This window comes from Chitinophaga sp. YR573, assembly GCF_900110995.1.
Lineage (GTDB): Bacteria > Bacteroidota > Bacteroidia > Chitinophagales > Chitinophagaceae > Chitinophaga.
In genome coordinates this window covers 3,024,773-3,140,115 of the sequence record NZ_FOJF01000001.1, presented here as the reverse complement: position 1 = coordinate 3,140,115, position 115,343 = coordinate 3,024,773, and the positions used below count along the sequence as shown (strand labels likewise).

The window sequence follows — 115,343 nt, the reverse complement described above, 5'->3', positions numbered from 1 at the left end:
AACATACACCATAAGGTCATGTGTGTACGTTGTTCATCTTCTGTTAATCTTGAAAATCTTTCTTCTGATACCGGTCCGCGTTTGGAGACTTTCCCGAATTGCAGCATGTCTGCATCCGGCCAATAGCCGGGAGCGCCTATGCCCATCCATTCTGCACAATGATCAAACTGTTGTTTTAACTGTTTCCAGTTATCCCAGAAATCCCCTGAGATACGGGATAAATTTGAATTCTCTTTTATACTGGGCAGTTCTTTCTTCAGGTTTTTAGGAGAAAGACTGAGAACGATAGGCCTGCCTGATTCTTTTATTGCTTTGTGAATAGCTTCTGCTTCATTCTGGTGATATACCTGATCTTCCGCATCAGCGGTCATATCATCCATCTTAATGTAATCCACGCCCCATGAGGCATACAGTGTTATCAGCGATTTATAATACGCTTCTGCATCTTTTAATCCATACATATGGTTCAACCAGGGACAGATAGAATTCTGATCCGCAATGTCAGCAGCATGTGCATCCGTACCTAAGATCTTTGTGTTCGCCCATACTGCCTGACGGGGTATTCCTCTCATAATATGAATCCCGAATTTTAATCCGAGAGAATGTACATAATCTGCTAAAGGCTTGAATCCCTGTCCATCTTTTGAGGAAGGGAATTTGCCCGGATCAGGTAATAGTCTTCCATACTCATCCATACTGCACCAGGGAACATAAGCTCCGTCTTCCAGCCTGAACTGTGGTGCGTTAGATACCTTTGCTCCGGGTGGGTGAGGATAATACCAGCAATAATCTACGATGATATATTGCCAGCCATATGGTTTGAGGTACTTAGCCATGTAATCGGCATTCGCTTTTACTTCATCTTCATGTACAGCACCACCAAAACTGTTGTAACTATTCCAGCCCATTGGAGGTGTAGCAGCTATTTCTTGTCCGAAAGACACTTTATAAACAAAAAGCAGTAACAGAATGAAACGAGAGACCTTCATGATTAATTTATTTTATATTCATAACGAGGATGGGGCTGACCAGATATCAGCCCCAAATCCCTGAAAAGATATAAAAAAACAAATGCAAAATGAACTATTTTAATATCCGGGGTTTTGATCCAGCTTAGGATTCAATGCCCGGGCAAAGGTGGGTATAGGATAGATGCGGTGATTTACATCTGCATCCGTTTTATATCCCCATGAGCCTTCAAACTTACCAAAGCGGATCATATCATTCCTGTGCCAGCTTTCATATACCAATTCACGGGTCCTTTCGGCATACAGATCATCCAGCGTTACAGCGGTTAAAGCGGTCGTATTACGGATAGTTCTTACATCATTGGTAAGGGAAAGAGCTGTTTGACCATTGGTCGCAGCGGCTCCACGCAGAATAGCTTCCGCCTTCATGAGAAGGATATCTGCATACCGGAAAATCGGAAAGTCATTATCCTGGTTACGGGAAGTAGAAGTACTGTCCGGATAGAATTTAATACAACGATATCCTTCAGCCCAGCTCTTTTCATCATTACCGGCATCAAAGTTAAGGACATCGGTAAGTACGATATTCGGGGTAAGAGTTAACTCGTAGTTATATGCTGCTGTTGGATCACCACCGGCATAGCTGGCATCATAACCTATATTGGTTGTAGAGATCACAATAGGCTTCCCCTGGTAATCATACTGTTTGCCCTTTAAAAAGATATCATTACGCACATCGCCGGTCTGATTAAAGTAACTGTAAAATTCCGGCATTATACTCACTGCACCACTTGGTGTATAAGGAAGTGAGTATTTGGCTTTCATTGCCCGGTGAAGATAATACCGTGCAAAGAACTGTCCGGTTGTCTGGGTACTGCTCGTTGTTGCATTTGTATTAGGTACTGCAAAGATGAACTCCTTACCGCCACCGGTATTGGGACCATTATTGATAGCAAACATAGCTTTGTAGTTGCTTTCCAGAGCGAACTTACCGGAACTGATAATACTATCGCACATTCTTACGGCATCAGCATTACGTTCTGTGCCGGTATATATTGTTGCATTCAGGTACATTTTAGCCAGTAATGCAAATGCAGTATACTTTGTTGGCCTGCCGTACGTACTGGTACCTACAGTTGTACTGAGACTCGGCAATGCAGCCAGCACCTCTTTCTCAATGAAGGCAAATACATCTGCACGTTTGGTAGTAGCAGGTTGGGCGGTATCTCCGAAAGTAGTAGTCACCGGAATATTACCATAATTATCCATCATAAAATAATAAGACAGTGCACGCATAGTCTTCACTTCTCCGACGATCTGCGGATCAGGTGTTACTGAAGAAGCGGCAAGGATAGACAGTACCAGGTTAGAGGTACTGATAGTAGAGGTCAGTAATGTCCATCCGGCACCCACATTACCATTATCAGCATTCCAGGTATGCAGATGCATCTGCTGATACTTATTACCATCAAGCCAGTTACCACCTCTTGCAGGTAATATGCTTTCATCGGTACTTAATGATTCCATGAACCAGAATTCCCTGGTCAGGTTGGCATTCGCAAAAGCTGTATACACCGGACCGGATGCCAGAATAGCCTGTGCTTGTGTTAGTGGAAAGTTTTCAGGATTCAGTTTACTTTCCACGGGCACATCAAGATCATGACAGGCACTTAAACCACCTGCCGTCAGAAATGTGAATAATATATATTGAAGAAGCTTATTCATAACTAATAATTTTATTTATTTAAAACGAAGCGTTTAATCCTACCAGGATAGTGCGCGTTTTAGGATAGAAATTATTTGAGTCTACACCAGGGGTTAAACCGCCCAGGTTTACCTCAGGATCAATGCCTTTGTATCCTGTAATAGTGAACAGGTTATTACCGCTTACATATACACGCAGGGAACGGAGGTTCTTTGCAAGATTCTTAAAGGTGTAAGCAACCGTTGCATTATCCAGTCTTACATAATCTCCTTTCTCAATAAAGCGGGTAGAATACCTGTAGGCATTGACATCCTTTGCAGATTCATCCGCAGAAGATACCAGCAGATTGTTGAGCTGGGCAGTAGAAGGTCTGTTCAAATCTGCACGGGTGGCATTGAAGATATGATTACCTAATGTTGAACGGAAGAAGAAATTAACTGACAGTTGCTTATAGTTAATCGTATTATTCCATCCCAGCAATAATTTAGGCTGTGCATCACCGGCATAATAATAATCCTTCAGATTCGTAAGCGTAGATACACTCGAAGTAACCTCTCCTTTTGAATTATAGTACTGAGAAACGCCGTTTGCATCCTTACCTGCATATTTAAAAGTAAAGAACTGTCCTATAGGATGTCCTGATTTTATCAACTGCAGTGTAGCGTTTGTCTGTCCGCCACCATCCGGTTGCATCAATGCAATGGAATCCAGTCTGAACCGGCTGTTGGACATAGATACTATGTTGTTTTTATTATGCGCCACGTTCAGTGAAGTAACCCATGAAAAGTCCTTTGTTTTTACAGGCGTCACATTAATACTGATCTCTATCCCTTTATTCGTCATTGTTCCTGCATTCGCAATTAAAGTCCCTACAGGATATTGTGTGGTTGCTACAGGATAATTCCATATCAGATCAGATGTCTTCTTATTATACACATCTACCGTACCTGTAATGCGTCCGTGTAACAGGGTATAATCGATACCAATATTGCTCATGGCTGTCTTTTCCCAGCGCAAATCAGGATTAGCATTCTGTGTAGCTCCTATCGCATTTACATACGATCCGTTGTAATAGAAGTTACCCGCAAAACCAAATTGCAGTTTTGAAACATAAGGATCAAAACCAAGAGAGTTACCTGTAATACCATAACCTCCGCGTAATTTCAGTTCATCAACAACATGCTGTCCTTTCATAAATTCCTCGCTGGTAACATTCCATGCTGCTGATACGGAAGGGAAATATCCCCATTGATGATCTTTACCAAAAGCAGAAGAACCATCACGTCTCACAGAAGCCTGCAAAAAGTATTTACCTGCATAATTATAATTCAACCTGGCAAAGTCCGATATAAGACGCAGCTTGGTATAATAGTTATTTCCCCAGTCTACTTTGTAGCCTGTTCCACTGCTTCCAAGACTAATACCATAATATCCCAGTGCATCGGAAGGGAAATTGTAGTTACTACTCTGGAACCCATCATTATTACCATCCTGCTGATAAGAATAACCTACCAGTGCGTTAATGGAATGGGCGCCTAATTTCTTATCATAGGTCAGGTAGGTTTCTGCAATAGTATTGGTATTCTGGAAAGATGTTCTGTAAGCAAGACCATTGGTGGCTCCTGTAGGCAGCAAAGAATTATAGTTGGTAGTATAATAGCTGTTATAATAAGTGCCTCCGGTTTTCTGCACATTCTGCCAGGCCAGGCTGACGTTATATTTAAATCCAAAAGGTAACTCCAGTTGTGCAGTTACATTTGCGATCATTGCCTTGGTCTGCAGTTTGCTAAACGCATTGGTTTGCAGCCCTACCGGATTGAAATATTTTTCACGTTTAAAATTCTCTGTGAGACTACCGTTTGCCTGGTACACAGGAACAGTCGGTAAATACTTTACCATGTTCTCCAGCAGATAACCCTTGTTGGTATTCTCCGGAGAATTTGCTGCACTCGTCAGATCCGTCACCTGCAGGTTAGGAATATTGTCTGCATTCGTCACTGAATTACTGAGTGAGAAACCCAGTTTCAGTTTATCATCAAAAGCCTTTTGCTCAATGAACAAACGGCCATTGTAACGCTCTGACTGAGTCCCTTTGATAATCCCTTCTTTCTTAAAATAATTAAGACTTACACTATATAAAGTTTTATCACTTCCACCGCTTACGGCTATATTATGATTATGAGAAACGCCGGTTTTACGTTCTACTTCTTTCTGCCAGTCTGTGTTGCCACCCTGATCATCAATAGGATCAAATGCAAGGTTGTTCTTCGTTACAAAGTCTCTCAGCTGAGAAGCATTCATCATCTTCATCTTGTTAGACACTTTCTCGAAACCTACATAACCGCTATATGATAATTGTGATTGTCCGCTCTTTGCCCTTTTGGTTGTTACCATAATCACACCATTTGCAGCACGTGTACCATAGATAGAAGTTGCAGCAGCATCTTTCAGTACATCAATAGAGGCAATATCATCCGGTGCAATCAATGTGATGTCTACACCCGGTACACCATCTACTACATAAAAAGGCTGTTGTGCAGCTCCTGTACGTAAAGTAGAAGCACCGCGCAGGACCATGGTAGCCGTTTTATTCGGATCACCATTGCTGGTAACGTTTAATCCCGGTACTTTACCCTGTAACAACTGTGCAGGGTCGTTGCTGGGGGTACGGTTCAGGTCTTCACTCTTTATGGAAGTTACGGCGCTGGTTAATGCCCGGCGGCTCTGGCTACCATATCCTACTACTACCACATCGCTAAGTCCCAGAGAACTGGTGAGCAGGGAAACAGCAATGTTGCTGCGGCCACCTACGGTTATTTCCTGCGACTGGAATCCTATAAAGCTGAATACCAGTACGGCATTGTCAGCTACGCCACTGAGGCTGTATTCACCTGTAGCGCTGGTTTGAGTGCCTTTGGTGGTACCTTTTACCTGTACGGATACGCCGGGTAAAGGATTGCCTTTGTCATCAGTTACTTTTCCCACTACGGTCAGGGCAGGCGCCACGTCTGGTTCAGCCACCATAGTGGAGTGGCTCCCGGGCTGTTTAGCCTTTACCACCACAGTTTTATTCACCATTTCATAGGTAAGAGGCTGATCTTTAAAGATGATGTCCAGCACTTCGTGCAGGTCTTCATTTTCTACGCTTACGCTTACCTTTTTAGCCTGCTCCAACATTTGCAGTTTATAAAAGAAAGTGTACCCTGTCTTCTTCCTGATCTCCCGGAATACGTCTTCCAGCGGACGGTCTTTCAACGACAGGCTCAACTTTTGCGCATATCCTGTGGCATTAACCTGCAGGAAGGCGATAGTGAGCAAAAAAACAGTCATTTTCATAACAAGTAGAATTTTGCGGTGCATCATAGCACCCTTGCAGCGGGCTGCGATTTTGGTTGGTAAAAGCCACGATAAAGAAGTGGCCCTTACATAATCATGCAATTGCATAACTTTGCAGTGTTTGGGTTTAAGTAATAAATAGTCTTCGCGGATTGTTTCTAACGTGGCCCGGCATTCAGGGGCGGGCTCAATCGCCCCTTTTTTTTGCGGTATATGGGCAGTCTTTCCTTACGGTGCTTTGTCCATAGTTTTATAACGTGGTTGATTATTAGTTGATTACGGCTTTACTATGATCTTTCTGCCTTGTATGCTAAAGTTTACGCCACTTGCTTCCAGAATTTTTAATATTGAAGACATGTTTTCATTCCTGAACATTTCCCCCCGGAAGTGGTCTTGCGGAATGCCTTCCGGATAAACAATCTCCATATCGTACCACCGGCCAAGTTGGCGCATTACATCTTCTATTGTTGCGTCGTTAAAAGTAAAGAGACCGTTCTTCCATGCAATGGTTGCATCGAGATCCGCCTTTACTATTTTTATATCTCCATTGTTATCTGTTTGTGCCTGCTGACCAGGTTTCAGGATGACGTCCTTACTTTCCTGTACTACTTTTACAGCTCCGTCTACCAGGGTGGTTTTCACGGTCTGTTCGTCTGAATAAGCCATCAGATTAAAGCTGGTGCCTAATACCTGCACTTCCATCTTATTCACTTTCACCATAAAAGGCTGCTTTACATTGGCGGCTACTTCAAAGTAGGCCTCTCCTTTTAAGACTATTTCCCTGTTCTTACCGGTGAAGGCAGTTGGGAAAGTGATGCTGCTGGCGGAGTTTAGCCATACGGTAGTACCATCAGGCAAGGTTACCTGGTACTGCCCTCCTCTTGGAGTGGCGAGTGTATTCAACGCTGCAGGTTCATTGCTATTCCCCTTTGCGTTATTATAGGCCAATTGGCCGCTTTTTAGTTTTATTACAGTAACTGTACCCTGCTTGCTTAATGCGCCGTTTTTAGCGTCTTCCAGCACGATTACAGAGCCGTTTGCGAGAGTGAGGGTAGCTTTGTTGCCACCAGGACCAATATCTTTAGTATCTTTTTGTGCTATTGGTTGTTTCCTGTCTGTTCTTAACCACCAGCCACCAGCGAGTATTAATAATAGTACAGCCGCCGCAGCGCTCCACCAGATGGTCCTGTTAGTATGTATTACTTTTACTGAGAGTATGTTTTGTAATAATTGCCTGCTTTGTTCTTCTGTATAGATCTTAGGTGCATCTGTACTGTCTTTCCACACATCATCCATTACAGCTTTAACGGCAGCTTCGTTTTTGCTGTCCGACAGCCATTGCATCAGCGCTTCTTCCTCTTCGGGAGTGGCTGTGCCATTGAAATAACGGCGCATCAGATCTTGTAATACCGGCTCAGACATCGGTTGATGATTTTGGTTCCTTGTATATTAAAGACACCAGAAAAAACAAAACCGGGTAGTCCGTTTCAAATTATTTTAAAAAAACTTTATGAGGACCAATAAAATGATGTGATGGAGATGGGCGCGGACATAAACAGTGATAGAGCGTAAGGCTGCTGACAGGTGCTTACGGGCGGTTTCAGGGGAGATTTGCATGTGACGGCTGATTTCTGCATATGCCATGCGGTGGTGCTGTTTCAACAGATACACCTTCTTTTGCTGGGTAGGGAGTTTGGCGACTGCCTGTTCTATTAACGGGGTGTAGTCATTATCTTCTGCGACTGGGGCTGCGTCCTGATCATGTTCCCAGGTTTCCCGGCGTACACGTTCCCTGGCGGCCTGGCGCAAGCAGTTGAAAGCCTCATTACGGGCTAAGATATATAGATAACTGTCGATTTGTTTTATTTCCGGTAAGCGTTCCCGCTGTGTCCAGATCTTCATGAATACGTCCTGGACGATTTCTTCCGTCAGGGCGGCGGATTTAGTCCATCCCAATACAAAGCCACCCAACCTGTTATGGTAGGTATGAAATAATCCTGCAAATGCTGCTTCGTCTCCGGCAGCTATCCGTTGCAACAGATTATTTTCATTATGCTCACTATTGTACATGCTGTTCACCCCTTAGCAAAATAAGTAGAAATATGCCCCTCGTACCTAAAAATACAAAAACATCCTGATGAACAAACAGGTAAATAAAAATAAGCTGTAGGAGTGACAATTATTTATAAAGGTGAGATTTACATTTAATGGCTGTTATTTTGGATAAATTCCGGATGATAATTCTCACATCTGTATACAAGGAATTTCCTTACTACTTTACCATTCCTGTGAATAACAATCGGTGTTAATGGTATGATATTATCAAAATAACCATTCAGATCAGCAACAAATCCCTTCTCATCAAAATCATCTTTTACATCCGGAAGAGAATTGATAAATAAGGCATTCCTGCCTTTCAGCGTATTCAGGTCCGTACCGATATAATCAAACTGTAGGGCAGGACGACCAAGAATATTCTGTCCGTATACCATTTCATTCATATAGAAATTCAGCACGGCACTTGTTTTGTAATCATCCGCAGAGAATATAAAATCCTTTGGATACTTATGCTGTAATATCTTTACATCGTTAGCCATATTCCCCCATCCCAGCCAGATATCATCTGATTTCACAGCCACCGGATAACACAATATTTCCACTGCCATACTCAGATGTACAACAAGCGCAAACCATAATTGCCAGCGGATTAATTTCTTACTGAAGTAAGGAGTGATTAAAATAATACCTGTGATATAAGCAGGCATCATCCAGTTTAATTTCACCCAGGTAACAAATGACAGGAGGAAGAACCCTGCAAATACCGGTACGAAAAAACATAAAAGGAATAATTTCTCCTGAGGAATAGTGGCTATTCTCCAGCTGTATTTTTTAATGATCCGGTATAACAACCAGCATAATGCGAATAATAATGTGGGCATGAGGATAGCCGCCTGATGGCCAACTACTCCCAGGAAATCAATGACATTGATATGGAAGCCGCTTACTCTTTCAGAAGACTGAAAACGGAAGGATGCCAGATTATTACGCACATTCCATATGATGACCGGACTAATCGTAATACCGAAGAATAATACAGCTAACCAGCTCCAGGGAAAGAACAACAGCCGCCGGTATTTATTTGATAATATTAAAAACAGTACCACACCTGCAGGCATCAACAATCCGGTGTATTTACTATCGAAAGTAAGGCCCATACTGATACCGGCCAGTATCCACCAAACCTGTTTGTGCTGAAAAATGGCTTTATACAGGCATAAGAGAGACAATGTCCAGCATAATAGTAATGGTACATCCGGGGTGGATACCAATGACAGAATGGTTACCATCAGCGTGGAGAAAAACACCAATAAGGCATTGTCTGTTCTGCGGGGGCTGAGGAAATATCCTGCCAGTTTGTAGAATGAGAGTAAAGTCAGTAAGGTAATAAAGGTATCCGCCAGTTTAATGGCGAATACCTTCTTACCAAATATGGTCGTGAATGTTTTTAATAAATAAGCAATAGCCGGAGGATGATCAAAATATGAAAGGGCAGGATGTTCTCCATAGAAGGAGTAGTAGGCATCCTGGGGCATTAATCCCATTATGCCTATGAATGCTAATCTTAGCAAAAGGATGATCAACACCGTAACCGTTAAGAGCTTATACTCTTTGATAACAGCTCCGGGATTTGCCCAAAATCCGGCTTTATTCATAGGTATTTTAACGCCATAATCATTCCACAATTGTTACAAATCAGAGCTTTACCCTTCCCATCAACGGATCTGTGAAACTGGCTTTCCCTGTTTCCACTCTTCCTGCAAAGCGTTGTTCAAATGTTGTATATCCTTTTGCCCTTACTGTGAAATCATACCAGCCGAAACTCTGGCTAAGATCCAGCTTAATACTGCCCTTGCCGGGAATAACGAATGAATGGTCACCGCTCTTGTAACCGTTGTCTGTAATTTCAATACTGTACATAGCGGAGCTGGAGAATTCTATATTCAGATTGCCTGTAAAATGCTCGTTATAGCAGTAAACTTCCATCTTAGGATCGTCCTTATCTCCTTTGAATTCCCGGAAGAAGCCATTAGGACCATATACTTTCAGATGATATTTTTCATTTTCAAACTGAGACAGTACCCATTTATCGGTGAGTTCATCACCTGCTGATACCGCGTAAGACCATGTTCTTACGCCTTCCATTTTGTTGTCACGCCTGGACTGATATTTCCCGGGGGCGTATACGTTAAATGGTGCACCGGCCGACTTCTTTTTGAACAATGTATCACCAACCTGGAATTCAATGGCAAACGCTTTTCCGGATAAATGCCCGTTCACTGTCAGTTCATAGGGCAACGCACAGGAGTTACTGATACCTTCTTCCTGTTTGGGCATTAGTGGAGATGCAGCAGGATTATGGTTGATGGCGGCAATATCTGCTGCTGTCAGTTTACGGAAACCGGATGGTACATTTTTAAATTGTGCCTTGTGGATGCTTTCTATGAAAGGGTCCCTGTCTAAGTATTTTGGCAGGGTGATCTTTTCGCCGTTGTATGGACGGAAAACGGAAGTCAGGTCACCGCAAACAGTACGGCGCCACTGACTGATATTACTCTCTACAATCCTTTTCTTTGTCTTATGCCCAAGGAATTCCTCCAGGAACTGCAATGTAGAGGTATGGTCAAATACCTGGGAATTCACCCATCCTCCCCTGCTCCAGGGAGAGGCAATTACCAGTGGTACTCTGTATCCAAGCCCGATAGGACTTTCCCTTACATCTGCAGCTTTCATACCGGGCTTACTCAATTCCTGTTCACGGGTTACGTATTCAGCTGCGGTGTTTATCTTTCTGGAAACAAATCCTGTTCCGGGCAGGTGAGGTGATACAAACGGAGGGATATGATCGAAATCTCCGTCATTCTCATCATAAGCCAGGATGAAGATTGTTTTCTTCCATACTTCCGGGTCCTGGGTAAGGATATCCATTACTTCGGATACATACCAGGCACCATACCAGGGTGCGCCGGGGTGGTCTGAGAAGTTTTCAGGAGCAACCAGCCAGGAAACGGTCGGCAGCTGGCCGGTCTTTACGTCTTCCCGGAACTGATGTAAAACATCTCCCTTGGGAACGGTCATTGTTCTCTCCTTATCTCCATCCTTATAATTAAGGGTAGTGATGGAATGATAAGCAGGATCTTTTTTATTGGTAGTAAACGCCTTTTCATGCAGGTTCCTTTCCTTTTGGGAGAGCTGCGCGAATTTTTCCGGGCGCCATTTGGCAGCATACTCTTTCAGCTCTGTCAGCTTTTTCTGCTTTTCTTCATCAGGAGAATTCTTTATTTCTTCGGATAACTTTGCGATTTGTTTTTGTACGTCTTTATAATGCGGGATAGAAAAACTCACATGATACTGAGCGAACCATTCCAGGGGATTATCAGTGAAGTTAGCCAGCCACGCATCTTCATCTCCTTCAAATCCTACTCCTACGCTTATTTCGTTCTGGTATACTTTCCAGGAGATACCGTTGTCTTCCAGTCTTTCCGGGAAGGTAGTCCAGTTGGCAGGGAAACCATAATCCACTTCACTATTCCTGACATTTGGCTGCCCATCGGCTTTTGCGCCGGAACGAAGGGTGCCTGTCCAGAAATATAAGCGGTTGGGAGTGGTACCTGTAAGAGAAGAGCAGAAGTTCTGGTCACACACAGTGAAGGCATCTGCCAGTGAATAATAGAAAGGGATATCTTCCCGGGTGTAATGCCCCATGGTCAATGGCATATCTGCATATTCCTTGTTACCGGACCTTTTGGAATCCAGCCACTTATCATATTTGCCATCATTGCGGGCATCTACCTGGTTTTCCCAGGAATGCGGAAGAGAACTCATCCAGGTCGCTTTGGAATCTTTCAGATCCAGCCGGAATGGCGCATATGTTTCGCCTTCTTTGTTGGACTGCAGCCATACCAGGTTTTTATTAGGCAGTGTAATAGCCCTCGGATCGTTGAATCCTCTTACGCCTTTTAATGTACCATAACAATGATCGAATGAGCGGTTTTCCTGCATCAGCAGAACAATATGTTCTGCGTCCAGAAAAGTGCTGCCAGGAGCGGGATCGATTGCTAATGCTTTTTGAATAGAAGCGGGTAATACACCCAATAAACCTGCGCCGCCGGATAATAATGCGGCTTTCTTAATAAAATCTCTCCTGTTATCCATATTCGTGGCAATATAATGTATGAGTATCTAAGCTACGATTACTCATTAAAAAGTTCAAACCTATTTAACATTGTGAGAGGGGTAAATATGCCCTCGACAGGATATTTATTATTATCTTTCTCACAATTAATAAGGAATGATATGAATAAACGATTGTTGTTGTACCCGCTTATTATAGGATTTTTCGGATGCCTGACCTGGTTTATTATAAAGCAGGGCAGTACATTATCAGTAAAAAGCGGCCCTGTTGTTACAACTACCTCATCAACAACGGCAACAGTTTCTGCTCATGAAACTGTATGGACGTCTTTAGTACATAATATACAACATCCGCTGGCATTATTGCTATTGCAGATCATATTAATATTGATAGTGGCCCGTGTGTTTGGCTGGCTGGCCGGCCGAATCGGGCAACCGGCTGTGGTGGGTGAGATTGTGGCAGGGATTTGTCTGGGGCCTTCCCTCCTGGGTTGGCTATCTCATGATACCAGCGCTTTTCTGTTCCCGGCGGACAGCTTCAAAAACTTACAGTTTCTCAGTCAGATAGGGCTGGCGTTCTTTATGTTCGTAGTGGGTATGGAACTGGATACCCATAAGATAAAGAACAAAGCACATGATGCTGTGATGATCAGTCATGCCAGTATTGTGGTGCCTTTCTTTTTAGGTGTATGGCTGGCATATCATATATATCCGCAGTTTTCTCCGGCGAATGTGAGCTTCCTGTCTTTTGCACTGTTCATGGGTATTGCTATGAGTATCACAGCTTTTCCGGTGCTGGCCCGTATTGTACAGGAGCGTAAACTGAGCGGAACACCTCTTGGCTTGCTGGCGATTACCTGTGCAGCAGCAGATGATGTAACGGCCTGGTGTATTCTTGCGGTGGTGATCACCATCGTGAAAGCGGGTACGCTGTGGAGTGCAGCGCTTACATTGGGGATGGCGCTGGTATTTGTAGGTGCGATGCTGTATGTGATAAAACCCTGGATTGCGAAACAGTTTAAACAGTTTGAAGCTAAAGGCAGGGAGAAATCTATTGTTGCGCTGGCATTTCTGATATTACTGTTTTCTGCATGGGCTGCTGAGGTGATTGGTATTCATGCGTTGTTCGGGGCTTTCCTGGCAGGTGTGATTATGCCGGCAGAAGTCTCTGTACAGAAGTTGCTGACGAATAAATTGGAAGATGTGAGTGTATTATTATTGTTACCTATCTTCTTTGCCTTTACGGGTTTACGGACGCAGATCGGTTTACTGGGTCAGGGGCATCTCTGGACAGTATTCGGAATGATTATGCTGGTAGCGGTTTCCGGTAAATTAGGAGGAAGCGCGGCGGCGGCGAAGCTGATGGGGCAGTCCTGGACAGATTCTTTAGCGATAGGCGCTTTGATGAATACAAGAGGTTTGATGGAGCTGGTGGTATTGAATATCGGTTATGATCTTGGTATTCTGACTCCTGAGATATTTGCGATGATGGTACTGATGGCATTGGCTACTACCTTTATGACAGGGCCGATACTGGATCTGGTGAAAAGAATAGAGACGAATCGTTTGCAGACAAGTGGCGTATAATATTATTCTTTAGATAGATAAACCCGCAGCGTTTGTATAATGCTGCGGGTTTACTTTTTTTTGGTGGTGCTAAAGCACCATCAAAAAAAAGGGAAGGGTTTTGCAGGGCTTCGCCATGCACCCAAAATCATCCAAAAATCAAACTGGCCCCCAACAGAAAAGGCTGGTCATATGACCAGCCTTTTCGTTCTTTATAAGAATATCTTTATTTGGTAGCTTTCTTAGTTGCAGTGGTAGTTGTTTTCTTAGCTGCTGTTCTTTTCTTAGCTGCTGATTTGCTCTTTACCGCTGTTCTGTGTTTTACTGTGTGTTTCGCTCTTGTAGAAGTATAAGTTCTCTTTGCTTTCGCTTCAGGAATCGCTGCCAATTTTGCTGGCGGCGGGAACTTAGATTTATCTACACCACTTGCTTTATCATCCAGCATCATCTGAAGAGATTCTTTCAGGATTTCTTCTTTTTCTGCCTGGAACTGTTGCATTTTCTCTTTAGGCACACGTAAATCGTAGCTGTTAGACGGACCTGACATCAATTTCTCGAAATCGGGGTTCAGGTGGTCCAGTTCAGTTCTTTCCATATTCAGGCGTTTGGCAATTGCATCCATCCTGTATTTACCGGAAATGTTGAATTCTACGGTGTTGAACATTTCTTCTTCTGTGAGTTCTGAAGCCATAGAGCTTACTATTGCTGCAGAAGCCGGGATGTTGGTCGGGATGATTTTAGCACCATCGTCGCCCACACCGAAGAAGTTATTGAACCTGTCTAATATATAACCTGTAGCGATGAATTTGTACACGTGGTTACGTGATTCAGCAGGCAGGAAATACTGCATACCCCAGAAATCGCTGCGACCGCTTGCATTCATGGCACGTTTTACGCCACCTGCACCACAGTTATAAGCTGCTACTACCAGGAGCCAATCGCCGAACTGGTCGTAAAGTTCATTTAAGAATTTTGCTGCTGCCACGGTTGATTTGTAGAAATCTTTCCGTTCGTCCACTTTTTTACCAACGCTCAGTCCGAAGATGCGTGCAGTACCGGACATAAACTGCCAGGCGCCTACAGCTCCTACGCGGGAACGGGCATTTGTATTAAAGCTGGATTCTATCACAGCCAGGTATTTCATTTCCTCGGGGATCCCATTTTCTCTGAAGATCTTTTCAACCATGATGAAGTATGGCTGTCCTTTGGCAATCATTACCTGCAGGTGTTGGCTATATCTGCTGGCAAAGTTGTTAATGTAACCTGCTACTATGTTATTATTGATTTGTTCGTAGACCTTGGGACTACTAATGCTGGCGGGCAGGCTTTGTGCGTTCTGACGCACTGTTACAGAGGTTGCGGAAGGCACCGTAGTGTCCTTAGGCAAACGCACTTTGTGGTTCAGTACTGTAGTATCCGGCGCCCCATAGGAAGATGCCGTGTTTACAGATACCCTGTTGTTCCCTTTCGCCTCAGAATGCCATGCACCCAAAGCAGGTAACAGCAGTACTAATAAGAATTTCCTCATACACATATTTATTTTAAACAGGAGTGACCTGTCTTGTTTGCATTACATGTTCTGCAATGCTTAACAGGTTCGCTTCGCTAAATTGCTTTGTGATGATCTGTACACCATACGGCATCCCGTTTGAATGCCGCCGCAAAGGGACCGAAATAGCCGGAACCCCTGCCAGATTTGCCAGTACCGTATAAATGTCTGCCAGGTACATGGCTATAGGATCGTTTGTTTTCTCCCCTATTTTAAATGCCGTTGAAGGCACTGTTGGCATAATAATCGCGTCGTATTGGGATAAGATTTCCGATAATTTATCTACTACCAGTCTTCTAACTTGTTGAGCTTTCGTATAATAGGCATCATAATACCCTGCACTCAGCACAAATGTCCCCAGTAATATACGCCGTTTTACTTCCATTCCAAAACCTTCTGATCTGCTTTTTTTATAAAAATCAACCAGATCCAGGTTTTTTAAGGGAGTTCTATGCCCGTATTTTACTCCATCGAACCTTGAAAGGTTAGAGGAGGCCTCGGCAGTAGTTAATACATAATATGCAGGAACTACGTAATCGAGATAGGCGAAATCCGCGGCAGAGACAGTATTACCAACGGTTTCCAGCTCTTCTAAGAAGAGCCCGTAGCCTTCTTTCATTTCTTCGTCCAGTCCCGGATGCATTAACGCATCCTTTAGATACGCTATTTTCCAGGATTTATTGTCCAGTGATTGATAATCAGGCACTTTTTCTGTAGAAACGGTGCTATCATACTCATCAGGCCCGGCAATGGTTTGTAGAACTATCGCAACGTCTGCAACATTCCTGCCAAAAATGCCAATCTGGTCAAAAGAAGACGCATAAGCAATCAGCCCGTACCGTGAAATGCGGCCATAGGTGGGCTTTAAGCCTACTATACCGCAAAAGTCTGCCGGTTGCCTTACGGAGCCCCCTGTGTCACTGCCAAGACTTACCATACACAGATCAGCCTGTACCGCTACTGCCGAACCGCCTGAAGAACCACCCGGAACCCGGCTGTTATCCAATGCGTTAAGAACAGGGCCATGTGCTGAGTTCTCATTTGTGGAACCCATGGCAAATTCGTCACAGTTAAGATTGCCTATGATAATAGCATCTTCCGCCAGCAGCCTTTCTACGGCGGTGGCGGAATACAGGGAAGTGAACCCTTCCAGCATGCGCGAAGCTGCGCTTATTTTGTGCCCTTTGTAACAGATAACATCTTTGATACCCACAACAACACCCCCAAGCGTCCCCAACTGTTCCCCTTTTTGTATACGGGTGTCGAGTGCCTGAGCTTTCTCCAGGGCTTCTTTTTCAAAAACTTCCAGGAAAGCATTCAGGTGTTTTGTCTTACCGATACGATCCAAGTACAGGTGTACCATCTCCGTACAGGTAGTTCTGCCGGCGTATAGTGCTTCATGGAAAGCTGATATACTGCTGAATTTAGACAAACCAGTTAATTGCTTAATAAGATAAGATAATTAATCAAACGTAGGCCAGGCTTGGTTGGCGTGCCGGAATATACCGGTGGCATATTGGTCAGAGATAGTCCTCGTTCCCCAATACAGTTTGAACATTAATAAGATACTGAGGCAGTCCCCGATTAAAGGGACTTTCAGTTATATCAAACGCTTTTCTGATCGGTAGTAGAAGGCTGATCCTTCATACCGTCTTCAATTTCCTTACGAACGTTATTCTTGGCATCATTGAACTCACGGATACCTTTACCAAGGCCCTTCATCAATTCAGGGATTTTCTTACCACCAAATAATAACAGTACAACCATTGCAATCAAAAGAATTTCAGTCATACCTAGATCCTGGAACAATAAGAGTGGTGCTTTTGCGATAACGGCAGTCATTTTCTCAGTTTTTATAATGTTAAGCTAACAAAGATAGACAATTATATTCGGGATTTCTTCAATGCCGGACGGGGCATGAGGAGTTTTAATTTTATTTTAAGAGTCAAAGCTCAGCCGTATAAAATAGAAAAGGTGAAGACTGCAACACTGTGCGATCTTCACCAAACGAAATAAAAACGGAGACCGGAAAGGTCCCCGTTATCACTAATTTCCCTGTATTTATACTAAACCCTTTTCTCTTTAATACGGGCAGCTTTACCAGCACGTTCGCGCAGATAATACAGCTTAGCCCTTCTTACCTTACCTACTTTATGCAGCAAGATACTATCGATGTTAGGTGAGAACATAGGGAATACCCTTTCTACACCTACTCCATCGGAGATTTTTCTAACTGTAAAAGATGCAGTAAAGCCAGTACCCTGGATTTTCACCACGTCCCCTTTAAAGGACTGGATCCTCTCCTTGTTACCTTCTACAATTTTATAATTTACAGTGACGTTGTCACCGGCCTTAAACTTAGGGTATGTTTTGTTACCTGTCAGTTGCTCGTGAACAAAAGAAATAGCGTTCATCATTCAAATATTTATCGGAGTGCAAAGGTAATTTAAGAAATATCAAAATCCAAATTAAATCAGAAAGAAATTTGAGAACCCGGTTACACTACCACCCCGTTCCCTCAGATTTCCCGCATCTTCTATAATAAATCGGGACGGCGTTCCTTTGTGCGCTCCAGCGCCTGTTCATGCCGCCAGTTGTCTATCTTCTTATGATCCCCGCTTAACAGCACATCCGGTACCCTCCAGCCCCGGAATTCTTCCGGACGGGTATATACAGGCGGTGCCAGGAGATTGTCCTGAAATGAGTCCAGCAGGGCCGATGTTTCGTCATTCAGCACTCCTGGTATCAGGCGGCCGATGGCGTCTACGAGTACAGCAGCTGCCAGTTCTCCGCCGGACAATACATAATCACCGATGGAGATTTCCTTTGTGACAAAGTGTTCGCGGATGCGTTGGTCTATGCCTTTGTAGTGCCCGCACAGCAGCAACAGGTTCCCTTTGAGGGATAACTGGTTGGCAATCTGCTGGTTCAGCGTTTCCCCGTCGGGTGTCAGGTATATAATTTCGTCGTATGTCACCGTTTCCTGTAAGGTTTCGATGGCTCTTACTATGGGTTCGATCATCATTACCATACCGGCCCCTCCGCCAAACTGGTAGTCATCTACCTGTTTTTGCTTCTGCACGGAGTAATCACGTAAGTTATGTACGTGTACTTCCAGCAATCCCTTTGTTTGCGCTCTTTTTAAGATAGAGTGCGAAAAAGGGCTTTCCAGCAGCCCGGGTTGTACGGAAATGATATCTATTCTCATGGTTACGCTAAATATATATCCAGTAATCCTTCGGGCAGGTCTACATGCACAATCTGCTGTTTCTTATCCACTTTTACGAGTGACTGGTCATTGATAGGCAGTAATACTTCCTTTTCGGTGATGACTATCTTAGCCAGTACCTGCATAGGCATTTCAATAATTTCCTCAATAACGCCCAGTACCCCCAGTTGTTTGTCATGTACGGTAAAGCCCAGCAGGGATAAAGGTGCAGAGGAGGCTGTTTGTTTCTTGAAATCAGCTTCTTCCATGTATACCCCCATTTGTAATAAACGGCGGGCATCTTCTTTATTATCAATGCCTTCGAACTTCACGAATACATGTTCGTGGTCTTTTGGGCTGGTTTTCTCTACAAAGTACGGAATAAAGGAGTTCTTGCGTTCTTCAACGAAAAGCGCATTTACCCCCTGCAGTGTAGTCTTTTTACCCAGACTATGCTTAAGGATGTATTCCCCCTGTAGGCCGAATACAGCTACCAGTTTACCGATACTGAAATAATTATTCATATGCTTTTGCATGAAAAAGGGAAATATTTGCAAGCAAATATTTCCCTTTTCAATATGATCTTAAAAGGCTGAATTAAGCTTCAGTGCTGCCTTCAGACTGCGCAGGAGCATCTTCTACCCTTTTAATAATTGGCTGAACTGCTCTTGCTGGCTTTTTGCTATCACGACGGGCAGCAACTTTCTGCTCGTGTTCAGCCTGCCATTGTTCAAATTTCTGGAATGCAGTAGGTTCGTCGAACAGACCCAGCTTAACACCTCTCAGTAAGTGTTTCAAATAAAGAACACCCTTAAATGACAGGATTCTTCTAACTGTGTCAGTAGGTTGTGCACCTTTCTGCAACCAACGCAATGCTTTTTCTGTATCTATATTGATAGATGCAGGAACAGTCAGCGGATTGTAAGTACCGATCTTCTGGATGAATTTACCATCTCTGGGCGCGCGAGCGTCGGCTACTACAATAAAATAAAATGGTCTCTTCTTAGCGCCATGACGTTGTAATCTGATCTTTACTGGCATAAATAATTCGAATTATTTTTTTGCGAGTTTAAAAAAATATTTAATCGGGCTGCAAAAGTACGTAGTAAATAAGGAAGTTCAAAATATTTTCTACAGAATTGAGATAAACAGGCCTCAATTCCAAAATATCTCTATCTCCCTAACGCCTTTAAACCTTTCCCGCCTGTTCCAAATTTATTCATCATTTTCATCATTTGACGCATTTGGTCAAATTGTTTCATAAATTGATTAACATCCTGGATCTCTTTTCCTGCTCCTTTGGCAATACGCTTGCGGCGGCTGCCATCGATCACGTCGGGATTTCCGCGTTCCTGGGGCGTCATAGAGCCTATCATAGCTTCTATACCCTTGAATGCGTCATCACTGATATCCAGGTCTTTAATGGCCTTTCCAACCCCCGGGATCATGCCCATCAGGTCTTTCAGGTTACCCATTTTCTTAATTTGCTGTAACTGTTCACGGAAATCATCAAAATCGAACTGGTTCTGACGGATTTTCTTTTCCAGTTTCTTAGCCTGCTCCTCATTGAACTGTTCCTGAGCACGCTCTACCAGGGTGGTGATATCACCCATCCCCAGGATACGCTGCGCCATACGTTCCGGATAGAATACATCCAGGGTATCCAGCTTTTCACCCATACTCACAAACTTGATGGGTTTCTCCACCGTGTATTTGATTGTAAGGGCAGCTCCACCACGGGTATCACCATCCAGCTTGGTCAGTACCACACCGCTGAAGTCCAGGCGTTCATTGAACGCTTTGGCAGTGTTAACAGCATCCTGTCCGGTCATAGCATCTACGACAAAAAGGATCTCGTTGGGTTTTACAGCAGTTTTGATGTTGGCCACTTCGATCATCATCACTTCATCTACAGCCAGACGGCCGGCAGTATCTATGATGATAACGTTGTAATTATTCTGTTTAGCATGCTGGATAGCGTTCTGGGCTATCTGCACTGCATTTTTGTTTTCCGGTTCGTTGTATACTTCCACACCGATCTGCTCTCCCAGTACTTTCAGCTGGTCTATCGCCGCAGGGCGGTAGATATCTGCTGCTACCAGCAAAGGTTTTTTACCTTTTTTGGTTTTGAGGAAGTTAGCCAGTTTACCAGAGAAGGTGGTTTTACCGGAACCCTGTAAACCTGCGATGAGGATAATGGAAGGATTGGATTTGGTATCCAGTTCGGCTTCTGCCCCACCCATCAGGGCTGCCAGTTCGTCCTTTACGATCTTCACCATCAGCTGACTGGGGGAAATGGCAGTAATTACCTTTTCACCCAGGGCTTTTTCTCTTACTCTGTCTGTAAAGTCCTTGGCTATCTTATAGTTTACGTCAGCATCCACCAGTGCGCGGCGTATTTCTTTCACCGTGCTGGCCACATTTATTTCGCTGATACGGCCTTCACCTTTCAGTTGCTTGAACGCCGAGTCGAGCCGCTCTGATAATGATTCAAACATTATTAATCTGTTTTTTTAAAATGGGAGCTTTCCCAAGGGATGCAAAAATAGTATAAAGTAGCATGCAAACCAGTAGGCAGCTATAATTAACAAAAAAAGGTGAATATCGGGTAGATACTCACCTTTTAAATATGTTTGCTAATTGCTTTTAGCAATTAATCAGCTTCCAAGATAGTTCCTCAGCAGCTTACTACGGGAAGTAGTACGCAGTTTGGTGATCGCTTTATCTTTGATCTGACGTACCCTTTCGCGGGTAAGGCCAAATTTTTCACCGATATCTTCCAGGGACATTGGGTGTTCAACAGCTATACCGAAGTACAGGATGATCACGTCTTTCTGTCTGTCTGTAAGGGTAGATAAAGAGCGTTCTATTTCGCGGCGCAGAGAATCGTGGTGTTCCAGTTCTTCATCTGCACTTACGGCATTCGGGTTGGCCAGTACATCCAGCAACGAATTATCTTCCCCATCAATGAAGGGTGCATCCATGGATACGTGACGGGCGGCAACACCTAAAGTGGCTTCCACTTCTTCCGTATTGATTTCCAGGATGGTAGCTAATTCGTCCGGAGACGGTTCTCTCTCAAATTCCTGTTCCAGCTGGGAATAAGCCTTGCTGATCTTATTGCTCAGACCCACTTTGTTAAGCGGTAAGCGTACGATACGGCTCTGTTCTGCCAATGCCTGCAGGATAGACTGACGAATCCACCATACGGCATAAGAGATAAATTTGAACCCGCGGGTTTCGTCGAAACGCTGGGCCGCTTTAATCAGACCGAGATTACCTTCGTTTATCAGATCACTCAGTGACAATCCCTGGTTCTGGTACTGCTTTGCAACAGAAACCACGAAACGTAAATTGGCTTTGGTGAGCTTTTCGAGAGCTCTCTGATCTCCTTGCTTAATGCGGATGGCCAGGTTTACTTCTTCCTCCGGAGTAATTAAATCCACCTTCCCAATTTCCTGTAAGTATTTCTCCAGGGACTGGGATTCCCTATTTGTGATGGACTTCGTGATTTTCAGTTGGCGCATTGACATAATAACTCGGAACAGTTACAGGTTAATAAAATGTTACCTATTTGATGAATGCAAGACAAAAATAAGTTTTTTTAGACAGTAGCCAAAAAAAATGTTTACTTGTTAAATCCTTTTCAAGCAAAAACGTTTCATCATTCATAAGTTCGTTATTGAACCCATGGAACGTATACGCAGCAACAAAAAGGGTCTGAATTTGTCCCCAAAATGCTAATGTATTTCTATTTTTCATAATAGAATTGTTATTTATAAAGTGTAAAAAGATTTGGGGCAATTATTAAAAAAAACCATGAAATAATTTTGACAGAATAAATAATTTTCTATAATTGCAGCCAGATGATATTGAATTACTAATTACTTGAGCGATGTCAAAGAAAGTGCAATATGAGTTAGAATACCCCGTACGGTGCTCACCAAGTATCCTTTACGAGTTCCTGTCGACCCCCGCCGGGCTGCAGGAGTGGTTTGCGGATAAAGTAGACTACAGGGACGGTGTGTTCTCCTTTTCATGGAATGGTTCACTGGAAGAAGCTGAAGTACTGGAGCAGCAGGAAAATGAGTATATACGTTTACATTGGAAACATGCACCCAAAGAAGAATTCTTTGAATTTCGCATCCAGATATCCGAAGTAACTACCCAAACAATCCTGATTGTCAAAGACTTTGCTGAAAAGAAAGAAATAGCTGATCAAAGCCAGCTGTGGGATTACCAGGTGAAAGACCTGTTCCACAGAATCGGTAACTAATTGATTATGTTACTTATTAACTAATATCTGTAGCAGTAGTGCGTAGTCCATTACTACTTCAGGTATTATTTTTTCCCAAAGAGCTAATTTATAAGGTTTAGCGAGTTTAATAAAAGATAGCTGGTATATAAGATGCTCAAATTCCTGTGCCTGCATAGCTGATATTAATTTGTAATTCCCCTTCCCAAAATCATGCTCCCAGGGGTCTTCCCTAACATAGATCTGGAACTGATGAGTGGCCAGTAATGACCATGCTTTTGCCAGAACCCCGCTATGCCTGTCTTTGGCCTCACCCGCCAGATGCAGGGTGGCGCTAAAATAATGCCCCCACCAGAACATGGTCCGGAACGCAAATATGTTCTCTCTGCTAAAATGCCTGGGATAATCCAGGATCGCATACGGCAACTCCTTATACCGCTCTCCCCGGGAAATCTTCCCCCCTTTTGCCAGACAACCTTCCGGAAACGGGAACTCACCTGTCAAAGGATGTGCCTGCAACTCTTCCTGCAACACACCAAACAAGTCCATCACCTTTTGTAAAGCACTGTTCTTCAGGTAGATCCATCCTGCATTATCAATCAATTCCTGCTCTTCCTGTGTTAATGCGGGTATCTTCATGTAGTAAATTTATAATTTAACGGTATTTTAAATCACGGTCTGTCCGTAATTCATATTAAATTTGTAAGATTTGTGGAAAGTTCGGACTGTGATCCGGAAGTCTCTAATTAACTGCCGGCTGTGAAAAAACTGGATAAGCTACTCGTTAAAACATTTATAGGTCCGTTTGTGGCCACTTTCTTTGTTACTTTATTCGTACTGGTCATGCAATTCCTATGGAAATACATCGATGACCTCGTAGGAAAAGGGCTGGATACTCCTGTAATCATAGAACTTATTACCTATACCAGCGCAAACCTGGTATCCCTGGCATTGCCCCTGGCTGTGCTCTTATCCTCTATCATGACCTTCGGGAACCTGGGAGAGAGCTTTGAACTGGTGGCCCTGAAATCATCCGGCATTTCATTACTGCGCTTTATGCGCCCCCTGCTGCTGGTATGTGCCACCATTGCCGTACTCGCTTTCCTTTTTAACAACTATGCCATGCCGGTGGCCAACCTGCGGGCAAAATCACTCTTATACGATATCACCAACTCCAAACCGGCCTTTAATATCAAGGCAGGTGTGTTTTATACCGATATACCGGACTATACCATTAAAGTGGCCAGCAAGGAAAAGGATAATAAAACCATTCACCAGGTAATGATCTATGATCATAGCGCTGGCGGACAGGATAAACTGATCCTGGCTGAGAAAGGGACCATGCTGCTGTCTGAAGACAAACGCTTCCTATACTTTGTGCTGGAAAAAGGATGGCGCTACGAAGAACGTGGTACCCGTGCGGCCACTATCCCCGGAGATATGATCCGCCTGGGCTTCCGGCAATACAAAAAAGCATTCGACCTCAGCTCTTTTGCTTTCAGCCGCCTGGATATGGGTCTCTTTGCCTCCAACCAGCAGATGCTGAACGTAAGGCAGCTGGACAAAGCCATCGACTCCCTGGCCCTGCAGGAGAAAATGTTCACCCGTACCGTCAACGCATACATTACAACCCGGTATCCTTTTTATAAATGGAAGGACACCGGCTGGTTAGCTACTGCACCTCCCTTAACAGTAAAACATTTCAAGGACATAATACCGGAGAAGTCCCAGCGTTATGTTGCCGAGAGAACAGAACAGAATATCCGTGATGCTATCAGTAATCTTGAAGGCCCTTCCAGAGAATTTGCAGATAAGCATAATACCCTGCTCCTTCATAAGGTGGAATGGCAGCGGAAATTTACACTGGCCTTTTCCTGTATTGTCATGTTCCTGATTGGTGCCCCTCTGGGATCAATTATCAGAAAAGGGGGTTTAGGTACTCCGCTCATTTTTGCCGTTATATTCTTTGTTATCTTTAATATATTTTTCATGGTGGGGGAAAAGATGGCGCGTAAGGATGTGATGGCTACCTGGAGTGGCATGTGGCTTTCCAACATAGTGCTGATACCTATTGCGGTTTTCCTGATTGTGAAAGCGCTCAACGATTCCCAGCTGTTTAACAAAGATTATTATATCAAGATTTTCAGAATTATTAAACAATTCACTGAGAAATTGAGATTAAAGAAAACTGCCGGCATTTAGTCCGCCGGCAGACCATAACAACCTACAACTTTTAAAACGCGAATATTGAAAACGCTGATTACACTATTCGGAAAGAACCCATGGTTCTTCATTCCGTTCCTGTTATGGGTAGTAACTGGTGGAGTACTGCAGATCTTTTTCTTCACACATGAAGAATTATTTCTTGCTATCAATCATGCACACGCGCCATGGGCCGATGTTTTAATGACTGGCGTAACCTACATCGGGGATGGGATCACCTTTGCAATAATGCTGGCGATCATTCTGTTATTACGCAAATTCAGGTTGTTCTTTAATGCAGCAGCGATCCTGTTGCTGGTGACTATAATAGTACAAACGGCTAAACATATCTTTAATGCACCAAGGCCCATTAGCTATTTCGGCGATGCCAGCCTGATACATACCGTGAAATGGGTAACTGTACACAGTAGCTGTAGCTTTCCTTCAGGCCATACCACCACGGCTTTTGCCATGTTCTGTTTCCTGGCACTGATCAGTAAGAATAAACTGACCGGCGCGTTATTTATTACAATGGGACTGATTGCTGCCTGGTCAAGAATTTACCTGGCACAACATTTCTTTATCGATGTGTATGTAGGCAGTATCATAGGTACATTAAGCAGCGTGTTCATTTACATGCTGTTCGAACAAAGAAAAATCAAGTCGTCTCCTGAAATTGTTCAGGAACCTCTCGTAGGTCTAAGTTGATTTAGCTATTTTTGTTGATTATGTTAATTAGGCAGGTCAACTTGATTAACTGATCAACAATAATTCACGCTAATGAATGGAATGAGATATCTGTTGATTGCCATTGCGGCCGCCATCCTTTTTATACCCTTTCTGGGGGCCGTACACTTGTTTGACTGGGACGAGATTAATTTTGCAGAAGCTGCCAGAGAGATGATCGTGAGCCATAATTACTCACAGGTGCAGATAGACTTTATGCCTTTCTGGGAAAAGCCTCCCCTGTTCATATGGTTACAAGCAGGTAGTATGCACCTGTTTGGTATCAATGAATTCGCTGCACGTTTTCCTAATGCAATTATCGGTATCGCTACTCTACTCTGCCTTTACGGTATTGGTAAGAAACTGGCTGATGCAAAACTGGGATTATGGTGGGTGCTGGCTTATGCCGGATCATGGTTGCCTCATTTCTTCTTCAAATCGGGTATCATAGACCCTACTTTCAACTTCTTCATCTTCCTCGCTATTTATTTTGCTTTCCGTATCGCGTATACTACCAAACCTTCGCGTATGGCTATATTGAGCGGTATATGCCTGGGACTGGCGGTATTAACCAAAGGCCCCGTAGCTATACTGGTGAGCTTACTCACCCTGCTGATATACTGGATCTGTAAAAAAGGAAAGATCGGTATAGGGCTGCTGCAACTGGGCATTATCGTGCTTTGTGCCGCAGTGACTACTGCACTCTGGTTTGGTTACGAGATTCTTTCTCATGGCTGGTGGTTCGTGAACCAGTTCATCATTTACCAGGTAAGACTGCTCACCACTCCGGATGCAGGACATGGAGGCTCCTTCTTTTATCACTGGATAGTATTACTACTGGGTTGTTTCCCGGCCAGTATATTCCTGTTCTCCTATATCCGCGGACGTAAGGGCAAGTCTATTTACAGCGGTTCACAATCGCAGGAAATAAAGGATTTCAAAATATGGATGTGGGTGTTATTCTGGGTAGTGCTGATCCTGTTCTCTATTGTAGAAACCAAGATCGTACACTATTCTTCCCTCTGTTATTTCCCGCTTAGTTTCCTGGCGGCATGGCAACTGTACCGTATTACAGAAAAGAAGGTGCAACTGCATGCATGGAATATTGTGTTAATGCTGCTGATTGGTCTTTTACTGGGACTTGCCATCACATTATTACCTGTTGTAGGTCTGTACAAAGAAGTGCTGATCCCTTATATAGGCGACCGTTTTGCGCAGGGTAACTTACAGGCGCAGGTACCCTGGTCGGCCTGGGAAGCGGCTTATGGTGCGGGATATATGGTGCTGATTATTGTAAGTGCTGTATTGCTGTTCCAGAAAAAAATGCAGACAGGTTTCCTGTGTTTATTCCTTAGTACCATATTCGTGATGCAGCTTACTATTGTACATTTCACTCCCAAGATTGAAAAGTTTTCACAGGGCGCTGCCATTGAATTTTTCCAGTCGCACGAAGGGAAAGATGATTACGTACAGGTACTGAGTTATCATAGTTATGCACATCTCTTTTATACCAAAAAACTACCTCCTGCCAATAAGGATTATTATAAGAAAGATTGGTTGCTGAGCGGGGCGGTAGATAAACCAACTTATTTCATCTGTCGTATTACAGACAGTGATGCCTGGAGAGCTAATCCCAATCTTGTCGTGATCGGAGAGAAAAACGGATTTGTATTCTTCAAAAGGAAATAAAAAGCAAAACGCGAAACACCTGAAATGTTTCGCGTTTTGCTTTTATATACAGCAGGTATTAACCCTTTAATGCTTCATTATATCTTGCTTCTACTTCGTTCCAGTTAATTACATTCCAGAAAGCAGTAATATAGTCCAGGCGAACATTATGGTATTTCAGGTAGTATGCATGTTCCCATACATCCAGTGCCAGAATAGGTGTACCAAGATCTTTCACGATACCTTCCATTAACGGGTTATCCTGATTAGGGGTAGAGATGACTGCCAGTTTTTTAGCAGGTGTTACTATCAGCCATGCCCAACCTGAACCAAATACTGTTTTAGCAGCAGTATTGAAGGTATCCTGGAATTTCTCCCATGAAGTGAAGTTGCTTGTGATAGCAGCTTTCAATTTATCTGAAGGTGTTGTTTTTTGCGGAGAAAGCAAAGTCCAGAACAGGGAGTGATTGTAGTGTCCACCTGCATTGTTACGGATTGCTTTGTCTTCCGGTTTTACTTTCGCCAGTATCTCGTCGAGGGTAAGGCTTTCGTAAGCAGATCCCTTGATGTTATCATTCAGGTTTTTTACATATGCTGCATGATGTTTATCATGATGAATCTCCATCGTTGTTTTATCGATATGAGGTTCAAGTGCATCGTACGCGTAAGTTAACTTGGGTACTTCAAAAGGAGCTTTAGGGCTGTTAACAGAAACGCGTAACTTTGAAGGAGCTGCGATTATACCTGTTGGATTGATTAAAGCGGCTACGCCTGCAAGGCCACCCAGCTTTATAAATTCTCTCTTGTGCATATACAAAGACATTAAATAAAAGTGAAGAACTGATGTATGCTGAAAGCAGCAAATTCTACACCAATATTATTAAATTTTAATTTATGATAATGTATATGAAAGAAAATAAGGATTATCCATAAAATAACTGCCTCATTGCACAATATTTTCAAATTAATTGTTATTTTACCTTACGCTTTCATGTGAAACTTTTTATTTGACCAATTAAAATAATTTATCCCAGGCTACATATTAGTTATATGGTATATGTAGAGAACAGCTAACTCGCCTATTTACCAGGCCAACACTATACCGGAACACAACATTTTACATTTTATATCTGCTGTACAACAGCTTTATATCGCGTATTTCTTTCATACCATACTAACCATTCCAGTAGGCCCGTACATTGTTCAATAAATTTTTTATGCCAGGCAAAATGACAGAATTAGAGGAATATATAAAACAACAGCAAAAAGAGCCGGATAATTATACACCCGTATTTTACCGATTAAAGAATCAACAGGAATACGATGCATTATTAGCCCTGCTTGCCTCTAAACCACATATACAGGTATATGATCAGATCTCTTCTCAACTGAGTGAGTTGATGAAAATCCGTAATCCGACAAAACGCCTTACGCCCGAAGAATCTGAGCAACAGATAAATGAGTTCCTTGGGAACGCTTCATTATCTGCAGTAGGTGTATGGGTTTACTTCCCATGGTCAGGTCGTGTTGTACATATACTTGACGAGAAAGAGTTTGTTGAACTGCGTACCAGCAGAAACAAACACAAGATCACAGATGAAGAAGCTGCCATATTGGGAACGAAGAAAATTGGCATCATCGGCTTATCTGTTGGGCAATCGATTGCTTTAACTTTGGCAATGGAGAGAGTTTGCGGAGAGCTGAGGCTGGCCGACTTTGATGAACTGGAGCTGTCGAATATGAATCGTATCAGAACGGGGATCTATAACCTGAGCCAGTCGAAAGTAATAATAGCCGCCAGAGAGATAGTAGAGCTGGACCCTTTTATAAAAGTAAAATGTTATACTGAGGGTGCTACTGAGGGGAACCTGATGGATTTTATGACTGGCAACGGCCAGCTGGATATATTGGTAGAAGAGTGTGATGGAATAGATATCAAGATTATCAGCCGCATGATGGCGAAAGAACTGAAGATACCAGTAGTGATGGAGATGAACGACCGGGGTATGCTGGATATAGAACGTTTTGACCTGGAACCGGAACTACCCTTATTGCATGGATTAATCCCTGATATGGACCTGGCTACCCTCCAACACCTTACCTCAGAAGAAAAGATACCCATCCTGGGACCCATGGTAGGTATGAAAGATATGTCACCCAAAATGAAATTTTCTCTGTCGGAAATTGGTAAAACGATTACCACCTGGCCTCAGCTTGCATCATCGGTAGTACTGGGAGGAGCCATGGTAGCAGATACCTGTCGCAGAATTATCCTCGATCAACTCCGCAGTTCCGGGCGGTATTATGTAGATTTCGAACAATTGATCAGGTAAGCAATAAATCAAATGAGTATAACAATAAATGTGCGGGCTTTTGTTGCTCCTGATGATCCGGAAGCATGTATGCGGTTTTATGAAGGCCACAGCAAACTGCTGGAAATTCATTTCGGCATAGCAAAGATCACATCAGGTAATATAGATTGGTTACAACACAGGAATACAATAGTAGTAATAGTTGAAGATGAAACCGGCACCAAAACATATGGTGGTGCCCGTGTACAGATAGCAGACGGTGTATTGCCGCTTCCCATTGAAACAGCTATCGGAAAATACGACCCGAACATATATTCATACGTACGTAAAGGCAGTGCTGAGATCTGTGGGATGTGGAACTCCAAAGAGGTGGCCGGTATGGGCATCGGCAGCCTGATCCTCTGCCGGGTATGCGTGGCACTGATGCCGCAGCTGCCGGTAGATCAGGTACATGTACTCTGCGCCCCCATCACCACCCGCATGGGAAAACGCGTGGGTGCCGTGATAGACAAATCCCTGGGAAATGAAGGTACTTTCTATTATCCCAAAGACGACTTCATTGCCACTGCCATGGTGATAGATGATATACACAACCTTCCCAACGCAGATCCATCAGAAAAAGAGTTGATAGACATTTTACGGGAAACTCCCATGCAACACCGGCAGGAAAAAGGTCCGAAAGGTGTTTTTGATGTAAATTACCAGCTGGAAGTCCCGAACCTTCACCAGGTACGTAGCTTATAACATTAAAAAGTAATAATTTACAGCTGTCTTTTTTAATCAAAAGGAACAAATGTCTATACGTGCATTTTTTGCGTTTCTTCTTACAGTTACGCTGTTCATTCATAATACCCAGGCATCGGTACCCGTCATTTATTCAGATAGCACCAAACTACTCCAGATGGGTAAATGGCTGGACCTGTACACAGATAAGACCAACCAGCTTACCTTTCAGCAGGTAATTAATCAGACTTTCACCAATCTGAATGAAGATGTTCCTAACCTGCAGATAACTCCCTATACACACTGGGCCAGGTTTACTGTTACCAACAATACAACCATACAACGCCTCTTACTGGAAATAGAATATCCTACTATCGACGATATCAGTTTATACGAACCATTACCGAACGGCTCCTGGAAAGTAACCAGGATGGGGGAATTTCAGCCTTTCAAATACCGCATCTTCAATCATCAGAACTATATTTTCCCCCTTCCTCTCAAATACGGAGAAACCAAAACCTATTACCTGAAAATCAGAGCAGGTGAACAGGTACAGTTGCCCGTATTCCTTGGACCGGAAACGCTCATCGATAACAAAAATGCACTCAGGAACCTGATATTCGGGATTTACAGCGGGATTATACTGGTAATGGCCCTGTATAACCTGTTTATCTTCTTTTCCGTACGCGACAGGAGTTACCTGATCTACGTTACCTATATCATCTGCGTGGGCCTTACCCAGGCTTCCCAGCACGGTTATGCATTCCGCTACCTCTACCCTGGCAATAGCTGGCTGGCCATGCATGATACGGTGCTGATACCTATTCTGAACGGACTTACAGCGGCTATTTTTATACAATCATTCCTGCATGCCCGGGAAAAGTTCCCGCTGGGACATAAGCTCCTCAGCGTTGTAAGCATTGCTTATCTCGGCTGTCTTGTACCCATGTTCGCCAATAACTATTACGTGGCGCAGATATGGGTAGAGCTGGTAGCGCTGTCAGGATCTTTTCTGGCGATATTTGTGGGGTATAAAGTGGCCAAGACCAACTATATGCCGGCGAAGTTCTTCCTCGTGGCATGGTCTATCTTCCTTACAGGTGTTATCATCTTTGTAATGCGCAACTTCAATGTGCTGCCCTATAATGACATTACTTACTATGCCCTGGAAGTAGGATCCGCAGCAGAAGTTACCCTGCTGTCGTTCGCACTGGCTTACAGGATCAACATCTACCGGAAGGAAAAAGAAGATTCACAGGCACTATCACTTGAAATATCCAAGGAAAATGAAAGACTGGTACGTGAGCAGAACGTGATCCTGGAAATCAAGGTGAATGAAAGGACTAACCAGTTGCAACAGGCTAATGACCAACTGAACGTTGCGCTTGTAAGCCTGAAAGATGCACAGTCACAATTGGTGGAGAAAGAGAAAATGGCCTCTCTGGGTCAATTAACGGCAGGTATTGCTCATGAGATCAATAACCCGATCAACTTTGTAACGTCCAATATCAAGCCTTTAAAATTAGATATAGAGGATATTAAATCCCTGCTGGGCAAATACGAACGGTTGGAACATGCCGAAGATTTCAAATCGGGCCTGCAGGATATAAAACTTTTCAGACAGGAAATTGATATTGATTATATTCATGAAGAGATCACTTCTCTGATAAAAGGTATAGAAGACGGCGCAACACGTACCGCAGAGATTGTAACAGGACTAAGGACTTTCAGCCGGCTGGATGAAAGTGATCTGAAGTCCGTGGATATTCACGAAGGACTGGAAAGCACACTGGTATTGCTACGCACCAATATCCCAAAGAATGTGACCATTACCCGGAATTATGGCACTCTGCCCAAAATAGAATGTTATGCGGGTAAGATCAACCAGGTGTTCATGAATATCCTCACGAATGCCTTTAATGCGATCAAAACACATTCGGACGGACGCGAAGAGTTTGTCACCATTACTACCAGGGAAGAGAACGGGCAGGCTGTCATCAGCATAAAAGATACAGGGCCGGGCATGACACAGGAAGTAAAGGAGAAGATCTTCGATCCTTTCTTTACGACCAAAGACGTGGGTGAAGGTACCGGATTAGGACTTTCTATTGTATTCAGTATAATAGAAAAACATCATGGACGTATCAACGTGATATCTAGCCCCGGGGAAGGTGCGGAATTTATTATATATTTACCTATGAACATTATTTCAGGTTTATAAAACCCATCATATCAGTTATGACATGTTCCCCATATACCGAAAGCACTCAATACCGCGATATAAAACCTTAATGGATGAAAGACAACCGTATCAGGATATTGTACATTGATGACGAGATTCATAATCTTAATGCTTTTAAAGCGGGGTTCCGCAGAAGTTATGAGATCTACACAGCCAATTCCGCTCAGGAAGGGAAACAACTGCTGAAAAGCATTGATGTACACATCATCATTGCTGACCAGAAGATGCCTGTTTCTACCGGGGTTGAATTCTTCAATGAGATAAAAGAAACGCTGCCGGATCCCATGAGGATACTGCTGACGGGATATACTGATGTGGAAGACATCATTGATGCCATCAACAAAGGACATATTTACTCTTATATCAAGAAGCCATGGGATGAGCATGAATTGCATAAGACCATTAACAATGCTTTTGAAATATATCAGACGCGCAGGCAACTGAAGGAAAAAATCATAGAGCTAGAGAAGATTAATGATGAACTCAACCGCTTCATCTATTCAACTTCCCATGATCTTCGTTCTCCGCTGATGTCTGTACTGGGCATTATCAATCTTAGCCGCCTGGATAATTCTGTGGAAGATCCCAACGGTTATCTGAATATGATAGAGGTTTGTATACTGAAGCTGGACGGGTTTATTCAGAAGATCATAGAATACTATCGTAATTCCCGCCTGGATGTGGAATACGAGAAAATAGATTTCAATCACCTTTTACAGGAATGCATTGGTTCATTCCGGCATCAGAATACGGCTATCGAGTTCCAGGTGAATGTGGAACAACCGGTAGATTTTAAAGGAGATACTTTCCGTATCAGCGTTATCCTCAATAATCTTATCTCCAACGCTGTAAAGTATCAGAAACCGGATGAGAGTAATCCGAAAGTGAATTTGTCTGTGAAAGTAGAACCACATAAGGCCACTCTTTATATAGTGGATAACGGTATTGGCATATTGAGTGAACATCTCAACAACATCTTCAAGATGTTCTTCCGTTCCAAGAACAATAACAAACCGGGCAGTGGTATAGGATTGTATATTGTGAAAGAAGCGCTGAATAAGATTGGTGGTACGATTAACGTGGAATCCAAATACGGAGAAGGTACACAATTTGAAATAAGCATCCCCAATAGAAATGATTTCGATTCCTGATTTGCGTGTAATTCTGATTGATGATAATGAGGTAGATCTTCTGCTGCACGAGAAGCTGATTACGCTACAACATATCAGCAGAACTGTGCTTGCTTTCAATAATGCAAATAAGGCATTGGAATTCCTGTCTTCCAATATTGCCCTGCCCAGGATTCCTCCTACTGTGTTGTTACTGGATATACAAATGCCGGAGATGGATGGCTTTGATTTTTTAGATGCTTTTGACAGTTATCCTCAGAAAATCAAATCACAATGTCATGTAATCATGGTTTCTTCTTCTCTTGATTATGGTGATCTCAACCGTACTTATGCCAGTCCTATGGTGGTTAAACTACTCAGGAAACCCCTGATAGCGTCAGAGCTGAAAAACGCGATCATAGAGATTTTCAAAGATTTTTAGGGAAATGCTTGCAATTACAGGAAAAAATTTAAATTTGCACCTCGTTCGGGGGATTAGCTCATCTGGTAGAGCGCAAGCATGGCATGTTTGAGGTGATCGGTTCGAGTCCGATATCCTCCACCCGTAAAAAGTCTCACATTAAATATGTGAGACTTTTTTTATGTCCTTTAGTTTTTAGTCGCGGCGGATAAATATTAGCTGACCCAGGTGGTAAGCAACGTGCGATGTACGATTCATCAATACACTCAGTTTGTTACGGTGTGGTTCTCTTTGCAGATCTTCATCTGTCATCGCGTTGTGGCGCTGTAACCATTGTTCTGCTGTCATAGCGTTGAATGCTTCAGACAGCTTGTTGTGAATAGTCGTCCAGCGTTCACGCAGGTCTTTGATGGCCGGCATTGTGAAGCCAGCGTTATCAGGATTTTTGATGAAGGGTTCTTCTAACTCAGAGTAGAGTTTTTCTCCCAGGCCGAATAAGGGCAGCATAGCGTCGTGTACCGCAATGAGATGCCCTAACAGGTAAATACCCCTGTTTCTTCCCGGGGCTACTTCCTGTAACAGTTGCTCATCACTAAGGCTGCTGATCAGTTTTTCTGTTCTCTTTATCTGTACATCCCATGCCTGTAAGGCCATCTTTACGAATAATTCCATATTGGTGGTAGTTTTAAAATTTCCTTTATTTGGGCTCCGTTAGCCTCGTGTTTGTAGCAAATATTGATATCCTATTTAATCGACTCCGTTAGGAGTCCCCTATTTATAACAATTTAACAGGGGACTCCTAACGGAGTCTAGGTTATGTTGTTTAACATGTTTGCTACAAACACGAGGCTAACGGAGCCAATTTGAGTCGCATACTAAAGGCTAAAGCCGTAGCTGCCTACCCATTTAGACTTGATATCTGCTCTTGCTTTGATGAATTCAGCGTCGGTGCCTAATGCTACAGCATCCAGAGGATAACGTAACGGACGTTTCCCCTTTTCCATATTCACCAGTACCAGGATACCATCAGCAATGGTTTGCGGATTCATCTTGAATTCTGCCATCTTACCAAATAACGCACCGCCCATCTGATTCGCAGCATTCACCGCATCATCTCCGTAAGCTGCTACAATTTCTGGTTTATCTGCGTGTACACCCATCTTGCTACCGTTGTTCATTTCGGTTGGATATACGCCAGACTGAATAGAAACATTTTCGATGCCATAAGGTTTTAACTCCGCCTGCAATCCTTCTGTAATACTTTCTACTGCGAACTTGGAAGCAAAGTAAGGGATCATGAAAGGTAATGTAAAACCACTGGCTCCGGTAGAGATGTTAATGATCAACCCACTTCTGTTTTCTCTCATGGAAGGTAATACCGCGTCATATGTGCGAATTACTCCATAGAAATTTACCTCCATCATTTCCTTTACCTTATCTATGGAATAGGCTTCCAGTACACCAAAACCAGTTACACCTGCATTGTTCACCAGTACATCTATCTTACCATGTTTAGCCAGTGTTTGTTGTATGGCTTTATGTACAGAATTATCACTGGTTACATCCAGTTCTACAACATCTATATTTGGTATTGCACCCAGTTCTTTTGCTACCGCTTCATTTTTACCTGTTGTGCCGCGCATAGCAGCCACTACATGATGACCTGCTTTCGCTAATGTGATCGCTGTCAATTTACCAAAACCAGTGCTTGTTCCTGTTATTAAAATTGTCTTTTTCATTTTAGTATTTTTTTGTTTTCAGATAATTGTTTGTTTGAATTTCTGATACAAAATTGCGATGAAAGAGGTCCCTCCTCCAATGACATTTACTAAAAAAACAATTGACATTTATCAAGAACATCAGCTTTGCCTTTTGGCTGCCTGGTTTCGTATCCTACTGAGTGTCTCAGGAGAAATTCCCAGATAGGAAGCGATCATATGTTGTGGTACACGGTTAGCGATATCCGGGGAATTCCGCAGGAAGTTCTGGTAATTTTCCTCTGCTGAATAACTGATGGCAGCATGTATCCTGTTTTCATTGGCGACAAAACTTTTGTTCAGGATGGTGTTGATCATCTCATTAAAAGCAGGTACTTCTTTGCAGATGGTAATAAAGTTCTCGTTTGTGATCAGTAATAATACACTGTCTTCTATTGCATCTATATTGTAACTGGCAGGCTCTCCGGAAAGCAATGCAGCCCGGTCACCCGTCCAGTGATTTTCTATAGCGAATTTTGTTGTATGCTCTACTCCTTTATCATCTATACGATATGCACGTAAACACCCTTTGCAGATGAAGGCATGATATTTCCATGTATCTCCTTCCTGTAAGAGATATTGTTTCTTACGGAGTTTCTTTACAATGCAGAGTGATTTAATTACTTCAAATGCTGCATCCGTGATACTTGTTTTACTGTTTATATAATCTCTGAAAACCTCTAGCATAATTATATTTTATCACCAGCCTATACCGTAATCTTCTCCGTTATTACTGCTGCCACCCCATAAGCTACCATGTTTGGTATCTATCAGTATTGCATTTATCGGACCGCTGGTACGTTCCCCAAAGGTGGTGATATATCCCATATTTTTCAAAGAAGTTCTTATGCTGTCTGCGGTGTTTTTACTCAGCAGGATATTACCGGGACGTGGTTGTCTGTCTTTGGTAGCAGTACCTCCCAGTGATAACCACAACTGGTTCGTGTTGATGTTTGCAGCTTCTGTGGCCTGTTGTACCGTCATCCCGAATTCTGCAATGTTTAAGAAGAACTGTAATAAGTTCTGATCCTGCGTATCACCACCTTGTACGCCAAAGGCGAGGAAAGGTTTACCATCTTTTAATGCGAGTGAAGGTGTGAGCGTTACTCTTGGACGTTTACCGGGAGCGATCACATTGAAAGGGCATAATGCAGAATCCAGTACAAAACTCTGGAGACGCTGACTCATACCTACACCAGTATGTCCGGCAATACAGGCAGGAGTCCATCCACCACTGGGTGTGATAGAGATTACCCAGCCGTCTTTGTCAGCAGCTTCTACGCTGGTAGTACCGCGCCATAAGCGATCCATGTATAAGCTGTCTGAGTTAACTGCAAGCATGTTCTCTGTATCTGCATGTAAAAGTTGCAATCCATTTGAACTAAGATCAACAGGCAGACCAGTTGCATTAAGACTTGCAGCATCATGCTTTGGTAAAAATCCACCTTGCTTTTTATTCGTCGTATCTGTGTATGATTTTCTTTGTTGCAGTAGTTGTGCAAATGGATTTGTTTTTCCTTCGTAAGGATAAGGATCTCCGGGAGCAGCTTCCGGATCGTTCCTGTCAGGATTGATCTGTTTTGCTCTTTCTTTTGCATATGCTTTACTGAGTAATCCTGTGATAGGCGTTTTAGGTGTAAAGTAAGGATCACCATAGTAGAAATCACGATCTGCAAAAGTGAGATTCATCGTTTGATACAACGTATGGATGTAACGGGTACTGTTATATCCCATCCCTTTCAGATCAAAATTTTCAAGGATGTTGAGACTTTGCAGTAACATAGGGCCCTGCGTCCAGGATTGCAATTTGTATACTTCTATCCCTTTATAATTAACATGTAAAGGTTCTTCTTCGATAGGCTTCCACTTAGCCAGATCATTTAAGGTAATCAAACCTCCCTGCTCCTGGCAACCACGTACAAATTCCTTCGCAATATCTCCTTTGTAGAAACGATCATATGCAGCCATGATAGCCTCTTTCCGGCTTTTCTTATTACGAAGCGCATTCTGCTCTGCTTCTACCATTTTAGTCAATGTAGCCAGTAATTCTTTCTGCACAAAGATCTCCCCTGCTTCCGGCGCTTCTCTCTTTTCTCCCGGGTGAGTAAGGAATACAGCCTTGCTGTAAGGCCATTCCTTAATACGTTGTTTATTATTTTCTATACTGTTGGCTGTTTGTGCTTCTATAGGATAACCCGCAGCCATCTCCATCGCAGGGGCCAGTACTTCTTTTAAACTGAGGGTACCGTATTCCGCCAGTATGTAACAAAGACCACCCGGAGTACCTGGTGTAACAGCCGCCAGCGGCCCGTATTCAGGTGGGAAATTATATCCTTTACCTTTGAAGAAATCTACGGTAGCACCGGTGGGCGCCACTCCCAGCGCATTAATAGCTATTACTTTTCCTGTTTTAGGATTGTAGATGAGGGCCTGGGTTTCTCCTCCCCAGCTAAGTACATCCCACATAGTGCAGGTAGCAGCCAGCATAGCACAGGCAGCATCAACTGCATTGCCTCCTTTCTGGAAAATCATGGCACCTGCAGTAGCTGCCAAAGGTTTACCTGTAACCGCCATCCAGTTCTTACCATGTAAAGGTGGTTTCTGGGTTTGCTGGGCTTGTATTTTTCCTATTATCAGTAAGGAGAAAGCGAGGAGGAAAAAGTGTTTCATAAGCTATTAACAGATTTAAATACGGAAGACGTAAATTAAGAAAATAGCCTGTATTGAGAGTATTCCTTACATGAGCGGTTAGGAATAGAAGAGCAATTGCTAAGCTTTTGAACAGGATTATCTTACGTTTATCCTACGTTAAAAGACGTAGGATAAACGTAAGATAATCCTGTTCAAAAGCCAGTCAGAACCTCTTTAAGACATCAGGAGACACTAACTAAAAAGGCTCCTGGTACTTTTTAGAAAAAGAATTGCTCGGAAATAACCTTTCCATCTTTTACGCCATACACGCAAACTTCAGACATCGTTTCACGGTCCCGTCCTTTCATCTTCACATCCATATCCAGGGTAAACGCGATTGCGCTGCCGGCGATAAGTGGTTCCGACACTTTCACACCATAGACTTCGTCTACCATACCCATGAATTGCCTGATTTTTTCATTAACGGCGGGCAAACCTTTTGTTTCCTTTTCAAATGCAGGAGTAGCAAACGGTTCAATACTTACTACATCATCTGCATACAATTCCTTTTGTGCTTTTTCGAACTCACCTTTAGCACATAACGCGGCCAGCTGAGTGGCGATTTGTTGTGTAGTCATTGTAAGAAGTGTTTATGGGGTATGATAATTTAACTAAGTTATTGCAATTTCCTGATAGCGTTCATCTTACATAGCTCCTTTATATAACCTGACACAGCTGTACACAAAGACACCCGGATACAATACTTCGCAGATCGTTTTAAGTGTTATTTTAACAATAGGTAGTACCATCGCAGTCCTACGCTATAAATTGCATGTACGCTACTTACAAAAACCAGAATCAGTCTTTCAGTTTAACCGGCTAAATATGTGAATAATATGATTTCCAGTCAATATCCCTCTGCGCTGCAATTTGGGATACCTGCAAAAATGCATCCTCATATAAAAGTCTCCACGCAACTGCCCGACCATTACCGTCAATACAGGATTGCTGTTCCGGCTGAGACCAAATATGTAGAAGCCCCTTTCGGTAGTTACATTACACAAGAGATAAGGGACCCTGAATGGGCTATCAGCTGGCAACAATGTTTTATTAAGGAAAGGGTGCGGTTACGCCCTTCTGCCGCCCAACCTATGCTGGTCATGTACTGCATCCTGAAAGGGAATGTACCATGCAGGTTACAGGGACAGGGGAAATTAATGCTGATAGAAAAAGAGTACGGGGTATATTATATTCCTTCTCAATCTCAGAACATTGCAGATTTAAAAACAGGGAATTATGAAATGATCTGCATCTCTTTCTCTCCTGCATTCTTCAGCAGGTTTATTACCCGGCATCCCTCCTTTGAAGATATTTACCAGCAACAATTAAAACAGGCACGCAGGGGTACCATGTTACCTGCTATCCGAATGGATAACTGTGATCTGAAAATACTGAATGAGATCCGGCTGAGCCCAGCAGAAGGCGCTGAAAGAAAGGCGTTCATTCAGGAAAAACTGAACGAACTGCTCACCTTTTATTTCAATGCGCTTACACCTAAGTACCTGCAAAACGGGGACCTGGCAAAGAAACTGCGGCAGGTATGTATATACATCCAGAATCATTATCATCAGTCGCTCAGTATTGCTGAACTGAGTAAACAGGCGGGAATGCATATCAATACTTTTGAACGGGCATTTAAGGAATTACTGGGGGCATCACCAAGGGGATATATTGAACATTTGAGAATGAAGAAAGCGGCGGGACTATTACTGCAAACTTCACTGAGCATAAAGGATATCAGTCTTAATACCGGCTATAGCGGCGCCAATTACTTCACTGCCGTTTTCAGAAAGCGCTACCGTTGTTCACCAAGAGAATATCGCAAAAACCGCTTATCTTAATGCAAAATCCTGCATTAAAATGGATAAGCAACTTACAGATCGGCTCATCAGTATCAGAAGACAGATTCACACTCAACCGGAATTAGGTTATCAGGAAATACATACTTCACAGCTTGTCCGCAGGGAGCTGGATGCATTGGGCATTCCTTATGTGAAGGATGTTGCAGGCACCGGGGTAATAGGCACTATCACCAAAGGCCATGGACCCTCTGTAGCGATACGGGCGGATATGGATGCGTTGCCTATTGAAGAAGAAACCGGCCTGCCTTTCAGCTCTGCCAACAGCGGTAAAATGCATGCCTGCGGTCATGACCTGCATACTTCTATGCTTATAGGAGCAGCTACACTGCTAAAAGATATTCCCTTTGAAGGAACAGTAAAACTGCTTTTCCAGCCCTCAGAAGAGGGGCCTAATGGCGATCCTGAAAGTAAAACAGGCGCCCATAAAATAGTGGAAGCAGGTTACCTGGATGATGTAAAATCGGCCCTGGGGCTGCATGTTCATCCACTGATGCCTGTAGGTAAGATCTCTTATGCCCTGGGACCGGCACTGGCCTGTACAGGATTCTTTACGATAGATGTACTGGGCAAGGCCACACATGCCGGCGCTACTCCTCAGCTGGGCGTGGATGCTGTAGTGATTGCCGCACAGCTGATACAATCTGCACAGATGATCGTGTCCCGGCATACGGCCCCTACGGAGACTGCCGTACTTTCCTTTACAAAAATAAACGGTGGTGTAGCACCCAACGTGATTGCCGACAGGGTTGTCATTGAAGGTACTATCCGCTCTCTCAACCTGGATGTTTACCAGGAGATTATCCGTCGTATTGAGAAGATTGCAGAGGGCTTGATGACAGCCTTTGATGCGGAGATAAAATTTGATCTCTATTATGATCTGCCAAGTGTAATCAATAATAAACAGGTACATGGCAGTTTACAGCAAAGCCTGCAACAGGTGTTCGGAGATACGAATGTGATTGAAACGGAAGCCATCCTGGCAGGGGAAGACTTTGCGCATTACTCCCGGAAAGTGCCTTCCATGTTTTATTTCCTGGGAGCGCAGCACCCTGATAATGCCGGTTATTTCCTGCATCATCCACGCGTACTTTTTAATGAAGATTGTATCGCTTATGGTGCATCCTTCCTCGCTAACGGAGCTGTTGACATGCTAAGGCCGTAAACATTTCCCTACCTTTGCGCCGTCGCGTAAATAAAGGAAAATGGACCAACAGTATTTAGGGAAAACAGATATCATTATAATGGCGGCCTGCGCAGGATTAATGGTAGCCAATATTTATTATTGCCAGCCGCTGATCGTTTTAATGGCCAGGGATTTTGGGATCAGGGAGAGTGCCGCCGGAAGGGTTGCTTACTTCACACAGATCGGTTATGCCATAGGATTATTACTACTTGTACCACTGGGCGATATCCTGGAACGCCGGAAACAGATATTATTCTCCACATTTATTACCATCCTGGCGTTGTTGCTGTCTGCAAAGGCGCCGAGTTTTCTTGTATTACAGATTGCCAGTGTGCTGATAGGGGTTTCCTCTATCGTACCCCAGCTTATTCTGCCACTGGCAGCCAGTATGGCACCTGCTCATAAAAGGGGCAGTGTGATAGGCTCCATTATGGCCGGACTGCTGGTTGGTATATTAGCCTCCCGTTCTTTGAGCGGGGCTGTAGGCAGTTTGTACGGATGGCGGGAAATGTACCTGATTGCAGCAGGCATCTGTACTTTATTGCTGGGGGTGATGTGGTGGCGCTTTCCTAAGAGTACTCCTACTTTCAGCGGTAATTATAAAGAACTGATGGCTTCTGTAGCCCATTATGTAAAGACCCAGCCTGCGTTACGACTGGCAGCGCTGATAAATGCCTTGTCTTTTGCCGTAGTGAGTGCCTTTTGGGTAACGATGGTGCTGTTCCTCACGCTGCCACCCTTTGGGTATAAGTCGGCCGAGATAGGACTGTTTGGTCTTGCCGGAGCGGCAGGCGCTTTAGCGGCCCCTCTGATTGGCAAGATCAGTGATGGCCGTGATCCCGGGAAAAATATATTAATAGGGCTGATATGTGAGCTGATCAGCTTTGCCGCCTTTTATTTTACGGGCAGCGGGATTTTTCTACTGCTGACAGGGATTATCCTGCTGGATGTAGGTCATCAGTCGGTACAGGTGACCAACCAGACGATTATCTATTCTATTATGCCCGAAGCCAGGAACCGGTTCAATACTGTCTTTATGACTTCTACCTTTATAGGCGGGGCCAGTGGCTCTGCATTGGGATTGTTATTGTGGAATATGGGGCGATGGCCGGCTGTATGTTTGGGAGCGTCGCTGGTAATAATATTGAATGTATCCTTGTTTTTCAGGTACAGGCCAGGCAGGCAACAATTAGACTAGAGATAAGGGGGACTAAAAAGTCTCCCTTATTTTTTAACAGATCGGACTAACCCCAAAGCCCGGTGAACACTTCTACTTAATAAGCTCGTCTTAAACACTACTCAGCAAGAGCCTAAACTCTCCTGTAAACTTTTTATAGCTGTAAATAGACTAGTATATAATCCCTATATAAGCCCTATCTATATAGGTACGGCTTATATACCTGTTATATAGGGGTTATATACAGCTTATATACGGGTTATATACCCTAATGCACAGAATCTCAGTAGGTTAACACTACCTATTAATATTTCGATGCTTTTTTACTACTGATTATCAATTCATTAAAATATAATTAGAACTATTATATCAGGAAATAGTGAAGCTAATATCAGTATCCTCAGAATATTTATCTTTATAAGATCTGTCATACCCAAACCTGATTTCATGCGCAACTTAGTTATTATCGAAGCCCCATCTAACTTAGGCTTAAAATCATTACAACCAGGAACAGAGCCAGGTGTTAGACTATTCCCGGAAGCGCTCCGGAAAACCGGCTTTGCTGATAATACTGGTATTACCCAAACCATTCAGGTACCGGCTCCCCCATATAGTATGGATATTCATGCGGAAAGCAAGATCCGGAATGCAGAAGCGATTGCCCACTACAGCCGGACGCTGGCCTCTCATGTACAGGAAGCGGTGGAACAGGGGATTATTCCTGTGGTCATAGGTGGTGATTGCAGTATTGTACTGGGCAATGCCCTGGGACTTAAAAACACCGGCGGCCGGTACGGGCTGTTTTCCATAGACGGGCATACGGATTATATGTTGCCGGAACATTCCGGCACTGCCGGAGCGGCAGGTATGGACCTGGCACTGGTTACCGGCAACGGGCCTGCCATTCTTTCCGACATAGACAACCAGGGGCCTTATATATCAGAGGAGTTTGTTTTCGCCTATGGCAACCGGGAACTGGATGATGATTATGTAGCACCTATTATAGACAGCAATGTCCATTATTATGACCTGCCGGCTATCCGTAAACAGGGAATTGGCCGGATTACGACAGATTTTCTGAGGATGGTAGCGCAAAATAACCTGGACGGTTTCTGGATTCACATGGATGTGGACGTACTGGACAATGAGATTATGCCTTGTGTAGATTCGCCTCAGGAAGACGGGTTGACATACCAGGAATTAAAGCAAACATTGCAGCCATTGTTGGCCTCTCCTTCTTTTAAAGGGATCAATATTACGATCCTGGACCCGACACTGGACCCTCACGGGACCTATATCACTGCCTTTTCAGCACAATTGTCCGCGTTACTAAAGCAATAAATCCGGAAGCACATTTTTTTAATCCATAAAATACAGTACCTTTGCAGACCTTTTTCGGTATGTTTAAGTACTGATTAAGCAGCTCTTATAAATAGGATCGCGGGTGTGGTGAAATTGGTAGACACGCCAGACTTAGGATCTGGTGCCTCACGGTATGCGGGTTCGAGTCCCTCCACCCGCACAAAATGCTGAATGCAGAACGCTGAATTTAAAATGCTATACACATAATTAGATGAAGCCTTCTGCATTCGGTGTTTTAACAACAGCTTACATCGAACTTTGCCATTAAGGCGCTAAGTCACCAAGTAACTCCCACATAGCTGCCATTCCTTCGTGCCTTTGTGACTTCATGGCAGAAATTCAAAACAAGGAATTATTATTGCTTCATACAAGAACATTTATTTAAACAATTATGGCAACCGTTACCAGAGAAAACATCGGTTTATTGAATGATAAGATCACTGTGAAAGTGAGCCAGGAAGATTATCTTCCGAATTTTGACAAAGCAGTAAAGCAACTCAGCAAGACCGCCAATATACCCGGTTTCCGTAAAGGCATGGTGCCGGTAGGCATGGTGAAGAAGATGCATGGACAAGCTATTTTTGCAGACGAAATACTGAAAACTGTAGAAAAAGAGTTGACCGGATACCTGCAGAACGAGAAACTGGAGATCTTCGCACAACCCCTTCCACTTGATCGTGAAAGCGTAAAATTTGACCAGTTCCAGCCTGCTGATTATGACTTCGGTTTCGAAGTAGGTCTGAAACCGGCTTTCAATATCACTCCCCTTGAAGAAGGAAAAACAACGCTTACCCGTTATAAAATAAAAGCTACCCCTGAAATGATCAACGAAGAAGTTGAGCGTTTACAGATGAAAGGTGGTAAGATGAGCGAACCTGAAACCATCACTACTGAAGAAAACGTGCTGAACGTAGAGTTTGAGGAAAGCGATGCAAAGGGTAACATAACAGAAGGTGGTATCAAAAAAGATAACTCTCTCCTGTTAAAATATTTCTCTGCTCCTATCCAGGCACAACTGATGGGTAAGAAACTGGGTGATTCTATCGTATTCCAGCTGGCTACGTCTTTTGACGGAGACAAACTGGGATGGGTACTGAAAGACCTGGGCTTTGAAGAAAACGACGCTGAAGCAGCGAAGAAATACTTCAAACTCAGTATTACCAAAGTAGGATTAATTGAAAAGAGAGAACTGAACGAAGAGTTCTTCAAAGAGATCTACCCTGCTGACAGCATTACTACAGAAGCAGCTTTCCGTGAAAAACTGCAATCAGAAATAGAAAAATACTGGGATTCCGAAAGCCGGAACCATCTGCATAACGAACTGTTCGAAGTGCTGGTTCACGAAACGCCTATAGAACTGCCCAAAGATTTTCTGAAACGTTGGCTGCAAACCGGCGGTGAAAAACCAAAAACTGCCGAAGAAGCTGACAAAGAATATCCTGGTTTTGATCATCAGTTACGCTGGACACTCATCAGCGATAAACTGATCCGCGAAAATAAACTGGACGTTTCTTTTGATGAACTGAAAGAAAACGCCAAACAGAAAGTTATGGGCTATTTTGGTGGCGCCTCCGCTACAGATGGTGCAGACTGGCTGGACAGCTACCTGGAGCGCCTGCTGCAGGATGAGAAATTCGTAGATCAGACTTACCGTGAAATGGTGACCCAGAAACTGTTTGACTGGGCTGAAAATAAGGTAAATGTAAAGCAAGAGGAAATTACCGCCGAAGAATTTGCTAAATTACCCAATAAACATCACCATCATGAACATTAATAACGAATTCAGGAAGTATGCCATCCAGCATAGAGGGATCAGCAGCCTGGTAGTAGATAGTTATACGCGTCATCAGATTAACGCCCTGACACCAAACATCATCGAGGAACGCCCGATGAACATGGCTATCATGGACGTATTCTCCCGTCTGATGATGGACCGTATCATTTTCATGGGAGATCCCGTGAATGACTATGTAGCGAATATCGTTACAGCACAGATGCTGTTCCTGGAATCTACAGACCGTACAAGAGATATACAGATGTATATCAACAGCCCCGGTGGTAGCGTTTATGCAGGTTTAGGCATTTATGACACTATGCAGATCATCGCCCCTGATGTGGCCACTATCTGTACCGGTATGGCAGCCTCTTTCGGCGCTGTATTGCTGGTAGCTGGTGCTAAAGGCAAGCGTACTGCTCTTAAACATGCAAGAGTAATGATTCACCAGCCTCATGGTGGTGCAGAAGGACAAACATCCGATATCGAAATCACAGCCCGTGAGTTCGTTAAGCTGAAGAAAGAGCTGAACGAAATCATTGCTACTCATTGCGGCCAGCCCGTTAAGAAGGTAGAAAAGGACTCTGATCGTGACTACTGGATGACTGCTGACGAAGCTAAAGAGTATGGCATTATCGATGACGTACTGAGCAAGCACCCAAGAAAACAGCAGGAAAATAATCCTCAATAATATCTTATACGGAGTATACCAGTAAGGGAAAAAGGGCACGCTGTACAGTACGGCGTACCCTTTTTCCCTTATGTTTTGCCCCTTTTAATGTACATTTGTAAGCTATGAAAGAGTCCAAAATACGTTGCTCATTCTGCAACCGCTCTAAAGATGAAGTGCAGATCCTGATTGCTGGTGCAGACGGCCACATATGTGAGAACTGTGTTGCAAATGCTCAGGAGATCATAGAGCAGGAGCTGTTTCAGCAACAAGGAAAGAAAGCGCCTTCCCACTTTGTACCCAAAGTGTCCAAGCCCGTTGAAATAAAGAAATTCCTGGATGAGTATGTGATCGGTCAGGATGACGCCAAGAAAATCCTGGCAGTAGCCGTATACAATCACTACAAACGCCTGAACCAGCAGGTGGGTGATGATGATGTGGAGATTGAAAAGTCCAATATCATCATGGTAGGAGAAACCGGTACCGGTAAAACCCTGCTTGCCAAATCCATCGCACGTTTACTGAATGTGCCCTTTACCATCGTAGATGCCACTGTATTCACAGAAGCAGGTTACGTAGGAGAAGACGTGGAAAGTATCTTAACCCGCCTTCTGCAGGTTTGTAACTACGATGTAGAAGCAGCAGAACGTGGTATAGTATATATTGATGAGATAGATAAGATCGCCCGTAAAAGCGACAATCCGTCCATTACCCGTGATGTTAGCGGTGAAGGTGTACAACAGGGCCTCCTGAAGCTCCTGGAAGGTACAGAAGCACTGGTTCCCCCACAGGGCGGACGTAAACATCCGGAACAGAAGCTGATCAAAGTAAACACCCAGAACATCCTGTTCATTTGCGGTGGTGCTTTTGATGGCGTAGATAAGATCATCAGCCGCAGAATACAGACCCATTCCATCGGGTTTACTGTTAACAAGGAAAAAGAAGAAGAAAACAAAAAACATATCCTGCGTTATATCAACTCACAGGATCTGAAAGCGTTTGGTCTTATTCCTGAGTTATTAGGCCGTTTACCGGTTGTTACTTATCTGAACACACTGGATGCAGACGCACTGAAACTGATCCTTACAGAGCCTAAAAATGCCCTGTTAAAGCAATATAAGAAGCTGTTCATGGTAGAGAACATAGAACTCTCTATAGAAGACGGCGCTATTGACTACATCGTTGAAAAAGCATTGGAGTATAAACTGGGTGCACGTGGCTTACGTTCTATCTGTGAAGTGGTGCTGAGCGATGCGATGTTCAACCTGCCTTCTTCCAATGAAAGTACTTTTGTACTGACAAGGGCCTATGCAGAAGAAAGATTAGACAAGTCTACACTGGTGCAGCTGAAAGTTGCGTAAGTATAAAAGTCGTTTATAAAAAGGAAGGCCTCTCCATGGAGAAGCCTTCCTTTTTTATTGTAGTTTGGTGATTATAACATCTGAATGAAGATCTTTATTACCACTTACCCGGTATTTGTAGATTTTTCCCATATCATCTTCACAGGTGAAATTAAACGCAAACTTCTCACCTGGGTCCTTTTTCATCTCAAAATAACGACTATTATCATACTCCCATAAATCGGGTAGTACATAACTGCTGCTTGCCCCCGTAAGGGAGGTAATAGTAAGATTTTTCCCCTTGCTCCGCAATCCCAGTGAAAAATGGTCCATGTTTGATGCTCCGTAGTATTCGAGAATGGGTTCTCCCAGCCGGATAACACCATCTACATAAAAGGTGCCTTCTCCCAGAAGTCCTATTTCCTCCCGTTTATCCTGTTTGGCCAACTCCAGTAACGTTCGTTTGCTTATCCAGTCAGAATATGTATCTGTAGTATCTGAAAGCAGTGCTATTACCTGCGGCATAGGCATTTTTGCAGGATTTATCTGGAGATGGGATAATTTGATGGCAGTATCATTAAATGCCAGCACTTTTGCATGTTCATCGCGGCTTTCGTTATGAAAGCAGTAATAGTCATTTATAGCCGGATGCGTGATGTAATCTATTCTCTCCTTATACTCCCGTGCATCTTCTGCCTCCCTGTAAACCTTGTACTCATGCTCGTGATAGGCTTCTTTCGCACAATATATCCCCCAGCCGCCAAATCCTAAAATCGGCCCCAGAAAGGCTATCAAAAGACTGTACCATGAAGAACGTATCCCGCTCAGATGTGATAACAGTGCATCATTTATCTCGTACAATTTGTTATCCTTACCCCTGGCATGCCAGGCAGCCCCGATCGGGAACAAAGGAATCCAGTACAGATGCCCATAACGTTGTGTATATTCAAAATGCTCAATATTTCCCAGCGGAGCCAGAATGCCCAGGTCCTGGGGCTTAACAATTTTCCGGCAATAGTGGTGCCGGCCATAGATGATAGGTATGCGCATAGTAGGTATAGCTTGATACAACAAGATATTAAATTAAAACAATATTATATGTATCACAACGCCCTACCATTTATTTCATCCTTTTTTCAATTCTCGTTACCTTTAAAGCTCAAGCTATTAATTATGGATCTGTTACAAGAATTAAAAGACAAAGCCGGCCTTACCAATGAGCAGGCACAAAAAACTTTTGAGATACTGAAAGAATTTGTAAATGGTAAAGTACCTGTTTTTTTAGCGGGTACTGTAGACAAATGGTTTAAAGATATTGAGAAAAGAGCGGGTGAGAGTAATAAAGAGAACGACTTCCTGGAACACTAGACATTATTGATTGATACAAATGAAAAAAGCATCCGGTTGAGTGGATGCTTTTTTTTTGGGTAGAAATTTTTCGAGTGTCTGTCTGTGTTGAAGGTTGATAAATGGTAAAGAGTGATGAATTAACCCAAATTTAACGTTCTTAGTTCAATATTCCATCACACTAAAGGGTTAATACTCACTTTTTTGTAAAATAATATGAACGGCAACCATATATTAATAAATTAATTTATGGCTAAATAATTAGTTAATAATATCGTAACACTCTTTATTCGGCTAATACGATATTGCTTAAAATATATATTTTGTTGACAAAAAGTTCGAAGTCTGGTCGCTGATGATCTGATTAAGGAGCTTTTTATTCTCTTCTGTTTGTTTTACTGCCACCATTGTACGAATGGAAAATGCTCTCAGTGCATCCGGCACACTTAATGTTCCTTCTGCAGAATCTTTACGACCGGTAAATGGAAAAATATCTGGTCCTCTCTGACACTGACTATTGATATTCACTCTGCTTACCTGATTTACAAGTGGATCTATCAGTGATGCAAGTTCATCTGCATCATTGGAGAACAGGCTTACCTGCTGTCCATGATCTGAATGGATCAGGTATTCTATCGGAGTTTCGATATCATCGAAAGGCAGTACGGGGATTACAGGACCGAATTGTTCTTCACGATATAACTTCATCTTATTGTTTACCGGGTATAACACTGCCGGATATACTAAAGATTCGTAAATCAGCCCGCCGTTTTCATTCATCACCTTTGCACCGTTAGCAATTGCATCATCTATACATTCTTTCAGGTACACAGGTTTCTGAGGTTCCGGCAATGGCGTAAGGAATACGTCTTTTTCCCAGGGCATACCCAGTTTCAGCTTTCCGATAGCGGCGCTTAATTTTTCCAGGAAAGCATCTGCTACCTTTTTATGTACAAAAATGATTTTAATGGCCGTACAACGCTGTCCATTGAACGATAATGATCCCAGCACACATTCCTTCACTGCGAGGTCTAAATCGGCCTTATCGGTGATAATAGCGGCATTCTTGGCATCGAGTCCGAGGATAGCACGGAGCCTGTTTACTTTCGGATGCAGTTTTTTGAGCTGGTTGGCTACTTTACTGCTGCCTATCAGTGTTAATACATTGATTTTACCGGATTCCATCAGCGGGGCAATGATCACGTTACCACGTCCGTAGATCGTGTTTACTACTCCTTTGGGGAAACAGGTACGGAAAGCTTCCAGCAGTGGGTAGTGTAATAAAGTACCGTGCTTTGGTGGTTTGAACAGGATCGTGTTCCCCATGATCAGAGCCGGGATCAATGTGGTGAACGTTTCATTCAGCGGATAGTTGAATGGCCCCATACAGAGGACTACCCCCAGTGGAGATCTTCTGATCTGTCCTATGATCCCCTGTTCTATTTCAAAACGGCTGGAGTTGCGGTCCAGATCTTTGAGCGAATCTATTGTGCTGTTGATGTATTCTATCGTCCTGTCGAATTCTTTTACAGAATCTCCATAGGATTTTCCTATTTCCCACATGATCAGCTTTACGATCTCGTCTTTCTTCTCGATCATCTTACCAGTGAACTTATCCATGCAGGCGATCCTTTCTGCGATGGGCATAGTAGGCCATTCACCCCGACCGTCATTATATGCTAATACAGCGGCGTCCAAGGCGGTCATAGCTTCTTCTGGTCCGCATAACGGGTAAGAACCGATTACTTTTCTTTTTAGTCCTTCAGGTGTTTGAATGCATATTGGAGAGAGAACAGTATGTACGTCTCCGTTCCAGGGTTTCATTTCTCCACCGGTCAGGTATTCTCTCTGGTGAACTTCTGCAGGCAGTTGGTATTGAGCCGGAATGGCATCTGCTGAGGGGAACATATGATGTAGTTGATCTTCAAAACTCATGACATAGTTTTTAGTACTGAAAGGTAAGAAAAGCAGAATTATCTAAATGTTATAAGATGCTATATTATTTGGGGCTCCATTATTGGATAGTTATTAATCAGGCTCCGTAGGAGCCCCGTGTTTGTAGCAATAAGACATACAACAAACCCAGACTCCGTAGGAGTCCCCTATTTGCGATAAATAGGGGACTCCTACGGAGTCTGGGTTTGTTGTATGTCTTATTGCTACAAACACGGAGCTCCTAACGGAGCTCACAATTTGTGACAAGCACGGAGCTAAATGCTATTTCAGTGCTTCTCTTGCTATCACCAGTTTCTGTATTTCTGATGTGCCTTCTCCGATAGTACAGAGTTTTGCATCTCTGTAGAATTTTTCTACGGGGAAGTCTTTCGTGTAGCCATAACCGCCAAAGATCTGTACAGCTTCATTAGCGGCACGTACTGCCACTTCAGAGGCGTAATATTTGGCCATCGCAGCATGCTGTGTAACTTTTTGTCCCAGCGTTTTGCCTGCTGCTGCCTGCATGGTTAACAACTCTGCTGCCGCGATTTCTGTTGCCATATCTGCCAGCTTAAAGGAGATACCCTGGAAGTTGGAAATCGGCTGATCGAACTGATAGCGTTCCTGGGAGTATTTCAGGGCGGCTTCATATGCTCCTTTGGCGATACCAAGGGATAAGGCTGCAATAGAGATCCTGCCACCATCCAGTACTTTCATAGACTGAATAAAACCTTCTCCGGTGTGGCCCAGCATATTACCTGCCGGGATACGGCAATTGTCGAAGATCATCTCTGCTGTTTCAGATGCTCTCATCCCCAGTTTGTTTTCTTTTTTACCACCACTGAAACCGGGAGTACCTCTCTCTACAACGAAGGCTGTCATACCATGACTGTCACGTACATCTCCTGTACGGGCAATGACTACTGCCAGGTCTCCGCTTTTACCATGGGTAATCCAGCATTTTGTACCGTTGAGTACCCATTCATCACCATCCTGCTGTGCCACACATTTCATGTTCATAGCATCAGAACCGGTGTTGGGTTCTGTCAGTCCCCAGGCACCTATCCATTCTGCAGTGGCGAGTTTAGGCAGGTATTTCTGTTTTTGTTCGTCTGTTCCGAATTGCAGTATATGCCCGGTACACAAAGAGTTATGTGCGGCAACACTTAAGCCGATAGCTCCGCAGATTTTAGAGATTTCGCTGATGACTGTTACGTATTCCAGATATCCCAGTCCGCTGCCACCGTATTGTTCTGGTACAAGTACTCCCATTAAGCCCAGTTCTCCAAGTTGTTTGAATAGTTGTAGTGGAAAGGTCTGAGTTTCATCCCATTCCAGTACATGTGGTTGAATATGCGTTTTTCCAAAGTCACGGATCACCTGTGTGATCTGTTTCTGCATTTCTGTAGGCTCAAAATTCATAACGGGGGTCTATTTTATTGTTTTGATGTAAGGTTCAAGTTTACGATAAATACTGTCATCTACCAATGGTATCCCAAGAAGCTCGTCAGCATGCCTGAAAGGCCCGTTGTTATTGCGATACAACACTATTAACCGTGCCATTTTATAGTGTATGTACGGGTGTTGGGCCAAAGATTTCTCATCCAGCTGGTTGATATCCAGATTTTTTAGTGAAACTGTATCCAATTGCAGATATGGTTGAATTTTCACAAATGTGGAATCAGGTAAACCGTATGTTTCTCTTATCTGACTGATGCTGTAAAAGCCGCCAAGTTTGTTTCTGAAGCGGATAATACGGCTGGCCAGGACCGGACCTATTCCCGGTAAAGAAGTCCAGGTGGCAGAATCTGCACTGTTGATACTGATGGTTAGTTTCTTATAAATTGTGTCTTTTTTCCAAACTGTTCTCTTCCAGACCGTATCTTTCTTCCAGGCTGCACCGTGTATGCGTTCCTTTTGTTTAAACTGTTTACGGTCAGTTTCTTCCGGTCTTATCCATCCTTTATCTGCAATGATCTCTCCTTCAGTTATTGGTGGATAAAAATATTCCCACGCAGCAGGCGTGGAAACGCAAATACTGATTAATACCAGTAATACTGTAATACCGGTTCTTTCCTGTTTGGAAAAGTTGAAGTATTCCTTCCATAACGACTGCTTCATGGGTTAACAGTTAAAGTGCGGCAAATTATGGCATAAATAAAAAAGATAGGGTTAATAAGCAGTTAAAGAATTATGGTGGTTATGGCAGCTCTACTTCCAGTCCGTCGTAGGCCAGGGCCATTCCGGGTGGCAGTTCTGCCATTACTTCGTCGTGTAATCCAAGCTGGTGACTAATATGGGTAAAGTATACCTGGGGAATGTTCAGTTCCTGTGCAAGGGCAATAGCTTCTCCTAATGTGAAATGGGAGATATGCTTTTCCATGCGCAGGGCATTCAGCACCAGTACTTTAGAGCCACGGATCTTATCCTTTTCCTCTTCGGAGATGAAATTGGCATCCGTGATATAGGTGAAATCACCAAAACGGAAGCCCAGTACAGGCATCTTATGGTGCATCACCATTACAGGCATGACGGTAAACCCATTTACATCAAAGGGATCACTATCAATTGTTTTAAGGTTTATTTCCGGAATACCCGGGTATTTATGTTCTGCAAATGCATAGGCAAACTCCCGCATGATTATTTCCTGAGAGAATTCACTGGCGTATATATCTATATGTCGCTGCTGGAAATAATTGAATGCACGGATATCGTCCATACCAGCGATATGGTCTTTATGAGAATGGGTGATCAGTACTGCTTCCAGGTGTTTGACATTTGCTCTCAGCATCTGGTAACGGAAATCGGGAGTAGTATCTACCACAATGTTTCCGGCACCTGTTCCGCTAACCATGATACTGCTGCGCAGACGATTATCCTTCTTATTCGCAGAAGTACAAACCCTGCAACCACAGGCAATTACCGGTACACCCTGAGAAGTACCTGTTCCTAGAAAAGTTATTTTCAATTCTCTGATGGTTGTGCTGGTGAAGGGTTTTCCTCTTCAGATATATTATCTGAAGGAGATTTTTCTGCTTCCGTGGATGGTTGTGCTGCTTCAGCTGTTGTTACTTCAGCAGATGCCTTTTCGGCAGCCGCAGCTTCAGCGGTTTTCGCGGCTTCAGCCTCTGCCACTTCTTCTGCTGCCTCAGCGGCCTGCAACGCATTCCTGTTTTCCACTATCTGCTTGTATAACTTCAGCGATTCCGGTGTCAGCAGCGTATCATCCAGTTGCATAGTAGATAAGATATCCAGCAGGCTGTTGATACGTCCTTCTAAATTCAGGAATTTATTGATCACCACCACTTTCTTGTGTTCCAGAACACAATAGCCAGAGTTGAATGTGCCTTTTTCAAAACGCAATTCATACTTGATTTCGCTGAAAATCTTTTCCAGACGTGTCAGGTTATTGGGTGTGACTTTAAAGTTCATTCGGCAAAAATACTACTTACTCTTCAATAGTACTTACTTGCTCACCATCCTTGCTACAGGTACTATCACTTCTTCCAGGGAAATACCACCATGCTGGAAGGTATTCCGGTAGAAATTAGCAAAGTAGTTGTAGTTATTCGGATAACAGAGATATCCGTCTTCCTTGGCAAAGATGTAAGAGGAGTTTACGTTTGGCCGGGGTAACCCTGCCTCACGGGGATCGCGGAAAGCCACTACATCCTTGGCTTCGTAATTCAGATTACGGCCATGTTTGTAACGCAGGTTGGTAGTTGTCTGCTTATCCCCTATCACCTTTACGGGTGTTTTCACACGTACATTGCCGTGATCGGTAGCCAGCACTATATTGATCTTCTTATCTGCAATACGTTTTAATGCCTGGTGTAAAGGAGAGTGTTCGAACCAGCTGGCGGTGATAGAACGGTAAGAGGCTTCATCTCCTGCCAGTTCTTTCAGTACTTCCATTTCGGTACGGGCATGACTCAGCATATCCACGAAATTATACACGATCACATTGATCGGATAAGCCATCAGGTTATGAATATTGTTCACCAGGTGCTGACCGTCATTATGGGTAGTCACTTTTGTATACGAAAAGCGGGTATCCATTTTAAGCCGGTACAGCTGATCAGCAAAGAATGCTTCCTCATGCAGGTTCTTCCCTCCCTCTTCATCATCATTCTTCCATTCTTCGGGGAAGTCATGTTCTATATCTATCGGCAGCATGCCTGCAAAGATGGCATTACGGCTGTACTGAGTAGAAGTAGGTAATATGCTGTAGAAAGTATCTTCATTTACCAGCCTGAAGGATTCCAGGAAGATAGGCATGATAGCCTTCCACTGGTCCAGGCGCAGATTATCTATGATAATAAAGAAATTGGGAACGTCCGGGTCCAGGTTAGGCACCACCTTCTCCTGGAAGAGGGTATGAGACATCACCGGTGCGTCTTTGCTTTTGGGACCTACCCAGCTGGCATAGTTACGGCCTATGTATTTGGCGAACTCGGTATTAGCCTCTGCCTTCTGCATATTCAGGACTTCCAGCATTTCAGGACTGTTCGTCTTGGCCATCTCCATCTCCCAATAAACCAGCTTTTTATAGATGTCCATCCATTCATTATGGTCCGGATTGGAGCTAAGGGCCATGAACAGGGAGCGGAACTCCTGCTGATAAGCGGTAGTTGTCTTTTCTGCTACCAGGCGTTTGTTATCGATGATCCTTTTCAGGGATAATAATACCTGATTAGGGTTTACCGGTTTTATAAGATAATCGGTGATCTGAGAGCCTATCGCCTCATCCATCACGTTCTCCGCTTCATTTTTTGTGATCATCACCACAGGGATCTGCTGATCAATCTCTTTGATCTTGGCCAGTGTTTCCAGTCCGGTTATCCCCGGCATAGACTCATCCAGCAGTACTACATCTACAACTATCGACTTCTCCTTCAGAAATTCAAGTGCATCATAGCCATTGGTCAGCGCAGACACTTTATATCCCTTATTTTCAAGGAACATGATCTGTGATTTCAAAGACTCTATTTCATCATCTACCCAGAGTATATTTATCTGACTCATGCAACTTTATTATTTTGATATGGTAAATTTTCAGCTCAATCAGCTCAAGTTAACATTCTATTTTGTCAAAAACTGTTCCCCATAGCCAATTGAGACACAATTAATTGTTAAAAAGCACCTGGTTTCTTTTATAATATTCAAATATTAGTATTTTTAATCATAAAATTACAAAAACGTTAAAAATGAGAAGGTATATAGGGGAAGTTTCATCCTCCATCGTCTATACATTAGAAAAAGTTACAGATAATAATTCCTTAACGTAGCTTTGTCTAAGCTAAAGGAGAACGGTAAATGGCAGAACGCAAGCGCAAAATTGTAAATGATCCGGTATATGGCTTTATTACGATAGACCATCCACTGATCTTTACCCTTATTTCTCACCCCTACTACCAGCGTTTACGCAGGATTCATCAAATGGCATTAGCTCATCTGGTATATCCCGGCGCCATGCACACCCGTTTTCACCATAGTATGGGCGCTTATCATCTGATGAGCTGTGCCCTGGCAGAATTAAAAAGTAAGGGGGTAGAGATTACGGAAGAGGAAGATATAGCGGCAAGAATGGCCATTCTCCTGCACGATATTGGCCATGGGCCATATTCTCATGCCCTGGAAAATGGGATTATAGAGGGAGTATCCCATGAAAAGATCAGCCAATGGCTGATGGAAGAGCTGAATAAGGAGATGGGCGGAGCCCTTAGTTTAACAATAGATATCTTTAACGGGCGTTATCATAAAACCTTTTTGCATCAGCTCGTTTCAAGCCAGCTGGATGTGGACAGGATGGATTACCTGAACAGAGATAGTTTTTATACCGGGGTTTCGGAAGGAGTGATAGGCTACGACCGTATTATAAAGATGCTCACCGTGCATAACGGCGAGCTGATGGTGGAAGAAAAAGGTATTTATTCTATAGAAAAATTCATTGTCGCACGGCGTTTGATGTATTGGCAGGTATACCTTCATAAAACCGTACTGAGTGCGGAAAATATGCTGGTGAATATCCTGCGCAGAGCGAAAGAACTGGCCTCAAAGGGCGTCTCCCTTTTTGCCTCTCCTGCCCTGCAGTATTTTTTATATAATACGATCACTGCGGCCAACTTTGAAGAAGAGCCTACCTGTTTACAGAAGTTCTGCCTGCTGGATGACTACGATATCATGAGCGCTATCAAGGTTTGGGTACAACACGAGGATAAAGTGTTGTCTTTGCTTTGCAACTGGCTTATAAACAGGCATTTATTGAAATGCACCCTCAGTGATGAGGGCTTCGATGCAACAAAGATTCAAAGATTTAAACAACGTGTGGAAGAAGAATATGGCATCACCGGAAAGGACCTGGATTATTTCGTTTTTACGGGCACAGCCAGTCTGAGCGCATATAACATGAATACGGAAAAGATCAATATTCTTTTTAAAGATGGAACTGTGAAAGACATTTCCTCTATCGAGAATGCGCTGGTAAGCCATACACTGGCTATACCCGTAAAAAAATTCTACATTTGTCATCCTAAAATCTAAGCGCCGTTAAAGACAAAGGCTTAGGTAACTATATTAATTAATAACTATGCAGTTTAGCGCATTACAATTGGCTACCATGCTGGATGGTAAGCTGGAAGGCAACCCGGAGGTAAAAGTGAGCAACATCGCCAAGATTGAAGAGGCCGGTGAAGGGATGCTCAGCTTCATTGCTAATCCTAAATATGAAGAGTTCATATATACCACCAATGCTTCCATTCTGATAGTAAATGAGAGTCTGGTAATTGAACGGCCGATAAAATCAACCCTGATAAGGGTGAAGGATGCCTACAGCAGTTTTGCTCTGCTGCTTGAGACATACAAGCAGATGACCAGTAACAAAAGCGGTATACAACAACCATCTCATATTCCTGCCACTGTGAAAACAGGCCAGAACGTCTTCATTGGCGCTTTTGCATACCTGGGAGAAAATGTGGTGCTGGGTAATAATGTTAAGATATACCCTGGGGTATACCTGGGCGATAATGTGACTGTAAATGATGACAGTACATTGTTCCCTGGTGTAAAGGTGTATGATAACTGTGTACTGGGCAAACGTGTGATCCTGCATGCAGGCTGTGTGATTGGTGGTGATGGCTTTGGTTTTGCGCCTCAGCCGGACGGTACTTATAAAAAAGTACCCCAGATCGGTAATGTAATTATTCATGATGATGTTGAGATAGGTGCCAATACCACCATAGACCGGGCTACAATGGGTTCTACCATTATCCGTCAGGGTGTTAAACTGGATAACCTGATCCAGGTGGCACACAACGTAGATGTAGATACCAATACCGTTATTGCAGCACAGACCGGTGTATCCGGCAGTACTAAAATCGGTAAGAATTGTGTGATTGGCGGTCAGGTTGGTCTTGTAGGCCATATCCATCTGGCAGACGGTACGAAGATTAATGCACAGAGCGGTTTATCCAAATCTGTTCCGGACCCAAATACCTCTTTAATGGGTTCACCCGCATTTGATTACAAAAGTTCGTTGAAAAGTCAGGCAATTTTTAGAAATTTGCCCGATCTCGAAAAACGAGTGAAGGAACTGGAAGACATGGTAAAACAGCTGCTTTCCGTGCGGGAAGGTGTTTGAAAGGATTTTGTAGGATAAACAGTTATATAAAAATATGGAGAATCAACAGTCGCCAAGTCAACATACGATAAAAGCCCCTGTCACTATATCGGGTGTCGGCTTGCACACGGGAGCCCATGTAAACATGACCCTTAAGCCGGCTCCTCCCGGTTCCGGTATTAAGTTTCAGCGTATAGATCTGCCGGACCAGCCCACAGTGAAAGCCGATGTGGATTACGTAGTAGATACCGCCCGTGGTACTACCCTCGAACACAATGGCGCCCGTGTAAGTACTATTGAACACGTTATGGCTGCCCTCGTAGGTACCGGCGTAGACAACGTACTGATCGAGATCGATGGCCCCGAAATCCCTATCATGGATGGTAGTTCACAGCCTTTTGTTGAAATCCTCGACGAAGTAGGTGTGGCTATGCAGGACGCCAAGAAAGTATATTACTCCATAGATACGAATATCAGTTTCTATGATGATAAGAAGAATGTGGAAATGGTAGCATTACCTGCTATTGATTACCGCATTACTACTCTGATAGATTTTAATTCTCCTGTTCTGGGTACGCAGCATGCGAACCTGAACAGTATACAGGATTTCAAAAAGGAAGTGGCTTCCTGCCGCACTTTCGTATTCCTGCATGAGCTGGAATACCTGATCTCCAATAACCTGATCAAAGGTGGTGACATCAACAACGCCATCGTGATCGTGGATAAACCGGTAAGTGAAGAAGAGCTGAAACGCCTGGCGAAAGTATTCGAACGCGAACATATCAGCGTTGAACAGCGTGAAGGGATCCTCAATAATATCCAGCTGCGTTTCCCTAATGAACCAGCCCGTCACAAACTGCTGGACGTTATCGGAGACCTGGCACTGGTAGGCTACCCTATTAAGGCGCATATCATTGCCAACCGTCCGGGACATGCTTCCAATGTGGAGTTTGCCCGTAAGATCAAGCAATACATCAAAAAGAACAAGCATATCAAAGATGTGCCTGTATACGATCCTAACAAACCGCCGATCTTTGATCTGCCACGTATTGAAAGGACCCTGCCTCACCGCTTCCCCATGCTGCTGGTAGATAAGATCATTGATCTGAATGAGAGCACAGTAATCGGTATTAAGAACGTAACCTTCAACGAAGGATTTTTTCAGGGTCACTTCCCCAACAATCCGGTAATGCCTGGTGTTTTACAGGTAGAAGCCCTCGCACAATGCGGTGGTATCCTGGCATTGAATACGGTACCTGACCCGGAAAATTATGACACCTACTTCATAAAGATTGACAATTGTAAGTTCAAGCAAAAAGTTTTCCCGGGAGATACTATGATCCTGAAGATGGAATTGCTGAACCCTATACGGAGAGGAATAGTAGAAATGCGCGGAACTGTATTTGTAGGAAACAAGGTAGTTACAGAAGGAGACCTGACAGCTCAAATCATTAAAACAAGAGAAGCTAAACAATAGCAATGATCCATCCGCTAACTTACATTCACCCTGACGCCAAAGTGGCGCCCAATGTAAAAATCGATCCTTTTACTGTAATTCACAAAAACGTTGAGATCGGAGATGGCACCTGGATTGGTTCCAATGTAACCATCATGGATGGTGCCCGGATAGGTAAAAATTGCCGCATATTTCCAGGCTCTGTAATATCTGCTATTCCACAGGATCTTAAGTTTGCAGGAGAAGATACTCTTACCATCATAGGCGATAACACGACTATCAGAGAGTATGTAACCGTAAACAGAGGTACGAAAGACAAACAAAAAACAGTGATCGGCGATAACTGCCTGATCATGGCTTACAGCCACATTGCACACGATTGTGAAGTAGGTAACTACTGCGTATTTTCCAACAATACCACACTGGCAGGTCATATTACCGTGGGCGACCACGTAGTACTGGCAGGAATGGTGGCCGTACAACAGTTCTGTAAGATAGGCGCTCATGCCTTTGTTACAGGTGGCTCCCTGGTAAGGAAAGACGTTCCTCCTTATGTAAAGGCCGCACGTGAACCATTGTCTTATGTAGGCGTGAATTCCGTAGGTCTGAAAAGAAGAGGTTTCTCCCTGGAGAAAATCAACCATATACTGGACCTCTACCGTGTGATCTTTGTAAAAGGATATAAGCTGTCTAAAGCGATCAGCATTATTGAAGCGGAATATCCTGCCACAGATGAAAGGGATGAAATATTGTCCTTCATCCGTGAATCAGGACGTGGCATCATGAGAGGATATACCTCTCTATCAAATGACGAATGAAGATAACTCTTGAACAGGCAGGTAAACGTTTCAACTACGACTGGATCTTCCGTCGTGTAACCGCCACCTTCAATGAGGGCGAACGCTACGCTATACTTGGCCCCAATGGTTCGGGAAAATCTACCCTTCTACAAGTAATAAGCGGTCATATTCATCACAATGAAGGCACCGTTTTATATAGTACAATGTCTAAAAGACTGATCCCTCCCGATCAGTTTTTTAGACATTGTGCCATTGCTGCTCCCTATCTTGAACTGGTAGAGGAGTTTACACTCTCAGAAGCCCTCCAATTTCATTTACAGTTTAAACAATTCATACCTGCGGTAAAACCGAAAGATGCGGTGGCCCTTGTAGGACTGGAAAAGTCCATGCATAAGCAGATCCGGTATTTCTCTTCCGGTATGAAACAACGTCTTAAACTGGCCCTGGCCATCTTCTCCGATGTGCCTGTACTATTACTGGATGAACCCTGCACCAACCTCGATTCTGCCGGTACCGCCCTTTATCAGCAGCTGATTACCGAATATTGCGGTAACCGCATGGTGATCGTCAGCTCTAATGATGAACAGGAGTATTTCATGTGTCCCAACCATATCAGTATTCAGGATTATAAAAATGTATAGTATATTCATCCCCAATTAAAGATGCATATGCAAACTGCCAGTAAAAAAGTAATTAATGGTTGGGCTATGTATGACTGGGCTAACTCAGTATACAACCTTGTTATCACCACCACTTTTTTCCCTATTTATTTCCTCAGTTCTACCAAAGCTCATTTCAACAGCGAACGCATTCCCTTCTTCGGAAAATTCTTTGTAAGCTCGGCATTGTACGACTATGCCATGGCTGCTGCGTTCCTTGTTGCTGCTATCTTCTCTCCTATCTTATCTTCTATTGCAGATACAAGAGGAAATAAGAAAAGATACCTGATGATGTTCACGTGGCTGGGTGGGATCAGCTGTAGCGCCCTGTATTTTTTTAATGGTGCTAACGTAGAGTTCGGGGTGATCTTTTTTATCCTCGCTACGCTGGGATATTGCGGAGGACTAGTATTCTATAACTCTTATCTCCCGGAAATAGCAACCCTTGAAGACCGCGACCGCGTGAGTGCCAGGGGTTTCTCTCTTGGTTATATAGGAAGTGTGTTAATGCAGCTGATCGGCTTTGCACTGGTGGTTGTAAAACCATTTGGTATCAGTGATGGCCAGGCCGTATTGATTACCTTTTTATTAGTAGGTATATGGTGGATAGGATTTGCACAGATCACGTTCTTCCGCCTGCCGGCATCTGTTCCTGCTGTTGATCAGCATAAAGGCAGCGCATTAACAGAAGGCTTTTCCGAGCTGCGTAAAGTATATGCTCAGGTGAAACAAATGCCGGTGTTAAAAATGTACCTGCGGGGTTTCTTTTTCTATAGCATGGGTGTGCAGACCGTGATGATGGCAGCTACCATTTTTGGCAGCGATGAACTACACCTCTCTGCCACGCTGCTCATTGTTACCGTGGTAGTTATACAACTGGTGGGTGTGCTTGGAGCATGGGGAATTGCGCGTTTATCTGACAAATTCGGCAACTTACCGGTACTGATTGCTGTTATTATTCTTTGGATAGGTATCTGTATCGCTGGTTACAGCGTAACAACGGCCAACGAGTTTTATGTACTGGCAGCAGGGGTAGGTCTTGTAATGGGTGGAGTACAGTCTCTCAGCCGTTCTACATACGCCAAGCTGATGCCGGAAACAAAAGACACCGCTTCCTTCTTTAGTTATTATGATGTAACGGAAAAGATTTCCATCGTAATAGGTATGAGTACTTTCGGCTTTATTCATGAACAAACGGGAAGTATGCGTAACTCTGTGCTGGCACTGACCGCTTTCTTCATCCTCGGACTGATATGCCTGCTGTTTGCTCTCAAAAAAAATGCAACCCTGAAAAATGAAACTATACACAATTGATACGGGCTTTTTTAAATTAGATGGCGGGGCTATGTATGGCGTAGTTCCCAAAAGCATCTGGCATAAACTGAACCCGGCAGATGAAAACAATATGTGTACCTGGGCCATGCGTTGCCTGCTCATAGAAGACGGCAATAAGTTAATCCTGGTGGATAACGGCATCGGCAATAAACAGGATGAGAAATTCTTCCGGCATTATTACCTGCATGGGGATGCTACCCTGGATAACTCCCTGGCTAAACATGGTTTTCACCGGGATGATATTACAGATGTGTTCTTAACACATCTTCATTTTGATCATTGCGGGGGCAGTATTATCCGCGAGGGAGACAAACTGTTGCCTGCCTTTAAAAATGCCACCTACTGGAGTAATCCGCAACACTGGCAATGGGCTACCCAGCCGAATGACCGGGAAAAGGCCTCTTTTTTAAAGGAAAATATCCTGCCCATACAGGAAAGCGGTCAGCTGAAGTTCATTGAGCAGCGGGAGAATATAGCCTTCTGCCCCAACTTCCAGGTGCGTTTTGTACATGGGCATACCGATGCCATGATGCTGCCTCAGCTGCGCTATAAAGACAGGACCATCCTGTACATGGCGGATCTTTTGCCCAGTACAGGGCATATACCGCTCCCATATGTAATGTCTTATGATATGTTCCCGCTGACTACTTTAGGCGAGAAAAAGCGCTTTTTCCAGGAAGCGGCAGAAAATAATTATGTGCTGTTCCTGGAACATGATCCGCTGGTAGAGTGCTGCACCTTACAGGTGACTGAAAAGGGCATCCGGGCAGGAGACCTATTTAAACTATCTGAAATATAATAGTGCCATAATGGCATTATGAAGGGGTGCCGCACACATTTTGTACTACCTGTGGCATGGCAATACACTTAACACAAGATAATAAATTGAAGAAGCTGATCGTCGTTGGAGACCGTGTACTGATAAAACCCACTACGCCCAATGAGCGTACCGATAGTGGCCTTTATCTGCCTCCCGGATTGCAGGAAAGGGAAAAGATCCAGCAGGGATATATCATCAAAGCAGGACCGGGATATGCTATTCCCGTGCCTTCCGAAGAGACTGAATCCTGGAAACAAGAGGAAGAAAAGGTAAAGTATGTGCCTTTACAGGCCAAAGAAGGGGATCTGGCCATATTCCTGGTGAGCGGATCCACAGAAGTTATGTACCAGGGCGAAAAATACTTTATTGTACCACAGGGAGCTATCCTGATGCTGGAACGGGAAGAAGATCTATGATTTAATTTTTTATCTTCATAAAAAATTAAATCATGGCAACAAAAGAAGCATTCCTGGAGAGTATTCAGAACGGCTATACTTTTAAAGGAGAGCATTTTAAACTGGGATGTGCCATGTTGGATGGCGAGGTTGTAAGTGGTGCGGATATCGTTCTTCCGTTAAAGACCTTAAACCGTCATGGATTGATTGCCGGCGCTACCGGTACAGGTAAAACCAAAACATTACAGGTAATAGCGGAAGGCCTCAGCGATGCCAGTGTTCCCGTATTATTGATGGATATTAAAGGAGACCTCAGCGGGATAGCCGCTGCAGGTGTTTCCAATGCTAAAATAGATGAACGTTATCAGAAGATAGGCGGCAGCTGGACTCCATCCGCTTATCCTACTGAATTACTCTCTCTCAGTAAAGAAAAAGGAGCCCGTTTACGCGCAACAGTGAGTGAGTTCGGCCCTATCCTTCTTTCTAAAATACTTGAGTTAAATGATACCCAGGAAGGCCTGGTATCCATGATCTTCAAGTATTGTGATGATAACAAACTCCCCCTCCTCGATCTTAAAGATTTCAAGAAAGTATTACAGTTCGTTAGTGACGAAGGTAAAGATGAGATCGAAAAAGAGTACGGTAAAATCTCTACTACATCTGCCGGTACTATCCTGCGTAAAGTGATAGGATTAGAGCAACAGGGCGCTGATCTCTTTTTCGGTGAAACCTCTTTCCAGGTGGAAGATCTGCTACGTATCAGTGATGATGGTCGTGGTATGATCTCTATTGTGCGTGTAGCGGATTTACAGGATCGTCCCAAGTTATTCTCCACTTTCATGTTAAGCCTGCTGGCCGAATTATATGCTACTTTACCTGAAGAAGGAGATCTAGATAAACCTAAGCTGGTATTATTTATCGATGAAGCACATCTTATCTTCCAGGAAGCCAGTACTGCTCTTTTACAACAGATAGAAACGATTATAAAACTGATCCGTTCCAAAGGAGTAGGGATATTCTTCTGTACGCAGAACCCTATGGATGTGCCACCGGCTGTATTAGGACAACTGGGTCTTAAAGTACAGCATGCGCTGCGTGCATTTACTGCGAATGATCGTAAAACTATTAAGCAGACGGCGGAGAATTATCCCCTGTCTGATTTTTATAAAACAGATGATCTGCTTACACAGATAGGTATCGGCGAAGCGCTGATTACCTGTTTGAATGAGAAAGGTGTACCTACGCCACTGGCTGCAACAATGCTGGTATCTCCACGTTCACGCATGGATATTCTTTCTGCACAGGAAATGGATAACATCGTAAATTCATCTAAAATGGTGAAGAAATATAACCAGGAGATTGATAACGAAAGTGCTTATGAGATCCTGAATGCCAAACTGAATGAAGCAGCGGAAAAGACGGCCGCTGCTGCGCCTGCCCCTTCTTCTAAGGCAGGTAAGCCAGAGAAGAGTATGCTGGAAGAAGTACTGAGCAGTCCTGTTGCAAAACAGGTAGGTCGTACTGCGGCAAATATGATTACACGTAGTTTGTTAGGTGCATTAGGTCTTGGTGGAAAAAGCAGTAAAAAAAGTAGCTGGTTTTAATATTCAAATACATTATTTATGGATAAGATTATCAAAGCAGGGATTTGCTCCTATGGCATGTCCGGTAGTATTTTTCATGCACCGTTTATTCATGTGCATCCGGGATTTTCGTTTTCTGCTGTAGTGGAAAGAAGTAAACATACTGCACAGGACCGTTATCCTGATGTAAAAGTATATGCCAGTGTAGAAGAGATGTTGCAGGATGCTTCACTTGATCTCATCATTGTGAACACGCCTAACTACACGCACTATGATTACACAAAAGCTGCGTTAAATGCGGGTAAGAATGTGATTGTTGAAAAACCTTTCACTGTGAATAGCGCTGAAGGACAGGAGCTGATTGAATTAGCTGCTTCCAAAAACCTGTTGTTAACTGTTTATCATAACCGTCGTTATGATGGTGATTTTAAAATAGTGAAACAGGTGATTCAAAGTGGTGATCTTGGAGAGATTTTAGAAGCTGAAATTCACTATGACCGTTATCGTGAAGAGCTGAGTTATAAGAAACATAAAGAAGCTGCTTTGCCTGGCACTGGTGCCTTGTATGACCTGGGTTCTCACCTGGTGGATCAGGCGCTGATGTTATTTGGTTTACCGGAATCAGTATGGGCAGATATCCGTATTATCCGTAAAGATTCTTTAGTGGATGATTACTTTGAACTGCTACTGTTCTATGCTAATTTACGCGTGCGACTAAAGAGTAATTACATTGTAAGAGAACCATTGCCTTCTTATCAGTTCCATGGACGTAAAGGTTCTTTCATTAAGACCAAAGCGGATATGCAGGAGACAATGCTGCAACAGGGATTGATGCCTGGTGCTCCCGGATGGGGTGTGGAAGCGATTGGTGAATGGGGCTTATTGCATACAGAAAAAGATGGTCAGGTGATAAAGCAGTATCTGCCTACACCTAAAGGTAACTACCTGGATTTTTATGATGATGTTTATAATGCGCTGGCGAAAGGTGCGCCGAACCCGGTACAGCCTTCAGATGGGTTAAATGTGATAAAGATTATTGAGACAGCGTTTGAGAGTAGTAAGTCGGGGAAGGTAGTTCCGTTTAAGAAATAGATATTATTACGGGGGGACTTCTGTTGGAGTTCCCTCTTTCTATTTTGCATATACTCTCCCATCCTCATCTCTTCCAGCCTTACCTTCGGCAATCAGAAACTGGATGACTTCTTTTAGTTTGTCTTCTTTAATATGAGATAAGCGTTCATACAGCAGGCTCCATTCTTCTGGTTCTGGTTGCAGTTGTAATAACAATTCTGTAGAGAGTTGTTTAAAATCCTGACCGCTAAGCGGCTTTACTTTCTTTTGTAAACAGATATCGCAGACACCACATTCAGTGGCATCCTTCTCTCCGAAGTAGGTAGCTATTACCTGTGTACGACAGGTGCTGTTGTTGTTGATATAGTTTAAGAGCGCATCCAGTCTTTCTTTGTAAGTTTTCATACGTTCCCGGATACGGGCGGTATCTACATATAAACGATCCGCAGATACCCGGTCCTGTACAAAACAAAGCTGCGGTTCATTCTTGCGCTGTCGATAGTGTATAATCCCACGCTGGTGCAGTTGTATCAGTCCTTTGACAATCTGTTCTTCTGTGAGACGTAACAGGCGCGCCAGTTGTTTCTCGTAGACAGGAACGGGGTTGTCAAAGATCCCTTCATATGTGCGCAGCAATCTTTTTATCAGTGGTTCCAGCGCAGGTTGTGCATCTTCAAATGCGTAGAGCGTTTCTTTATTGGTAACAAACTCTACCATGGAAGGCAGGAATACGCTTTCGCTTAATTGTAATACACCTTCCTGTTCCAGGATGCGCAGCGCGCTGTAAGTCATGGTGATGTTTAACTCAAAACGACGGGCGAAATCGTTGATATCAAAATCAAAATATACGCCTTCCGCACTACCTACCGCCACTTGTAAATAGTTCACAAGGCACTGGAAGACTTCCTTGATTTTAGATAGTTCAGGGAATGAGAGGGCGATGTTATCGACCATATGGTCCAGTTCCTCTGTGTTATAGAGCAGTACGGCATATGCCTTCTGTTCATCTCTCCCGGCCCTTCCGGCCTCCTGGTAATATGCTTCCAGGCTGTCCGGGGCATCGTAGTGGACCACTACTCTTACATCCGGTTTATCTATCCCCATACCGAAGGCATTGGTACAGACCATCACCCTGATATGATTCTTCAACCATAATTCCTGCCTTGCACTACGGTCATCTCCTGTTAAACCGGCATGGTAATAACTGGCGGAGATTCCCTGTAATTCCAGCTGGTCGGCAATTTCCCGGCATCTCTTACGACTGCGGCAGTATACGATTGCGCTGCCTGTTACCCTTTCCAGTATATGTTTAAGTTTTACCTGTTTTTCTTCTTCCTGCATAACGCTGTAAGAAAGGTTGGAACGGGCAAAGCTTTTAGTAAAGATCTGTGGTGTTTTCATCAGCAGCCTGTCGCAGATGTCTTTCTGGACTTTAGGCGTGGCAGATGCGGTTAATGCCAGTACGGGCACACCCGGGAAGTATTCACGTATAGCGGCGACTTCCAGATATGCCGGACGGAAATCATAGCCCCATTGGGAGATACAGTGCGCTTCATCCACGGCTATCAGGTTCAGCGGCATCCCATCACAATATTCCAGGAAGCGCTTGCTTTGTAAACGCTCCGGTGATACGTAGAGGAATTTGAAAAGTCCCCGGCGGGCATCTTCCAGCAGACGTTCTACATCCTGGTAGTACATACCGGCGTAGATGGCAGCAGCAGGGATGTTACGCTTCTGCAGGTTGGCTACCTGGTCTTTCATTAAGGCGATTAATGGTGTAACCACCAGGCATACTCCTTTTCTCATTAATACCGGTACCTGGAAGCAAACGGATTTCCCCCCGCCTGTGGGCATTAAAGCGAGTGTATCCTGCCCCTTTAAAATGGACTGGATAATATCTTCCTGCAATGGCCGGAAGTGGGCATAGCCCCAGTATTTTTGAAGTATATCAGCGGGGGTAGACATAATAAAGTGCAACTGCAAAAGTAGTGAAAAGCAACGGATGCAGTTTAGATCACTTTTTTGTACCTCAGTCTTATAGAATTCACTGCAAGCACTATATCTGACAGTGCCATCACACCTGCTCCTGAAATAGGGCTTAACACCCCGAAAGCAGCAAAAGGAATAGCCACTATATTATAAATGAACGCCCAGAAGAGGTTCTGTTTGATGGTCATATAGGTATGCCTGCCCAGCCCAAGTGCCAGTGGCAAAGAAGATAAATGATTATTTAACAGGATCACATTGGCACTCTGCATAGCCACATGGGTAGCATCACTCAAAGAGATGCCTATGCTGGCCCTTGCCAGTGCAGGCGCATCATTGATACCATCTCCCACCATTGCTACAGGCGCTTCTTTCATCAGGGCATCTATCTTCTGTAATTTCTGTTCCGGTGTTTGTCCGGCGAATACTTCTGTGATGCCTGTCAAAGCAGCTATCTCCCGGCATTTGCGTTCAGTATCTCCGCTCAATAAAACAGGGATAATACCGCGTTTTTTTAACTGAATTACCATCGCTGCTGCATCAGGGCGCAGTTCATCGGTAAAGTCTATCCATCCTGCCAGCTGCCCGTTTTTCAGGAGATAGATATTATGACTATCATCCTGAGTAGCCTGCTGTGCCATGATAAAGGAGCCTAGCTGCCATTCATTCCCCTCTTTATCATTTGCCTGCATTCCCTTTCCTTTTATCTCCCTTACCTGCTGTAAGGATACGCCAGCTTCCCCTTTCCAGATAGTGGTCAGGGAACGGGCGATAGGATGTGAGGAGTACTTCTCCAGGCTGTAGATAACGGATTTAAACTCCTGCTCCGTCATCCCCTTAAAATCATACTTACTCAGCTTTAATTTGCCGGTAGTAAGGGTACCTGTTTTATCCAGCACCACGTATTTAATGTCTTTGAATGCTTCTAATGTATTAGCCCCTTTTATCAGGATACCATTGCGGGCAGCACGGCCTAACCCCACCATTACAGCTGCAGGAGTCGCTAATCCCATCGCACAGGGGCAGGCAATCACCAGTACCGCAATACTGCGCATAATGGATTCTCCTGCTGTTACATGGCCAAAAATGAACCAGCCCAGGAAGGTAAATATGGCGATACTCAGTACCAGTGGTACAAAGATGGCGCTGATACGATCAGCCAGCTTCTGCATAGCCGGTTTGTGCGACTGTGCCTGTTTTACGAGTTCTATAATATAAGAGAGAACAGTATCTTTTCCCGTAGCGGTGATGAACATTTTGATACTGCCATCTTCCATAATCGTTCCGCCAATGGCTTTGTCTTTTTCCCTTTTGGCTACCGGCTCACTCTCTCCTGTAATCATCGCCTCATTGATATGTCCGCTACCCCAGTAGATCGTCCCATCCATCGGGATTTTATCCCCGGTGTTTACCAGTACGCGGTCTCCCGCTTTCAGGATCTGGTTGTCCACTTCATGGATATGTTCATGGTCGCCATGAGTTTCTATAAGGCGGGCAGTGGTTACCTGCATCTTAGCCAGTGCCGTGATGGCAGTAGTAGTTTGTTTTACAGAACGTTCTTCCAGCAGATTACCCAGGAATACCAGGGTGATGATAGCCGCGGCTGTTTCGTAGAACATATAATCATGGCCCAGGTACAGGATAGTGCCTGTAAGGCTGTACCCAAAGGCAGCAGTAGCTCCCAGAGTAATCAGCACATCCATATTGGCCATTTTGTTTACCAGTGAGCGCCAGGCACTACGTCCAAAATGCCACAGGCCCAGCAGGTATACCGGTGTAGATAAAGCCAGCTGAACAAGCGGGTTCTGCAGCCAGTCCCATTGTACCCACATATGCAGGAGCAGGGGCGCTGTAAATATTGCGCAAAAGATGAATTTGAATGTTAATGTATTGAGAAAGGCCGTTTTGGACACCGGCTGATCCGGTAATATTACCTGGTACCCCATCTGACCAATGCCTGTCAGCACCTCATTCACAGCATGTCCTTCCGGTAATATAAAGCTCAGATCATCTGTGGCAAAATTCACGTTCACATCCTGCATACCTTTCTGTTCAAGGTATTTGGATACCGTGAGCGCACAGTTGGTGCAATGCATACCTTTTACTTTCCAGCTAATCGTTTCCATACCCTAACAAAGTTACCCTACAGCCATTTATGTGAATAAAATATTAATGCAACGGAGTAGCAATGCATTATTTAAATTTACGCTATGGAATGGATCTTTTCTGAAGAAGAATTGCCGGCTACTGCCCTCAGTTTCTGGCAATATTACAGGGAACAACATGTATTTACACTGGAAGGGGCTATGGGAGCGGGTAAAACCACTTTCGTGAAGGCCCTGTGCACCGCTAAAGGGGTAGCAGATGCGACTGCCAGTCCTACGTTTTCTATCATCAACCAATATATATCTGCCGATCAGCAGCCCATCTACCACCTGGACCTGTACCGTTTACGGGATGAGGAAGAAGCGATTGCTGCCGGTGTAGAGGATACAATTTACCAGCCTGGCGCAATTTGCTTTATAGAATGGCCGGATATTATCGCTTCCTTGCTGCCACCAGACACAGTCCGGTTGCAGTTAACCGTTTTACCGGACAAAAAAAGGCTTTTACGTGCCAGATAATTGCTGTGAACAAATATTGTATCTTTGGAGATAAGGTAATAATCACCCGGATCAATCTTGATACTAATATGGAGCAAAGGCAAAAACCTGTTGTGAGTGCTGGCTTTACATATTCACCGTTGGAAGAAACGTTGGATATTCCTCAAAAAAACTCCCGTTTATTTATAGGTATACCAAAAGAAACCTCCTTCCAGGAGAACCGCATCGCGTTAACGCCTGATGCTGTTGGTGTGTTGGCTAATAATGGTCATCATATCGTAGTAGAACATAAAGCCGGCGACGGTTCTCACTTCTACGATACAGACTTTTCAGAAGCCGGTGCAGAGATCCTGTATGATAAAAAGGAAGTATTTAAGGCGGAAATCATTGTAAAATCGGCTCCGCTGAGTGATGAGGAAATTGAGTTGCTGCGCCCTCACCAGATTGTAATCTCCCCTATTCACCTGGCTGCCCTGAAAGCAGAACAGGTACAGAAGATGATGGAGAAACGTATCACCCTTCTTTCTTTCGAAAACCTGAAAGACGATTCAGGTACCTACCCGATTGTACGTGCGATGAGTGAAATTGCCGGTGGGGCAGTAATGCTGCTGGCAGGGCAATACCTCAGTAATGGTAACAAAGGAAAGGGCATCCTGTTAGGTGGTATCACCGGTATCCCTCCTACCAAAGTAGTGATCATAGGAGCTGGTATTGTGGGCGAATTTGCTGCCCGTACCGCCCTGGCACTGGGATCTTCCGTAAAAGTATTTGATAATAATATTTATAAGCTGAAGCGCTTACAGAATAACATAGGCGTACGTTTATTCACCTCTGTTATACAGCCCAAAGTACTGGGAGAACAACTGCGTACTGCTGATGTGGCAGTTGGTGCACTCTCTTCCCAGAGCGGCCGTACTCCTATTATTGTTACCGAATCTATGGTCAGCAATATGAAGGCCGGCGCTGTGATTGTAGATGTAAGTATAGACCGTGGGGGGTGCTTTGAAACATCGGAGATTACCAGTCATGAGAATCCGGTATTCAAGAAATATGACGTAGTACATTACTGCGTACCTAATATCCCATCAGGATTTGCCCGTACCGCCTCCCAGGCTATCAGTAATGTACTGATGCCACTCTTACTGGAAGCTGCAGATGATGGCGGGTTTGAGAACCTGGTATGGATAAAGCGCGGCGTACGTAACGGTATTTATCTTTACAAAGGCGCTCTCACCAACTACCACCTAAGCGAAAAGTTCAAACTGAAATATACAGATCTGGAATTGTTACTGGCAGTGAAAGGGTAACGCTTTAAAAGCGATACCCTACAATCAGCTGGTAGGAATCAATAGTTACACTATTGTTAACCATACCAGACATTCCATTACTGCCGGCATATCTTGCTTCAAAACTCAGTTTATGAACAAGTACTCCCAGACCGATAAGTATGGATTGCTCCAGTTTACGTGGGCCATCAATAGCATCTACAGCCCTGCCCGAACCCGAAGTTCTTATAATTTTGTTCTCCTTTGTAGAGATCACAAATGAATTACCCATCCCTATATCTCCAAATGGTCTGATTACTCCTTTAGGATAAACGTAACGGAACATCGTGCTTATCTGCAAATAAGAAAAATCAAGGTTTACCGGAGACTTATCTCTCGCTGTACCATCTGCCTTTACCTCTTTATAGAACACCTCATTGTGCAACACAAACTGCCCTCTGTTTCTGCCAAATGGCACATCCAGAAAGACCCCTATTATAGGGCTTGTAGAAGAATTATAGCTGCTCCCATCAAAAATATTGGACGGGCCGGAAAATTTATAGCTGTTAAAGGAAGCGCCTGCCATTACACCAAATAGCACTCCAGCTTTTTCTTTCTTCTTTACAAAAGGTTCTTTAGCATTGACAACCTTCGAGTGATTGTATTCTTCGAAAAGATTTACCAGATTATTCTCCCTGTATGCCACATGTGATGCACGTTTAGCAACAGAAGGAAAATCTGCAAACAGGGTAGACAATTGTTGCTGATAGGTTTTGCCCTCATAAATTCCACCAGTGGAACTATTGGATACAAATGCTACTACATGCTCCAGGTCCGTAGCACTTTCCGGCTTGCCGGAAGCCTCATAGATATAATGGGTCCTGGCATTTTTATCCGTATACACATACAGATTATAGGTACCTGTAACGAGTACCCGTATGAAAACAAGTGTATCCTGGAATACCCTTTCAACGGGTGCAGTCAGTGCCTGTATATCCTGTCTGGTAACATCCATTCTGATCTGCCTGCTTACATTTGTTTCATCCGGTTCTGCTATACGAAAAGCCCTGATATCACCAGGACCAAAATGCTGTACTTTATCGTCAGACAAACTTGTTTTAAAGCTGATCTCTGATGGTGCAATATTCCAGTTACGGTAATCAATAAATCCCCGGAGAGAGTCTCCCTGCAGGTTTGTGATAACAGCTGGAACATAATTACGTTGTGCAGAGATACTGGTTACAAACAGTAATAGAAAAAGGAATAGCGGAATAATTCTCATTATCAGAAGTATAGGTTTAAAAAAACAACGGTCTGACAACCTTTCAGTTGTCAGACCGCTCACAAAAAATATTATTTATATGGATAATTTATACCCCATACCAATAGCTACCAGGATCGCAATCCCTACTATGATACGGTAATAGCCCCATACTCTGAAGCCGTATTTTTTTAATGTAGTAATAAAGAACTTAATAGCGATCATAGCTACGATGAAAGCCACCACGTTTCCTATCAGTAATAACTTGATATTTTCCGGATGAGAGATCAGCAGTTCACGTTCTTTCAGCAGTTTGTAACCGGTGGCAGCAGCCATGGTAGGAACAGCCAGGAAGAAGGAAAACTCAGCAGCTACATTGCGGGTCAGCTTTTGCTGCATACCACCAATAATAGTGGCAGCGCTGCGGCTTACCCCCGGGATCATGGCAATACATTGCCAGAAACCGATACGGATGGCGCGGAAAAAACTGATCTGCTCATCATGATCTATCTCGGGTTTGGTGAACAGGTTGTCCACGAAAAGCAGGATAATACCACCAACCAGTAAGGTAATACCTACTACCAGCGGGCTTTCTAATAAAGCATCGATCTTATCTGCCAGCAGGAAACCGATGATGAGCGCCGGGAGTACCGCCAGGAATAACTTGATGTAAAAGTTCAGCCTGTTCTTATCAAATACAAAGAATTTCTTCCAGTATAATACAACTACAGCCAGGATAGCGCCTAACTGGATACATACTTCAAACAACTTGGTGAATTCGTCTTTATTGATCCCCAGCAGAGCACTGACGATGATCATATGCCCGGTGGAAGAGATAGGCAGGAATTCGGTAAGTCCTTCAATAATTGCAATAATGATAGCATCCAGTGTGCCCATGACATCTTAGCTTGTTTATCAAAAAAAAAGCGATGAACGTTCATCGCCAGAATTATTTAATAGCTGCAGGTCCTATGCTTTCTTAGGCTTACGCATGATAGCATAAATCTCTACGAGCAAACCGAGTACTATTACTGTAGGAGCAACGGTAATACGGCGGAAGCTGTACACTTCTTCAGGTTTAAAATGATTAGGATCATCAGTATAACCACCCATCATTAACAGGAAACCGATCACAGTAATTACCAGTCCCGCTATCATGATCTTATAGTTATCTTTTGCGAAAACAGGATTACTGTCTGTCACTGTTTTTTCGATTTGTTTGGTTTCTTTACTCATAGTATGTTGAAATTATCAATAGAGATCATCGAGTTTCAGACGCAGGTACTTCATAACAGAACGGTGGGTGCTTACCAGCGATATACAGATACCGATGATGATCATTCCCAGGAATAATACCGTAATCATGAAGTAGTCCCGCATGCTGCCAAGCTCAGGCAACAGCTGGTCTGCAAAATATAAAATGCCCACTAATCCTGCAATAGCCAGTATGGCACTCAGGGCGCCGTTAATAATACTGCGGATATCGAATGGTTTGGCAATGAACCAGCGTGTCGCCCCTACCATCTGCATGGTTTTGATGAGGAAACGGTTGCTGAACATAGCCAGACGGATCGTATTATCTATCAGGAAGATCACTACCAGGGCCAGGAGTAAACTTACGCCCAGTATCACCAGACCGATCTTTCTCACATTTTCATTCAGTTTGCTTACCAGCACACGCTGATAGGAAATTTCCCTTACGATGCTTTGCTGTGTAAGGTTAGCTTCAATAATTTTGAGACTGTCCGGATTCACATAACGCGCATTACCTTTAATATTGATACTGGCGTATAGCGGATTGTATTGTAAGAGATTGATGAAATCTTCGCCGAATTCCTTTTTAAAGCGTTGGGCCGCCATATCTTTGGAAACGTACTCGATCGATTTGATATACGGTCTCTGGGCAATGGAGTCTTTCAGGGCAATTGCCTGCTCTTCTTTTACATTATCCCTTAAAATCACCTGGATTTCAATGCTTTCCTTAAAAAACTCACTTAGTTTATTGGCATGTATCACTATCAATCCAAGAATTCCTAACAGGAATAATACCAGCGCTACTCCAATAATGGAATATAAATAGGAAGGTTTAGATTTTTTTGAAGATGATTTACCGGGTTGCTGCGCCATTAATCTACCGTTTACAGGCGAAAATAACAAAAATTAGCAGTTATGTTTACTTTTGTCATCCTTTAACGTTATTTTAAGTTAGTCAGATAATCAGAAATATGGAATATAATTTCAGGGCTATTGAGAAAAAATGGCAGGAACACTGGGTAAAGACCCATGCTTACCGGGTAAGCAACAACAGCCCCAAACCGAAATGTTATGTAATGGATATGTTCCCCTACCCCTCGGGAACAGGCCTGCACGTAGGCCATCCGCTGGGATATATCTCATCGGATATCTATGCCCGCTATAAAAGACTGAAAGGCTTTAATGTGCTGCATCCTATGGGATGGGACGCCTTTGGCCTGCCGGCAGAACAATATGCCCTGGAAACAGGACAACATCCTGCGGTAACAACTGCGCAGAATACAGCCTTTTTCCGTAAACAACTGGATAATATCGGCTTTAGCTTCGACTGGGAAAGAGAAATCAATACCAGCGATCCTAATTATTATAAATGGACACAATCCATATTCCTGAAGCTGTTTAACAGCTGGTTCGACCGTTCCCAACAAAAAGCTATAGGAATAGATAAGCTGATTGCCCTTTTTGAAAGTAACGGTAATGCGGGCCATGAATGCCCCGGCGACCGTACCATTTCCTTTACTGCTGCCGAATGGAAACAATACCCGGAAGCACAGCAAAGGGAAATACTCATGCATTACCGCCTGGGCTTCCTGGCTTATGCGGAAGTAAACTGGTGCGCAGCACTGGGTACCGTACTGGCCAACGATGAAGTAGTGAATGGTGTGAGTGAACGCGGTGGTCATCCCGTGGTTAAGAAGAAAATGCGTCAGTGGTTCCTGCGTATCACTGAATATGCGAATCGCCTGCTGGAAGGGCTGGAAACAGTTGCCTACAGCGATGCCATGAAGGAAATGCAGCGTAACTGGATCGGTAAGAGCCAGGGCGCTGAGATTACGTTTAAAATTGATGGCAACGCAGATAACGTTCTGACAGTATATACCACCCGCCCTGATACCATTTTCGGTGTTGACTTTATGGTGGTAGCTCCTGAACATGAGTTAGTAGGGAAGATTACTACTCCGGACAAAAAAGAGGAAATAGAGAAATACCTGGATTATGTACAAAGCCGTTCCGAAAGAGAACGTATGGCTGAAGTAAAATCTATCACAGGAGCCTTTACCGGTGCGTATGCGGTGAACCCATTTAATGGCAAACTCATTCCTGTATGGATCTCTGAATACGTATTGGCAGGTTATGGTACCGGTGCTATTATGGCGGTGCCATGTGGTGACCAGCGCGACTTTCTCTTTGCCAAACACTTCAATATTCCTATCACAAACATTATAGGAGATGCGTTTAACGGTGAAGAAGCCAATCCTACCAAGGACGCTATCTTACAACACAGCGACTTCCTCAATGGTGTGAATATGAAGGCTGCAATGGATATTGCTGCAGATAAGATAGAAAGCATGGGTATTGGCAAACGCCAGATCAATTACAAGATGAGGGATTCCGGATTCAGCCGTCAGCGCTACTGGGGCGAACCCTTCCCTATTGTGTACAGGAACGGTATTCCATATGCACTGGAAGAAAAAGATCTGCCTGTAACATTGCCACATGTAGAGAATTATAAACCCGGAGAAGAAGGCGAAGGGCCACTGGCCAACATCACTGACTGGGTAAATATCGATGCGGATACTAAACGTGAGACCAATACTATGCCCGGTTATGCGGGCAGCAGCTGGTACTTCCTCCGTTATGCAGATCCTCATAATACTTCCACATTTGCAGACCGTAGCGCAACCGACTACTGGAACCAGGTGGATGTGTATGTAGGTGGTACAGAACATGCTGTAGGGCATTTGCTGTATTCCCGTCTGTGGACAAAAGCACTGTATGATCTTGGTGAGATTGGTTTTGATGAGCCTTATAAAAAGCTGATCAACCAGGGGATGATAGGCGGAAGTTCCCGCCTGGTATATCGTGTACGTGGTACAAATACGTTTGTTTCCCTTGGATTGAAAGACCAGTACGAAACAGATGCATTACATGTGGATGTAAATATTGTAGATGGTGTAGAGCTGGATATTGAAGCATTTAAGAAATGGAAATCTGATTACAGTAACGCTGAGTTTGTACTCGAAAACGGTAAATACCTTTGTGGTACACAGTTGGAGAAAATGAGTAAGCGTTTATTCAATACAGTTGATCCCAATGTTGTTGTAGAGAAATATGGTGCTGATACTTTCCGTATGTACGAGATGTTCCTTGGCCCTGTAGAACAATCCAAACCATGGGAAACCAAAGGTATTGAAGGAGTGCACCGCTTCCTGAAAAAACTCTGGAGATTATATGCTGATGAGCAGAAAGGATTGATCGTAAAAGATGCAGCAGCTACTCCGGAAGAGCTGAAAGTATTACATAAAACTATTCAGAAGATAGATGCCGATACCGAGCATTTCTCTTATAATACAGCAGTGAGCCAGTTCATGATTTGTGTAAACGAACTGAGTACACTGAAAAGTAACAAACGCAGCATACTGGAGCCTTTACTGATCCTGTTAACGCCTTATGCTCCTCACGTGAGTGAAGAACTCTGGCATTTACTGGGTAATACTTCCAGCATACTGGATGCTCCTTACCCTGTATTTGAAGAGAAATATGTGAAGGAAAGCGCATTCAATTATCCGATAGCTGTAAATGGTAAAACCCGTACAGAGCTGAGCTTTGCACTGGATCTCGAAAATACCGTGATTGAAGAAACAGTGCTGGCAAATGAAACTGTACTGAAGTGGATGGAAGGAAAACCATTGAAGAAAATGATAATTGTGAAAGGAAAGATGATCAATATTGTGATCTGATTTCTATAAAGATTGTACCTGAATGATCAGTTGCGACCTTCGTAACTGATCATTCTCATTTTAAAAACTTATGCTTAGTAACCTGTTACAGCGGCACCAGCCCTTTCAGCCGATAGTATTGTACAATCCTTTACAGGACAAGCTGCTTCCTATGGACTTCACAGCTGCCAATACCGCACTCACCCCAGAGATACTGGATGATGTACAGTTATTCTCAGATTATGTATCTAAAGAATTAGCACATCATCACTGCCGGTTTGGAATTGGAGGATATGCAGAACACCGCACTATATATGCCCGCAGTGCGCATTTTGATACGGGAGAAGAACCGCGTCGCCTGCACCTGGGTATAGACATATGGGGAGAAGCTGGTACGCCCGTATTTGCACCTTTAAATGGAGAAATTCACAGCTTCCGTTTCAATGACCAGCATGGAGACTATGGAGCTACAATTATTTTGAAACATCAGCTGGAAGAATTTACTTTTCATACTTTATACGGACATCTCTCTTTAGCCGATTTAAAAGATTTACAGGATGGTCAGAAAATAGTCGCCGGACAACAGATAGCCCACTTTGGAACTATTGAAGAAAACGGTCACTGGCCCCCTCATTTACACTTCCAGCTGATCATAGATATGGAAGGGCTACAAGGTGATTATCCCGGTGTATGCCAGTACAGTAAAAGAGAAAAGTATTTATCGAATTGCCCGGACCCTGATCTGATCTTACAGATGATCACACCTTCTTCTTATCCACACGTTTAGGGGTATCTGTTCCGTTTACGATGCTACGTGCACTGGTAATGATTCCCTTTATTACGTTGGTGAGGTTAGCTAAATCAAGTGTTTTCACCTCATCCCCTACGTTGTGATACAACGTATCCGTATCTATACGGGCAGTAGAAATAGTATGTGCTGGTACGCCTAATTTTGCTAACGCTGCATTATCCGCGCGGTAAAAGAGATGCTGATCCGGATAAGGATCGGGGTATACCTGGAAAGGCGTGTTTTTTACATTACGTTTGAGGATTTCCCCAAAATCTGAACGTTCATAACCCGTGACGAAAATACTGTTCTTCCCGAATTTAGAGACCTTACCCAGCATATCTATATTGAACATAGCGATTATCTTCTCAGCAGCAGGATCTCCATGTGCAGCATAGTAATGCGATCCATATTCACCGATCTCTTCTCCCGTAAATGCAATGAATAATATAGTACGGGCCGGTGCCGGCTGTTTCTTATAATAATTCGCCATGGAAATGATGGCAGTAATCCCGCTGGCATCATCATCTGCCCCATTGGCAATGCTGTCCCCTGCCTCCGGTGGCTGGATACCCAGGTGATCATAATGTGCAGAGAAGATGACATATTCTTCTGGTTTGGTAGCACCACGGATCATGCCTACCACATTAAAGAGCGGCAGTGGTGTTACCTGCTGATCTGCTTTTACGGCCCAGGTTTGAATAGCGCTGTCTGCCGCAGTTTTCAGTATCATGACTACCGTTTTTCCACTGTCTAACAAGTGCCTGCCGGTTTCCTGTATGCCATGATTATAACTGGTGAATTCTTTGTTATGCGCAGAGTCTACCCATACAATGGTATTACGTTTCGCTCCACGCAGCAGTTTTTCCAGCTGTTCGTAAAAGTTATCGCCGGATTTTACCTGAATACTTTCCAGGGGGGTATCCTGATTCCATTCCACATGAGAAGCGGCCCCCAGTACCAGTACCCTGTCACCTCCCGGTTGTGTATGTCCGTTCAGCCAGAGTTGCTGTATACCTGGTTTTACTTCGTAGTGGGAGAATACCTGGCGGAAGCCTTTATTCCCGGGGAAGGGTTGCAGTTTTGCTTTGGTGAATTCCTGTTCTATAAAGGTGGCCGCTTTTTCAGCGCCGGGAGTGAATGTTTTTCTCCCCTGCATATCATCGGCAGCTAATGTTGAAATGATCCTTGTTACTTCTTTTTCTTTGATATCCTGTGCAGTGGTGCACATAGAGAAAAAGCACAGGGCATTTATCAGGATGTATTGTTTTTTCATAATGGAGTACTTTGCGGTCAACCGTCATATACAATATATGAAACATTGGCCATATTTTTGGTAACTTTCGCCCTGATATGTCTAATCCGCTAAGACCAGAAGAAAACCGCCCGGGTGCGGCAGAAAAGGAGTTTGAGAACAGCATACGGCCGAAAGAAATCGTCGATTTCTCCGGGCAGGACCAGATCATTGATAACCTGAAGATATTTATCAAGGCGGCCAAGCTGCGGGGAGAAGCGCTGGACCATATTTTATTCCATGGCCCTCCGGGTTTGGGTAAAACCACGCTTTCCCGTATAGTATCTACAGAGATGGGGGTGAACATCCGTGAAACGTCAGGACCGGTAATTGAAAAACCGGGAGACCTGGCAGGATTGCTCACCAATCTGGAAGAAAGAGATGTGCTGTTCATTGATGAAATACACCGCCTGAGCAATGTGGTGGAGGAATACCTGTATTCTGCCATGGAAGATTATCGTATCGATATCATGATTGATACGGGTCCGAGTGCAAGGTCTATACAGATCACTTTACATCCTTTTACACTTATAGGGGCTACTACCCGTTCCGGGTTACTGACAGCGCCTTTACTTTCCCGCTTTGGGATTAAATCCAGACTGGAATATTATAACTCGGCTACCTTACAGAAGATCATCTGGCGTGCTGCAGGTTTACTGCAAACCAAGATCACTTCGGATGCTGCAATGGAGATTGCACGACGTTCCCGCGGAACTCCGCGTATTGCCAATGGCCTGTTACGCCGTGTTCGTGATTTTGCACAGGTAGTAGGGAATGGGGTGATAGATCTTGATATTGCTCAATACAGCCTGAAGGCGTTGAATGTGGATGAGTATGGACTGGATGAGATGGATAACCGTATCCTGCTGACTATTATAGAAAACTTTAAAGGCGGGCCTGTGGGGATCACTACTATTGCCACTGCAGTAGGAGAAGAATCCGGTACTATTGAAGAAGTGTATGAGCCTTTCCTGATACAGGAAGGATTTATTAAACGTACACCAAGGGGAAGAGAAGTTACTGAGAAGGCATATAAACATCTGGGTAAGACTCCCAGAGCTGAAGGCGGATTATTATTCTAAGATCTATATACAATTAGTTTGAATGTTATGACAGTGTAGATTGCCAGATGTTGTTGATAAATACACTGCATCTGACTGTTTAGTTCTCTGATTTAGCTTTGGAATATGGGTTCAGGATCTATTTTTCAATTTAACTTCACCTAATATTCACGTCAGATAAGGTGTATTTATCAACAACATCCGGCCCGAAGATGATTATGTAACAAACTGAGTCAATACACCAAAAAGGCTCCCATAAGGAGCCTTTTTGCTACAACAACCTTTGATTCAACACTCACCCCAGAGGAGCCCCCTGCTTATAGTAATCCAGTTAAACAAGGGTTCCTCACGAAGATTTCTTAATTCCTTCCCTTTCGATCCAGCCTGATTACAAGCCTCCTTTTTTTACATTACGTAGTATTTATAAACAGCCTCGCTTTCTGGTATCTGGTGATCATTCAGCATCTGCTTCAGATCTCTTTCTATATTGCGTGATATAGCAGTCATAGGTGTATCTGTTGGCTTATTGTCAAATGGGTCCTGTAAGTGGATAGCCATTTTTTCTATCAGCAGGAAAGATGCTGAAATAGCTACTACCATTGGAATGGCCAGGACACCGAAATTCTGTATCAATGCAAAAGGTAACAGCAGTATAAAGAAGTTCATAGAAAAATGGATATACAGGCTGTAAGTAGCCGGGAACACCGTATTCTTAATTCTTTCACATTTTCCCATTGCATCACATAAACGACTGAGCGTTCTATCCAGTTCCACCTGCTGATATTCATTCAGCCACTCCTGTTTTAATGCATAGTTCAGATCACGTGCATGCAGTTCCAGTAATGCCATTGGCACACTTGTATATTTAGATATAAAAGCCATTTCTCTTTTGGAGAGCAGTCTTTCAAGTCCTTCTTTTGCATCCAGTCCTCTCAATGACTGACTTAATGCATAACACCATGCTATCTGCCGGCGCACCAGCTTTTCTCTGAATAATACGGTGTCTTCCCGGTCATCTATAAATGATAATATCTGTCTTGATAAAGAGCGTGAATCATTTACGATGGCCCCCCATATGGTACGTGCTTCCCACCAGCGATCATATGCCTGGTTGGAACGGAAAGCCAGCAACAGAGAAATGACTGTACCCATTATCATTGGCACTGCCAATGGGATTTCCATATTTGTTAACTTAAACTGGCTGTGCAGGAGTACTATAAAAAGCGTGTACACTGCCACCAGCAATACCTCATACTTTATTTTCCCGAAAACGTATTTTAAGGGAATATTTTCTTTCAGCAACATATACAACGTTTTTTATGATAAACTTCAAGCCTCAAACAGCTCCGACATAGCGGATACCAGGAACTTTTCCTTGCGCTGTGCGAGTGGTACGCGGTAAACAGGGTATTTACTTTTGTTTATTAAAGCAGCCGGATTGTAGCTGTCTTTCCCTGTTAACCGGAACTCTTCTGTATCAGCACATACTATAATATCTATGTTCTGATATTGCAGGAAATTCCTGAATACTGCGCTGGTATTACCGAACAGAAATTCTGTTTTTAATAATTTTATGTTCGATGCGTATTTATTTCTGATGATTTCACAGGCGTCTTTATAATCATCTGTGATTAAATCCTGGTGAGCGGATCTGCGCGAAAGCATCATCAGGTCTGTAATAGATGTAGGCATGCGTAGTGCGTGCATCATTACGATAGTAATTTTCTCATTACCGAACTTCTCTATAACGCTATGTATTACACGAAGTGACCGGATGGAAAAATCTGTAGGAATCAATACATGTTTCATATGCCTTGTTTTATAACACAAAGCTACCGGCACGAGATTAGTAAGCCGTAAGGATAGGATAAAAAAGAGGTAAAAATGTGGTAAGAATCTGGTAAGAAACAACGGTTATACAGGCCAGTATTAGATTTAACAGGTAGTGCCTCAGTTTGATTACATAATCTTCGCACCAGATGTTGTTGATCGATAAATACACCTTATCTGACGTGAATATTAGGTGAAGTTAAATTGAAAAACAAATCCTGAGCCCATATTCCAAAGCTAAATCAGAGAACTAAACAGTCAGATGCAGTGTATTTATCGATCAACAACATCTGCGAATCTACACTGTCATAACATTCTCCCCTATTCAGCACTGGTTGGAAGAGTTATTCTGATTTCTGTGCCCTCATCCTGCTGGCTGTTTACAACCATATTTCCACCATGCAGACGAATAATATTACGAGCTAATGGTAAGCCTATACCATACCCTTTATAACGGCTGGTATTAGAGGCCCGGAAAAAAGGTTCATAAATAAAAGGGAGATCCTGAGCAGGAATACCTATCCCGTTATCTTTTATAATGATCACATTGCTTTTGTCTGTAGCCGCCAGCGCTATATAAGCAGGACGGTTATCTGAGTACTTACAGGCATTCTGTACAATATTACTCAGCGCCAGCTGCAGCAGCTGAGCGTTACCTTTTATAAAGAGTTTGTCTTCATCTTCAGGTAACATGGTATAATCTATTTCAACCTTGTTATCAGGGTTGATACGGTCTATAGTATTCTTTACACTAAAGATCAGTTCATCAGTACGGATCTTTTCAAACTGCTGACGCTTACCATCAAACCCTGTCTGGGCAAGATTTAACAGGCTCTTGGTAATGTGTTCCAATCTATCTGCTTCATGCAGAATAACCTGCAATGACTGACGATATTCATCTTCCGGGCGTTGTTTGTTAAGCGCCAGTTCGGCTTCGCCAATGATAGCCGTAAGCGGGGTTCCCAGTTCATGGGAAGCATTGCTGACGAAGTTATTCTGCGTTTCAAAGGCTGTTTCCAGACGGTCTAACATGTTATTAAATGTCTGGGCCAGTTCACTCATTTCGTCTCCGCTATTGGGATCATTTAAGCGCAGGTGCAGATTATGTGCACGGATATTCTTTACCTGGGAAGTGATCTCCCTTACAGGTTGCAGGATGTAACGGGAGAAGAACAATCCGGCACTAACTACGCCTACAGCCGCAATAGCAAGGCATAAGAGCAGTACTTTACGCAGGTCTGCCAGGTATTGAGAACCGTAGTCATTACGGGCGGAGACAATAACAATGTAAGGCGTATTCTCATTAACATAACGGACGCCTTCATAGAAGGTATCTTCATGCCTGTATGTCGCTTTGCCTGCAGCCAGTACCTCCCGATAGAATGAAGCCGGAAGATTTTTTAATGAAGGAGAAGTCAATAGTTTATTATCTGCGGGGATCTTCAGGGTGCTGTCTGCCTTAAGGAAATATTCCTGTTCATGCGGCAGGCGTTCCAGGTGTTCTGCTCTGATCTGTGAATAAGCTTTATCCTTTGTAAAAGCAGCCCTGGCTGCGATATAAGCCCTTATTTCCAGCCGTTTGTAGAAGTCTTCAAAGGAGTATCTGTTAGTAAGCAAATAGGCAAATGTGGCCATTAAAAGTATAATGGACACCGTGAGTACAGTAAACAGGATTAATATCTTATAACGGATCTTCATTCTTCTTCTTTCAGCATATACCCCATCCCTACTACAGTCTGGATGAGTGCAGGTTGTGATTTACGGTTTACCTTCTTACGCAGGTAATTTACATATACGTCCACCACTTTCGTATTCATATTAAAATCCACACCCCACACATTCTCCAGGATTTCCATGCGGGATAATACCCTGCGCGGGTTCCTCATCATATATTCCAGCAGCCGGTATTCTGTAGCAGTAAGTACAATCGTTTCGTCACAACGACTGGCACTTTTCGTATTCAGATCAAGTTCCAGGTCCGCTATCTTCAAAATACTGGCAGTCGCAGGCGCAGCTTCCGGTTGCCTTCTCAGCAAAGAACGTATGCGCGCCAGTAACTCAGCTTGTTTGAAGGGCTTTACGAGATAATCATCCGCGCCACTATCCAGGCCGCTTACCACATTTTCAGTAGACCCTAAAGCAGTAAGCATGAGAATAGGCGTAGCATTCTGCTGTTTACGCAACTGCTTACAGACAGCAATGCCATTCATGCCCGGCAGCATCACATCCAGGATAATCAGCTGGAAAGTATTATCCGTAGCCATCTCCAGCCCTGATTGCCCATCAAGGGCCACACTCACATCATATCCTGCTTCTGTAAGGTATCGCCGGATGAAGGATACTACGGAGGGCTCATCTTCTATCAGTAAAAGTTTCATCTGCACGGCTATAAATGCAAAGCTCCTGACAATTTTCTTCGTCAGGAGCCTCTTTATGATTAATCAGTTCTATTCTTTTACAACAAGCCGGAAACCGTTACCATGGATGTTCACGATCTCGATATTGGTATCTTCTTTCAGATACTTGCGCAGCTTGGCGATGTATACGTCCATACTGCGTCCGTTGAAATAGGTATCACTACCCCATATTTTCTTAAGGGCCAGTTCACGCGGCAGCAGGTCGTTCTTATGCTCGCAGAGCATGCGTAACAACTCATTCTCTTTTGGAGAAAGGGTATTTGTTTCGCCTTCTTTTGCGAGAGTACGCAGACGCGCATTGAATTCGTATCTGCCTATTTTAAATTCATGGATATCTTCCTCTTTGCTGTTCAGCTCCTGGTTACGTTTCAGGATAGCTTTGATTTTCAGCAGCAGCAATTCACTGTCGAATGGTTTCGCGATATAATCATCTGCCCCTAATTTATATCCCTGAATGATATCTTCTTTCATTGTTTTAGCAGACAGGAAGAAGAGTGGAATATCAGGATCTACGTCACGGATTTCTTCTGCCAGTTTAAAACCATCCATATTAGGCATCATAATATCCAGCAGGCAGATATCAAATTTCTCTCTTCTGAATGCGGCCAGTGCCAGTATACCATCGCGGCAGAGTTCTACCTCATAGTCATTCAGTTCAAGATAATTTTTCAGTACCATACCCAGGTTGGTATCATCTTCGGCCAGTAATATTTTTGGTTTACGATCTTCCATATTCATTAAAGTGTTAATGTAGAAACAAATATAGTCTGTCCATTGTTCATAGAACGTTAAGATAAGACTAAAGTCCGGGTGTTACTTACTAATGAGTGAGGTAAAGTTATAACGCAGGTTCTTATAATCCACCATATCCACCTTGATACTGCCAACAGAAATGGGACTATCTACACGCAATGGCACCTTATTACCGTCATCACTCACCCATACGGTCATTTTTTCCCCACCCTCAAACATGGTACCCTTTATCAGCAGTGGCATGAATTTGATAGCGCGAAACTTACCAAATTTGGTTTCCACTGTTTCCTTGCCGACATAGCGGATGTAGATATTGTAAACCTTATCATCCAGGAACATGCTGAAGGGGATCTTATCTCCGGGTTTATATTTATCGAAATTGATGTTACGGGCGTAGTAAATGGCACTGATCACGTCCTGCGTACAAGGGGGAACTTTGAAGGTACCGTTGGTACTGGTAGCTGTACCCTGTGGAGCATTAAAGGTTACGTTGTTATAGAATTTATAGCCGCCTTCATCCACGTTGCGCAAGAAATGCAGGGGTAGCATATTGGAGGTGTCGATAAAGCTCTCGTATTTATCGCGTACTTTAAAGAACCAGTCGTAGGTACGAAAGGTTTTGCCGTTACCGGTAACATGATACACATCTCTTCCATTCAGCTTTTCGAGCTGGCAGGTGAATACGGCTTCCCCGGCTCCTACGTAGAGTCTTCCGAGGTTGTAATATACTTTGAAGGTAATATTCTCGCCAGCCCGGAAGCTGGTGTTGGTAATACCGCAGAATTCTGTTTGTGCAATTACAGGGCGGATAATGGCCAGACTGAGTACGATGAGTAAAATAAACCTCATTGGTGAAAGCTATTTTTCCTTAAAAATCTTAATTCCCAGCAACAACACACTGCCAAGTATAGCGGGCAGCAGTAAATTAATACACCAGATACCTACAGTAGCAGCGATGATAGCGGGGCTATTGGCACTGAGTAAACCCATAAAGTATAGACTCACCTTACCACGGAGGCCCAGTTCAGCAATGGCTATCGTGGGCACTATCGCCATAACAAGGTAAATGACCGCATTCATCAAAAACCCTTGCCACCAATGCATTTCCACGCCCAGAGAGTCTAGCAAAATCAAATACTGTGCCGAGAAGACCATGTATCTACAGGCAGAAAGCAGTAACAAACGTTCGAGGTCTCCTGCGGAGTAACGAACAATGATCTGTATGAACACTCTGGCTTTTCTTAGAAACGGGATCTTTTCAAATATAGCCACAATGATCTGTAACCGAAAATATAACAATATGATCAGTACGCAAATAACTGTAAGGACCCCCAGCAGGATTTTCTCCCAGAAGCCGGGGGCAAAATGGCTATCTCCCTTTACCAGCGCGAATTTGCTGATATAGTACATCAGCCCAATTAACCCAAAGATAATAGTCACGATCAGCTGACTTAAGCTGCCCACCATGGTGGCGGCAATAGCCTTCAGCTTGCTGCGGTTGTTTTTGAGATAGAGTACGCGGCCTCCGTACTCGCCAATGCGGTTAGGGGTATTAATGGAGAAAGAAACGCCGGAAAGCACTGCGCTGAATGCCCGCAGAAAAGATATTTTCTGCAGGGGTTGTACAAGCATCTGCCATTTGCGGGCTTCCAGCCCCCAGTTCAGCAGCATACCGATCAGCACCACGGCCAGGGCTATTCCGCCTTTATTTCTAAGGGTGGAAAGCATCTGCCGCAAAGATGTCTGCAAGTCAGCTTTGGTTAACACCTGGGTGTAGATGGAATAGGCTAACCAGGCAAAAAGCACTGCACCCAGCAGGTAATTGAGAATTATTTTGGTACTTTTGTTCAGACATCAAGATTTTGGCAAAAATAAACTGTGGTTGGCAAACAAGGCAAAAATAATTCTGGGCATTGACCCCGGTACGCTGGTAATGGGCTACGGACTGATACTGGTAGAGGGTACAAAGGCCAGCCTGTTGAAAATGGATGTATTGAAATTGTCCAAATATAAAGACCACTACGAAAGGCTGCAGTTAATACACGCCCGTGTACAAGAGCTGATACAAACGCATAAACCGGTGTCCTGCGCTATTGAAGCCCCATTTTTTGGCAAAAACGTCCAAAGTATGCTGAAACTGGGAAGAGCCCAGGGAGTAGCTATAGCGACGGCCATGCATGCAGGGGTACCGGTGACTGAGTATTCCCCAAAAAAGGTGAAGCAATCTATTACAGGCAATGGGAATGCAGATAAAGAGCAAATCTGGCAAATGTTACAAAGAATCCTCAATTTCCAGGAACGCCCTGAGTATCTGGATGCTACAGATGCCCTGGCAGTGGCAGTCTGTCATTTTTTCCAGGAATCAAGCGTATTACCGGATACCAGTAAAGGCAAAGGTTGGGAGCAGTTCCTGCAGAAGCACCCGGATAGAATAATTGGATAATTCTCGTTTTAGAGCTTGCCGTTTTTCAAGAAGTTAATAAATTGCGTTTACTTTGAAGTAAATTCCTCATAATGGCTCCAAAAATATGGTACACGGAGCTTTACACACCATAAACTATGGTATTTGATTATAATCAGCATCACAAGCTATGAAAGCAAGAATCCTATTGGTGGAAGATGATCAGAATGTTGGTGCAGTAACAAAAAAACGACTGGAAGATGCGGGCTACGATGTAGTGCATAGTACAGATGGACAAATGGCCTGGGAGCAATTCCAGCTAAGGACCTTTGACATATGTCTGCTGGATGTTGTAATGCCTAAGAAAGACGGGTTTACACTTGCTGAACAGATCAGGAGGAAAAATGATTTCATCCCCATCCTTTTCCTCACCTCAAAAGCGATGGACGAGGATAAGATCAAAGGTTTCAAAACAGGGGCTGATGATTATATCACCAAGCCTTTCAGTATGCAGGAGTTGTTACTGCGTATAGAAGTGTTCCTGAAAAGAAGCAAAAGCACAACAGTTGTAACCACAGAAAAACGCACCCAATACAGTATAGGCAAACTTACCTTTGACTATAATGACCTCATTCTGCGCGAGAAAAACGGAGAAGTATCCAGCACCCTCACCCAAAAAGAGGCCGATCTGCTGAAATATCTCTGCGATAACGCAAACAAAACACTCAAACGCGAAGAGATACTATTTCACGTATGGGGCAAGGACGATTACTTCCTGGGCCGCAGCATGGACGTATTTATCACGAAACTCAGGAAGCATTTCAGGACAGATCCCGCTATAAAGCTGGAAACATTACACGGCGTGGGATTCCGCTTTAATGTGCCAGGGCAGATATAATCTGTGCCTGTATCTCTTCAAATTCACCTTTTGATAACTTTAGTTTAGGACGGGAAAAATTCATGTCATCTGCCGTATTAATGGGTATCAGATGCATATGGGCATGCGGCACTTCCAGACCAATCACGCTTACACCTACACGATTACACGGAAAAGCTTTTTCTATTGCATTGGCAATAGGCTTCGCAAACAACAGCCACTCTCCCAGCATATCATCTCTTACATCAAAGAACTTGTCTACTTCTTCCTTAGGCACTATCAGCGTATGCCCTTTCATCAACGGTGATATATCCAGGAATGCATAAAAACTGTCATTCTCTGCAATGCGGTAACTGGGTATCTCTCCTTTTATGATCTTACTGAAAACAGTCATGGATTCGGGTTTAATGAGAACAAAGTTATGAAAAAGTCCCCTCGTTATTAGCGAGGGGACTTTTTCATAATCATCTTATTACCGTATAGTTCAGCTATATCGTAATATTATCAATCTTGAATTTCATGCTCCCGTTAGGCGCTACTACTTCCGCTACATCACCTATAGCTTTACCCAATACTCCTTTACCTATGGGAGAAGTAATAGAAATTTTACCCAACTTAAGATCGGCTTCTTTTTCTGATACTATCTGATATGTAACGGTCTTCTTACTCGCCATATTCGTAATCGTTACCTTACATAATATGGATACTTTAGAGGTATCAATGGATTCTTGGTCCAATACTCTCGCTGTTGCGACTGCATTTTCCAGGGAAGCGAGTTTTGCTTCATGTAATCCCTGTGCTTCTTTTGCAGCATCATACTCAGCATTTTCCTTGAGGTCACCTTTTTCCCTTGCTTCTGCAATAGCCCTGGCGATTTCTGCCCGGCCTTTTGTTTTCAGGAAGTTGAGCTCTTCCCGCATCTGGTCCAGGGTTTCTTTGGTAACGTAGTTTATACCAGACATAACGTTATGTTTTAGAAATAGTAAAAAAAAATCAACGCTCCCATTTGCACAGAAGCGTTGTATTATTGGTATAATGCAAATATAATTATTTTTTAATTCCGCCGGTAAATATTGTCATATGTACGGTATTTATAATGTTCAGAGAATGTTTAATTTCTCCAGAACAATACGCGGCATCTTGATACTTGCTTCGTGAGAATAACCAGCTATATGAGGAGTTAAAACCACGTTGGGCAACTGTAATAGTCTTTCCAACTGCTCCTTTTCCACAGCGGAATAAGTATTTAACTTCTCATTTTCCAGTACATCCAGGCAGGCGCCTGAAATAGTACCTCTTTCCAGCGCGGTAATCACATCTGCAGTATCCGTGAGTTTCCCCCGGGCTGCATTGATGAACCATACTGGTTTATGAAATGAGTTGAAAAAGTTGGTATTGGCGATATGCTGCGTTTCTGCTGTCAGCGGCAGGTGTACACTTACCACATCTGCTTCTGCAAACAACTGTGCCATGGTGGCCTCTTTCACGTATTCATTGCCGAAGCCCGTCTTGTATTTGTCGTATGCCAGGATGTTCACATCAAAGCCTCGCAGCTTACGGGCGAAGGCCCCCCCGGTATTTCCGAAGCCTATAATACCTACCGTCCTGCCATTCAGCTCAAAACCACGGTTACCGTCCCTTTCCCAGATGCCTTTACGCAGTTCCAGGTTACTCTTCAGCACATTGTTCATCAGGCTGAGAAGCATGCCCAGCGCCTGCTCTCCTACTGCATCACAATTGCCTTCCGGACTGCTTACACATTTGATGCCCTTGCTTTCTGCATAAGGAACGTCTATCAGTTCCATCCCGCTTCCCAGACGGCCTATCCACTGTAGCTGGCCGGCACGGTCCAGCATATCCTTATCTACCCGGATGCGGGTGGTTACGATCATCCCCACGTATTCTGATATAATGGCTGTTACCTCTTCGTAACTGATGGATGGCTGGTAGGTAACTTCGAATCCTTTCTCTTCCAGCCTGTCTTTCAAATAATTATGCGCTTTCGCGGTAATTAAAACTTTCCTGCTCATATCATCTCATCTTATGGGAGAGTGCTGCAAAATCAGCGACCGTCAAAGCTTCTGCTCTTTTAGTGAAGATCTCGTCCTGCAGGACTTCCTTATCAAATAAACTTTTTAACGGATTACGTAACTGTTTGCGGCGCTGGCCGAAAGCAGTTTTTACCAGTACAAAGAACTTCCGTTCACTGGCAATGTCGTACTGCTGCTCCAGCCGGGTGAACCTCACTACGGCGGATTTCACCTTTGGTGGCGGATTAAAGCAGTTCTCATGTACTTCAAAGAGGTATTCCACCTTGTAATAAGCCTGTATCAGCACACTTAGAATGCCGTACTCCTTATTACCGTGGCCGGCAGCGATACGCTCCCCTACCTCTTTCTGGAACATTCCTACCACCTGTGGTACCTGCTCTCTCCATTCCAGTATCCTGAACATGATCTGAGAGGAGATATTATAGGGGAAATTGCCGATAACACTGAACTGCCCTTCAAAAGGCGCAGGTGTTTCGAGGAAATTCTGATGGATCAGTTTGCCTTTTATGGCCGGGTACGTCTTCTCGAGGTACTGCACCTTTTCAGCATCCAGCTCCACTGCCTTGAAATGGATTCCAGGCAACTGCAACAGGTATTTGGTAATGGCGCCCGCACCGGGGCCTACTTCCAGTACTTGCTGGTCTTGAACTACAGGTAAGGACCCCACAATATCCCTGCAAATATTCTCGTCTTTCAGGAAATGCTGGCCCAGCGATTTTTTGAGTGTATACATTCGTCTGCGAAATTACGTAATTAGCCACAAGCAACAAGGGATGTCCTTTCTGCGTATATTTGCGCATTATTCTCAAACAAGCATGAGTAGCACCACCCATACGAACAAACCGGTAATTGGTATCACTGTCGGCGATATCAACAGCATAGGCGCGGAAATCATTATCAAAACCTTTGCAGACAACAGGATGCTGGAGTTTTGTACCCCGGTGATATTTGCTTCCAACAAAACCATCAACTTCTACCGGAAGCTGATGAATGAGAACAACTTCAATTACCAGAGTATCAAAGACTTTACCCGCCTTAACCATAAGCAGGTGAACGTTTTCAACTGCTGGGAAGAGGAAGTACAGATCACTCCGGGTGTGCTGAACGAATTAGGTGGTAAATATGCTGCCCGTTCACTGGAAGTGGCTATTCAATGCCTGAAAGATGATCATATCGAAGGACTGGTAACAGCTCCTATCCATAAAAAGAATATACAGGGCGAACAATTCAACTATACCGGTCATACGCCTTACCTGCGTGATGCCTTCGGCGCTAAAGATGTGCTGATGTTCATGACTGCAGAGAATATGCGTGTAGGACTGCTTACTGAACATGTGCCAGTGGCTGATGTAGCGAAATATGTGACCAAAGAGAATATCCTGGATAAACTGCAGATGATGAAGGAGAGCCTGGTAAAAGACTTTGGGATTGATACTCCGCGTATTGCAGTGCTGGGTCTTAACCCCCATGCAGGTGATGAAGGACTGATTGGCCGTGAAGAAATTGAACAGATCATACCTGCTATTAACCAGGCTAAGAGCAATGGCATCTTATGCTTTGGCCCTTATAGTGCAGATGCTTTCTTCGCAAGAAGCATGTACAACCAGTTTGATGGTATTTTAGCCATGTACCACGACCAGGGTCTTATCCCCTTTAAATCACTGGCTACCGGTGAGGGCATTAACTTTACTGCCGGTCTGCCGATAGTACGTACTTCCCCTGATCATGGTACTGCTTTTGATATTGCCGGTAAGAACCTGGCAGATCCTGAGTCTTTCCGCCAGGCTATTTTTTCCTGCCTGGAGATTCTGGAGAAACGCGAAACCTATGCGGAGAATACACGTAACCCTTTAAAGAAAATACAGCTGGCTTCTGAGTAATTAAATACTGAAAGCTACCATTTCCAGCATTCCTTCTCCTCTCAGGTGATACTTTTTGTTATGGCCGTTCAGGATATATTCTGCGGCCTGCATATCGTATACTTCAAATATTTCTGCTTCCAGTAAGGATAACAGGTTTAATATCTTTTTGCGGCTGAACTGTCTCAGCGGCATACCAAAGGCACTACCCAGTACTTCCAGTATATCATTGGCCCTGGATACAAAATTAAAAGGCAGATCTTCGTTCTGTAGCATATAATCCATTACTACCGCATTGTTCCTTGTTCTTGAACAGAAGGCCCTCATAATGCGCAGAAACTGCTCTTCAGAGATGTAAGGCATAATACCTTCAAATACGATCAATGTGGGCTCATCGGGGTTATAACCGGTGTCTATTAATGTCTGCATCAGCAGAGGGATGTTGGTCAAATCCGCGTGCAGGTGGTATAACCTGTCATCATCAAAAGAGATGGCCGCATACAGTTCTTTCTTTTCCTCTACACAGGCGTTATCTATTTCATAGATGGCTTTGAGGTGGATGGGGAAGTCTTCTGCTATTTTTAATCCCAGCGGGTCTAATCCTGCCCCTAATATGCATACCTGCTGGCGGGGATGTTGCAGCATCAGTTGTGTTACCAGGTGACGTACCATTCTTTTTCTTATTAACAGTACATCCTGGAATAAGGGGGTGATGTTGTATAGTTCTTCTGCCAGTTTTTCTACGGCGCTGAAATCTATACGGGAAATGTATTCATAGCTCCAGCCGTCCTGGTAAAGGCTTTTTGCCACGGATAATACTAATGCGGATGTGGACGCGACTGTGAGTTTGTTCTCCAGGATTCTCATGAGGTTACATTTACGAGGTTAACAGGGGTATTTACGTGCTTTATAAAGTTAACCGTAACAACTGAAATCGCACAGCAGAGGAGAGGTAATTTTTTTGTGATGGTGCTTCGCACCACCACAAAAAAATTGAAGGGATTTTGCAGGGCTTCGCCCTGCACCCAAAAATACCGGAAAATAAGAACTCCGGAAAAGTCCTCTTTTCAGAGGGCTATCCGGAGTCAGGTTTTAGAGGGCGATTTTATAATTACTTAATCTGTGAAATCAGGTGTTGCGCCTGTCTTTCTCCCCAATGAGGAGCCAGGCTGCTGGCAGGTTTGAAAGTGCCAAACTTCTGTAAAGCAATCTCAAATTTCTTCTTTGCTTCCGATTTGCTGCCACCAAACTGCTCTGGTGTATAAAACAGTGATTGTCCCTGTAAGATATATACACGTGGGTTTTCACTGTTGATCTTTGCAGCTTCGCTCTGCCAGTTAGCCGCTTCCATTCCGTATTGTCTGCCTCTGCTCTGAGGATCTACACTGATACGGGAAGAGGCTATCAAAGATTTCACTACATACACTTCGTCGTTCTTGGGACTCAGCGTATCTGCTATTGATATATCCGCTGCTGCCTTATCTGCAATCGCATCTACTTTACTCTGATCTTTTTCCAGGAAAGCATGCATTACATTACAATATCCTGCATAATAAAAAGGCAGCCACTGTGTTTTTTCCGCTGCACCAATACGTTCGAAAGTATTAGCCAGTTCCTGCAATTTCTCAGGGTTGAAGTTATTATAATCATCCAGCAATGCAATCTGTTTAGTCATTGCTCCTTCATACTGTGCGCTCTGCGCCATAGAAGCTGAGGTAATACCGGCAGACAGTAATAAGGCAAATAGTATACGTTTCATAATGGTGAATTTTATAGTTATAAATTGTTGATTACATCTTGTCTTCTGTCTATACCAAAGTTCATGAACATACCTACATAAACAAAGCGGGGTATATTAGGTGTGATCTCTTCCCTGCGCAGCTTATCCGCTGAATAACGATAACCATATACCTGTTTGAAATTACCGATGTTACTCACAGATAATACAAAAACAGTGAACGCCTTTTTGATGCTGGTAAGGTAACTGACTGTGAGTCCCAGCGAGTTGTAGTCCATTGTTTTCTGCGTCATGAATTTATTAACCGGCAGGTTTGGATTATAGTAAGGGCGGCCTGTAGAAAAGCTATAGGTAGCGCCAAAGAACGTGGTGATTGAAGGTACATAGTATTTGTATACTACGCTAAATGTATGCTTCGCTGCAAAATCAGGCTGCACTTCGTACGGGTATGTAAGGTAGTTACGCTTTGTATCCAGATAAGAATAAGAAATCCAGTAATCCATATTCTTAAAGGTTTTATGATCACGCCAGAAGAGTTCAATACCTTTTGCATAACCGGTACCACCATTGCTGGTATCAGGACTGGTTTTCACCAGGTTGTGATACTTCTTATAGAATGCTTCCACACGCAATGTATAATTCCCTGTAATACGCTGAACGCTGGCAATATAATGCGTAGCCTTCATATAATCCATGTTGGGTTTAAAGCGCAGGTATTGCTGTTCCGGTTTCTGGTAGTAATCTCCATACGCCAGGGACACCTGACTATAAGCATCCATTTTATACGCCAGTGATACACGTGGTGCAAAATTGGTTTTTGCCAGTACAGAAGAATGTTCTACACGACCACCTACACGACCTACCAGCTGCGGAGTAAGATAGATATCTCCCTCTGCAAAAACTGCTGAATAATTATCTGTATAATTTGCGTGATAGCTGTTAAAGGCCCCATTCTCCACACCGTACTGGTATTCTCCCCCCATACGCAGGGAAGAATAGTAACCGATAGATTTGGTGAACATCACTCTTGCCTGTGTTAACGAAGACAGGTTTTTGATTTTTGTGGGGGCAGTTTTTTCCAGTGTATCCGTATGGATATCATCTGTATTACTGCTGAATGAAAGGCCGGAACTGATGCGCCATCCTTTACCTAATCTTTCCTTATAGGTAAGATTGGTATAGACGTTCTGATTACGCAGTTCGAATAATTCGTTATATCCCGGGTATTCCAGACTTGGATGATAAGTACCCATATGTGTCCAGTTACCGTAACCGTAAAATTTCAGCATACCGGTGGAAGACGTTTTTCTTCTGAAGTTGGCGGAAGTACCTATGATCTCCGGGTTTACACTGGGTTTGAATTTAGACTTCACTACGTCCAGGTATGGCCCCAGGTTGGTGTAGTCTGCTTCTACTCCGTAAGAACCTTTCTTGTCTTTAGACAGTTCGTCTACTCCTACGCTGGCACCGATGACAGATACTCCTACAGAAGAGGAAGAACGTTCCGGTAAGTCCTGGGATTCCAGAATCAGTGCAGAGGACAGGCCTTGTCCGTATTGGGCAGAGTAACCACCGCTGCTGAAGGTTGTTCCTTTGAACAGGAATGGTGAAAAGCGGCCGCGGCCCGGCATATCCGGCAGGCCGGAATAGAAGGGATTACGTACCAGCAATCCGTCTATGAAGGTTTGTGTTTCGTAACCTGTACCACCGCGTACAAAGAGACCTTCACGGTCGTTGGTTTGCTGCGTACCTGGTAATGTTTTCAATGCGTTCACAATGTCCGCACCTGCACCGGCAGTGGATACGATATCCAGTGGTTTCAGTACAGTTCCTTTTCTTTCATCGCTGGCTTCGAAGCTACCGGCGGAGATAGTCACTACATTCAGCTGACTGATGAGTTCTTTTAAAACGATATTATATACCTGTGGGTTATTGAGATTTATCTTTTGTTCGAAGGGGCGATAGCCGTTTAAAGTAACGGAGATGATTTGTTCTCCTTTAAGATCTGTGGTAAAAGAGAAGGTACCATCGGCGGCGCTGGAAGCTCCGTCGTAAGTATCTTTTATGGCGATGTTAACACCGGGTAATGGCTTTTTTTTGCTATCTGTGATCTTACCAGTTATTTTCTGTTGAGCCATCAGGCAGACCGGTAAAAAGATCAAAGCGAACAGATTAAGGTTAATTTTTCTCCACATAGGGGGCTGTGTTAATTTTTAACAAAACTAGTTGGTCAGGAGGCGTTAATCAACGGCAAACAGGCAAATGAGGGGTAGATTACCGGTAAAAACAGGAATATTGTCGGTTAGAAGTTCTACAGATAAAAAAGCAGATTGTTCACCGGTAAGTGGAAATAAAAAAGGTCCGGCGAAATCAGCCGGACCTTCTCATAATATACTTGCGCTTATGCAAATCTTGGTTTCAGTTCACTTGCCAGAGCGGTCATACGTTTCAGACCATCATCAGGCAGGTTACCCTTTTTGAATTCAGCCAGCACATCAGGCAGACGTACTTCCATTTCATGCAGGAAAGCCTCTTCGAATGCTTTTACATTCTTAACAGGTACTTCACGCAGTAAACCGTTTGTACCCAGGTAAATCATAGCTACCTGTTTTTCTACGGCATATGGAGAGAACTGTGCCTGTTTCAGGATTTCCACGTTACGGGCACCTTTATCGATTGTTTGTCTTGTAGACGCATCCATGTCACCACCGAATTTAGAGAAAGCCTCCATTTCACGGTATTGAGCCTGGTCAAGTTTCAGGGTACCTGATACTTTCTTCATGGATTTGATCTGTGCGTTACCACCTACGCGGCTTACAGAGATACCTACGTTGATCGCCGGACGGATACCTGCGTTGAACAGGTTTGATTCCAGGAAGATCTGACCATCCGTAATGGAGATCACGTTTGTAGGGATGTAAGCAGATACGTCGGCAGCCTGTGTTTCGATGATTGGCAACGCTGTGAGGGAACCACCACCTTTAACCAGGTGTCTGATAGATTCCGGCAGGTCGTTCATCTGCTGAGCGATTTCATCCTTGCTGATCACTTTCGCTGCACGTTCGAGCAAACGGGAGTGCAGGTAGAATACGTCACCAGGGTATGCTTCACGTCCTGGAGGACGACGCAGCAACAGGGAAACCTCACGGTAAGCAACCGCCTGTTTGGACAGATCATCATAAACGATCAGGGCAGGACGACCGCTATCACGGAAGAATTCACCAATCGCAGCACCGGCGAAAGGAGCGTAGAACTGTAATGGAGCAGGATCTGCAGCAGTTGCAGCTACGATGATGGTGTAAGCCATGGCACCAGCTTCCTGCAGGGTTTTCATTACACCTGCAACGGTAGAAGCTTTCTGTCCGATAGCTACGTAGATACAATAAACCGGTTTGCCAGCTTCGTAGAACTCTTTCTGGTTGATGATAGCATCAATACAGATAGCAGTTTTACCGGTCTGACGGTCACCGATTACCAGCTCACGCTGTCCACGGCCGATAGGAATCATTGCATCGATAGCTTTGATACCTGTTTGCAGTGGTTCTTTTACTGGTTCACGGAAAAGTACACCAGGAGCTTTACGTTCCAGGGGCATTTCATACAGTTCACCAGTGATAGGGCCTTTACCATCTATAGGCTGACCCAGTGTATTTACTACGCGGCCAACCATTCCTTCACCTACTTTAATAGATGCGATCTGGCCGGTACGGCGTACTTTATTACCTTCTTTGATGTTTCCGGATTCACCCATCAATACCACACCCACGTTATCTTCTTCCAGGTTCAGTGCGATTGCTTTAACACCATTCTCGAATTCAACCAGTTCACCTGAGCGAACATTGTTTAATCCATAAATACGTGCAATACCGTCTCCCACCTGCAATACTGTACCTACCTCTTCCAGGTCGGCAGCAGCATTGAAGTTGCTTAGTTGCTGGCGTAATATCGCCGAAATTTCATCAGGTTTTATCTCCACCATATGTATGCTTTTTAGAAAGAGTCGTTAAATTTTAATGTTATAACGACAACAGCTTTGCGTGTACGCAGCGGCTGCTGTGAATGTTTTTTATTTAATAGCAGCTACGTAGATATTCTGCGTAAACTGTTTTTTGATATCGTTCAGATCGCGTAATACAGAAGCATCATACAGGTTACCGTCTGATTCCAGCACAAAACCACCTATCAGGTCAGCATTTACTGCTGATTCCAGATTGATCTGTTTGTCAGTTCCAGCCTGTACTTTCTTTTTGATTACATCCAGTGTAGCAGCATCTACAGGAACCGCCGTCGTGATCTTCACTTTACTGATATTCTTCAGCACATTATACTGGCTGATAAATTCAGTCGCTATTTCCGGCAGATTGCTTTCCCTTCCCTTCGTTACCAGTAAAGTAACAAATGCACTGGTGATTGCGCTTACTCTTTTATCGAATATAGCAGCCAGGATTTGTTTTTTCTTTTCTGGTTTAATGATAGGGCTCTTCAGCAAACTTACCACATCGGCGTTCGTTTTCGACAACTGCTGGATGAACAGCATGTCTGCGTGTATCGCTTCCAGCTGTCCTTTTTCAGAAGACAGATCTACCAAAGATTTCGCATACCGGGATGCTAAACGGGGATTCTGCATAATTTATATCTTGTTAGCTGTAGGCTCTGTAAACACGTAGCTCCTTATGGGAGCATTGATCTACCTAAGGAGCTTTGTAACTTAGTTTAATTTTATTCCTCCTGCCAGTTCTTTAATGTAACCTTCCTGTGCAGTTTTATCTGACAGTTCTTTACGCAGGACTTTCTCAGCAACTTCAATTACCAGTTTACCTACCTGGTTCTTCACGTCTGTTAAAGCGGCCATCTTCTGGTTATCAATAGCGGTATATGCTTCGCTGATGATTTTCTTGGCTTCTGCCTGTGCCTGTGTTTTGGCTTCGCTGATGATATGATCTTTAGCGTCTTTGGCTTCTTTCAGAATCTTGCTTCTTTCCGCTCTTGCTTCAGCAAGTACGTGCTCATGTTCGGCTTTCATCTGCGCCATTTCCTCTTTCACCCTTTCAGCAGTGGCGATAGATTCTGAGATGGAAGTTTCCCTTTCTTTCAATACAGAAAGAATTGGTTTCCACGCGAATTTCTTCAGTATGAGAAATACAATAATGAAAATTAACAACGAGATGGTAAACAAGCCTAACGCTGGCTGTAACAAATCCATGATTATGAAAATTTATTTGGTTCGCATGTAATTGAATTACTGCATCCATCGCCCTGTGCTTTGGATGCAGTAATAAGTTTCGCTTAAAGCACAACAGCCAGCAGACCAGCGATAACGCCGAACAGGGCAACACCCTCTACCAGCGCCGCAGCCAGGATCATATTTGCACGGATATCGTTAGCAGCTTCTGGCTGACGAGCGATAGATTCCAGTGCGCTTTTACCGATGTTACCAACACCAATACCTGCTGCGATAGCAGCGATACCAGCACCGATTGCACCACCAGCCTTAGCCAGTCCTGAAGCGGCCGCTGCTGCATCTGCAGATGCCTGCAGTAAAACAGTTAAAATTGCCATAATTGAAATGTGTATTTATTGTTATTACGAATAATCTGATTAATGATGTTTTTCATCGTGGCTGTGTCCTTCTTCCATCACCTGGCCAATAAATACCGCCGTAAGATTTGCAAAGATGAATGCCTGTATGAATGCTACCAGTAACTCCAGCATCATCATTACAATGTTGAAGAGGATAGTGATTGGTAAGAATCCATAACCCGCAATCTGGTTCAGAGAACCAAAGATGAACACCAGGGAAATGATACTGAGGATGATAATGTGACCTGCCAGTATGTTAGCAAACAGTCGGATCATCAATGATACCGGCTTAGTGAATATACCAATGATTTCCACAGGAACCAGGATCGGCTTTACCCATCCCGGTACAGGAGGATTCAGCGTGTGTGCCCAGAAATGCTTGTTGGAACTGAACATGGTAGCCAGGAAACTGATCAGGGCCAAAGCTGCAGTTACAGCCAGGTTACCCGTTACGTTGGCAGAGCCAGGTAATAAACCAAGAAGGTTATTGATCAATATAAAGAAGAAGATAGTTAAGATGAAAGGCGTATATTTTTCAAAGTGTTTGCCCGGGATGTTAGGCTTTACCACTTCATCACGCATAAAGATGATCACCGGCTCTATTACACCCTGGAACCCTTTAGGTGCCATTTTGGAACCTCTGGTAGTATAGGTCTTTGCAACACTCAGCATCAGCCAGATCAGCAGAATAGCGCCAATCAGCATAGAGGTGATGTTCTTCGTCATGGAGAGATCATAGATCGCTTCATCAGTAGGCATGTCATTCGCATCAACCGCGATGATCTTGCCTTCCATGTATTTAGCTGCACTCAAGCCCTTTTCTTCCAGGTAATGCGCATTTACCAGGCGATAACCTTCGTAAGCAACATGTCCGTGATGGAAATGGGAAGAAGAGAATACAGTGAACCCTTTTACTTTGCTGTAAACGATCACCGGAAGAGGCATTGTTACAGGGGTACCGGATATGTCCAGCAGATGCCAGTCATGAGCATCCTTAACGTGACCAAGAATTACCTCCTTGGCGTTAAAACCCTTTTTCTCTTCGTGTCCGGGGGCTGCCGCATGTTCACCATGCTCTTGTGCTGCAGGTTCCTCGGCATACGCAAACGAACAAAATCCACTTATGCTAAGAGCAACAACAAGTGCTACCAGTCTATGTTTGAACAGATTTAAGGAAATCACCGCTTTCTGAAATTTTGCGCAAAGATAGCTGATTTATTATCAAAAAGGTAGGTGCATCACAAAAAAAAGTGAAGGAATGATATTACGAATTTAACACTTTAAAAATAATAAGCATATACAACGTTTATGCTACACCTGCCTGCTTAAATTGCATACTGTGCAGTTTGTAGTAAAAACCGCCCAGTTTCAGCAATTCCTCATGGGTACCCATCTCCCTGATCTCCCCTTTATCCAGCACAATGATCTTGCTGGCTTTGCTGATAGTGGATAATCTATGTGCTATGACGATAGAGGTCCGGTCTGCAATCAGTTTATCTATGGCGTTCTGGATCAGTGTTTCGGACTCAGTGTCTACAGAGGAAGTGGCTTCGTCCAGGATGAGGATAGCCGGATCGTACAGTAAAGCCCTCACAAAAGAGATCAGCTGGCGCTGCCCCAGGGAAAGGGTACTTCCCCGCTCCATTACCTGGTAATCATAGCCGCCAGGCAGCTGCATGATGAATTCGTGCATACCTATCAGCCGGGCTGCATGCTCTACCTGCTCCCGGGTAATACCTGTATTGCGCAGGGTAATGTTTTCATATACAGAGCCGGCAAACAGGAATACATCCTGCAATACCACCCCTATTTTGCTGCGCAGGGAGCGTAAAGAGTAGTCTTTCAGGTCTGTGCCGTCCATCAGGATCTGCCCCTTCTGGATTTCGTATAACCTGTTTAAAATGCTGATGATAGTCGTTTTACCGGAACCCGTATGCCCCACAATGGCGATTGTTTCGCCCTGGTTGGCGTGGAAATTAATATCCTTCAGTACATAATCGGCATCTTTATAGGCAAACCATACATGATCGAATGTAATAGCCCCCTTCATAGCGGACGCGTCCTTCCTGCCCCTGTCATCGATATAGTCCTCACTGTCCATGATGCGGAACACCCTTTCACTGGCAACCATCCCCATCTGTAACGTGTTGAACTTATCTGCCAGCATACGCAGTGGACGGAATAACATATTGAGGTACATGATGAAAGCGATCATCACACCCTGACTCACCTCATAATTCAATACCTGGTTAGCACCCCACCAAACCATGAGGCCCAGGGAGATAGCAAGAATGATTTCCACTATAGGGAAAAACACCGAATAGGCAAAGATGGCCTCTACGTTGGCCGTACGGTGTTCTTTATTGATGGTCTTGAACTTGGCGAACTCTCTTTTCTCTGCGGAGAAAGCCTGTACAATAGCCACTCCTGTCAGATGCTCCTGTACAAAGGCGTTCAGGGCGGAAACCGCGTTTCTCACTTTGTAGAACGACTTGTTCACGCTTTCTTTAAACACATAAGTAGCAATGATCAGGATGGGGAAAGGGGATAAACTGATCAGCGTCAGCCGCCAGTCGGCCATAAACATCACGCCTAAGATGGCGATGATCATCAGCATATCTGCTACTATAGAAATCAACCCTTCCGAGAATACGTCGTTAATCGCTTCAATATCATTGATGGTACGGGTGGTTAAAGTTCCTATAGGGGTTTTATCGAAGAATGCCAGGTTCAGATGTACGATCTTCTTGTACACCGCTACCCGCAGGTCTTTTACCACCGACTGTCCCAGCCAGTTCGTGAGATAGGAGAAATAGAACCGCATCACGGTTTCTACCAGCAATAACAGGATCTGTATGATAGTAACACCTATCAGCATCTGCATCAGCTGCCCTGCAATGTATTTATCTACTGTTAACTGTATGAGGTAAGGACGCATAGGCGATATGACTGCCAGCAATACTGTCAGGAACATCGACATGTAAAAGGATCGCCTGTAAGGGACTGCAAAAGTGAATATGCGCCGTAATAGACTAACGTTAAAAACCTTCTTGACTGCTAAATTTTCCACCGTACTATTTTCGCTATAAGCTTCCGCCTGGCATGTGTTTACCGATCACCTGTTTTACTACTTCCTTATACTTTTCTTGTGCGGAGAACGGATGCTAAGATCTGATCAGCGATCGGTAAGCAAACCTACTGCTTTTTATTTTTACAATAAAAAAACCGTCTTGGGGTGATTTATTTTGATCAAAAAGCAATGTTTTTGTGATGGAGCTTCGCTCCATCACAAAAACATTAAAGGGGTTTTGCAGGGCTTCGCCCTGCACCCAAAATATATTTACTTAGCGTCTTTCATTATCTGACGGTAAGCCTTGATGAAAATGGCTCCCAGATTTTTGTGGGGTGGCACATAATCACTAAACAGTTCCTTATTCCTTGGATCACCGGCAAAACGTCTGCCTAATCCTGCCCACATCTCTACCCAGTCTACATTCTTACCTGCACGGATCGTTTCATCCAGCGCACGGATGATAGGCTCGTTTACAAAACGGGTACCTACCTGTTTAGAGGAGATGATATGTGCTTCTGGTGACTTTTCCAGTACTACCGACATATTGTGATAACCACCACAGGAACCCAGTACTACTATGCGGGCAGAGCTTTGCAGATTGTCCAGCGTAGTGTTAATGTGATAACTGTGACCACGGTGAATGAATACAGTAGGATGGATATCGTTCTCATCCAGGTACTCACTCAGTTTCTGGATAGCATCTTTATCGTCCGGCTCTGCTATTGGCAGGTTTGCGAATATTGTTACAGGCTTACCTTTCAGGGAAGTGATGGTAGTCCAGTATTTACCTTTGGTCACTTTCCATTCCCCACCAGGGAAATTACTCATGAAGCTCAGGTATGACTCATGTCCGTCTTTATCTCCGTAGAAGAATACCTGTTCATACACCCGTCCGCTATCACTCTGTAAAGAGTTAAAAGATACGAAGTTGATAGGAGGCAGTTGCAGCTTGGCAGACATTTCACTTGCTTTGGAAGAATCGGTACTTTTCTCTGTTTCAGTATCAAACAAACTACCCAGCAGCTCATAAATTACAGTACCACGTCTTTCCTTCTTTTTAGAAACGTATACATAGTTCTTCCGCACTTCTTCGCGCAGGAAAGACAGCAGCTGGGGATCGCGGATGCTACCAAATGAATTGGCTACGTCCACCGCATCTTCCAGGTCTTCTGTTTTCTCCAGAGCACTTACATATTTCTTCATCAGGTAGTTGGAATTCTCCGGAGCCATAGACTTCAGAAAATTATCCAGGGTGTTGAAACCCGCTGCCATTGCAATGAATTTCTTGAAGCGATCGAATGATACCAGCATCAGTAAACTATCCCCACGGGATGGTTTCATACGGGCCATCATCTGGTCATATATACCGGCGTTGTTATGGTTGGTATAACTGGAGGTATACAGTTCTTCTTGACCATTTATGATAAGGTAGTACAGTTCTTCAGGTGTAAAGTCTTTTACGATACGAAAACGAACGGGAGCTGGCTCTTCATGCAGGTCGTTTACTTCACGGATGTATTTCAGTGACTTGGCCTGCATGTTCTCCATCATGGCTTTGAGACCCATAGGGCTCTCTCCATTGTTCTTACGTTGTTGCAGGATGATAGATGTTTTTACCATCTGCTTGTAGTACTGATCATCATCAGCTACGGTGGCAGAAAGTTTATCTATGGTAGTAGTACCCGCCAGCAGTTCATCTATGAAAGGCAGGATACGGGTGGATTGCCCGGAGTTACCGATTTGTACGATCTGCTGTACAAGAGGGTCCTGGTTTCTTTTGATGACAGTAGCTATGGGTGTATAAGAAGTTGCGTAAGTCAGGATCTGGTTAGGATACTTTTTGGCTACGGCGGCTATGATAGAGTCTGTAGCCGGGTACTCCAGGTAATTACTGATCTCAGTCATTACTGTTTCCAGGTGATTGAAGGCATATTTTGCGAACATCACGCCAGTAGCGTCTTTAAATCCGGGATTATCTTTGAATGCTCCTATCATCTTTTCCCCTGCATCAAAAGACAGGTTCTGGATGTAGGGCAGGATGCTTTCTCCTTTAATATCAGCATGCATCATATCGCGGTAAGCCTTTACCATAGCGGGGGCTTCTTCCGGCGCTATTCTGCGATAGGAACGTTTTACGTTATAATCGTGCAGCATGATGTACAGGCCGGAGAGGTACTTGATCTTTAAACGGTGATCAAGACTGCTATCCAGCTCTATTTCATTCTGCATATCGTCTACCTGTTTGATCAGGGCATTGGTTACCTGCAGGTTGATGGTCTGGTCGTCAGACACCTGTACCAGGTCGTCTGCTTTGCCATCAAACTTTTTAGCTGCCAGTTGTTCTTTGTCGATATTATCATGGAAACCAATACGACCGATAGGAATTTCTATCTTTTGAGTTGATGTTTGCGCATGTAAAAGGCTACCCGAAAAAGCAGCCAGCAATAAGATAGTTATAAATCTTTTCATTAATATAAATGTGCTTTTCTCTTACTTGATAAAGCTATAGTAGCAAATTTACTACCAAAATATCAGATAAGTTGCTACGCCGCCTGCAAGCGGCCCTCAGGGAGGGAACAGGCTTTTTCTACAAACACGTGGCTCCTATCGGAGCCTAATGCAGCGTAGATGATCTCTGGGTGCCCCGTATTAACCACACACTTCGTCACAGTAAACTATAACATACCCAGTATTGACCCCGTTAGGGGTCCCGTGTTTGTAGAACATATTGTTATATCTCATGATTGACCCCGTAGGGGTCCCCTCTTTCTAGCTAAAATGAATTAATTTAGTACTCTCCAAGCTATTTAGTTTATGCAAAGTTTCGTCAGCGACCTCTCTGGTAAAGAGTTTCCTATTTCAGAAAAAGTACATTGCCGCTCTATCCGTAAGCCTTTAATGGATATCATCCGGAAAGAGCATCCTCATATCACGCAGAAGTCCAATCTTTCTATTTCTGAGCTGAATCCTTACCGGCAGCTGTATTTCGAAGGACTGTTCTCCAAAGAAATAGATGAATTGAGCCAATTACAAAGGAATGTAGTAGAGAAACTCCGCGATCATCAAACCCTGACAGACAAACTGGATGATGGGGAAGATGAAGGACCGATGACCTTCGGGCAACGTGTGGCGGATAAGATTGCTACTTTTGGCGGTAGCTGGACATTCATCATCTCCTTCCTCAGTTTTATCCTGGTATGGATAGGGGCCAATATCTATATATTGATGAATAAAGGCTTTGATCCCTACCCCTTTATCTTACTCAATCTGATCCTTTCCTGCCTCGCTGCCTTACAGGCTCCCGTGATTATGATGAGCCAAAACAGGCAGGAAGAGAAGGATCGGCTCCGTTCAAAGAACGATTATATGATCAATTTGAAGGCAGAACTGGAATTAAGGGTGCTGCATGAGAAAATGGACCACCTCCTGATTCACCAGCAACAGGACATGCTGGAGATGCAGCAAACCCAGATTGAGATGTTGAACGAAGTGACAAATGCCTTGAAGAAGATGGCCGGAGACAATGGTAATCATAAGCATACAAATAAGGATCAGGTAGTATAGCTCATGAAAAAAGCGTAAATTCAAGTACCATACTTCATGTCAGGGTTGTGTCATGCGGCCGAATTAACAATTACATAATGTTAAATTTACATTAATAGCGGAGCCTGCGATATAATTTTGTGTCGTCTTTAAAAAACGTCAAAGCATATGATAGACCAAGCGGTAGTAGGAAAAATTTTAGTGGTGGATGATGAATTGGACATTCTCGAAATTATAAGTTACAATCTCAAATCAGCAGGATATGATACTGTAACCGCTAAAGATGGCAGCGAGGCTATTCAGAAAGCAAAGGTGTTTCGTCCCGACCTGATCATGCTGGATATTATGATGCCGAACAAGAACGGTATTGATACCTGCAGAGAGATCAGAAAGATTCCGGAATTTAAAGATACGATGGTGCTGTTCCTCACAGCCCTCAATGATGAGAAATCAGAAATCGATGGTTTAAACATGGGTGCAGACGATTATATCGCCAAACCTATTAAACCAAAATTACTGGTAAGCCGCATCAATGCTCTCTTCCGCCGCCTTCACAAACCGGAAGAAATGCAGGTACACCTGGGAGACCTGATCATCGATCGTGAGAAATTTACAGTTACATACAAGGGTCAGGAAATCATCCTGGCAAAGAAAGAATTTGAGCTGTTACAACTGCTTGCCTCTAAACCGGGCCGCGTATTCCTCCGTAACGAAATACTGAACCAGGTATGGGGTACAGAGGTAATCGTAGGTGATCGTACTATCGATGTGCATATCCGGAAAATACGTCAGAAAATAGGGATCGACCTTATCACCACTGTGAAAGGTGTTGGGTATAAGTTCGAAATGTAGAATGTTCTTTTTAAGCAAAGTGCCGGAAGCGTAAAGCTTTTCGCAGTGTGAGTTATGTCAGGTGAAAAAATTGGATTAATTTCCCGGTATTATAAGAATTACTCAGTATGGAGTATGTTTAAAGCAAAGAACCTTTCCCCACAAAAACTGGCAGGTTTTACTGCCCTGATACTATCAGGTATTATCACGTTAGGTACAGCATTAATTGATGCCGACTGGAGGATAATACTGACGGCATTTGTACTTACCTTCCTGGTATCGTACTACCTGTATCTCTATACGTTACAGAACTTTATCTACCGGAAAATAAAGCTGATCTATAAATTCATCTATCAAACCAAAGCGTCTAAACGTGAGGACTTCTTCAACAAGAATATCCTTCCTTTAAAGACCATTGAAGAGGTGAGTGAAGATGTGGAGAAATGGGCCAGCCAGAAAAAAGAAGAACTGGATATGCTTCGCCGGAACGAAGAGTTCCGTAAAGAGTTCCTGCTCAACCTGAGCCATGAGCTGAAGACGCCTATCTTTGCGGTACAGGGATACATCCATACTTTACTGGATGGCGCACTGGATGACCCCAATGTGAATAAACTCTTCCTGAAAAATGCGACCAAGAATATCGACAGGCTTTGCCGCCTGATTGATGATCTTGATGAGATCTCCAAGCTGGAAAGCGGGGAAATGACGATCAACAAAGAGAACTTTGTTATACAGGAACTGATAAGGGATGTATTTGATACTTTATCTCTTAAAGCCAATACCAAAGGGATTAAATTCCAGGTGAAGAAAGGCTGTGAGGCTCCTATTCATGTGCAGGCGGATAAAGAAAAAGTAAGACAGGTACTGATTAACCTGATAGATAATTCTATTAAGTATGGCCGTCCGGACGGGCATACTGTTGCGAGTATTTATGTGATGGATGATAAACGTGTACTGGTAGAAATCTCCGATGATGGTATCGGGATGTCTGAAGAACACCTGCCACGTGTGTTTGAACGTTTCTACCGCACAGACAGGGCCAGGAGCCGGGATATTGGCGGTACTGGTTTAGGATTGGCGATTGTTAAACACATTATAGAAGCACATGACCAGACGATCAATATCCGGAGTAAACCGGAGATCGGCTCTACATTTGGTTTTACGCTTGAATCAGGAGAATAGTATTTAGAAGCGGTATTGCAACCTGCAGGTAAATACATTGTCTTTTACATCTGAAGTATAACCTGCTAAAGAAGTGCTTTCATTCTTTACGATGTCGTAGTACAACATCAGTTTCATATGTTCATCTAAGTAATAAATGTAACCGGCACCGAAGGTATCGTAACGGATATCTCCTTCTGTGAAGTTAGCATCCAGCTGTTTCCCCTTTACTTTCGAATTGGGATCGTACCAGTCATATTTTAATACCAGCTGGTGGAATGGGCTGCCTAAGTTCTGTAAAAAGTAAAAGTAAGCGCCTGTGAAGTTGCGGATGTATAACGGAGCGTTCTTTGTACCAGTCATGGGAATAGTTCCCGGTGTTTCGGTACTGGCGGCAGTAGCGGTTTGTAATCCCCTGATATATTCTCCTCTTATCTCTGTAAATCCTTTATTCTTCCCGTTCGGGATCTTCAATTGCATATCTGCCCCATAGTAATGACGGGGCGCTATTTTCCCCAGATTAGTGGTGGATGAATCTACTTTGAATACATTGTTATTCATTGTGTAGATGTATTGTGTAAACTGCTCCATACCACCATACAGGCAGGATATGGCACCAGACAGACGCCAGTTGCTGAGTATTGTCTGAGGTTTGATAGTAATACGGGAGATGAAATCCTTATGACTGTCAAAGTCGCTGGTAGCAGTAAGCCCCTGACCGTTGAACAGTCCTGCATCTATTCTTATGAATCTCAGCGGATGTGTTGCTTTCCTTGGTTCAAAGGAGATCATAGCTCCCAGGTCCCTCTCTGTTTTCATGAGGATCTGAGACATACGCCCACGTTCCGGTGTTTCTCTGTCCGCAGAAGCCAGGTTTACCTCATAACTGAAAGGACGGCCGAACATACCGGCTGTGACGGATAATACATTCCATCTGTTTTCAAATACACGTCCGAAGAAGTCGCGGATGAAAACGCCTCTTTCTGTACCATCAAACTGGAAGGCGAACTGCACTTTAGGCATCTGGTGCTCATCATACCGGGAGTAATCTAAGCGGAAACGGCCACGGCGGAGCGTAAAGCGATTGTTTACATGAGCCGGGAAATCTCCCCCGGCATAGCTTTTAATGCCTTTGTCTCCGGCATACTGGAATTGAGGTTGCAGGTAGCCGCTGAAGCGTACAGCGTCGTATTTCTGATAAAGGGAGAACATTCCCTTACCCAGGCTGGTAGTAGTGTCGATCATGTCTGTAAGGAACTGAGCCTTCAGAGCATTAGAAAACAACAATAGCAGGCCAAGGGCCGGCAGATGTTTAAGCCGCATTGCAGAGGTAATTTGCCGCAAAGCAAAGGAAAATAATTAACAATAATGTAACGGGGAATAGTAGGTTTTCTCAGGATATTATCGTAATAGATACTTAAGTGCAGGACTTAATCCCTTTCAAATTTTTGTGATGGTGCGAAGCACCACCACAAAAACCTGCTTATTTAAAACTGAAGATAGATCGGTAACATGGTATCAGCCGATTTGACCTGTACCAGGATATAAATGAAGAGAGCCATTACAGCTATGCTGCCCCATACCGGGAAACGGGCCATTGTCCTTTCGGCAAAGTTCTCACTGCGCTTGGGTAAGAAATGCAGGATAAATGCGCCCAGCATTACCCAGAATACCATAGTATAGCCGTTATACAGTTCCAGCCATACTTCCGGCTGGAAATCATGTACTATCTGGTTGATCAAAGCCCAGGAATCATGGAATGTAGACGCTTTGAAGAAGATCCAGCAGAAACAAACGAAGTGGAAAGTGAAGAATATACCGCCTATTTTCAGCACAGTACCTTTCCATCCTGCAGGTGCCCCTCCCCGCTTCTTCTGGGCATCAATTCTTACTTTATCTACTGCCAGCGCGGTACCATGCAAGCCTCCCCAGAAAATGAAATTCCAGCTGGCGCCATGCCAGAACCCACCTATCAGCATGGTTAACCACAGATTGATATACTGACGTACTTTCCCTTTACGATTACCTCCCAAAGGAATGTACAGGTAATCCCTTAACCAGGATGATAAAGAGATATGCCAGCGACGCCAGAACTCTGTGATAGTAGAGCTCTGGTAAGGAGAATCGAAGTTAGCCGGGATCTTAAAGCCTGTCCAGCGGGCAATACCCAGCGCCATATCAGAATAACCGGAGAAGTCGCAATAGATCACCAACGCATAACCATATACACCTAAGAGACATTCCAGTCCGGTGTGTTTGGAAGGATCGTCAAATATGTATTGTACAAAGTTCTGGTAGATAAAATCGGAGATGATCACCTTTTTGAATAATCCACTGATGATCAGGTACATTCCTTTCCCAATATCTTCTGAATCAAGCTCATAAGGCTGGGAAATCTGTGGAATAAAATCAGCAGCTCTTACAATAGGTCCCATCATCAGTTTAGGGAAGAATGACAGGAAGAAGAGGTAATCCATGAAATTATCCACCGGTTTGATCTCTCTCTTATACACATCAATGGTATAACTGAGATTCTCGAATGTATAGAAGGAGATCCCGATAGGTAATATGATATCTCTTATCAGGTTAAAGTGCCATACACTCAGATCATTTCCTACTCCTATGAAGAAGTTCATGTATTTGAAATAGAACAGCAATCCCAGGTTAAGAATGATACTGAACGTCAGCAATCCTTTCCTGAATCCTGGTTTTTCTGAGTGATAGATCCACCTGGAAAGGTTGAAATCTACGATGGCAGCAAGTAGTATCAGTCCTACATAAGCGCCGCAGGCCTTGTAGAAAAAGTACAGGGAAAAGATGGTATAAATAGCTACTCTCCAGCGTTTACTCTTTGCAGCTGCCAGGTAGCACAGCAGGAACACTGCAAAAAAGTAGAAGAAAAAAGCGCTGTTAAAGAGTATGGGATCTTTTTTACTATACAGTAAGGTCTCTAACAGTTTGTTCAGGTCAATCATTCCACTGTTTTTAAATATTTCTGGTATCCGGCATGTAATGCCTCATATAACAGTTTACCCTGCAACTGGTAACCACGTGCATTAAAGTGGATATGATCTACAGCCCAGGAGCCGGAAAAGCTACCCGCCATCGACCTTGTTAATGCATTAAAATTCCAGCATGCCAGTCCGTTTTCCCGGCAGTAATTCATGATCTGCTGGGTAACGACTGTGGTATAAGGATTCGGATAATAAGCGATTTTATAATACGTGCGGTACTTCTTACCTACCTTTCTTCTGAAAGCCCTTTTACTCGTTCTTTTGGATTCTGCCGGCGTAGTAAGCACGATGGATGCATCAGGACGCGTACGTTTTATCAACTGTACAGTACTGTCTATCTGGGCACGGAAGGAAGACGCACTAAGGCTGCTATAGGCTTCGTTGGTACCCAGAGAGATAATCACCAATTGCGGTTGCAACACTTCCATCTGCGCACTGAGAATACTGCTCTGCTCATTGTAATGCTGGTACATGGCCCCATTGATGCCAATAGCGCTGTACAACACCCCATTATGACCATTATGCAGTAATGCACCATAAAAACGGAAAGGACTGTTTCCCTTTTCATCCCATCTTGCCTGGAATGACTGCATCGGTTCGGGGAATGTTAAGGTAGCCTTCTTCACTGTTTCACCCGCTCCCGGGAAAGGTACGCCCGTAACCTCTACATCAGCGCCCGGTGTGTTAATACTGCTATCATCCAGACCAGCATCATAGAACAATTCCGCTACGCGGATGGTGTTATCTATGCCATCCTGTTTGCCACTGTAGGCCAGCGTAGGCGCTCCACTCTGAGAAGTGAGCACAATAGCACCCGGCCCCAGGGGTTCGTCTTTATAACGGTCTACCACACGGGCCGACTGCCACCTGCCGGTACTGTTCCAACGGTAATCTTCCGGGCCGTTGGTACCTGCCAGGTTAAAAGGAAATACCCATCCACGCCCCGCACTGCCAAAAGCCTGTTGCAGGTAGTTAGCAGTTGTTAAAGGAAAAAAGCCTGCCTGAATATGAGAATCACCGAGATGCAATATGGATATCACATTGCTGTCTGCTTTATGCAAGGCTGCATAAAAGCGGTTCAGTGCGGTATCCTGTGCAATCGTATTTGTTTGTGCCTTTGCCGTGCTGCCGGTTATAGCCAGCATCACGGTTAAAAAAGATCTACTGATGTTCCAGCTTATATTCATCCATCATTGCTTTATACAGCAGCGCCCCTACTTTGGCCGCTCCCTGTCTGTTAAAGTGCGTGTAATCTTTATTGGCAAGGGCAGGGTCCCCTTCTACCCACTGTACCATTGAACCGTCTCCGCCCATGGCGGCATACAGGTTCCAGTAAGCAGTGCCATGTTCTTTAGCCAGTTCGTGCTGCGTTTTCACCAGCGCTGGTACACCCGGAGCTGTCATCCAGTTGCCACCCTTCCTGTACGACTTATCAGCAGTGGTAATCACCAGGAAAGAAGTATTCGGAAGGTCATTACGCAATGAATCCATTACTTTTTTCATGGGACGGCCATACCAGGAGTAATCTGTCAATTCAGGCTTCCAAAGCATGTTAGCTCCATAATGCAATACTACCAGGTCGTATGGATGCTCCGTCTGCATCTGTGCCACCAACTGTCTGGACAATTTACCCAACTCTATGCCACTAATACCCCTGAAGGAATAATTATCTACATATACACCGTTATCCGCTTCAAAACAAACGCCATAAAAAGGCATACTGCTTCCGCCCGCCCATTTGATATTAACGTTCGGATGGGCCGAATCCTGTTTCCAGGACAATGTATTTACCGGTTCATGCCCACTTAAAGCGTATTGTTTATCGTTTACAGAGATATTTCCACCGGAAGCAGGGCCATATAACAGGCTTACTTCCTCAAATTTGTCAAGGCCATGCTTATGTACAGGTGCATACCTGATCCAGCTGCCATCACCCGGTATAAACGTATGACCGGACATTCCCAGGGG

General features: G+C 43.8%; 100 protein-coding genes, 2 tRNA genes and 1 pseudogene (2 of these 103 running past the window's edge). 41 read left to right on the top strand and 62 right to left on the bottom strand.

Going from position 1 to position 115,343, the window contains the following annotated elements:
- From BMW86_RS13270 to BMW86_RS13240, 7 genes are all read right to left on the bottom strand, one after another.
- Nucleotides 1-989, bottom strand: partial view of a glycoside hydrolase family 27 protein gene (locus tag BMW86_RS13270; RefSeq protein WP_089782232.1) — the 5' portion only. It extends 364 nt beyond the left edge of the window; the window shows 989 of its 1,353 coding nt (coding positions 1-989); its start codon is at nucleotides 987-989; its stop codon lies off the left edge, out of view.
- Nucleotides 990-1,088: 99 nt separating this feature from the next.
- Complete coding sequence (locus BMW86_RS13265; protein WP_089782231.1) at nucleotides 1,089-2,693, bottom strand: RagB/SusD family nutrient uptake outer membrane protein; 1,605 nt, start codon at nucleotides 2,691-2,693, stop codon at nucleotides 1,089-1,091.
- A gap of 19 nt (nucleotides 2,694-2,712) precedes the next feature.
- Nucleotides 2,713-6,009, bottom strand: a complete 3,297-nt coding sequence (locus tag BMW86_RS13260; RefSeq protein WP_089782230.1) for a TonB-dependent receptor — start codon at nucleotides 6,007-6,009, stop codon at nucleotides 2,713-2,715.
- Nucleotides 6,010-6,285: 276 nt separating this feature from the next.
- Nucleotides 6,286-7,431, bottom strand: coding sequence for a FecR family protein (locus BMW86_RS13255; RefSeq protein WP_089782229.1), 1,146 nt, complete (start codon nucleotides 7,429-7,431; stop codon nucleotides 6,286-6,288).
- Between the two features lie 75 nt (nucleotides 7,432-7,506).
- Entirely contained in the window at nucleotides 7,507-8,079 is a 573-nt protein-coding gene (locus tag BMW86_RS13250; RefSeq protein ID WP_089782228.1) for an RNA polymerase sigma factor, read from the bottom strand.
- A gap of 134 nt (nucleotides 8,080-8,213) precedes the next feature.
- Complete coding sequence (locus tag BMW86_RS13245; RefSeq protein ID WP_089782227.1) at nucleotides 8,214-9,722, bottom strand: ArnT family glycosyltransferase; 1,509 nt, start codon at nucleotides 9,720-9,722, stop codon at nucleotides 8,214-8,216.
- Between the two features lie 40 nt (nucleotides 9,723-9,762).
- Complete coding sequence (locus BMW86_RS13240; RefSeq protein WP_089782226.1) at nucleotides 9,763-12,222, bottom strand: phosphocholine-specific phospholipase C; 2,460 nt, start codon at nucleotides 12,220-12,222, stop codon at nucleotides 9,763-9,765.
- A 141-nt stretch (nucleotides 12,223-12,363) separates the two neighbouring features.
- On the opposite strand from BMW86_RS13240, the gene BMW86_RS13235 reads away from it, so the two are divergent.
- Entirely contained in the window at nucleotides 12,364-13,788 is a 1,425-nt protein-coding gene (locus BMW86_RS13235; protein ID WP_089782225.1) for a cation:proton antiporter, read from the top strand.
- Between the two features lie 205 nt (nucleotides 13,789-13,993).
- Here the strand turns inward: BMW86_RS13235 and BMW86_RS13230 are convergent, their stop codons facing one another.
- The 9 genes and pseudogenes from BMW86_RS13230 to BMW86_RS13190 form a co-directional block, all read right to left on the bottom strand.
- On the bottom strand, nucleotides 13,994-15,295 hold the full coding sequence (locus BMW86_RS13230; protein ID WP_177189251.1) for a lytic transglycosylase domain-containing protein: 1,302 nt from the start codon (nucleotides 15,293-15,295) through the stop codon (nucleotides 13,994-13,996).
- 13 nt (nucleotides 15,296-15,308) lie between these two features.
- Nucleotides 15,309-16,748: an Asp-tRNA(Asn)/Glu-tRNA(Gln) amidotransferase subunit GatA gene (gene gatA / locus BMW86_RS13225; RefSeq protein WP_089782223.1), complete on the bottom strand. Its 1,440-nt coding sequence runs from the start codon at nucleotides 16,746-16,748 to the stop codon at nucleotides 15,309-15,311.
- Nucleotides 16,749-16,921: 173 nt separating this feature from the next.
- A complete protein-coding gene (locus BMW86_RS13220; protein ID WP_089782222.1) occupies nucleotides 16,922-17,158 on the bottom strand; it encodes a Sec-independent protein translocase subunit TatA/TatB in 237 nt (78 codons plus the stop codon).
- A gap of 224 nt (nucleotides 17,159-17,382) precedes the next feature.
- Nucleotides 17,383-17,730: a 50S ribosomal protein L19 gene (gene rplS / locus BMW86_RS13215; RefSeq protein WP_089783671.1), complete on the bottom strand. Its 348-nt coding sequence runs from the start codon at nucleotides 17,728-17,730 to the stop codon at nucleotides 17,383-17,385.
- Between the two features lie 122 nt (nucleotides 17,731-17,852).
- Nucleotides 17,853-18,524 (bottom strand): tRNA (guanosine(37)-N1)-methyltransferase TrmD, encoded by a 672-nt coding sequence (trmD, locus tag BMW86_RS13210; protein ID WP_089782221.1) that lies wholly within the window; start codon nucleotides 18,522-18,524, stop codon nucleotides 17,853-17,855.
- Between the two features lie 2 nt (nucleotides 18,525-18,526).
- Nucleotides 18,527-19,060, bottom strand: coding sequence for a ribosome maturation factor RimM (rimM, locus tag BMW86_RS13205; protein WP_255372916.1), 534 nt, complete (start codon nucleotides 19,058-19,060; stop codon nucleotides 18,527-18,529).
- Between the two features lie 253 nt (nucleotides 19,061-19,313).
- A pseudogene (gene rpsP / locus BMW86_RS33170) lies at nucleotides 19,314-19,565 on the bottom strand (30S ribosomal protein S16); the annotation flags it as partial.
- 131 nt (nucleotides 19,566-19,696) lie between these two features.
- A complete protein-coding gene (gene ffh, locus BMW86_RS13195; protein ID WP_089782219.1) occupies nucleotides 19,697-21,022 on the bottom strand; it encodes a signal recognition particle protein in 1,326 nt (441 codons plus the stop codon).
- Between the two features lie 159 nt (nucleotides 21,023-21,181).
- On the bottom strand, nucleotides 21,182-22,051 hold the full coding sequence (locus BMW86_RS13190) for a sigma-70 family RNA polymerase sigma factor (RefSeq protein ID WP_089782218.1): 870 nt from the start codon (nucleotides 22,049-22,051) through the stop codon (nucleotides 21,182-21,184).
- 368 nt (nucleotides 22,052-22,419) lie between these two features.
- On the opposite strand from BMW86_RS13190, the gene BMW86_RS13180 reads away from it, so the two are divergent.
- A complete protein-coding gene (locus tag BMW86_RS13180) occupies nucleotides 22,420-22,800 on the top strand; it encodes an START-like domain-containing protein (RefSeq protein WP_089782216.1) in 381 nt (126 codons plus the stop codon).
- A 9-nt stretch (nucleotides 22,801-22,809) separates the two neighbouring features.
- Here the strand turns inward: BMW86_RS13180 and BMW86_RS13175 are convergent, their stop codons facing one another.
- On the bottom strand, nucleotides 22,810-23,418 hold the full coding sequence (locus tag BMW86_RS13175; protein WP_089782215.1) for a hypothetical protein: 609 nt from the start codon (nucleotides 23,416-23,418) through the stop codon (nucleotides 22,810-22,812).
- A 120-nt stretch (nucleotides 23,419-23,538) separates the two neighbouring features.
- Here BMW86_RS13175 and BMW86_RS13170 point away from each other — a divergent pair, with 120 nt between their 5' ends.
- The 3 genes from BMW86_RS13170 (at nucleotide 23,539) to BMW86_RS13160 (ending at nucleotide 27,396) form a co-directional block, all read left to right on the top strand.
- Nucleotides 23,539-24,981, top strand: a complete 1,443-nt coding sequence (locus BMW86_RS13170; protein WP_089782214.1) for an LptF/LptG family permease — start codon at nucleotides 23,539-23,541, stop codon at nucleotides 24,979-24,981.
- Nucleotides 24,982-25,026: 45 nt separating this feature from the next.
- The gene (locus BMW86_RS13165; RefSeq protein ID WP_177189250.1) at nucleotides 25,027-25,689 is read left to right on the top strand and encodes a phosphatase PAP2 family protein; all 663 of its coding nucleotides are present in this window, start codon (nucleotides 25,027-25,029) and stop codon (nucleotides 25,687-25,689) included.
- A 72-nt stretch (nucleotides 25,690-25,761) separates the two neighbouring features.
- Nucleotides 25,762-27,396, top strand: a complete 1,635-nt coding sequence (locus BMW86_RS13160) for an ArnT family glycosyltransferase (protein WP_089782212.1) — start codon at nucleotides 25,762-25,764, stop codon at nucleotides 27,394-27,396.
- 58 nt (nucleotides 27,397-27,454) lie between these two features.
- Here BMW86_RS13160 and BMW86_RS13155 read toward each other — a convergent pair whose 3' ends face one another.
- Entirely contained in the window at nucleotides 27,455-28,186 is a 732-nt protein-coding gene (locus BMW86_RS13155) for a superoxide dismutase (RefSeq protein WP_089783669.1), read from the bottom strand.
- Nucleotides 28,187-28,604: 418 nt separating this feature from the next.
- Between BMW86_RS13155 and BMW86_RS13150 the strand changes: the two genes are divergently transcribed.
- From BMW86_RS13150 to BMW86_RS13125, 6 genes are all read left to right on the top strand, one after another.
- On the top strand, nucleotides 28,605-29,708 hold the full coding sequence (locus tag BMW86_RS13150) for a ThiF family adenylyltransferase (RefSeq protein ID WP_255372915.1): 1,104 nt from the start codon (nucleotides 28,605-28,607) through the stop codon (nucleotides 29,706-29,708).
- Nucleotides 29,709-29,720: 12 nt separating this feature from the next.
- On the top strand, nucleotides 29,721-30,431 hold the full coding sequence (locus BMW86_RS13145; RefSeq protein ID WP_089782210.1) for a hypothetical protein: 711 nt from the start codon (nucleotides 29,721-29,723) through the stop codon (nucleotides 30,429-30,431).
- Nucleotides 30,432-30,480: 49 nt separating this feature from the next.
- A complete protein-coding gene (locus BMW86_RS13140; protein ID WP_089782209.1) occupies nucleotides 30,481-32,631 on the top strand; it encodes a sensor histidine kinase in 2,151 nt (716 codons plus the stop codon).
- 74 nt (nucleotides 32,632-32,705) lie between these two features.
- Nucleotides 32,706-33,803, top strand: a complete 1,098-nt coding sequence (locus BMW86_RS13135) for a sensor histidine kinase (RefSeq protein ID WP_089782208.1) — start codon at nucleotides 32,706-32,708, stop codon at nucleotides 33,801-33,803.
- A complete protein-coding gene (locus BMW86_RS13130; RefSeq protein ID WP_089782207.1) occupies nucleotides 33,787-34,203 on the top strand; it encodes a response regulator in 417 nt (138 codons plus the stop codon). The genes BMW86_RS13135 and BMW86_RS13130 overlap by 17 nt, the downstream gene beginning before the upstream one ends.
- Nucleotides 34,204-34,250: 47 nt before the next feature.
- Nucleotides 34,251-34,323: transfer RNA gene (locus BMW86_RS13125), tRNA-Ala, on the top strand.
- A gap of 54 nt (nucleotides 34,324-34,377) precedes the next feature.
- Here the strand turns inward: BMW86_RS13125 and BMW86_RS13120 are convergent.
- From BMW86_RS13120 to BMW86_RS13100, 5 genes are all read right to left on the bottom strand, one after another.
- A complete protein-coding gene (locus BMW86_RS13120; protein WP_089782206.1) occupies nucleotides 34,378-34,854 on the bottom strand; it encodes a DinB family protein in 477 nt (158 codons plus the stop codon).
- A gap of 203 nt (nucleotides 34,855-35,057) precedes the next feature.
- A complete protein-coding gene (locus BMW86_RS13115; RefSeq protein ID WP_089782205.1) occupies nucleotides 35,058-35,921 on the bottom strand; it encodes an SDR family oxidoreductase in 864 nt (287 codons plus the stop codon).
- A gap of 120 nt (nucleotides 35,922-36,041) precedes the next feature.
- The gene (locus BMW86_RS13110; RefSeq protein ID WP_089782204.1) at nucleotides 36,042-36,626 is read right to left on the bottom strand and encodes a Crp/Fnr family transcriptional regulator; all 585 of its coding nucleotides are present in this window, start codon (nucleotides 36,624-36,626) and stop codon (nucleotides 36,042-36,044) included.
- Nucleotides 36,627-36,638: 12 nt separating this feature from the next.
- The gene (locus BMW86_RS13105; protein WP_089782203.1) at nucleotides 36,639-38,609 is read right to left on the bottom strand and encodes a gamma-glutamyltransferase family protein; all 1,971 of its coding nucleotides are present in this window, start codon (nucleotides 38,607-38,609) and stop codon (nucleotides 36,639-36,641) included.
- Nucleotides 38,610-38,848: 239 nt separating this feature from the next.
- Nucleotides 38,849-39,208: a SnoaL-like domain-containing protein gene (locus tag BMW86_RS13100; protein WP_089782202.1), complete on the bottom strand. Its 360-nt coding sequence runs from the start codon at nucleotides 39,206-39,208 to the stop codon at nucleotides 38,849-38,851.
- Nucleotides 39,209-39,466: 258 nt separating this feature from the next.
- On the opposite strand from BMW86_RS13100, the gene BMW86_RS13095 reads away from it, so the two are divergent.
- From BMW86_RS13095 to clpX, 8 genes are all read left to right on the top strand, one after another.
- Nucleotides 39,467-40,471: a helix-turn-helix domain-containing protein gene (locus BMW86_RS13095; protein ID WP_089782201.1), complete on the top strand. Its 1,005-nt coding sequence runs from the start codon at nucleotides 39,467-39,469 to the stop codon at nucleotides 40,469-40,471.
- A gap of 19 nt (nucleotides 40,472-40,490) precedes the next feature.
- Nucleotides 40,491-41,654 (top strand): M20 metallopeptidase family protein, encoded by a 1,164-nt coding sequence (locus tag BMW86_RS13090; protein ID WP_089782200.1) that lies wholly within the window; start codon nucleotides 40,491-40,493, stop codon nucleotides 41,652-41,654.
- 40 nt (nucleotides 41,655-41,694) lie between these two features.
- Complete coding sequence (locus tag BMW86_RS13085) at nucleotides 41,695-42,873, top strand: MFS transporter (RefSeq protein ID WP_218149140.1); 1,179 nt, start codon at nucleotides 41,695-41,697, stop codon at nucleotides 42,871-42,873.
- 426 nt (nucleotides 42,874-43,299) lie between these two features.
- Nucleotides 43,300-44,193: an arginase family protein gene (locus BMW86_RS13080; protein WP_089782199.1), complete on the top strand. Its 894-nt coding sequence runs from the start codon at nucleotides 43,300-43,302 to the stop codon at nucleotides 44,191-44,193.
- Nucleotides 44,194-44,292: 99 nt separating this feature from the next.
- Nucleotides 44,293-44,374, top strand: a tRNA-Leu gene (locus BMW86_RS13075).
- 231 nt (nucleotides 44,375-44,605) lie between these two features.
- Nucleotides 44,606-45,988 carry a trigger factor gene (tig, locus tag BMW86_RS13070; protein WP_089782198.1) on the top strand — a complete coding sequence of 461 codons (1,383 nt, stop codon included), beginning with the start codon at nucleotides 44,606-44,608 and terminating at the stop codon, nucleotides 45,986-45,988.
- A complete protein-coding gene (locus BMW86_RS13065; protein WP_089782197.1) occupies nucleotides 45,978-46,679 on the top strand; it encodes an ATP-dependent Clp protease proteolytic subunit in 702 nt (233 codons plus the stop codon). Before tig ends, BMW86_RS13065 begins: the two co-directional genes overlap by 11 nt.
- A gap of 104 nt (nucleotides 46,680-46,783) precedes the next feature.
- Nucleotides 46,784-48,019, top strand: coding sequence for an ATP-dependent Clp protease ATP-binding subunit ClpX (gene clpX / locus BMW86_RS13060; RefSeq protein WP_089782196.1), 1,236 nt, complete (start codon nucleotides 46,784-46,786; stop codon nucleotides 48,017-48,019).
- A 54-nt stretch (nucleotides 48,020-48,073) separates the two neighbouring features.
- Here the strand turns inward: clpX and BMW86_RS13055 are convergent, their stop codons facing one another.
- The gene (locus BMW86_RS13055) at nucleotides 48,074-49,048 is read right to left on the bottom strand and encodes a hypothetical protein (protein ID WP_089782195.1); all 975 of its coding nucleotides are present in this window, start codon (nucleotides 49,046-49,048) and stop codon (nucleotides 48,074-48,076) included.
- A gap of 123 nt (nucleotides 49,049-49,171) precedes the next feature.
- Here BMW86_RS13055 and BMW86_RS13050 point away from each other — a divergent pair, with 123 nt between their 5' ends.
- On the top strand, nucleotides 49,172-49,366 hold the full coding sequence (locus BMW86_RS13050) for a hypothetical protein (RefSeq protein WP_089782194.1): 195 nt from the start codon (nucleotides 49,172-49,174) through the stop codon (nucleotides 49,364-49,366).
- Between the two features lie 288 nt (nucleotides 49,367-49,654).
- On the opposite strand, the gene BMW86_RS13045 is transcribed toward BMW86_RS13050, so the two are convergent.
- The 6 genes from BMW86_RS13045 to BMW86_RS13020 form a co-directional block, all read right to left on the bottom strand.
- Nucleotides 49,655-51,280 (bottom strand): NADP-dependent glyceraldehyde-3-phosphate dehydrogenase, encoded by a 1,626-nt coding sequence (locus BMW86_RS13045; protein ID WP_089782193.1) that lies wholly within the window; start codon nucleotides 51,278-51,280, stop codon nucleotides 49,655-49,657.
- A 282-nt stretch (nucleotides 51,281-51,562) separates the two neighbouring features.
- Nucleotides 51,563-52,702, bottom strand: coding sequence for an acyl-CoA dehydrogenase family protein (locus BMW86_RS13040; RefSeq protein ID WP_089782192.1), 1,140 nt, complete (start codon nucleotides 52,700-52,702; stop codon nucleotides 51,563-51,565).
- Between the two features lie 9 nt (nucleotides 52,703-52,711).
- Entirely contained in the window at nucleotides 52,712-53,401 is a 690-nt protein-coding gene (locus BMW86_RS13035) for a ComEA family DNA-binding protein (RefSeq protein WP_089782191.1), read from the bottom strand.
- Nucleotides 53,402-53,480: 79 nt separating this feature from the next.
- Complete coding sequence (locus tag BMW86_RS13030) at nucleotides 53,481-54,248, bottom strand: MBL fold metallo-hydrolase (RefSeq protein ID WP_089782190.1); 768 nt, start codon at nucleotides 54,246-54,248, stop codon at nucleotides 53,481-53,483.
- On the bottom strand, nucleotides 54,245-54,712 hold the full coding sequence (locus BMW86_RS33165; RefSeq protein WP_255372914.1) for a hypothetical protein: 468 nt from the start codon (nucleotides 54,710-54,712) through the stop codon (nucleotides 54,245-54,247). Before BMW86_RS33165 ends, BMW86_RS13030 begins: the two co-directional genes overlap by 4 nt.
- Before the next feature lie 33 nt (nucleotides 54,713-54,745).
- Nucleotides 54,746-56,305, bottom strand: coding sequence for a T9SS response regulator signal transducer PorX (locus tag BMW86_RS13020; RefSeq protein ID WP_089782189.1), 1,560 nt, complete (start codon nucleotides 56,303-56,305; stop codon nucleotides 54,746-54,748).
- A 291-nt stretch (nucleotides 56,306-56,596) separates the two neighbouring features.
- On the opposite strand from BMW86_RS13020, the gene BMW86_RS13015 reads away from it, so the two are divergent.
- From BMW86_RS13015 to BMW86_RS12970, 10 genes are read left to right on the top strand one after another with little or no spacing between them, the layout of a single operon-like run.
- Nucleotides 56,597-57,823 (top strand): HD domain-containing protein, encoded by a 1,227-nt coding sequence (locus BMW86_RS13015; protein WP_089782188.1) that lies wholly within the window; start codon nucleotides 56,597-56,599, stop codon nucleotides 57,821-57,823.
- A gap of 46 nt (nucleotides 57,824-57,869) precedes the next feature.
- Nucleotides 57,870-58,919: a UDP-3-O-(3-hydroxymyristoyl)glucosamine N-acyltransferase gene (lpxD, locus tag BMW86_RS13010; RefSeq protein WP_089782187.1), complete on the top strand. Its 1,050-nt coding sequence runs from the start codon at nucleotides 57,870-57,872 to the stop codon at nucleotides 58,917-58,919.
- Nucleotides 58,920-58,953: 34 nt separating this feature from the next.
- Nucleotides 58,954-60,375, top strand: coding sequence for a bifunctional UDP-3-O-[3-hydroxymyristoyl] N-acetylglucosamine deacetylase/3-hydroxyacyl-ACP dehydratase (locus tag BMW86_RS13005; protein WP_089782186.1), 1,422 nt, complete (start codon nucleotides 58,954-58,956; stop codon nucleotides 60,373-60,375).
- 2 nt (nucleotides 60,376-60,377) lie between these two features.
- A complete protein-coding gene (gene lpxA / locus BMW86_RS13000; RefSeq protein WP_089782185.1) occupies nucleotides 60,378-61,172 on the top strand; it encodes an acyl-ACP--UDP-N-acetylglucosamine O-acyltransferase in 795 nt (264 codons plus the stop codon).
- Nucleotides 61,169-61,795, top strand: a complete 627-nt coding sequence (locus BMW86_RS12995; protein WP_089782184.1) for an ABC transporter ATP-binding protein — start codon at nucleotides 61,169-61,171, stop codon at nucleotides 61,793-61,795. Before lpxA ends, BMW86_RS12995 begins: the two co-directional genes overlap by 4 nt.
- 27 nt (nucleotides 61,796-61,822) lie before the next feature.
- Nucleotides 61,823-63,127: an MFS transporter gene (locus BMW86_RS12990; protein WP_089783667.1), complete on the top strand. Its 1,305-nt coding sequence runs from the start codon at nucleotides 61,823-61,825 to the stop codon at nucleotides 63,125-63,127.
- The gene (locus BMW86_RS12985; RefSeq protein WP_089782183.1) at nucleotides 63,108-63,947 is read left to right on the top strand and encodes an MBL fold metallo-hydrolase; all 840 of its coding nucleotides are present in this window, start codon (nucleotides 63,108-63,110) and stop codon (nucleotides 63,945-63,947) included. The genes BMW86_RS12990 and BMW86_RS12985 overlap by 20 nt, the downstream gene beginning before the upstream one ends.
- A 56-nt stretch (nucleotides 63,948-64,003) precedes the next feature.
- Nucleotides 64,004-64,384: a co-chaperone GroES gene (locus BMW86_RS12980; RefSeq protein WP_157302415.1), complete on the top strand. Its 381-nt coding sequence runs from the start codon at nucleotides 64,004-64,006 to the stop codon at nucleotides 64,382-64,384.
- A 32-nt stretch (nucleotides 64,385-64,416) separates the two neighbouring features.
- Nucleotides 64,417-65,967, top strand: coding sequence for a helicase HerA-like domain-containing protein (locus BMW86_RS12975; protein WP_089782182.1), 1,551 nt, complete (start codon nucleotides 64,417-64,419; stop codon nucleotides 65,965-65,967).
- Nucleotides 65,968-65,985: 18 nt separating this feature from the next.
- Nucleotides 65,986-67,038 (top strand): Gfo/Idh/MocA family oxidoreductase, encoded by a 1,053-nt coding sequence (locus BMW86_RS12970; protein WP_089782181.1) that lies wholly within the window; start codon nucleotides 65,986-65,988, stop codon nucleotides 67,036-67,038.
- A gap of 39 nt (nucleotides 67,039-67,077) precedes the next feature.
- Here the strand turns inward: BMW86_RS12970 and BMW86_RS12965 are convergent, their stop codons facing one another.
- Nucleotides 67,078-68,982 (bottom strand): RecQ family ATP-dependent DNA helicase, encoded by a 1,905-nt coding sequence (locus BMW86_RS12965; protein ID WP_089782180.1) that lies wholly within the window; start codon nucleotides 68,980-68,982, stop codon nucleotides 67,078-67,080.
- 44 nt (nucleotides 68,983-69,026) lie between these two features.
- On the bottom strand, nucleotides 69,027-71,129 hold the full coding sequence (locus BMW86_RS12960) for a heavy metal translocating P-type ATPase (protein WP_089782179.1): 2,103 nt from the start codon (nucleotides 71,127-71,129) through the stop codon (nucleotides 69,027-69,029).
- 84 nt (nucleotides 71,130-71,213) lie between these two features.
- On the opposite strand from BMW86_RS12960, the gene tsaE reads away from it, so the two are divergent.
- Together tsaE and BMW86_RS12950 are read left to right on the top strand one after the other, a co-directional pair.
- Nucleotides 71,214-71,627: a tRNA (adenosine(37)-N6)-threonylcarbamoyltransferase complex ATPase subunit type 1 TsaE gene (gene tsaE / locus BMW86_RS12955; RefSeq protein WP_089782178.1), complete on the top strand. Its 414-nt coding sequence runs from the start codon at nucleotides 71,214-71,216 to the stop codon at nucleotides 71,625-71,627.
- A gap of 68 nt (nucleotides 71,628-71,695) precedes the next feature.
- Nucleotides 71,696-72,913, top strand: coding sequence for an alanine dehydrogenase (locus BMW86_RS12950; protein ID WP_089783665.1), 1,218 nt, complete (start codon nucleotides 71,696-71,698; stop codon nucleotides 72,911-72,913).
- A 4-nt stretch (nucleotides 72,914-72,917) separates the two neighbouring features.
- Here the strand turns inward: BMW86_RS12950 and BMW86_RS12945 are convergent, their stop codons facing one another.
- The 4 genes from BMW86_RS12945 to BMW86_RS12930 form a co-directional block, all read right to left on the bottom strand.
- Nucleotides 72,918-74,153, bottom strand: a complete 1,236-nt coding sequence (locus BMW86_RS12945; protein ID WP_089782177.1) for an outer membrane beta-barrel protein — start codon at nucleotides 74,151-74,153, stop codon at nucleotides 72,918-72,920.
- A 75-nt stretch (nucleotides 74,154-74,228) separates the two neighbouring features.
- Entirely contained in the window at nucleotides 74,229-75,029 is an 801-nt protein-coding gene (locus BMW86_RS12940) for an undecaprenyl-diphosphate phosphatase (RefSeq protein WP_089782176.1), read from the bottom strand.
- 72 nt (nucleotides 75,030-75,101) lie between these two features.
- Nucleotides 75,102-75,368 carry a DUF3098 domain-containing protein gene (locus BMW86_RS12935; RefSeq protein ID WP_089782175.1) on the bottom strand — a complete coding sequence of 89 codons (267 nt, stop codon included), beginning with the start codon at nucleotides 75,366-75,368 and terminating at the stop codon, nucleotides 75,102-75,104.
- 15 nt (nucleotides 75,369-75,383) lie between these two features.
- Nucleotides 75,384-76,259: a cell division protein FtsX gene (locus tag BMW86_RS12930; protein WP_089782174.1), complete on the bottom strand. Its 876-nt coding sequence runs from the start codon at nucleotides 76,257-76,259 to the stop codon at nucleotides 75,384-75,386.
- Between the two features lie 98 nt (nucleotides 76,260-76,357).
- Between BMW86_RS12930 and leuS the strand changes: the two genes are divergently transcribed.
- Both leuS and BMW86_RS12920 read left to right on the top strand, forming a co-directional pair.
- On the top strand, nucleotides 76,358-79,126 hold the full coding sequence (gene leuS / locus BMW86_RS12925) for a leucine--tRNA ligase (RefSeq protein WP_089782173.1): 2,769 nt from the start codon (nucleotides 76,358-76,360) through the stop codon (nucleotides 79,124-79,126).
- Between the two features lie 70 nt (nucleotides 79,127-79,196).
- The gene (locus tag BMW86_RS12920) at nucleotides 79,197-79,892 is read left to right on the top strand and encodes a peptidoglycan DD-metalloendopeptidase family protein (RefSeq protein WP_089782172.1); all 696 of its coding nucleotides are present in this window, start codon (nucleotides 79,197-79,199) and stop codon (nucleotides 79,890-79,892) included.
- On the opposite strand, the gene BMW86_RS12915 is transcribed toward BMW86_RS12920, so the two are convergent.
- Entirely contained in the window at nucleotides 79,864-81,168 is a 1,305-nt protein-coding gene (locus BMW86_RS12915; RefSeq protein WP_089782171.1) for a M20/M25/M40 family metallo-hydrolase, read from the bottom strand. The two genes, BMW86_RS12920 and BMW86_RS12915, sit on opposite strands and share 29 nt — an antisense overlap.
- 77 nt (nucleotides 81,169-81,245) lie before the next feature.
- Between BMW86_RS12915 and ruvB the strand changes: the two genes are divergently transcribed.
- Nucleotides 81,246-82,268 (top strand): Holliday junction branch migration DNA helicase RuvB, encoded by a 1,023-nt coding sequence (ruvB, locus tag BMW86_RS12910; protein WP_089782170.1) that lies wholly within the window; start codon nucleotides 81,246-81,248, stop codon nucleotides 82,266-82,268.
- 384 nt (nucleotides 82,269-82,652) lie between these two features.
- Here the strand turns inward: ruvB and BMW86_RS12905 are convergent, their stop codons facing one another.
- The 7 genes from BMW86_RS12905 to BMW86_RS12875 all read right to left on the bottom strand — a co-directional run bounded on the left by BMW86_RS12905 (nucleotide 82,653) and on the right by BMW86_RS12875 (nucleotide 89,065).
- Nucleotides 82,653-83,552 (bottom strand): bestrophin family protein, encoded by a 900-nt coding sequence (locus BMW86_RS12905; protein ID WP_089782169.1) that lies wholly within the window; start codon nucleotides 83,550-83,552, stop codon nucleotides 82,653-82,655.
- A gap of 24 nt (nucleotides 83,553-83,576) precedes the next feature.
- Nucleotides 83,577-84,056, bottom strand: coding sequence for a hypothetical protein (locus BMW86_RS12900; protein ID WP_089782168.1), 480 nt, complete (start codon nucleotides 84,054-84,056; stop codon nucleotides 83,577-83,579).
- Between the two features lie 342 nt (nucleotides 84,057-84,398).
- Nucleotides 84,399-85,775, bottom strand: coding sequence for a HAMP domain-containing sensor histidine kinase (locus BMW86_RS12895; RefSeq protein ID WP_089782167.1), 1,377 nt, complete (start codon nucleotides 85,773-85,775; stop codon nucleotides 84,399-84,401).
- Nucleotides 85,772-86,455 carry a response regulator transcription factor gene (locus BMW86_RS12890; RefSeq protein ID WP_089782166.1) on the bottom strand — a complete coding sequence of 228 codons (684 nt, stop codon included), beginning with the start codon at nucleotides 86,453-86,455 and terminating at the stop codon, nucleotides 85,772-85,774. Before BMW86_RS12890 ends, BMW86_RS12895 begins: the two co-directional genes overlap by 4 nt.
- A gap of 69 nt (nucleotides 86,456-86,524) precedes the next feature.
- Complete coding sequence (locus BMW86_RS12885; protein ID WP_089783664.1) at nucleotides 86,525-87,226, bottom strand: response regulator transcription factor; 702 nt, start codon at nucleotides 87,224-87,226, stop codon at nucleotides 86,525-86,527.
- An 81-nt stretch (nucleotides 87,227-87,307) separates the two neighbouring features.
- Entirely contained in the window at nucleotides 87,308-88,096 is a 789-nt protein-coding gene (locus BMW86_RS12880) for a DUF3108 domain-containing protein (RefSeq protein WP_089782165.1), read from the bottom strand.
- Nucleotides 88,097-88,105: 9 nt separating this feature from the next.
- Entirely contained in the window at nucleotides 88,106-89,065 is a 960-nt protein-coding gene (locus BMW86_RS12875) for a lysylphosphatidylglycerol synthase transmembrane domain-containing protein (RefSeq protein WP_410492557.1), read from the bottom strand.
- 64 nt (nucleotides 89,066-89,129) lie between these two features.
- Between BMW86_RS12875 and ruvC the strand changes: the two genes are divergently transcribed.
- Both ruvC and BMW86_RS12865 read left to right on the top strand, forming a co-directional pair.
- Nucleotides 89,130-89,690, top strand: a complete 561-nt coding sequence (ruvC, locus tag BMW86_RS12870) for a crossover junction endodeoxyribonuclease RuvC (protein WP_255372913.1) — start codon at nucleotides 89,130-89,132, stop codon at nucleotides 89,688-89,690.
- Nucleotides 89,691-89,838: 148 nt separating this feature from the next.
- The gene (locus tag BMW86_RS12865; protein WP_089782162.1) at nucleotides 89,839-90,546 is read left to right on the top strand and encodes a response regulator transcription factor; all 708 of its coding nucleotides are present in this window, start codon (nucleotides 89,839-89,841) and stop codon (nucleotides 90,544-90,546) included.
- Here the strand turns inward: BMW86_RS12865 and BMW86_RS12860 are convergent.
- The 4 genes from BMW86_RS12860 to rsmA form a co-directional block, all read right to left on the bottom strand.
- Nucleotides 90,524-90,919 (bottom strand): HIT family protein, encoded by a 396-nt coding sequence (locus BMW86_RS12860; protein WP_089782161.1) that lies wholly within the window; start codon nucleotides 90,917-90,919, stop codon nucleotides 90,524-90,526. The two genes, BMW86_RS12865 and BMW86_RS12860, sit on opposite strands and share 23 nt — an antisense overlap.
- A gap of 94 nt (nucleotides 90,920-91,013) precedes the next feature.
- The gene (greA, locus tag BMW86_RS12855) at nucleotides 91,014-91,487 is read right to left on the bottom strand and encodes a transcription elongation factor GreA (RefSeq protein ID WP_089782160.1); all 474 of its coding nucleotides are present in this window, start codon (nucleotides 91,485-91,487) and stop codon (nucleotides 91,014-91,016) included.
- Between the two features lie 138 nt (nucleotides 91,488-91,625).
- Nucleotides 91,626-92,555: an NAD(P)-dependent oxidoreductase gene (locus tag BMW86_RS12850; protein ID WP_089782159.1), complete on the bottom strand. Its 930-nt coding sequence runs from the start codon at nucleotides 92,553-92,555 to the stop codon at nucleotides 91,626-91,628.
- Nucleotide 92,556: 1 nt separating this feature from the next.
- On the bottom strand, nucleotides 92,557-93,309 hold the full coding sequence (rsmA, locus tag BMW86_RS12845; RefSeq protein WP_089782158.1) for a 16S rRNA (adenine(1518)-N(6)/adenine(1519)-N(6))-dimethyltransferase RsmA: 753 nt from the start codon (nucleotides 93,307-93,309) through the stop codon (nucleotides 92,557-92,559).
- An 82-nt stretch (nucleotides 93,310-93,391) separates the two neighbouring features.
- On the opposite strand from rsmA, the gene pdxA reads away from it, so the two are divergent.
- Nucleotides 93,392-94,456 carry a 4-hydroxythreonine-4-phosphate dehydrogenase PdxA gene (gene pdxA / locus BMW86_RS12840; protein ID WP_089783663.1) on the top strand — a complete coding sequence of 355 codons (1,065 nt, stop codon included), beginning with the start codon at nucleotides 93,392-93,394 and terminating at the stop codon, nucleotides 94,454-94,456.
- On the opposite strand, the gene BMW86_RS12835 is transcribed toward pdxA, so the two are convergent.
- The 10 genes from BMW86_RS12835 to BMW86_RS12790 form a co-directional block, all read right to left on the bottom strand.
- Nucleotides 94,457-95,302, bottom strand: coding sequence for a class I SAM-dependent methyltransferase (locus BMW86_RS12835; protein WP_089782157.1), 846 nt, complete (start codon nucleotides 95,300-95,302; stop codon nucleotides 94,457-94,459).
- Between the two features lie 244 nt (nucleotides 95,303-95,546).
- Nucleotides 95,547-96,194 (bottom strand): hypothetical protein, encoded by a 648-nt coding sequence (locus BMW86_RS12830; protein ID WP_089782156.1) that lies wholly within the window; start codon nucleotides 96,192-96,194, stop codon nucleotides 95,547-95,549.
- A 17-nt stretch (nucleotides 96,195-96,211) separates the two neighbouring features.
- Nucleotides 96,212-98,368, bottom strand: coding sequence for a TonB-dependent receptor (locus BMW86_RS12825; RefSeq protein ID WP_255372912.1), 2,157 nt, complete (start codon nucleotides 98,366-98,368; stop codon nucleotides 96,212-96,214).
- A 206-nt stretch (nucleotides 98,369-98,574) separates the two neighbouring features.
- On the bottom strand, nucleotides 98,575-100,152 hold the full coding sequence (atpA, locus tag BMW86_RS12820; RefSeq protein ID WP_089782155.1) for a F0F1 ATP synthase subunit alpha: 1,578 nt from the start codon (nucleotides 100,150-100,152) through the stop codon (nucleotides 98,575-98,577).
- Between the two features lie 87 nt (nucleotides 100,153-100,239).
- Complete coding sequence (gene atpH / locus BMW86_RS12815; RefSeq protein ID WP_089782154.1) at nucleotides 100,240-100,800, bottom strand: ATP synthase F1 subunit delta; 561 nt, start codon at nucleotides 100,798-100,800, stop codon at nucleotides 100,240-100,242.
- A gap of 81 nt (nucleotides 100,801-100,881) precedes the next feature.
- On the bottom strand, nucleotides 100,882-101,376 hold the full coding sequence (gene atpF / locus BMW86_RS12810) for a F0F1 ATP synthase subunit B (RefSeq protein ID WP_089782153.1): 495 nt from the start codon (nucleotides 101,374-101,376) through the stop codon (nucleotides 100,882-100,884).
- An 83-nt stretch (nucleotides 101,377-101,459) separates the two neighbouring features.
- Nucleotides 101,460-101,732 carry an ATP synthase F0 subunit C gene (atpE, locus tag BMW86_RS12805; RefSeq protein WP_089782152.1) on the bottom strand — a complete coding sequence of 91 codons (273 nt, stop codon included), beginning with the start codon at nucleotides 101,730-101,732 and terminating at the stop codon, nucleotides 101,460-101,462.
- 39 nt (nucleotides 101,733-101,771) lie between these two features.
- On the bottom strand, nucleotides 101,772-102,935 hold the full coding sequence (atpB, locus tag BMW86_RS12800; RefSeq protein WP_089782151.1) for a F0F1 ATP synthase subunit A: 1,164 nt from the start codon (nucleotides 102,933-102,935) through the stop codon (nucleotides 101,772-101,774).
- 124 nt (nucleotides 102,936-103,059) lie between these two features.
- Nucleotides 103,060-104,733, bottom strand: coding sequence for an ABC transporter ATP-binding protein (locus BMW86_RS12795; RefSeq protein WP_255372911.1), 1,674 nt, complete (start codon nucleotides 104,731-104,733; stop codon nucleotides 103,060-103,062).
- A 360-nt stretch (nucleotides 104,734-105,093) separates the two neighbouring features.
- Nucleotides 105,094-107,295 carry a hypothetical protein gene (locus BMW86_RS12790; RefSeq protein WP_089782149.1) on the bottom strand — a complete coding sequence of 734 codons (2,202 nt, stop codon included), beginning with the start codon at nucleotides 107,293-107,295 and terminating at the stop codon, nucleotides 105,094-105,096.
- Between the two features lie 345 nt (nucleotides 107,296-107,640).
- On the opposite strand from BMW86_RS12790, the gene BMW86_RS12785 reads away from it, so the two are divergent.
- The 3 genes from BMW86_RS12785 (at nucleotide 107,641) to BMW86_RS12775 (ending at nucleotide 110,382) form a co-directional block, all read left to right on the top strand.
- The gene (locus BMW86_RS12785) at nucleotides 107,641-108,390 is read left to right on the top strand and encodes a DUF1003 domain-containing protein (protein WP_089782148.1); all 750 of its coding nucleotides are present in this window, start codon (nucleotides 107,641-107,643) and stop codon (nucleotides 108,388-108,390) included.
- Between the two features lie 147 nt (nucleotides 108,391-108,537).
- The gene (locus BMW86_RS12780) at nucleotides 108,538-109,221 is read left to right on the top strand and encodes a response regulator transcription factor (RefSeq protein ID WP_089782147.1); all 684 of its coding nucleotides are present in this window, start codon (nucleotides 108,538-108,540) and stop codon (nucleotides 109,219-109,221) included.
- A 114-nt stretch (nucleotides 109,222-109,335) separates the two neighbouring features.
- A complete protein-coding gene (locus tag BMW86_RS12775) occupies nucleotides 109,336-110,382 on the top strand; it encodes a sensor histidine kinase (protein ID WP_177189248.1) in 1,047 nt (348 codons plus the stop codon).
- Between the two features lie 3 nt (nucleotides 110,383-110,385).
- Here BMW86_RS12775 and BMW86_RS12770 read toward each other — a convergent pair whose 3' ends face one another.
- From BMW86_RS12770 to BMW86_RS12755, 4 genes are all read right to left on the bottom strand, one after another.
- The gene (locus BMW86_RS12770; protein WP_255372910.1) at nucleotides 110,386-111,684 is read right to left on the bottom strand and encodes a porin; all 1,299 of its coding nucleotides are present in this window, start codon (nucleotides 111,682-111,684) and stop codon (nucleotides 110,386-110,388) included.
- A gap of 164 nt (nucleotides 111,685-111,848) precedes the next feature.
- Nucleotides 111,849-113,336, bottom strand: coding sequence for an MBOAT family O-acyltransferase (locus BMW86_RS12765; protein WP_089782145.1), 1,488 nt, complete (start codon nucleotides 113,334-113,336; stop codon nucleotides 111,849-111,851).
- Nucleotides 113,333-114,562: a GDSL-type esterase/lipase family protein gene (locus tag BMW86_RS12760; RefSeq protein WP_089782144.1), complete on the bottom strand. Its 1,230-nt coding sequence runs from the start codon at nucleotides 114,560-114,562 to the stop codon at nucleotides 113,333-113,335. The genes BMW86_RS12765 and BMW86_RS12760 overlap by 4 nt, the downstream gene beginning before the upstream one ends.
- On the bottom strand, nucleotides 114,537-115,343 hold the 3' portion of the coding sequence (locus tag BMW86_RS12755; RefSeq protein WP_177189247.1) for a GDSL-type esterase/lipase family protein. The gene runs 510 nt beyond the window's last position; the window shows 807 of its 1,317 coding nt (coding positions 511-1,317); its start codon lies beyond the right edge, outside the window; it ends in the stop codon at nucleotides 114,537-114,539. Before BMW86_RS12755 ends, BMW86_RS12760 begins: the two co-directional genes overlap by 26 nt.

Bases quoted from the DNA above. Each gene is read 5' to 3' on its own strand.
- BMW86_RS13265 (WP_089782231.1), bottom strand. From the start codon at position 2,693: ATGAATAAGCTTCTTCAATATATATTATTCACATTTCTGACGGCAGGT.
- BMW86_RS13260 (WP_089782230.1), bottom strand. From the start codon at position 6,009: ATGAAAATGACTGTTTTTTTGCTCACTATCGCCTTCCTGCAGGTTAAT.
- BMW86_RS13255 (WP_089782229.1), bottom strand. From the start codon at position 7,431: ATGTCTGAGCCGGTATTACAAGATCTGATGCGCCGTTATTTCAATGGC.
- BMW86_RS13250 (WP_089782228.1), bottom strand. From the start codon at position 8,079: ATGTACAATAGTGAGCATAATGAAAATAATCTGTTGCAACGGATAGCT.
- BMW86_RS13245 (WP_089782227.1), bottom strand. From the start codon at position 9,722: ATGAATAAAGCCGGATTTTGGGCAAATCCCGGAGCTGTTATCAAAGAG.
- BMW86_RS13240 (WP_089782226.1), bottom strand. From the start codon at position 12,222: ATGGATAACAGGAGAGATTTTATTAAGAAAGCCGCATTATTATCCGGC.
- BMW86_RS13235 (WP_089782225.1), top strand. From the start codon at position 12,364: ATGAATAAACGATTGTTGTTGTACCCGCTTATTATAGGATTTTTCGGA.
- BMW86_RS13230 (WP_177189251.1), bottom strand. From the start codon at position 15,295: ATGAGGAAATTCTTATTAGTACTGCTGTTACCTGCTTTGGGTGCATGG.
- BMW86_RS13220 (WP_089782222.1), bottom strand. From the start codon at position 17,158: ATGACTGCCGTTATCGCAAAAGCACCACTCTTATTGTTCCAGGATCTA.
- rplS (WP_089783671.1), bottom strand. From the start codon at position 17,730: ATGAACGCTATTTCTTTTGTTCACGAGCAACTGACAGGTAACAAAACA.
- trmD (WP_089782221.1), bottom strand. From the start codon at position 18,524: ATGAGAATAGATATCATTTCCGTACAACCCGGGCTGCTGGAAAGCCCT.
- rimM (WP_255372916.1), bottom strand. From the start codon at position 19,060: ATGCAAAAGCATATGAATAATTATTTCAGTATCGGTAAACTGGTAGCT.
- ffh (WP_089782219.1), bottom strand. From the start codon at position 21,022: ATGTTTGAATCATTATCAGAGCGGCTCGACTCGGCGTTCAAGCAACTG.
- BMW86_RS13190 (WP_089782218.1), bottom strand. From the start codon at position 22,051: ATGCGCCAACTGAAAATCACGAAGTCCATCACAAATAGGGAATCCCAG.
- BMW86_RS13180 (WP_089782216.1), top strand. From the start codon at position 22,420: ATGTCAAAGAAAGTGCAATATGAGTTAGAATACCCCGTACGGTGCTCA.
- BMW86_RS13175 (WP_089782215.1), bottom strand. From the start codon at position 23,418: ATGAAGATACCCGCATTAACACAGGAAGAGCAGGAATTGATTGATAAT.
- BMW86_RS13160 (WP_089782212.1), top strand. From the start codon at position 25,762: ATGAATGGAATGAGATATCTGTTGATTGCCATTGCGGCCGCCATCCTT.
- BMW86_RS13155 (WP_089783669.1), bottom strand. From the start codon at position 28,186: ATGCACAAGAGAGAATTTATAAAGCTGGGTGGCCTTGCAGGCGTAGCC.
- BMW86_RS13150 (WP_255372915.1), top strand. From the start codon at position 28,605: ATGACAGAATTAGAGGAATATATAAAACAACAGCAAAAAGAGCCGGAT.
- BMW86_RS13145 (WP_089782210.1), top strand. From the start codon at position 29,721: ATGAGTATAACAATAAATGTGCGGGCTTTTGTTGCTCCTGATGATCCG.
- BMW86_RS13140 (WP_089782209.1), top strand. From the start codon at position 30,481: ATGTCTATACGTGCATTTTTTGCGTTTCTTCTTACAGTTACGCTGTTC.
- BMW86_RS13135 (WP_089782208.1), top strand. From the start codon at position 32,706: ATGAAAGACAACCGTATCAGGATATTGTACATTGATGACGAGATTCAT.
- BMW86_RS13130 (WP_089782207.1), top strand. From the start codon at position 33,787: ATGATTTCGATTCCTGATTTGCGTGTAATTCTGATTGATGATAATGAG.
- BMW86_RS13120 (WP_089782206.1), bottom strand. From the start codon at position 34,854: ATGGAATTATTCGTAAAGATGGCCTTACAGGCATGGGATGTACAGATA.
- BMW86_RS13115 (WP_089782205.1), bottom strand. From the start codon at position 35,921: ATGAAAAAGACAATTTTAATAACAGGAACAAGCACTGGTTTTGGTAAA.
- BMW86_RS13110 (WP_089782204.1), bottom strand. From the start codon at position 36,626: ATGCTAGAGGTTTTCAGAGATTATATAAACAGTAAAACAAGTATCACG.
- BMW86_RS13105 (WP_089782203.1), bottom strand. From the start codon at position 38,609: ATGAAACACTTTTTCCTCCTCGCTTTCTCCTTACTGATAATAGGAAAA.
- BMW86_RS13100 (WP_089782202.1), bottom strand. From the start codon at position 39,208: ATGACTACACAACAAATCGCCACTCAGCTGGCCGCGTTATGTGCTAAA.
- BMW86_RS13095 (WP_089782201.1), top strand. From the start codon at position 39,467: ATGATTTCCAGTCAATATCCCTCTGCGCTGCAATTTGGGATACCTGCA.
- BMW86_RS13090 (WP_089782200.1), top strand. From the start codon at position 40,491: ATGGATAAGCAACTTACAGATCGGCTCATCAGTATCAGAAGACAGATT.
- BMW86_RS13085 (WP_218149140.1), top strand. From the start codon at position 41,695: ATGGACCAACAGTATTTAGGGAAAACAGATATCATTATAATGGCGGCC.
- BMW86_RS13080 (WP_089782199.1), top strand. From the start codon at position 43,300: ATGCGCAACTTAGTTATTATCGAAGCCCCATCTAACTTAGGCTTAAAA.
- tig (WP_089782198.1), top strand. From the start codon at position 44,606: ATGGCAACCGTTACCAGAGAAAACATCGGTTTATTGAATGATAAGATC.
- BMW86_RS13065 (WP_089782197.1), top strand. From the start codon at position 45,978: ATGAACATTAATAACGAATTCAGGAAGTATGCCATCCAGCATAGAGGG.
- clpX (WP_089782196.1), top strand. From the start codon at position 46,784: ATGAAAGAGTCCAAAATACGTTGCTCATTCTGCAACCGCTCTAAAGAT.
- BMW86_RS13055 (WP_089782195.1), bottom strand. From the start codon at position 49,048: ATGCGCATACCTATCATCTATGGCCGGCACCACTATTGCCGGAAAATT.
- BMW86_RS13050 (WP_089782194.1), top strand. From the start codon at position 49,172: ATGGATCTGTTACAAGAATTAAAAGACAAAGCCGGCCTTACCAATGAG.
- BMW86_RS13045 (WP_089782193.1), bottom strand. From the start codon at position 51,280: ATGAGTTTTGAAGATCAACTACATCATATGTTCCCCTCAGCAGATGCC.
- BMW86_RS13040 (WP_089782192.1), bottom strand. From the start codon at position 52,702: ATGAATTTTGAGCCTACAGAAATGCAGAAACAGATCACACAGGTGATC.
- BMW86_RS13035 (WP_089782191.1), bottom strand. From the start codon at position 53,401: ATGAAGCAGTCGTTATGGAAGGAATACTTCAACTTTTCCAAACAGGAA.
- BMW86_RS33165 (WP_255372914.1), bottom strand. From the start codon at position 54,712: ATGAACTTTAAAGTCACACCCAATAACCTGACACGTCTGGAAAAGATT.
- BMW86_RS13020 (WP_089782189.1), bottom strand. From the start codon at position 56,305: ATGAGTCAGATAAATATACTCTGGGTAGATGATGAAATAGAGTCTTTG.
- BMW86_RS13015 (WP_089782188.1), top strand. From the start codon at position 56,597: ATGGCAGAACGCAAGCGCAAAATTGTAAATGATCCGGTATATGGCTTT.
- lpxD (WP_089782187.1), top strand. From the start codon at position 57,870: ATGCAGTTTAGCGCATTACAATTGGCTACCATGCTGGATGGTAAGCTG.
- BMW86_RS13005 (WP_089782186.1), top strand. From the start codon at position 58,954: ATGGAGAATCAACAGTCGCCAAGTCAACATACGATAAAAGCCCCTGTC.
- lpxA (WP_089782185.1), top strand. From the start codon at position 60,378: ATGATCCATCCGCTAACTTACATTCACCCTGACGCCAAAGTGGCGCCC.
- BMW86_RS12995 (WP_089782184.1), top strand. From the start codon at position 61,169: ATGAAGATAACTCTTGAACAGGCAGGTAAACGTTTCAACTACGACTGG.
- BMW86_RS12990 (WP_089783667.1), top strand. From the start codon at position 61,823: ATGCAAACTGCCAGTAAAAAAGTAATTAATGGTTGGGCTATGTATGAC.
- BMW86_RS12985 (WP_089782183.1), top strand. From the start codon at position 63,108: ATGAAACTATACACAATTGATACGGGCTTTTTTAAATTAGATGGCGGG.
- BMW86_RS12980 (WP_157302415.1), top strand. From the start codon at position 64,004: ATGGCAATACACTTAACACAAGATAATAAATTGAAGAAGCTGATCGTC.
- BMW86_RS12975 (WP_089782182.1), top strand. From the start codon at position 64,417: ATGGCAACAAAAGAAGCATTCCTGGAGAGTATTCAGAACGGCTATACT.
- BMW86_RS12970 (WP_089782181.1), top strand. From the start codon at position 65,986: ATGGATAAGATTATCAAAGCAGGGATTTGCTCCTATGGCATGTCCGGT.
- BMW86_RS12965 (WP_089782180.1), bottom strand. From the start codon at position 68,982: ATGTCTACCCCCGCTGATATACTTCAAAAATACTGGGGCTATGCCCAC.
- BMW86_RS12960 (WP_089782179.1), bottom strand. From the start codon at position 71,129: ATGGAAACGATTAGCTGGAAAGTAAAAGGTATGCATTGCACCAACTGT.
- tsaE (WP_089782178.1), top strand. From the start codon at position 71,214: ATGGAATGGATCTTTTCTGAAGAAGAATTGCCGGCTACTGCCCTCAGT.
- BMW86_RS12950 (WP_089783665.1), top strand. From the start codon at position 71,696: ATGGAGCAAAGGCAAAAACCTGTTGTGAGTGCTGGCTTTACATATTCA.
- BMW86_RS12945 (WP_089782177.1), bottom strand. From the start codon at position 74,153: ATGAGAATTATTCCGCTATTCCTTTTTCTATTACTGTTTGTAACCAGT.
- BMW86_RS12940 (WP_089782176.1), bottom strand. From the start codon at position 75,029: ATGGGCACACTGGATGCTATCATTATTGCAATTATTGAAGGACTTACC.
- BMW86_RS12935 (WP_089782175.1), bottom strand. From the start codon at position 75,368: ATGAGTAAAGAAACCAAACAAATCGAAAAAACAGTGACAGACAGTAAT.
- BMW86_RS12930 (WP_089782174.1), bottom strand. From the start codon at position 76,259: ATGGCGCAGCAACCCGGTAAATCATCTTCAAAAAAATCTAAACCTTCC.
- leuS (WP_089782173.1), top strand. From the start codon at position 76,358: ATGGAATATAATTTCAGGGCTATTGAGAAAAAATGGCAGGAACACTGG.
- BMW86_RS12920 (WP_089782172.1), top strand. From the start codon at position 79,197: ATGCTTAGTAACCTGTTACAGCGGCACCAGCCCTTTCAGCCGATAGTA.
- BMW86_RS12915 (WP_089782171.1), bottom strand. From the start codon at position 81,168: ATGAAAAAACAATACATCCTGATAAATGCCCTGTGCTTTTTCTCTATG.
- ruvB (WP_089782170.1), top strand. From the start codon at position 81,246: ATGTCTAATCCGCTAAGACCAGAAGAAAACCGCCCGGGTGCGGCAGAA.
- BMW86_RS12905 (WP_089782169.1), bottom strand. From the start codon at position 83,552: ATGTTGCTGAAAGAAAATATTCCCTTAAAATACGTTTTCGGGAAAATA.
- BMW86_RS12900 (WP_089782168.1), bottom strand. From the start codon at position 84,056: ATGAAACATGTATTGATTCCTACAGATTTTTCCATCCGGTCACTTCGT.
- BMW86_RS12895 (WP_089782167.1), bottom strand. From the start codon at position 85,775: ATGAAGATCCGTTATAAGATATTAATCCTGTTTACTGTACTCACGGTG.
- BMW86_RS12890 (WP_089782166.1), bottom strand. From the start codon at position 86,455: ATGAAACTTTTACTGATAGAAGATGAGCCCTCCGTAGTATCCTTCATC.
- BMW86_RS12885 (WP_089783664.1), bottom strand. From the start codon at position 87,226: ATGGAAGATCGTAAACCAAAAATATTACTGGCCGAAGATGATACCAAC.
- BMW86_RS12880 (WP_089782165.1), bottom strand. From the start codon at position 88,096: ATGAGGTTTATTTTACTCATCGTACTCAGTCTGGCCATTATCCGCCCT.
- BMW86_RS12865 (WP_089782162.1), top strand. From the start codon at position 89,839: ATGAAAGCAAGAATCCTATTGGTGGAAGATGATCAGAATGTTGGTGCA.
- BMW86_RS12860 (WP_089782161.1), bottom strand. From the start codon at position 90,919: ATGACTGTTTTCAGTAAGATCATAAAAGGAGAGATACCCAGTTACCGC.
- greA (WP_089782160.1), bottom strand. From the start codon at position 91,487: ATGTCTGGTATAAACTACGTTACCAAAGAAACCCTGGACCAGATGCGG.
- BMW86_RS12850 (WP_089782159.1), bottom strand. From the start codon at position 92,555: ATGAGCAGGAAAGTTTTAATTACCGCGAAAGCGCATAATTATTTGAAA.
- rsmA (WP_089782158.1), bottom strand. From the start codon at position 93,309: ATGTATACACTCAAAAAATCGCTGGGCCAGCATTTCCTGAAAGACGAG.
- pdxA (WP_089783663.1), top strand. From the start codon at position 93,392: ATGAGTAGCACCACCCATACGAACAAACCGGTAATTGGTATCACTGTC.
- BMW86_RS12835 (WP_089782157.1), bottom strand. From the start codon at position 95,302: ATGAGAATCCTGGAGAACAAACTCACAGTCGCGTCCACATCCGCATTA.
- BMW86_RS12830 (WP_089782156.1), bottom strand. From the start codon at position 96,194: ATGAAACGTATACTATTTGCCTTATTACTGTCTGCCGGTATTACCTCA.
- BMW86_RS12825 (WP_255372912.1), bottom strand. From the start codon at position 98,368: ATGTGGAGAAAAATTAACCTTAATCTGTTCGCTTTGATCTTTTTACCG.
- atpA (WP_089782155.1), bottom strand. From the start codon at position 100,152: ATGGTGGAGATAAAACCTGATGAAATTTCGGCGATATTACGCCAGCAA.
- atpH (WP_089782154.1), bottom strand. From the start codon at position 100,800: ATGCAGAATCCCCGTTTAGCATCCCGGTATGCGAAATCTTTGGTAGAT.
- atpF (WP_089782153.1), bottom strand. From the start codon at position 101,376: ATGGATTTGTTACAGCCAGCGTTAGGCTTGTTTACCATCTCGTTGTTA.
- atpE (WP_089782152.1), bottom strand. From the start codon at position 101,732: ATGGCAATTTTAACTGTTTTACTGCAGGCATCTGCAGATGCAGCAGCG.
- BMW86_RS12795 (WP_255372911.1), bottom strand. From the start codon at position 104,733: ATGTCGATGTTCCTGACAGTATTGCTGGCAGTCATATCGCCTATGCGT.
- BMW86_RS12790 (WP_089782149.1), bottom strand. From the start codon at position 107,295: ATGAAAAGATTTATAACTATCTTATTGCTGGCTGCTTTTTCGGGTAGC.
- BMW86_RS12785 (WP_089782148.1), top strand. From the start codon at position 107,641: ATGCAAAGTTTCGTCAGCGACCTCTCTGGTAAAGAGTTTCCTATTTCA.
- BMW86_RS12780 (WP_089782147.1), top strand. From the start codon at position 108,538: ATGATAGACCAAGCGGTAGTAGGAAAAATTTTAGTGGTGGATGATGAA.
- BMW86_RS12775 (WP_177189248.1), top strand. From the start codon at position 109,336: ATGTTTAAAGCAAAGAACCTTTCCCCACAAAAACTGGCAGGTTTTACT.
- BMW86_RS12770 (WP_255372910.1), bottom strand. From the start codon at position 111,684: ATGCGGCTTAAACATCTGCCGGCCCTTGGCCTGCTATTGTTGTTTTCT.
- BMW86_RS12765 (WP_089782145.1), bottom strand. From the start codon at position 113,336: ATGATTGACCTGAACAAACTGTTAGAGACCTTACTGTATAGTAAAAAA.
- BMW86_RS12760 (WP_089782144.1), bottom strand. From the start codon at position 114,562: ATGAATATAAGCTGGAACATCAGTAGATCTTTTTTAACCGTGATGCTG.